Here is a 110781-nt window from a genome sequence, read left to right on the forward strand (position 1 = left end):
TCGCTGCGATGCATCCCGTGCAATTCGGCCGGCAGGTCGAGCGTGACCGGCACGCAATGCGGATAGTCGCGCGCGCGCAGCGCCGGCCCGATCGTCGTGAAGCAGGCGAGCGTCGGCACGTCGAAACCGTCGGCGAGGTGCAGCGCGGCCGTGTCGGGCGCGAACAGCAGGCTGGCGCCCTTGACCCAGGCAATGAACCGCGCGGTGTCGGCCGCGTCGCCGCTCACGTCGACGTAAGCCGGATGCGCAACGGGCCCGAACCCGGCCACCGGTAGCCCGTAGCGTTGCACGAGCATCTCCACGAACGCCGCGCGCAGCGCGGGCGGCACGCTGCGCACCGCGGTGCTCGCGCTCGCACAGAACAGCACGTACGGCCGCTGCCATGCGGCCGGCAGCGCGGGCAGCGGCAGCCGCGCGAGCCAGCGGTTGCGCTTCTCGGCGGCCGGCACGGTGGCCGGGTCGACGCCGAGCGCGTCGAGGAAGAAATCGATCATCGGCAGCCGTGCGAACGCGGGCCAGTACAGGTGATTGCCGACGTCGATGCACGGCGCATCGGCAGGCAGCACGTCGGCGGGGCACGGCAGCGCGCGTGACGGCGCGACGACGTCGGCCGCGAGCGCATACAGCGCGTCGACATGGCGCGGTGCGCGGGCCGGCCGGTACAGCGTGAAGCGCAGGCCCGCATGCGCCGCGCGCAGCGCGGCGAGTGCGGTCAGCCCGATCACCGAATCGCCGAGCGTGACGCCCATGCCGTTGATCACGTGCACATCGCTTGCGCGGTCGTAGTCGAGCCGGAACGGCCGGTGCGCGGCGTGCAGCAGGCCGAGCGCGGCCGCGGCCGGCACGTGGCCGACGGCGCGCGCGTCGCCGTGCTCGATGTCGTAAGGCGCGACGAGCGTGCCGTCCGGCGCGAGCAGCGTGCCGGGGAGCACGAGCGCGTCGTCGTGCGCGAGCGCGATGCCGGGCGGCGCGCTGCGCGTGGCCACCGTCATCCGCCGCGTGCGCGGCGGCCCTGTTCGCGGATCTGTTCGAGCGTCGCGGCCGGGGTGCTGGCGTCCTGCGGGATGCGGATCTCGATCAGCGCGGGCAGCCCGCAGGTCAGCGCGCGCTCGAGCGCGGGTGCGAAATCGGCGGTGCGCTCGACCGTCTCGCCATGTGCGCCGAACGCGCGCGCATACGCGGCGAAATCGGGATTCGTGAGCCCCGTGCCATGCACGCGGCCCGGGTAGTTGCGCTCCTGATGCATGCGGATCGTGCCGAAATGCCCATTGTTGACGACGATCGCGACGATGTTCAGCCCGTACTGCATTGCGGTCGCGAGTTCGTTGCCGGCCATCATGAAGCAGCCGTCGCCCGCAAGCGCGACGACCGCACGCGACGGGTACAGCAACTTCGCGGCGAGCGCGGCGGGAATCCCGTAACCCATCGCGCCGCTCGTCGGCGCGAGCTGCGAGCGGAAGTGCCGGTACGCGAAGTGGCGATGCAGCCAGATCGCGTAGTTGCCTGCGCCGTTGGTCAGGATCGCGTCATGCGGCAGGCGCTCGCGCAGCTGCACCATCACGTCGCCGAGCTGGACGTCGCCGGGCATCGGCAGCGGCGCATGCCATTCGCGGTACGCGTGATGCGCGTCGTTGGCCGCGCCGGCCCAGGCCGGGCGCTCGGGCGGTTCGAGCGCGGCGAGCGGCGCGGCGATTTCGGGCATCCCCGACACGATCGGCAGGTCGGCCGCATACACGCGGCCGAGCTCGTCCGCGCCCTGGTGCACGTGGATCAGCGTCTGGCGTGTTTTCGGGATGTCGAGCAGCGTGTAGCCGCCGGTGGTCGCTTCGCCGAGGCGCGGCCCGATCACGAGCAGCAGGTCGGCGTCGCGGATGCGCTTCGCGAGCGCGGGGTTGATCCCGAGCCCGACGTCGCCCGCATAGTTCGGGTGCGCGTTGTCGATCGTGTCCTGATAGCGGAATGCGCATGCGACCGGCAGTTGCCAGCGCTCGACGAAGGTGCGCAGGTTCGCGCACGCCTCGGGTGTCCAGCCGCTGCCGCCGACGATCGCGAACGGCCGTTCCGCGCGCGCGAGCCGCTCGCGCAGCTCGTCCATCTGCGCGGCGGACGGCGCCGCCGCGACGCGTTTCGCGGCCGGCACGGCGGGCTGCGCCGCGCACACTTCGGACAGTACGTCCTCCGGCAGCGCGAGCACGACCGGGCCGGGCCGGCCGGACGTCGCGACGTGGAACGCGTGGCTCAGGTATTCGGGGATGCGGCGCGGATCGTCGATCTGCGCGACCCACTTCGCCATCTGGCCGAACATCCGGCGGTAGTCGATTTCCTGGAAGGCTTCGCGGTCGAGGTGCTCGCGCGCGCACTGGCCGACGAACAGGATCATCGGCGTCGAATCCTGGAGCGCGGTGTGCACGCCGATCGACGCGTGCGTCGCGCCGGGCCCGCGCGTGACGAACGCGATGCCGGGGTGGCCGGTCAGCTTGCCGACCGCCTCGGCCATGTTCGCGGCGGCCGCCTCGTGGCGGCAGACGACCGTCTGGATGCGCGCGGTGTCGTCCGCCAGCGCATCGAGTACGGCGAGGAAACTCTCGCCCGGCACGCAGAATACGCGTTCGACGTGATTGGCGAGCAACGCATCGACGAGCAGTCGCGCACCGGTGGTGGCGCGCGGCTCGAGATCCTTGGAATGCGACATGGGCTGCCGTCTCCCTGGGTAGCGGGACGTACAGCTTACGCCCGTTGGCGGGGCGCTGAATAGTGTCGGAACGAACAGGTTGACGGCGCGCCGCAACGAGCGCGCGCCGCCGTTACCGCATCAGCACTCGACGATATTGACCGCGAGGCCGCCGCGCGACGTTTCCTTGTACTTCGTCTTCATGTCGGCGCCCGTCTCGCGCATCGTCTTGATCACGGAGTCGAGCGACACGTAGTGCGAGCCGTCGCCGCGCAGCGCCATGCGCGCCGCGTTGACGGCCTTCACCGACGCCATCGCGTTGCGCTCGATGCACGGGATCTGCACCATCCCGCCGACCGGGTCGCAGGTGAGGCCGAGGTTGTGTTCCATCCCGATTTCGGCCGCGTTCTCGACCTGGTGCGGCGTGCCGCCGAGCACGGCCGCGAGCGCGCCGGCCGCCATCGAGCACGCGACGCCCACTTCGCCCTGGCAGCCGACTTCCGCGCCCGAGATCGATGCGTTGAGCTTGTAAAGAATGCCGATCGCGGCGGCCGTCAGCAGGAAGTCGATCACACCCTGTTCGTTCGCGCCGGGCGTGAAGCGCGTGTAGTAGTGCAGCACGGCCGGGATGATGCCGGCCGCGCCGTTGGTCGGCGCGGTGACGACACGGCCGCCGGCGGCGTTTTCCTCGTTGACCGCGATCGCGTACAGGTTGATCCAGTCGATCATCGACAGCGGGTCCTGCAGCGCGCGCTCCGGGCTTCCCGTCAGCGTGCGGTACAGCTGCGGCGCGCGGCGCTTGACCTGGAACGGACCGGGCAGGTTGCCGTCGGCATCGGGGTTGCCGATCCCGCAGCCGCGCGACACGCACGACTGCATCACGGCCCAGATCTTCAGCAGCCCGTCGCGCGTCTCGTCCTCGGTGTGCCACGCACGCTCGTTTTCCCACATCAGCTGCGCGATCGACTTGCCGGTCGATTCGGTCAGCGCGAGCAGCTCCGCGCCGCTGCGGAACGGGTGTGTCATCTGCTCGGCCGCGCTCAGCACCTTCGTGTTCGGCGCGCCGGCCGTCACGACGAAGCCGCCGCCGACCGACAGGTAGGTGCGCTCGACCAGCACCGCGCCGTTCGCGTCGCTCGCGCGCAGCTTCATGCCGTTCGGGTGCTCGGGCAGCGCCTGGCGGTAGAACGCGATGTTCTCCTTCAGCACGAACGGCACCGGATGCGTGCCGAGCAGCGCGAGTTGCTTCGATTTGCGGACTTCTTCGAGCCGCGCGTCGATGGTTTCGGGATCGACGGTGTCGGGCGCGTCGCCGAGCAGGCCGAGCATCACGCCGCGGTCGGTGCCGTGGCCCTTGCCGGTCGCGCCGAGCGAGCCGTACAGCTCGACCTTCACGTGGGCGGTCGCGTCGAGCAGCCCGTCGCGCTCGAGGCTCTGGACGAACATCAGCGCCGCGCGCATGGGTCCGACCGTATGCGAGCTGGACGGGCCGATGCCGATCTTGAAGAGGTCAAACACGCTGACTGCCATTTCGATTCCTGCCTTGCTTTAAGAGTAGTACTAGCGCGCCTGCAATGGCAGGCACGCGGCGAGCCATGCGGGCGGCGTTGGGGAGAGTTGCTGCGCGACGCGGGCATAACGCCCGTCGAGCCGCGCGGCCAGATGAAAGAGTTCGGTGGCGTTTTTCGGGTCCCACTGCCCCGTGTAGCCCGGCAGGCCGGCCTCGCGGCGTTTCGCGTCGAACGGCACCGGCGAATTCACGAATTCCTCGTGAGTCTTCTCGCCGAGCGCATAGGGCACGAGCCAGTCGAGCGCGGCGGCGAGCGTCGCGCCGTTCGCGCCCCGCTCGCGCAGCCAGTTGCGGTTGAAGCGGCGCGCGGCGAGCGCGGCCGTCACCAGCGGCTGCAGGTCGTAGACGGCGTAGTGCAGCGCATCGCGCTCCTCGAAGTCCCACGTCTTGCCGTCCGGGCCGATGTTGTCGGCGAGATGCTCGACGAACAGCCGCTGCGCGGCGTTCATCATCTTGCGGTCGCCGAGCGTGAACGCGGACAGCGCGATCAGCTTGATCCGGTGGCTTTGCCAGTTGTTGCGCCACGTGCCGGTGAGCGGGCGCTTCTGCGCGTCGATCTGCGCGACATAACCGGCGCCGAGCTTCGCGATGAACGCGGCCGTCGCGTTGCGGGTCTTCACCGGCAGCGCGCTCGCGGTCATGTCGTACGCGACGATCAGGCTTTCGAAGCGCGTCTCGTCGATCGGATTGAAGCTCGGCTGATAGGTCGCGACCCACGCGGACAGGAACCGGTCGACGAGCTGCAGGTAGCGCGGCGCGTTCGTCACGCGCCACGCGAGCGCCGCGTCGCGCATCAGGTCGAGGTCCTTCAGCGCGGCCGCGCTCTGGTCGTAGATACCTTCGTGCGGCAGCGTGCCCTCGGTGTGCACGCGCGGCATCGCCTTCGGCTGCTCGCCGATGCGCGCGTCGACGCTGCGGATCAGCGCCTGCACGCCCGGCTCGGCCTGCGTCGTCTCGCTCGCCTGCAGTGCCGGCGCCGCGCAGAAATTCATCGCCGCGCGCGCGCTGCCGGCCGCGCCGAGGCCGGCAGCGGCGAACGACAAGGACGCGACGAGCATCGGCACGAAGCGGCGCCCATGCGTGCGCGGTCGCCCCTGCATTGCACCATGGCCCGGAAACATCGGACGCACCATGCGGAACTCCTTCATTGGCTGGATCGCGTGTGATGTTAGCCGGATTGGCGGACGAACGTGAACCGGTTCGAGCGGCGAACGCAAAAACCGCACGCAACACGGAGTTGCGTGCGGTGCGATCACCATCGGACGGCTCCGGACCTGGCGCGCGTTATGCGTATTCCGACATCGGCACGCAGGAGCAGAACAGGTTGCGGTCGCCGTAGACGTTGTCCGCGCGGCCGACCGGCGGCCAGTACTTGTTCGTGCCGAGCGATGCGACCGGGTACGCAGCCTGCTCGCGCGAGTACGCGTGCGGCCATTCGTTCGCGGTGACGACGGCCGCCGTGTGCGGCGCGTGACGCAGCGGGTTGTCCTCGCGATCGGCGCGGCCTTCCTCGACCGCGCGGATTTCGTCGCGGATCGCGATCATCGCGGCGATGAAGCGGTCGAGCTCTTCCTGCGATTCCGATTCGGTCGGCTCGACCATCAGCGTGCCCGGCACCGGGAAGCTCATCGTCGGCGCGTGGAAGCCGTAGTCCATCAGGCGTTTCGCGACGTCGTCGACGCTGATGCCGCTCGTTTCCTTGATCGGACGCAGGTCGAGAATGCATTCGTGCGCGACCAGCCCGCCCGGGCCCGAGTACAGCACCGGGTAGTGCGGCGCGAGACGCTTCGCGATGTAGTTCGCGTTGAGGATCGCGGTTTCTGTCGCGGCGGTCAGGTTCTTCGCGCCCATCATCGCGATGTACATCCACGAGATCGGCAGGATCGACGCCGAGCCGTACGGGGCGGCCGACACCGCGCCGATACCGTTTTCGTCGCGCGAGTAGCCGGTCGAACGCTGGTTCGGCAGGAACTTCGCGAGGTGCGCGCCGACCGCGACCGGGCCGACGCCCGGGCCGCCGCCGCCGTGCGGGATGCAGAAGGTCTTGTGCAGGTTCAGGTGCGACACGTCGCCGCCGAACTGGCCCGGTGCGGTCAGGCCGACCATCGCGTTCATGTTCGCGCCGTCGACGTACACCTGGCCACCGTGCGCATGGACGATCTCGCAGATCTCGCGGACGTTCTGCTCGAACACGCCGTGCGTCGACGGATACGTGATCATGATCGCCGCGAGGTCCTTCGCGTGCTCGTCGGCCTTCGCCTTCAGGTCCGCGATGTCGACGTTGCCCTGCGCATCGCACGCGACGACCACGACCTTCATGCCGGCCATGTGCGCGGATGCCGGGTTCGTGCCGTGCGCGGACGCCGGAATCAGGCAGATGTCGCGGTGGCTCTCGCCGCGCGATGCGTGGTACGCGTGGATGATCAGCAGGCCCGCGTACTCGCCCTGCGAGCCCGCGTTCGGCTGCAGCGACACGGCCGCGTAGCCGGTGGCCGCGACGAGCATCTGCTCGAGCTGGTCGATCATCTCGCGGTAGCCGACGGTCTGCTCGGCCGGTGCGAACGGGTGGATGCCGCCGAATTCGGGCCACGTGACGGGCAGCATTTCCGACGTCGCGTTCAGCTTCATCGTGCACGAGCCGAGCGGGATCATCGAGCGGTCGAGCGCGAGATCCTTGTCCGACAGGCTGCGCAGGTAGCGCAGCATTTCGGTTTCGGAATGGTGGCGGTTGAACACGTGGTGCGTCAGGTACGCGCTCGTACGCTCGAGGCCGGCCGGCAGCGCGGCGACGCCGCCGAGGCCCGCGTCCAGCGCGTCGACGGCCGGCGCGGTGCCGCCGGCTGCCTGCGCGAACACGGCGAGGAGATCGGCGAGGTCGTCACGCGTCGTCGTTTCGTCGACCGACACGCCGACTTGCGTGTCGCTCACGCGGCGCAGGTTGATGCGCTTCGCCTTCGCGAATTCATGAACCTGCGCGGTGCGCGCGCCGGTGTCGATCGTCAGCGTGTCGAAGAACGTGTCGTTGACGGTCGCGAAGCCGAGCTGCTTCACGCCGGCGGCGAGCAGCGCCGCGATGCGGTTCACGCGCAGCGCGATCGTCTTCAGCCCGTGCGGACCGTGGTAGACCGCGTACATGCTGGCCATGATCGCGAGCAGCGCCTGCGCGGTACACACGTTCGACGTCGCCTTCTCGCGGCGGATGTGCTGTTCGCGCGTCTGCAGCGCGAGGCGCAGCGCGGGCTTGCCCTGCGCGTCGACCGTCACGCCGACGAGGCGGCCCGGCATCTGGCGCTTGAATTCGTCGCGCACCGCGAGATACGCGGCGTGCGGGCCGCCGAAGCCCATCGGCACGCCGAAGCGCTGCGTGTTGCCGATCGCGACGTCCGCGCCCCATTCGCCGGGCGGCGTCAGCACGGTGAGCGCGAGCAGGTCGGCCGCGACCACCACGTGGCCGCCGGCCGCATGGATCGCGTCGGTGAGTGCGCGGTAGTCGCGCACGTCGCCGTTCACGCCCGGGTATTGCAGCAGCACGCCGAACGCGTTCGATTGTGCCGCGTCGGCGGCCGGGCCCGTCTTGATTTCGATGCCGACCGGCAGCGCGCGCGTGCGGATCACTTCGAGCGTCTGCGGCAGCACGTCGTCGGCGACGTAGAACACGTTCGACGTCGGCTTGCCGGTGCGCTGCAGCAGCGTCATCGCCTCGGCCGCAGCGGTGGCCTCGTCGAGCAGCGACGCGTTCGAGATCGCGAGGCCCGTGAGGTCGGCCACCATCTGCTGGAAGTTCAGGAGCGCCTCGAGGCGACCCTGGGAAATTTCGGGCTGGTACGGCGTGTAGGCCGTGTACCACGCCGGGTTTTCGAGCACGTTGCGCAGGATGACGGCCGGCGTGTGCGTGTCGTGGTAACCCTGACCGATATACGAGCGGAACACCTGGTTCTTGTCCGCGAGAACACGCAGCGCGGCGAGGGCTTCAGCCTCGCTCTTCGGCTGCGCGAACGGGCCGAGCGGCAGCGTTTCGGCGCGGCGGATCGAGGCCGGGATCACGGCGTCCATCAGGGCGGCGCGCGACGCAAAGCCGAGCGTGTCGAGCATGGCCTGCTGGCTGGCGGCGTCGGGGCCGATGTGGCGTTCGGCGAACGCGTCGTGCGTTTCGAGCGCGGCGAGCGAGAGGGGCGTGCGGTTCATCAGGCGGTCCGGGTGTTCGAGCTTCATGGCGTGACTCTGGTCCCGCGCGGGACGGGGCGGCTGACCGGCCCCGCGCGGTTCGGGTAAGGAAATTAGTCGATCAGCTTGGAGTAGGCGGCAGCGTCGAGCAGGCTGTCGGTCGATGCGCCGGCCGCGAGCTTGATCTTGAACAGCCACGTGTCGTACGCGTCGCTGTTCACCTCTTCCGGCGTGTCGACTGCGTCCGCGTTGATCGCGACCACCTCGCCCGACACCGGCGAATAGATGTCCGACGCGGCTTTCACGGATTCGACGACGCCGATCGCGTCGCCTGCCTTCACTTGCTTGCCGACGGGCGGCAGTTCGAGGAAAACGATGTCGCCGAGCGTGTTCTGCGCGTGATCGGTGATGCCGATCGTCAGCGTGCCGTCGGCTTCAGTGCGGATCCACTCGTGTTCGTCGGTGTACTTCAGATCGGCCGGGACGTTGCTCATCGGATGCTCCTGATAAAAGGGGTTTGTTCGTTTTGCTGGCGCGCCACCGGGGCACGCCGGGTGTGGTTGCGCCGGGCGCCATCTCCCGGCTTCCCGGGAGGCAGGCCCCCCGGCCGTTACGCAGCGAGGACCTTGCCGTTGCGCACGAACGGCAGTTTTACCACGCGCGCGGGAAGATTCTTGTCTCGAATTTGCACCTGGATCGTGTCGCCGATCTGGACGGCTGCCGGCACGCGTGCGAACGCGATCGATTCCTGCATCGACGGCGAGAACGTGCCGCTCGTGATTTCGCCTTCGCCGTGCGGCGTGACGACCTTCTGGTGCGCGCGCAGCACGCCGCCCGCCTTGCCGTTTTCCTTTTGCAGGATCAGGCCGACGAACGCGGCGCGCGAGCCGTCGCGCTCGAGCGCGGCGCGGCCGACGAAGTCGCGCGGCGCGCTGAGGTCGACCGTCCAGGCGAGGCCCGCGTCGAGCGGGGAGACGTTGTCGTCCATGTCCTGGCCGTACAGGTTCATGCCGGCCTCGAGGCGCAGCGTGTCGCGCGCGCCGAGCCCGCACGGGCGCACGCCGTTTTGCTGCAGTGCGTGCCACAGCGCCTCGACGTGCACGGCCGGGACGATCACCTCGAAGCCGTCTTCACCGGTATAGCCGGTGCGCGCGATGGTGAGATCGCCGAACGGCGTGCCGGCGACCTGCGCGGCGTTGAACGGCTTCAGCTCGCTCGTGGCGGCGCGCGCGGCGGGCACCGTCGCCCAGGCCTTTTCGCGGGCGTTCGGGCCCTGTACGGCGACGATCGCGAAATCGCGGCGCGGCGCGATCGTGAGGCCGTAGCCGCCTTGCTCGTTCAGCTGGTTGAACCACGCGATGTCTTTCTCGGCGGTGCCGGCGTTGACGACGACGCGGAAGAAGTCTTCGGTGAAGTAATAGACGATCAGGTCGTCGATGACGCCGCCCTGCGGATTGAGCAGGCACGAGTAGAGTGCCTTGCCGGGCGTCTTGAGCTTGCCGACGTTGTTCGCGATCGCATGCTCGAAGAACGCGCGCACGCGGCTGCCGGTGAAATCGACGACGCACATGTGCGACACGTCGAACATGCCGGCGTCGGTGCGCACGGCTTCGTGCTCTTCGATCTGCGAGCCGTAGTTGACGGGCATGTCCCAGCCGCCGAAGTCGACCATGCGGGCATTGAGCGCGCGGTGCGCGGCGTTGAGCGGGGTGTGATTCAGTGCAGTCATCGAGGCCTCAGGCAAGGCGCTTGCGCGCGGATCAGAACGGCCATGTGCCGTCCGCCGCGGCCCATGGCGCGCGAGCGATCCGGTACATGCCCCTCTGTCCTCGATACCTGAGAGATTGCGTTGCGGGCCAAGCCCGGTGAACGCGCGCCCCTTCGGTGGGCAGCTTGCCCGCGCAGCATGTGCGCAGCGGGCTACTGCCGCTCTCCAGAGTGCGGGGAGTGCGGCCCGCGCAATGCGCGGACGGGATTCCCCGACGCGGTCGGTCCTTTTGCCTGAGAGTTTGCGGGTGTGCCCCTTCGGCGGCGCGACCGGCGTTTCAGCAACGCGGCCACACGCTCTCCCGACGCGTGCGGGCGACTGTACGCGAGCAGGTTGGCGTTGTCAATTTGAGCAAAAGAATGTCGCTTCGCGACAAGCGGCGGCAGCGCGTGCCGCCGCTTTTTCCGCTCCGGCGGGCGCCGGTGCGTTACTCGCCGATCGCGCGCGCGGCCGTGTCGAGTTCCTGGTTCAGCACGCGCTGCTCGTCGCCGGACAGGCCGCCGCTGTGCTGCGCCGACATGTCGTTCGCTTCCTGGCGGATCACGTCGAGGCGATGGTGAAGCTGCGCGCCATAGGGCGGCGGGTAGTAGCCGCCGTTCACGCGCGCATCGATGCGGCGGTGCAGGTTGTCGATCCGGCCCTGGATCTGTTGCATCCGCTCGTTCGCGACGACTTGCGGATTCGGCCGCGGCGGGGGGGCCGGACGGACCGGTTGCTGCGGCTGCACGATACAGGCCGCGAGCGAGGAAACCAGGGCGCAGCACACTGCCGCGCGAATCAACCGTTGCATCAACATTCTCCTGACGGATTGGTGTCGGATCGACTTTTTTTAAGAAACGCGTCAGACCGGTCACCCGCTGACTTTCGTTCCCCCGGCATTTGTAACCGAATGTTCCGGCTGATCCAAGCGCGGCGTGCCGGCCGGCCGCAACCGGCCGGCGCGCGGTGTCAGACCGTGCGGCGCACGAACGGCAGCCGGCGGCCGTCGTGCTCGCTCTGCGCGGCCAGTTCGATGATCGTCATCACGTCGACGGCGTCCTGCGCGGTGACCGGGAACGGCGCGCCGTCGCGGATCGACGCGGCGAGCGCGCGGTAGAACTCCGCGTACTGGCCGTCGAGCGTCGGCACCGGGCGCTCGACCTCGAGGTCGCCGTCGAGCACGCGCAACAGGCCGGGCGGGTTGCCGCCGCCGAATTCGACGTCGTCCGCGGTGAGGCCGGCCTTGAGCTGGTCCTCCTGCGTGTCGAGCCCGAACTTCTGGTAGCTGCCGCGCGTGCCGTGCAGCGTGAAGCGCGCGGGTTCGATCGCCGACAGCGCGCTCGCATGCAGCGCGACGTCCTTGTCCGGATAACCGAGCAGCAGGTGCACGAAATCGGGCGCCGTGCCGTTCTCGCGGCGCGTCTTGACGGTCGCGGCCACCGTTTCCGGCAGGCCGAACAGCGCGAGCGCCTGGTCGATCAGGTGCGGGCCGAGGTCGAGCAGCAGGCCGCCGCCGCGTGCGGGCTCCTCGCGCCAGCGCGTGCGCGGCGTCGGCCGGAAGCGGTCGAAGTGCGAGGCGAAGTAGGTCAGGCGGCCGAGCTCTCCCGATTCGACGACGCGGCGCACGGTGAGGAAGTCGCCGTCCCAGCGGCGGTTGTGGAACGGCGCGAACAGCCGGCTGCGCGCGTTCGCGAGCCGGGCGAGCGCGAGCGCCTCGTCGGCGGTGAGCGTGACGGGCTTGTCGACGACCACGTGCCGGCCGGCTTCGAGCACCTTGCGGGCGAGCGTGAAGTGCGTGTCGTTCGGCGTGGCGATCACCACGCACTCGATGTCGTCGAGGCCGAGCAGCGCGTCGAGGTCGGGGACGACGCGCGCGCCCGGATACGCGGCTTGCGCGCGCTCGGGCTGACCCGTCGCGATCGCGGCCACTTCGGTGCGGCCGCTCGTGGCGATCACGGGCGCGTGGAACGTCGCGCCGGCGAAACCGAAACCCATCAAACCAATCCTGAGCAATGACGACATGGCAATCCCTGGCTACGAAGGAAACTAAAGGATGGCGCGCCGAGACGGCGCGAAGACGACCGGCTATTTTGGCATGGCGCCGCCGCTTGCACCGGGGCGTTGGGCGAAACGCGCGGGAGGGCGCGGCGCGTGCGCAAGGGAAGCCGGCATTTTGCGCGGGCCCGCGCGCCGGGTGCGCATGGCCGGCTGCCCGGCGGCGCGGCGGGCGGTCGGTGCGCGGGCGTTGTGCCGCGTCACGCGGGCGCCCGCCGCAGCACGGCCGCCGCGACCTGCTCGGCCCAGACGGCGCAGGCGGCTTCGCCTGGATGGAAGCCGTCGGCGGCCATCAGGTGGCGTTCGAGCGGCAGCGCCACCCGCAGGAACGTGCAGTGCGGCTGCGTGGCGGCCCAGCCGGTAAGCGCGGCGTTGAGCCGCTTCGCGCGCCGCCCGAGATACCACGCGAGCGGCTGCGGCAGCGCCGGAAAGCGCTCCATCGGCGGCACCGCCGACAGGATCGCGTGCCCGACCTGGAAGCGCCCGGCGAGCAGCCGGACGAGCTCGGCCTGCTGCGCCTGCCAGCGGGCCGGCGGCACGCCGCCCGTCACGTCGTTGACGCCGAGCGACGTCACGGCCACGTCGAACGGTTCGGCCGGCTCGGCGGCCAGCCAGTCGACGAGCTCCCGCGTGGTGAGGCCCGTGCGCGCGAGCAGCTTCCAGCTCACGCGATGCGTGGCCGCCAGCGCACGCGCCAGGTGCCCGGACAGCGCGTCGTGCTGCGTCGCGACGCCGACGCCCGCGGCGGCCGAATCGCCGACCACCAGCACGCGCAGCGGCGGGCCGTCGCCGGCAACCCCCTCGCGCGGGCCGGCCGCCTCGGGCAGCCGCGGCGTGACGCGACGCACGTAGCGCCCCTGCGCGAACAGCAGCGGGCCGAGAGCGGCGGTGGCGAGCGGGTATCCCATGGTGTCGATCCGGTGGTTGATGCGGGCTGGCGCGAGGCGCCGCCGAGGGTGTGCATATTGTGGCCGATCGATGCGCGAACGGGGCCGGATTGGCCGAACGGACAGGGTGCGGCCCGGCCGTACGCCCGCGCGGCCCCGTCCGGCGGCGCTCCCGAAATGCGCGTCGCCGACGTGTTAACATGCGCGTCCTGCCTGCGGTCTGCCTGCTTCGCCAGCCTGCCGCGCACGGCATCCTCCCGGCGCTCCGCCGTCAACCGCAACACCATCCGCCATCATGTCCGCAGGCCTCAATCCCGCCCAGAACGAAGCGGTGCGCTACCTCGACGGTCCCTGTCTCGTGCTCGCCGGCGCGGGCAGCGGCAAGACCCGCGTGATCACGCAGAAGATCGCGCACCTGATCGAAGCGAAAGGTTTCGAGCCGCGCCACATCGCCGCCGTCACGTTCACGAACAAGGCGGCCGCCGAAATGCGCGAGCGCGTGGGGAAGCTGCTCGAGGGCAAGACGCTCACCACGCCCGGCAAGGAAGGCCGCAAGGTACCCGTCAACCAGCTCACCGTCTGCACGTTCCACTCGCTCGGCGTGCAGATCCTGCGCCAGGAGGCCGAGCACGTCGGCCTGAAGCCGCAGTTCTCGATCATGGATTCGGACGACTGCTTCGGGATGATCCAGGAGCAGCTCGGCACGACCGACAAGGGGCTGATCCGCAAGATCCAGAGCATCATCTCGCTGTGGAAGAACGGCCTGATCATGCCCGACGAGGCGATGGCGATCGCGGCCAACGAGGACGAGCATCAGGCCGCGCTGGTCTACCGCAACTACGTCGCGACGCTGCATGCGTACCAGGCGGTCGACTTCGACGACCTGATCCGCCTGCCCGCCGAGCTGTTCGCGAAGAACGAGCAGGTGCGCGACCGCTGGCAGAACAAGCTGCGCTACCTGCTGATCGACGAATACCAGGACACCAACGCGTGCCAGTACGAGCTGCTGAAGCAGCTCGCGGGCCCGCGCGCCGCGTTCACGGCGGTCGGCGACGACGACCAGGCGATCTACGGCTGGCGCGGCGCGACGCTCGAGAACCTCGCGCAGCTCGGCAAGGATTTCCCGAAGCTGCACCTGGTCAAGCTGGAGCAGAACTACCGGTCGACGGTGCGGATCCTGACCGCCGCCAACAACGTGATCGCGAACAACCCGAAGCTGTTCGAGAAGAAGCTGTGGTCCGAGCACGGGATGGGCGATTCGATCACCGTCACGTCGTGCAACGACGAGGAACATGAGGCCGAATCGGTCGTGTTCCGGCTGTCCGCGCACAAGTTCGAGCGGCGCGCGCAGTTCCGCGACTACGCGATCCTGTACCGCGGCAACTTCCAGGCGCGGATCTTCGAGCAGGTGCTGCGGCGCGAGCGGATCCCGTACGTGCTGTCGGGCGGCCAGTCGTTCTTCGACAAGGCCGAGATCAAGGACCTGTGCGCGTACCTGCGGCTGATCGCGAACGCCGACGACGATCCCGCGTTCATCCGCGCGGTCACGACGCCGCGCCGCGGGATCGGCAACACGACGCTCGAAGCGCTCGGCTCGTTCGCGGGCCAGGCCAAGGTGTCGCTGTTCGAAGCCGTGTACATGGGCGGGATCGAGGCGCGGCTGTCCGCGCGTCAGATCGAGCCGCTGCGGATGTTCTGCGACTTCATCCAGCGCCTGACCGACCGCGCGGACAAGGAACCCGCGACCGTCGTGCTCGACGACATGATGGAAGCGATCCACTACGAGGCCTACCTGTACGACGCATTCGACGAGCGGCAGGCGCAGTCGAAGTGGCAGAACGTGCTCGAATTCCTCGAATGGCTGAAGCGCAAGGGCACGAAGCCCGAGACGGCGGCCGTCGACGGCGAGGCGGAAGGTTTCCACAACGCGGACGGGCTCGCCGATACGGGCAAGAACCTGCTCGGCCTGATCCAGACCGTCGCGCTGATGTCGATGCTCGAGGGCAAGGACGAGGATCCGGACGCCGTGCGGCTGTCGACCGTCCATGCATCGAAGGGGCTCGAGTATCCGCACGTGTTCCTCGTCGGCGTCGAGGAGGGCATCATGCCGCACCGCGGCGGCAGCGAGGACGACGGCCCGATCGACAACGAGCGGATCGAGGAGGAGCGCCGGCTGATGTACGTTGCGATCACGCGCGCGCAGCGCAGCCTGCACCTGAACTGGTGCAAGAAGCGCAAGCGGGCGCGCGAGACGGTCGTGTGCGAACCGTCGCGCTTCATCCCCGAGATGGGGCTCGACGAAGCGCCGCCGCCGACGCCGGAAGAAGCGCCGATGTCGCCGAAGGACCGGCTCGCGAGCCTGAAGGCGTTGCTGCAGAAGTGATGCGGCGGGCGCCGTCGGGCGCACACGGCCCGGCGCTCCGGCAAAACAAAACCCCCGCGATGCGCGTGCGTCGCGGGGGCTTTTTACTGGCCGGCCGGCGTTACTTCGACGCGTTGACCATGTAGTCGACGGCTGCCTTCACGTCGGCGTCCGACGCGGTCGACCCGCCCTTCGGCGGCATCGCGCCCTTGCCGTGCAGCGCGTAGTTGTAGACCGTGTCCATCGAGTCCTTCAGGCGTGGCGCCCAGTCGTCCTTGCTGCCGAACTTCGGCGCGCCGAGCACGCCTGCCGCGTGGCAGGCCTGGCAGGTCGACGTGTACAGCGCCTTGCCGGCGGTTGCCGCATCGGCGCTGGCCGGTGCGGCGGCGGGCTGTTCGCCGGGCTTCGGGAGCGCGGCGATCGCCGCCATCGCGGCGGCGGCCTGCGCGTTCGACGCATCGGCGCCCGATGCGGCTGCGCCGGCGGCGGGTGCCGCGTTGGCGGCCGGTGCGGCCGGTTCGGGGAAGTTCGCACCGTCGTTGTTCGCCATGTAGACGATCGCGCGGGCGATTTCATAGTCGCTGACGTCGTCGGGGCTCGTGCCGCCGCGCGGCGGCATCGCGCCCTTGCCGGACAGGGCCGTCTTCAGCAGCGTGTCGAAGCCTTGCGAGATGCGCGGCGCCCAGTCGTCCTTGTTGCCGAACTTCGGCGCGCCGGCGGCGCCCGTGCCGTGGCAGGTCACGCAGACGGCCTTGTAGACTTCCTCGCCGGTCTTGAACGTGCGGGGCGCGTTGGCGTCCTTCACGTCGACTTGCGCGAGCGGTGCGATACGCGCGGCGACCTGCTCGTCGGATAGTGCGTCCGTGCCGGCGCCGGAACGGAGCGCATGGTTCGCATAGTTGGCGAGCAGGATGATCAGGACGATCGGAATCGCGAACGACGCGATGATGACGGCAATCAGCTGCCCGGGGGTTTTGACGGGAGATTCGTGGGATGCTTCGCTCATGCTTGCCTCGTCTCCATGAATAGGAATTGTGAGCGCGGTGCAACGGCAAAATGGCAGTCCAATGAAGCTCGGACGATTATAGACGGAACGTTTACATCACGGCGAGCGGCACGATGGCGCGTGTTTACCCGCACGCAGCGGGCCCCGGCGGGGATTCGGCGGGCAAGGTGGACGCGTCATGGGAAACCGGGTATCCTTGCCGTCTTGCCAATTGTGGGCGGCCTGTATATTGGGGTCGCTTCACTGTCTCACGCGCCCGTAGCTCAATGGATAGAGTACTGCCCTCCGAAGGCAGGGGTTGCTGGTTCGATCCCAGCCGGGCGCGCCAAGTCTGATAAGCCTTCCAGCGGTTTCGCTACTTCATCGGTTTCTCCCACTTCAGTGAAATTACAGTCAGCCGGCGGCGACGTGCAGCTCGGCGGCCTGCGTGTGCGACTGCACCCACTGCGTCAGGTGGTCGGCTGACAGGTGCGCGTAACGCTGCACCATCTCCAGCGTTTCCCATCCGCCCAGCTCCTTCAACACCTGCAACGGCGTGCCGCGCTGCACGTGCCAGCTCGCCCAGGTGTGACGCAGATCGTGCCAGCGGAAGTCGCGGATGCCGGCACGCTTCAACGCCTTGCGCCAGGCTTCGGTCACGGTCTGATAGACCGGCCGGCCGTGGTACACGAACACGCTGTCGACGCACTCGGGCGCGCGCTTCTTCGCGCGCTGGCGCAGCAGCACCGCGATCGCCGTATCGGACAGCGGCACCGTGATCGCCTTCTTCGCCTTCGCCTGGTCCGGGTGGATCCAGGCAACGCGCCGCACGATGTCGACCTGCGACCACTGCAACCCGGTCACGTTCGAGCGGCGCAGCCCCGTCTCCAGCGCGAAGCGCGCCATCTCGGCCAGGTGATCCGGTAGCTCGGCGATCAACCGTTCGGCCTGGGCCTGCGTCAGCCAGCGGATCCGCTTCTGCACGACCTTCGCGCGCTTCGTGACCGGCACGCGGTCCAGCCATTCCCACTCGACGGCCGCGTTCAGCACCGCCTTCAACACGCCGACCACGCGCGTCACGGTGCCGGCGCTGACGCACTGGTCGGTGGTCACGATCCCGCCCTTCGTGCGGATCACTTTCGGCTCCCTCCGCTTGGCGAGCGCGATCGCGTCGATGCGGTTGCGGTCGATGTCGGCCAGCGCTACGCCAGACAGGTGTTGGTCGAGCCAGCGTAGGTGCGTTTTCGACGTCTCCAGGCTCGCCAGCCCTTCGCGGTCGCTGATGTAGCGCACGACCGCGTCGTTCCAGGTGTAGCGCGGCTTGTGGCCGAGCCGCGCCTGGTTCCACAGATCGACCTTCAGCCGATCGTGAAGCTCTTCCGCCTGGGCTTTGTTGCTGGTGCCAGTGCTGCCCTGTACGACCGGACCACCGCCAGGCGGGGTGAGGCGGTAATACCAGTTGGGACTGTTACTGCGTTTATAGAGCGACATGATTCCAATTTCTCCTGCGGGTCGCCCTGCACAACTCGCGGAATCCATTCTCCGGCGAGGTAGCGCTGCAGGGCAACCGTCGAAAACATCCAGCGCTTGCCGACCTTCCGACCAGGCAGCGCGCCGGCCTTCGCTTTCAGGCGCACCGTTTCAGGGTGCGCGCCGAGCAGCGCGGCGGCTTGTTCGAGGTTGACGGTGTTCATCGGGCTATCTCCAGAGCGCCACGCGGCGGGGGGAGGGGCAAAACAACTCGTGGACTCGTGGCATGCCCTGTTATTCATACGTAACCATCTGATTTTTAAGGTATTCGTTTGCCATCATTTACCACGAAAAACACGTGGCACCCCCTTCCGACTCGTGGCCTAAAAAATAGGCAGCGCCCGCGACTCGTGGCAAAACACGGCCGACTCGTGGCACGGCTTTGGGGCTGATTTCCTGCTCTTCTCCGTATTCTTTCTTCTTCTTTTTCAATGAATTAGAGAGAGGAGATAAAGGGGCGACGGCGGCCGGTACAAAAATCGGACTAGTGGCGAAAACGGCCCGACTCGTGGCGAATTGCATGCGACTCATGGCGGCACTCTTCTCAACAATCAAAGACTTACGAGCGGAGACACCCGAAAACCACGATTCGCGTGCGCTGCCTGTCCGGCCCCTGTGGAAAAACCGGCTCGCACGGCCCCCCTTCTTCAAGGCGGGCGCTGTTGCCCGGCCGTTTCGACTTGCGGGGGGTACGGGGGGCAGCGGAAAGAGCGACGGCCGGGCATTCGCGTGCGCCGATTGCTGCGCGCATCGACGCACGCACCGGAAACCCGAATACAGGGCCGCTACGCGGCCAGAAAGAATGAGGGAAGGGGTACGGCCGCACGGCGGCCGCATCGGCTGAGAGGGCGTCACGCACGGCCTCGCTGCTCGGTCGCGTCCGACGCCAGGTCTTCACGGATGGACACGTGCAGGCCGAACGCGGCCAGGCGCTCGAGCGACACCGGCGTCAGATACGGCACGCGGCGGGTGTAGATGCGGCGCTCGAGTTCTTTTTCGCCGACCACGACGCCGGCGTGCTTGAGCTGCGCCTTGAACACACGATCGGATTTCACGGGCAGGCCGTTCCATTTGTCGCGCAGCGAGCTCGTGTGGGCGATGTGGTCCATCACATGCCCGGTGCGCAGCAGCAGGCAGAACTCGCCGTCGACGGTATCGAACGTGAACGGGTGCTTGTAGTTGCCGCCGTCGATCTCCGACAGCACGGTTTCCATGATCCAGACCCACGGCTCGCGATCGGCGCTTGTCTCGGCGATGTGGCCGTTCATTTCGGTGAGCAGGTCGCGCGGGAAGTCCCCTTCGCTCGGGTCCATGCCGGCGAACTCGCACAGGTAGCGCCAGGCGAGCGCGACGGCCGCGTAGTTGCCGGCCATCCGCTTCGCGCCGTCGTCCTCGCCGCTCGCGCGGCAGTTGGCCAGGGCCTTGTCACGCAGCGTCGTGTACTGGTCGGCCACGGCGCGCTTGTCCAGGCCGGCGAGGAATTCGAGCCACTGGCGAACCGGGAAGCGCGGCAGGTCGTCGGGCATCAGCGGGCCGCGCTTGCCGGTCAGCGTTGTGCGCACGAGCTTGCCGAGCAGGCTGCGCACGGGCACGTCTTCGCCGGCCAGCATCACGGGCGCGCACAACAGGTATTCCGTCATGTCGGTGCCGCGACGCGTCACGGTGTACTGGTAGTTCTCCTGCAGCAGGCCGACGGCCTTGTCGATCACGTCCTGCCGGCGCGCGGACAGCTCTTCCCATCCGACCGGGTGGCTTGTGTGGCTGATGCTGGTCAGCAGGCGGAACTCGGTCTGCAGGGACTGCCCGGAAAACATCGTGAACGCGAGCGAGCGCTCGAGGCGCTTGATGAGCGTCGATTTGCCGGCACCCTTGTTCGCCTGGATGGTGATGTGCGGCCAGAACCCGAGCAGCGCCTTCAGGTGGCCACCGAGCGCCCATACGAGCGGGATCGTCGCGGCGTTCTGCTTGAACGTCGCCTGGTACGCGGCGATGACGCGCCGCGCGTCGCTGGCCGGGCCGGTTGGGAAGGTCAGGTTGTGATACGGGCACTGTTTGTCGGCTTCGGTGAAGTAGCAATCCGGGCCTTCGTTGACGATCAGGCGGCCGTCGCGCCAGGCGAGCCCGACGAAGTTCGCCGCCTGGCGCGCGCCGAGGTCGGCGCCGCGCTCCAGGATGTTCACCATGCGCTTGAACGGCGCCGGCGCCCAGATCGGGCCGAACTTGCCCCACTGGTCGACGTTGTGCAGCTGGTCGTCGAGCATGACGCGACGCACGAGCTGCGCGCCGTGGCGCGGCGCCTGAACCGACACGGCGAAGTAGACGGTGGGCGCCTGGTCGGCGTCGCCCGTCATCGTCGACGTCGCGCTCGCGACCGACACGCGGCTGATGCCGGCAATGCGGAAGCCGCACAGATCCGTTACGACCGGCGTTTCGACGCCCGATTCCTCGTTACGGTCCATCTTCGTGATGTAGCTGGTGAAGTCCGGCCGGACGCGGAAGCGCCAGTACTGCGCGAAGTCGTGCGAGGGCAGGAAGATGCGCGGCCGGCCGCGACGCGTGGCGTCGCCGGCGAGGCCGGCAATGAGCCAGGGCTCGAGCTGCTCGAGCGCGCGCGACAGCTCGGTCGGGCCGCGCAGTTGCAGGTAGTCGTTCACGTCGTTGATTGGCTTGTGCGTCTTCTCGCCGTCCGCGAGGTCGGCCAGCCAGCCGGCCTGGTCGACGAGCACCGCGCTGATGTTGAGCGCCGTGAGCCGCTCGTAGAGCTTCCACGCGGCTTCCGGGCCGGGACGATGGCCGGCGCGCGGGTGGCCGTCTGCGAACGGTTCGTCGTTGTCCAGGCATACGAAGACCTGTTTCCCGCGCAGGAACGCGAAGTCGATGTCGTCGACATTCGCCAGGCCGCGCAGGGCGAGGGCTGCGGCGCCGGGCATCGCACAGGTGTCGATCGACAGCGCGTTGATCGCGCTTTCCACGATGAACACGCGCTTTGCCTTGTCGAGCCGGCGAGGGTCGGCGGTCCAGCCGTAGCCGGCCTTATCGCCCTGTGTCTGCGTCTTGACGCCGCCGTTGAGCGTCGGGTCGACGTAGCGCATGTCGACGGCGACGACGCGAGCGTCGCCTGGTGCGCGGACGATGAACGCGGCGGCCGGGCCGGCGTGGCCGACTTCGCCGGCGGCGACCTTGGTGCTGGTCCAGGTGTTGAAGCCGAGCGCGCGCGCGGCGATCGCCGCGTCGATCGCGGCGGCGGAAATGCAACGACCGCTGAGGTAATCGCGCACCTGGTCGCGTTCGGCAAAGCACCGATCGGCGATGTATTCGACGGTCGATTTCTCGCGGCGCTCGGCCGGCGCCGGCCGATCGAGCGGGATGCCGTAGGCGTCGTGTAGGTAGCGCACGGCGTCCGCAACGCTGCCGCCGCGTGCGTGAATGACCAGGTCGATGCACGAACCGCCGACGTCGGCGCTGTGGTCGCGCCAGCCGGTGCCGTGCTTCGGGTGGTTCATGAAGATCGACAGGGACGGGCTCTTGTCCTCGTGCTGCGGCGAGTGGTAGAGCGCCTTGTCGCCGCCGCGACCGCGCTTCATGCCGAGGCGGTCGGCGAGGTCGTGCAGGTCGATGCGTTGCTTCAGTTCGTCGATCGTAGCCATTGTTATTGCTGTTGCTCAGTTTGCTGCAGGGGTGTTTCGGTGGGGTTGCGGCTGGTCGGCGGGCAGAACACGACGGCTTTGAGCGCGTTCGCCGACTGCGGGAAGGCGAGCATCAGACGGTCGCTGAGAGCAGCAACGAACAGGCCGATCGTCATGTACCGATCAAGGCTACCGGGGGCGTTGTTGAAGTTCAGGCAGTCTGCGGTCGCCGCGATGGCGGCCGCGAGCGCGGCGTCGTGAGGGGTGTTCGTGTGCGTCATGCTGCGGCGCCTCCGAGGATGTCGTGATGGTTCTGCTGCAGGCGCTGAACGGCGTGCTGCAGTTGGTAACGCGAGGCTGTCGCCTGCTCGAGGATTTCGCGTAGCCGGCGGCGGTTGCGATCGACGTTTGCCGTCGCGCTCGCGACCGCTGCGGTGCGCGTCGGGCCGTGGCCGATCCGCATGCCCGAAATCAGGTGGGTGACGACCCACTTTTCGGGGTGGCCGTCGCGCACGTGAGGTTCGGCATGGATGCCGAACGTGGCATCGGCGCTGTTCTGGACGACGACGTGTTCGCCGGTAACCGTGCGCAGGCCGGCCGACGTCAGCAGCTCGTAGCGGATGGTGGGTTCGTGTGTCATACGTCCCTCCGGGCCGATTGATCGTCAACGATCACGTGCGACTCGTCGACCGCAGGAGCTGCAACCCACTCGGTGCCATTCCAGCGGGCGAAGCGGCGAATCTGCGTGAGCAGGTGGTCGCCTGACTGGATGTTGAACATCGGGATCGGCTGGCTGCGCATCCAGCGCCGGATGATTTCGACACCAACGGCGCGGACCACTTCTCCCGCGTCGCGGTCGCCATGCTCGACAGACAAAAACTGTGCGCGATACCAATGCGCGGCGAGATACTCGTCGGACACGTGGGGCAGGCTGTCAGTGTCGATTTCGAGGGTGAAGGTCTTTTTCATCAGATCACCCACGCGGCGGAACGGACCAAGCCAGAGCCGCGACCAGGACGATCATGACGACGGCGCCGATCGTGAAAGCGATGACGCGGGCGTTTCGAACATCGAACAGACGCAGCACGTCGGCGGCCAGGCAGTACGCGCCAGTGAGGGAGAAGGAGAGCATCAGCAGCACGCCGATGCCGAAAACGTAGGGCTTCATGGTGTGGTTCCAGGTGGGTGCGCCGGCGGTCGGCGCGGATGGGTCAGTCGAAGTCGTTCGCGGCGCAGCGCTTCGCGTCGAAAGTGGGGCGCGGGCACGGTCGGACCTGTTTGCGTTCTCTCAATGCGCGCGCGGCACACTCGACGACGAACCGCACACAAGGGCGAGCCGTGTCTGGGTTGCCGGCCACGCAGAGCTCTTTCCAGGCTTCGCGAAGTTCGGTGTCAGTGAAGGGAGCGCGCATCGCTTCAGTGCATCCAGGCGAGCACCGGCGTGCCGCGCGAGAGGTCCCACGACACGACGAAGCCCAAAGCACGGGCGGATGCGACGAACACGTCGGCGCGCACGTCGGCTGCGGAGATCTTCGTGAGGTAGGCGACACGCTCGTCGTAGGACAGCGATTGGGCGAGTGCGGCGATCGGTGCGGGGATCAGCGTTTGCATACGGCCTCCAAGAAATTTCAGGCAAAAGGAGTCCCTCACGCCCGCAGAGCGGGCGCGATGGGTGTTCAGCAAAAAGGCGGGTTAGGGCTTAGGCGTCGAGCAGCGGGAGCTGACGCGAATCGGTCGGGAGCCGATCAACCTTGCCGATCGGCACGTACACATGCGGATTCGGGTTGAGGCTCGGGGCGATCGTGTGGACGGTGGCGACGTGGATCTTGTAAGTCGTCGCGCATTCGACATTGGTGCACTGGCAGTACGCCTCGCGGACGAGGGACGAAAGCGTGCGGCTGGTTCGAATGACGGCGCGGCTGCCGCAGTGGTGACACTTCAGTTTCATCGTGACTTCCTGTCGGAGACTGCCGCGTTAGTTACGGCTGGTGGTTACGGCGTAAAGAGCCCGGTTTCGTCCGGTGAGGCGACGCGCACCGTTGCGCAGTCGTCGCTTCACGAGCCATTCGGCCGCCTGCTGGATCGTCGCAAGACCTTCCTGCAGTCGCACGCGCTCGAGTAGTTCGGCTTCTTGCTCGGTGAATGTGAGTTCGAGTTCGGGCATTGGATCGGCTGCTCTTGGGCTGCTGGTTTCAGCCGTGCTCGTGGGCTACATTGCACGCTGGCATCAGAGCTTCGGCGGCTTCGCGCATAACCATTTCGCGAATCAGCGTTGCAGCGCATGCGCCTTGGTAGTTGGCGAGCGCGGTAATGAGGGCGTATTCGTAGTCGTCGAACCGCACCATCAGGCGGTTGTCGCGGACACGTTTTGGATCCGGATACATGGTGGTCACCTCGGGTTCAGCTTGCGGAAACATTGCCCGTGGTGTCCTCAATCGAGGACATCCTGGCGAGATAGCGGGGGAGCCCTTCGAGATAGATGAGGCGTGCGAGGCTCGACAGGGAGCGCCGTTCTTGGTGGCCGAGCTGCTCTAGCTGGGCCCGCTCTGCGGGAAGGAGGCGAAGCGAAACGGTCTTGCTGGACATGACGCCCGGCGGCGCACGCCGCGGGCCTTTGTGGGTAGTCATGGCGGGTATACTCAATTTCGATAGTGCTTCACTAGGGATAGGTGAAGTGTAAGGTAATCAAAACGAAACCGCAAGATGTCTGACATTTCAATAGGAAACCGTCTGAAGGAGGAGCGCATGCGTATCGGTCTGAGCCAGGCAGAGTTCGCTGCACTGGGCGGGCTCGGTAAGCAGGCCCAGCTCAATTACGAATCGGACGCGCGATCGCCCGATGCGAACTACCTGGCCGCGCTTTCGAAGGTCGGGGTCGACGTGCTGTACGTCATCACGGGCGAGCGTGCGCAGGGGCCCGGCGTGCCTGACGATGAGGCCGAGCTGCTCGAGGGGTTTCGCCAGTTGAACGACGTCGGCCGCACGGCCGTACAGGCGTCGGTCAACGGCTTCTTGCTCGCGGGGACGATGACGATCTCGGGCGCGCCGGCGAAGCGGCTTCCGCGTCTTGCCGAAAACCGTGCCGCGAAATTGGATGCTGCGGCGCTCGAGGTGCTGCGAGATGCGCAGGGCGACGCGGAACGTGTGAAGCGCGAACGCGCATCGAAGAAAAGCGCCGGAAAAGGTCAGGACTGACGAAGAGTCTCTGCGGCGCGCTCGAGCGCCGCCATCGCGGTTTCGACTTCGCCCAACACGTCGATCGTCGTCATGTCGGTCGATGGCCCGCCGGGCAGTTCGCACAACGCAACGAGTTCACGATCGAAGTGGGCCACGACGGCGCGGAGCTGCGCGCCGAATTCCGTGAGCCGAAACCCATCACTGCCTGACCGACGCTCCATCAGTGGGCGGCCGAGGACGCGCTCGAGCTCGGACACCTTTTCGCTGACCGTTGGCCGCTGTACTCCCATCGCTTGCGCTGCCTCCGAGATGCTGCGATAGCGCGAGATCTCGCTGTATGCGCGCAGCAGATTCCAGTTGAGCCGAGGGGGAGTCGTCCGGGAAACCATGATTCAAGCGATAGTTGTTATTGGCCGTAATGCGCCCTTCGCAGTGGCTGGGGACGGGTGTTCGGGAGAGAGCCAGCGAAAGTTAGGCGTTTTCCTAACTTTCATGGGGCTTTCTCCTACATTCCAATTGTCTGAAAAAAGCACGAGAATGGGGCAGCGTTACAGCACGCGTGAATGCCGTTTCACGTCGTAGCGCCTCTCAAAATATCCGAAGAGGAAGCCGTTGTGAGTTACAAGCCGCAAGACCCGCATTTCCAAATTGATACAGCCGAGGACGGGGTAATCCGACGCTGCACCGAAGCCACGCTAGCCGCGCAATGTGGGCGCGCCGGCTCCACTGTAGCCGGGAACCGTGAGGCGCGCGCAGTGCGCGACTTGTCGGCCAGTGAGCGAGCGGCGCTGCTGGCGCAGGTCACGAGCGCGATGTTGAGCCTGTCGAACATCCGCAGCCTGCTACTGACGTAACGTCACGCATCCCCCGAGGTGTCGATCTCCGGCACCTCGGTCGCCTTGACCTCTAGATCGAGGTCCGATGTAAATCCGCCGTTACCGTCGATCGAATGTGTAACGCGCGCAATGATCCAGTTGCAATCATCGATGACACGTTTGTAACCGCGCACGGTTACAGGTAATTCGGTCATCAGCTCGGGGCGGCCGAGCGCCAGCACAATGCTGAACTCTGCGACGCCGCGCTGTAACTTCTCCCACTCTGCCTTCGCCGCCCGCGTCGCGTTCCCCTTGTTCGCGTACGTGTGTCGCAACGTCTTCACGTTCTCGGCCGTGCCGAACAGCACGTCGCCGCTCTTGTCGATCGGCTTCTTCTTCTTCGCTGTCGTGCGACGCCGGCGCCGCTTCACGGTGGTCGACTGCTTCTTCGCGGTACGCGTGTTCAGGTAGAACGCCTGCACGCCGGAATACGTGTCCCGATCGGCGACGCCGAACTCGTGGCGATCGCCGACGTCGCGCGTGATCGTGACGGCCGGCAGCGGCTTGCCGCTCGCCGTGGTCGCCTCGCCGGCCTTGATGAAGAGCAGCAGCCCGTTTTTCACGGTCGCGATCGCGTCGAACGTCTTCGCCAGGCGCGACAGCAGATTGGCGTCCGACTCTGCAGTCTGGTCGATGTGGTCGACGAGCTGCGCGTCGAGCGCCTTGCTGATGCGTGCCTCGACCTTGTTCTGGCTGGCGATCGCGCGCACGATCGCGCCGACAGTCTGCCGGTGCCAGGAGCGCTCCTTCTTGATCGACAGGCCCGCGCGCAGGTCGACACTTCGCGCGCGGATGGTCAGCACGTCGGGCGTGCCGGTGTGCCGGACCTCGTCGACCATGAATTCGCCCTTGTCGACCAGGCCGTTCGCAGCTCCAGCCCAGCCGAACGACAGCTTCAGCGTGACGCCGCGACTCGGGATTTCCAGGGCGCCGTCCGAGTCGTCGAGGCTGATGTCGAGCTGGTCTGCTTCGAAGCCGCGGTTGTCCTGCAGCGTCATCGAGATCAGTCGGCCGTCAAATTTCTTCGTGATGTTCTTGCCGTTCAGCGTGATCGAATAGATCGCGCGCGGTACACGATCGTCGGCCAGGACGACCTTCTGCACCAGGTCGACGCCGGGAATGTCGGCGAGGTTCATAGCGAGATCGCCCCCTTGATGGCGTCGGTCACGATGCCGAGCATGTCGAGATCGTCGTTACGCGTCAGCGCAATGGTGAACTCGATGCGCCGCGCGGTGCCGTCGCGGAAAAACAGCGTGCGCGTTGTGTCGATGTTGTCGATCGTGAACATGCCGTAAATGTGGCCGGTGCCCTCGATCAGCGGCCAGGCGGTGTGCTGGTCGGCCATCGCCTCGATGACAGCGAGGGACAGGTCGCCGCCCGTCAGCTCGGGCAGCAGCACGCCGGACAGGCTGATGGTTTCGTCTTCTTCGCCGACGTACTGCCGCGCCGGCTTTTTACCGACACGGTTGTTGCTGGCGTAGCGCCAGGCACGCCGGCGCTTCAGCTCCTGGTAGGGCAGTGTCGACAGGCTGAACACGAACAGCCCGAGCGCCATCATCATGAGAGCTTCTCCTTTAATCCCGGTCGCGCAGACGCGAACGCGCGCGGGCGGCCTGCGCGGCCTGTTCCTGACGCAACACCTGGCGAACCTCTTGCGCGAGCGCCTGCACATCCATGCCTGGCGACGCGTATAGGTTGATCGTGATCGGCGCCGGCGCGACCGGCGCGCGCGCTGCGGACGACGCGACCGTGAGCGGTGGCCGATTGTCGACGGTGAGCGGTGCACCGCCGGCGATCGCGGCGCCCGTGATGCCGATGCCGGCGCCGGCGGCGACGATGCGCTTGCCGACCTCGAGCACGGTCGACAGCGGCCCGTCCTGCCCCTCGCGCAGGCCCTGGTCGAGGCCGGCCATCGTGAAGCCGCCGAGCGCGGCAAACACGCGGCTCGGCGAATGGATGCCGAGCTTTTCCTTGAACCAGGTGACCACACTTTCGCCGGCGGACTGGATCGTGGTCTTCACCTCGCCCAGGCCGTTCTTGATCCCGTTCACGAGGCCCGACATCAGGTTCGCGCCGAATTCGACGAAACGCGCCGCAGCATCTGCCGCGACCACAATGATTTCTGCGAGCCACGCGCCGAACCCCTTGCCGGCGTTCTTCGCCTCGTCGAGGCTTTTCTTGCTGGAATCGACCGGCCCCAGTAGTCGCTTGATCCAGTTCCACGCGCCCTTGACGGCATCGATGAGCCAATCGAAAACGGGTTTGAGCGGTTCGAACGCGGCGCCGAGCACCCCGAACACGCGGCTGAAGATCGGCGCGAGCGGCTTCAGGCCCTCGGTCAGCCCCTGCCAAAAGCCCGAGAAAAACGCCTTGATGGGCTCCCAATACTTCACGATCAGCAGCGCGGCGATCGCGATGGCGGCGATCACCAGGCCGATCGGGCTCATGAGTGCGACGCGGCCGACGAACATCAGCGTCTGCGCGAGCCCGCCGAGCGCAGCACGCACGCCGTTGATCGCGCCCATCGTGCCGCCCTTAACGAGATTGAGGCCGCCGCGCGCCGTGTCGACGGCCATCCCAGACGCGCCGCGTCGTGCGACGTACTGCCGAGCGGCCGTCCAGCGTGAAGCCACGGCCGTACGCGATGCGGCCGCCTGCGCGGCGACGGCGCGCCACACCTGGACGGTGTACTGGCGCGCGGCGCTGGCGCCGTTTTTCATGGCGGTTGCGGCTGACCCGCCCCATTGCATGACGGCCGCTTTGGCGGCCTGGCACGCGGCCGGCACGCGCTGGCCGAGCGACGCGACGTAGGTGCGCAGCGACGACGCGGCAGCTCGAGGCGACGACGCGGTCCAAGCGGTCGACAGCGCCTTGCGGATGCGCGTCGCGGTGGACTGCACACCCTTGCCCGCAGTGGCGACACCGGACGCAGCGCCAGACGCCGCACCGGGCAGACGGCGCAGCGCACCGATGCTGTCGCCGATCGCGCTCGTGAGGGCGCCGCCCCGGATACCGAGCATCGACATACTGAAGCGCGCGATCGCGAGCGGCCCGAGGATGCCAGCCAGCGCGATCGTTAGGGTGCCCAGGACCGCGAGCAACACGCCGAGGCCGGCTGCGCCGATCGTGACGGCGCGTGTGAAATTCGGATACTCCTTCGCGAAGCCGAGGATCCGCTCCAGGACGTTCGCCGTCAGCTCGAGCGCCTTGTTGTAGACAGGCAGCACCTGCTCGCCGATCACGGTTCGCAGGTTTCCCGCGTTCGCAAGCGCGATGCGCTCCTTTCCCTCGGTTTGCTCCAGTGCGAGTTTGTGCAGCTCGTCGATGCCGTAGGCGCCGGCGTTGAGCTTCTCGCTCTTGTGGATCTGCTGGCGCTGCATGTACATCGTCGAGAACAGGTTGGCCGCAGTTCGGTTCGTGAAGATCGTTGAGATCATGTCCTTCACACGGTCGGGGTCGGTGATCCCTTTCGCGGCGAGCTTCGGCAACAGCACTTTCTCGAGCCACTCGAGCGGCGATGCTTTGAACATGTCGCCGCCGGTCAGCGCACCCGGTTTGATCTCCTTGATCGTACCGATCTTGGTGTCGACGACCTTTTTCCTGTCGAGCAGGCCGAGCTCGATCATCTGGTTCGCGGCACGCTTCGTGGTTTTTCCTTGGTATGCGTTGCTGTACGCGGACATAAGGCCCGTGCCGACCTGGTGCCCGCCCATCTCCTGAATGAGTGGCTCCATCTGGTAGTAGAACGCGTCCTGGCGCATCTGCTTTGCCGCGACGCCACCGGTTTGGATGAAGTTGCGCCACTCGTCGCCGCCGACCCGGCCGCCAGTCGCAGACAGCACCTTCTGCACCATGTTCGCTTCTTGTTTTGCGGTCGCATCGTCTTTCATGCCGCCGCGCAGTTCGATCACCTTGAGCATGTTCATGAACTTCTCTTCATTCTCGTGGCCGTCGGCGCCTCCGAACATTGCTTCGTTCGCGAACTTCATTTTTGTGAGGGTCGGCATGATCATTTGCGCGTGGTGTTCGTCCGCGAAGATCGACATCGCGTCGCGCATCAGCGTCATGTTTTCGGCGATCGCCACGCCGGGCGATTTCATCGAGCGTACGTAACGCTCGGCGTCCTGCGTCGCGTGATCGCCCAGGCCGAGCGCCTGGATACGGCCGCGCTCGTTCTGGACCTTCTTCGCCTCGGTCATCGGTTCGCGCAGATCGTTGAGGATGTGCGAGCCGGTCGCACGCGCGGCATACCCGCCGATCGCCATTTCGGCGGCGGCCGCGCGTGCAGCGCCCATCTTGGCGCGCGTGTCCGCGATGCGCTTCTGACGGGTGTTCAGTGCATCGAGCCGCCGCGATTGGGCGTCGATCGCGCCGGTCGTTGCGGCGATGTCGGTGCGCAGCGTGCGCTCGTGCTGGGAAAGTTTGCCCGTGTCGACGCCGGCGCGACTGAGCCGATTGCGCAGCTCGTCGAGACTGGCGGATTGTTTCTTGAACGCGGTGCCTAGCTTCGATGACGCCTGCCGCGCCTTCGCCAGCTCGCCAATCATCTGCTGCGACGGAGGCCCGACGGCGTGCAACGACTTCGCGAGTTCCTTGACCTTCTTCTGCGTGTCGGCGAGTTTGGTCGAGGTGTTGGCGAGCCCCGTGCGCATCTCGCGGAATTCGCCGATTCGCCGCTGCGTATCGTTGAGTTCCTTGAGGCGCGCGCGGGTGTCACGCAGATCCTTCGCGAGCGTACGATTGCGGCCGGCGATCTCGCGAATCGGCCGGCTTGCCTGGTCGAGCGCCTTGAGAACCACCTCGAGGCGCAGGGAACGGTCGCTCATGCATCACCTTGATCGTGGCGTTCACGTGCGCGCTCGCGCCAGGCCATCAGCTCCGGCAGCGGCATGGCGTCCATTACGTCGGGCGACCAGTGGAACACGAGCGCGATATCGGCCATTAGGTCGTCGACGCCTCGAGGGAGACGTCCACCTTCGACGAATTCGGCAGCAAAAAACCGGCCACCTCCGTACCGAGCTGCAGCAGGTCGGCCGGGTCCATGCGCTGCACGTCCTGGTCGGTCAGCGTCGGATTGCTGATGCGCGGCAGCACCTTCGACAGTGCGATTACGTCGAGCTGCAACAGGTCGGTTAGGGCAACGCCGCGCAGCGCGCCGGAATGCGGCTTGGTCAGCGTGATGGTGGCGATTTCTTGCTCGCCGCGCTTGATCGGCGTGTCGAGCGTGATGACGGCGGATTTCTTCGATTGCATGGTGCGTTTCCTGAATGGGTAGTGGGATAGGGGTTACAGGCCGAGCGCGCGGCGCTGCTGGGCCAGACGATCGACGCCGCCGACCATTTCGATGAAGTTCGGGAAGTCGATCTCGATCAGCGTTTCGCCGTTGGACACGAGGCGGTAATACGACAGCGACATCGTGCCGGTCTGGTCGGCGTTGTCGCCGGCCTTGGCCTTGCCGGGGTCGATTTCCTTGTAGCGGCCGCGTACGTACACCTCGACCGCGTCGACTTCTTCGGTGTCGTCACGCTGATAGGAGCCGGCAAAACGCACTGTGACGCCGTCGACCTTCGATGTGCCCCAGGTCTTGAACATCTCCTTCATGAAGCCGCCCATCGTGAGGCCCAGCTCGAGCTTTTCCATGCCAAGGTCGATATCGACTTCGCCGTTCATGCCGCCGCCGCGATACGCCTCCATCTTGCGCGTGAGCTTCGGCAACTGGACTTCAGGCACTTCGCCGACGAACGAGACGCCGTCCTCGAACACGTTGAAATTCTTGAGTTTGGATGGCAGAGCCATTGTGTTTTCCTATGGTGAGTGGCGAGCCGTCAGACGGCGATGCTTTCCGCAAACTTGAGCAGATAGCGGTCCGTGATGCGCTGGCGGAACGTCAGGTCCTCGAGCGGCGGGGTCGGGCAGAAGTCGTAGTCGAGGAAGCCCTGGCCGGCTTTCAGCGAATCCTTCTCGTTCGCGGCCGGATCAAACCAGCACTCGCCGTCGATCAGGTAGCCGGCCGTCTTCCACGCGCGGAACTTCGCGTTGACGCCGTCTACGATGTCCTTGATCAGCGTGCGGCTCATGGGCTGGTCGACCGCCCACATGTGCGCCTCGGCCATCGTGTCGGCGATCACCTGCGCGGTGCGCACGTAGTTTTCGAACGCCCACAGCTTGTCCTCGGAGCACGTGCGCGAACCCCATAGACGGTAACCATCCGAGTTCACGAGCGTGGTGACCTCGTGGCTGTTCAGGTAGCCGGCGTCGGTGTTCGGGTCTTGCAGGTCCCAGAACACGTCGCGGCTGATACCTGTTACGCCGTTCACGACAACGTTCGAGATCGTCTTGTGCCAGCCGGTTTGCTCGTCGATCTTCGCGCGCATGCCGAGCGCGCGCGCCGTTGCCCAGGTGATGTCCTCGGCGTTGGTGGTCGTGTTCCAGTTCACGAAGTCCGGCCAGATCGTCATCAGCTCGCGCTGACCGAAGTTCGCGCGGTAGGCGACCGCCTCTTCCTTGGTCTTCGCGCCGAACGCGCTGACGTAGCCGAAGCCGCGCAGCTGCTGCGCGACTGTTGCGAGCTCGGCCGCGACGGGCAGTGTGTCCAGACCAGGGCAGCCGAGCACACGTGGCTTGACGCCAAGTCGGCTCTTCGCGGCGAGCAGCGCTTTCAGGCCGGTGTACTGGCCGTCCGCGGTGGTCGTGCCGATCACGTTGCTGGTCGTTGCGTCCGCATCCTTGCCAGTTGGTACGCGCACGGCGACGATCAGCGGGGAGGTCTGCGCGGCGATCGCATCGAGCGAACGCGCGAGCGTGCCCTTCGTGCCGGCCTTGCCAATCGCGGCCTTTACGTCCGTGATGAGGACGGGCCGGTTTTCGGGGAAGGTGGTCGCATCGGCATCGTCGCCGGTGCTGACCAGGCCAATCACGGCCGTGCTGACCGTGCGGATGGGGCGCGTACCGCCATTGATTTCAATGACGCGTACGCCGTGGTGGTAATCAGAAGGCATGCAATCTCCCGGAAGTGAGCCTTCCGAAAGATTGCCTTCCACGCGCGCGCAGATCACGCGCGGGAGGTTGTACAGCGTCCGGCTACAACCGAAGTCGCTGCGGGCCGTTGCTATGCTGCGACGGGCAGCGCGTCCAGCTCGGCGAGGCGCGCCGTCGCGACCTGGTGGTAGCTCGGTTCGAGCTCACAACCAATCCAGTTCAGGCCGGCGCCCTTCGCTGCGGCGAGGAACGTGCCGGACCCGGCGAACGGGTCCAGGACGACGCCACCGGCCGGTGCCAGGCGCACGACGTCGCGCGCGAGCTGCGCCGGCTTCTCGGTCATGTGGCGTTTCGGAAGCGGGAGGCGTTCGGTGAACACTCCAGGGAGAGACACGTCGGTGCGCCGCACAGCGCCCTTCGTCGCCCAGACCAGGAATTCCGTCTGCTGTGCGATGCCGCCCATACGCGGACGCGTGCGGCCGCTCGTCTTGTCCCACACGGCGACGCCGCGCCAGGTGAAGCCGGCGGCCTGGATCGCATCGGTGAGGCTTGGCAACTGGCGCCAGTCGACGAAGCAAGCCAAGTGCGCTTCGTTGCGGCTGACGCGGTAGACCTCGGCAAGCCAGGTCATGCACCAGAACGTCCACGACCGTTGATCCTTGTTGTCGTGCTGGAATTCAGGATAGGCGACCTTTGTGTCGGTTTGGATGTACTTGGTCGACGGCGCCTGGCTACGCGACGCGATCGTCATGCCGCCCGACGAATAGGGCGGATCGGTGAACGTCAGGTCGACGCAGCCATCGGGCAGCGCACGCAGAACGTTCAGCGCGTCGGCCTGGTGCACGCGGTTGATCAGATCAGCGGAGATGGTGTGTTGCATGGGGCGATTCCCTCGTATCGGAGGCTCGGTGGCCTGCGGGTAGGGGGCTCGCGGCCCTCAGAATATTCATCGCGCCGCAACGCGGGCATTTGATGTTGAGCCGGACGTACTCGCCGGCGCCAAGCTTGCGGTTACAGCTTCCGCAACGGATGTCCTGCATGGGGTGATTCCTGCCTGTGCTAGGATGCCGGCGCCTCTCGAGAGGTGTCGCGGCCCTGGCCAATCCTGCAGGTCTGCTCTGCGGGTGCGGGGCGTGTACGATGTTCCACCATCGCGCACGTCGCCGCGTCCTTTCCTTCCTATGTCGCCTCGGTGTTGCTTAGGCGACGATCACACCGCCGGCCAGCATGTAGCGGTCGAGCGCGTTGTACAGCATCGGTTGACCGGCGACCGGTTTATCGTCTGCCGGTTTCGCTTCGATCAGGCGACGATGAATGTACGTCACAGCACCTTCGTTCTCTTCCGGTACGCCTTCAACGGCAATGCTCGCCGAGAGCTGCAGCGCTTGCTTGCCTGCCTTGTGCGTTTCCTCCGACACGTAGCTGTTGATCGATGCGAGCGTGGTGCCGCTCAACACGTCGATCGAGACGTTGCCGATAACGTGGAAGCCGGCCGTTGCGCCGGTCGATGCGAGAACAACGTTTTTCTTGATTGCCATTTCTAACTCCTGTTGGTGTGTGTCAATTCGTTTGTGTGGGTGACTGCGGCCACACAACGTTCAGCGGGAATCCTGCCTGCTGCGGGACATTGCGCAGCTCGGCGCGGTAGCGTCGAAGAGCGGTCTCCAGCTCGGCCTGGCCGGCGTCGGCCGCCCGTTCGACGAGCGGGTCGACCTGGGCGAGCAGCTCGTCGCGCCGGCGGCGCACGCTCGCGGTTGCATCGGCCAGTTCGAACTCTTCCTGGAACTCGGGCCACCAGCGCAACAGATCCGTTGGCGTCGGTGGCGCAATGTCGGTCGGCGTCCAGATCGGAACCCATGCCGTCTTGGTCTGTTCGTACGTCTGTTCGTCGACCGGATGCGCGACCCAGTAGTCCTTGCAGCGGACGAGCTGCGGGAATTTCTTCGACAGAATGAAAGCCGCTTGCTCGACGTGGAGCATGAAGTTGTTCGTCATTGGTTTCTCAGTAATACGCCGTAGACCACGATCGCGTTGGCCGTGCCGTTGCCGGGGCCGCTCAAACCGCACACAACCCACGGCGCGGGCAGTGCGCCGCCGAGTCGATCGACGGTGCCGAAATTGTTCACGCCGGAATCCCACTGCACGCGCGCGCCCGCGCCAGCTCGGGCGTTGATGCTTCCCCAAATGGCCTCAATCTCGTCACTCAGCCAGCGGCCCCGCCACGTCAGGTTCAGATTCCCGTTCGTTGTGAGCATCTGCTGACCACGCATGTACGTGTTTCCCCAATCGTCAACAGACCACGTGACCGCGTTGTACGCACTGTTGATGATTTCGACGCCCCCGCCGTCACGGGCGCGAAGGTACGACCACGAGTCGTAGCCGGGCCGGTTGTTCCGCATGGCGATGTCAGCTTGCCAACCGTCGCGGTTCAGCGTGGGGCGGTTATAGAAGCGCGAGAGCGCCGTGACGTGGATATCGCTGTTGAACTGGACGCGGTTGTCGTCGTTGTAGACAGTGATCGGGTTCGACTTCCACGAGCCGTCCGGATTCATGGTTGCCCACGCCGAGTAGTTGCCGTTGGCCGTGCCGTGAATCCACGCCTGCGCAGTGCTGTCCGCCCGCGCGAGCACGAGCCCGCGCGCGTCAGTGTTGTTCGGCTGCTTCACGCGAATGTCGCCGGTCATGGTGTCGCCGGCCTTGTTCACCTTCGCGTTCGGGTCGAAATTGCCCGTGTCGTACGGTGTCAGACCGCCCGCCCATTGCGGGCGCGCACGCGGGAAGTTCACCACGCCGTTATCCGAAACGACGAGGTTTGCGGCCGAGTTCGCGCCGTTCGTGACCATCCACTCTTGCGTCGACGCCTTCGCCTGAATGCGCGGCGCATATCCGTTCGCGTTCAGGACGAGCTGAGAGCCGTACTCGCCGGGACCGTACAACGTCACGGTGCCGTTGACCTGGCCGCCGAGGTTGCGATCGAGCGGCGTCAGGTTGCCTTCGTGCCAGACGACCTTATCGTTGACCTTTAGGGCGCGTTCAGCGTGGTGATACTGGAACGATCCTTTCGTCGGCGAATACCAGCCACAGCGATCCAGGTTGCCGAAGAAGTAGCCATCGTTCGACCCTGCCCGGATTACGCCCTCACCGCTAGGATTCAGCTTCAACGCGCCGAGCGTAGTCAAGGTCCCGCCGACTACCGTTGACGAGCCGTTGCCCGCGATCGTCACGTCGCCCGAGGCAAGATTCCATGAGAGCGGCCGGAAGTCGTTGAACAGACCTTCCGCGTCGCCGGCCTTGGTCGACAGCAGATAGACGACGGTCCCATCGTTGCGCATGAACGCGCCGTACTGACCGTTGATCGCCCGGAAACTGGCGCCGTTGCTATCCATGCCGCGCGCCACTACACCGCCCGACGCAGCGATGCCGCCATTCGCTTGTATCGCATTCTTGCCGTCGTCGTTCGTCGTGCCGACCAGCACACGCCCGCCGTTTTGCATCAAGACCACGGTCCCGACAGCAGCGCCGCTGCCGCGCGTGATCCACAGCGCGTTCTGAGCTGCCGAGTACGCATCGTTCGGCGTGCGGATGGCAAATGTCCCGTCGCCACCGTGAAGGATTTCCCACGACTTCTGGTCGGTTGCCCCACCTTCGCGCCGCAGAATCATTGACGTTTGCGCCGATCCACCGCCGTTCGAGGCAACGAGTGCGCCCACTCCGCTGGTCCCCTTGATCGAGCCCTTCGCTTGAATTGCCGTTGTGCCGTCGTCGGCGTTCGTACCGACCAACAGCCGACCGCCGGGCACGAACCGCGCAACTTCTGCGTTGGCAGCAATCATCTGCACGATTCCTTGCGCAGCTTCGCTACCGATCGTCATGTTTCCGTTCGTGCGAAGGTAGCCCCATGCGGCATCACTGTTCGCCCACGTGACGATCTTTCCCGTGCCGAACGTATGTTGTCCGCGCGTTGCGGCGTTGCCGCCGACCAGAAGCGTGCTGCTCGCGTCGTCGTCGACCGTGGTGCCGATGAGGACGCGATTCGATCGGCCGTTACCCCATGCGACGAATCGCATGGTTTCCTGCCCGTTGTTCGTGACCGCGAATACGCCATCGGCGACATGGAAGAACCCCGTGTCGGGCGTGCCGTCGTTCACAAACGAAATGCCGGGTCTGCCCACCGAGCCCTCGGCCGCGAGAAACTGCCCCGACATGGTGATACCGGTCGTTTGGGCGGGGTTCGGCAGGTTCGCCGCGTGCCAGACCTCGCTCCCGCTGCCGATGACCAAGTTCTTTTTCGCGAAGTCGAAGGCGAACATCGCACCGGTGGACGGCAGGTAGAAGCCGGCCGACGCTCCGGTACCGAAGAAGTACCCGCCGCTCGGGCCGATCAGCATGCGGCCTTCAGAGGGACCATTGCTGACGTTGAGCGAGCCCTTGACGTTCAACTGGCCACCGACATACGTGCCGATTCCAGTCTGGTCGAGCATGACGGCACCGGTCGACACATTGATCGTGAACGGTCGGAAGTCGTTCCAAGACGCACCAAGGCCGCTCCCACCCGACAGCAGCACGTAGAAGTTCGAGCCGTCGTTGCGCAGAAGAACATCGCGACCGTTCATCAGCCGGAAGTTTGCCCCCCCGTCGTCCAGGCCGGTCGCCGCAAACCCGCGCGCCGCGCTGACGTTTCCAGTGAAGCGCGCGCCCGTGAGCGCTGCGTACCGACTCGCAGCGGTCTTCGGCGTCACGGCGCGCGTGTCGTCCGCGCCGTCGTCGACCTCGGCCTGCGTCGCCAGCTCGACGACGCCCTTGCGCTCGGTGGTCGCCGGCGGATTGAGGAACGATGTCGGCCCGAACACGAGCTTCGTCACGTCGATTGAGGCGAACACGGTATCCGCGGCCAGCAGCAGCATCGAGGCCGGCGCCTTTTCGAGGATCGGATCGTTTTGCACGTAGACGCCGAACAGCACGCCGTTGTCCAGGTACAGACCGAAGCCGAACAGCTTGTACTGGTCCGCGCTGTCGTCCTGGACCACGATGTGGATCGTATCCTTCGCAACCGTATCGCCGCCGAACGTCGTGATCCGCTTCAGCTCGCTCGGCAGCGCTGTCATGTCCGGCTTGAACGCAAACGCCGCAGTGGCGAGGCCAATCTGCGTGACCTGGCGCGCGGTGGTCCCGGTGTTGCCGGGCGCCACGAGTGCGGCGCGGCCGGCGTCCGTGATGTAGATGAGATTTCCAGCCATGTCCGTTAGTCCGTGAGAGAGAGGCGGCGATAGACGGCCGCGCGCACGCTGCATGCGACGCCGATCGGCCCGTGCATGCTGAAGCCCTGCGTGAAGGTGTAGTGAGCCGTCCCGCGCTTTGCGCGATCGACCTCGGCCCGGATGTCGTTGACGTACTGCGCGGTGGCCGGCACCCCGTCACGCGCGCCTACCGTCATCACGATCTCGAACGTGCCCGGCACACCGCGCGGCGCTTTTTCGAACCACTCGCGCATCGCGACGTTCGCGCCGAACGAGGCGCAGACGTCGCGCACGGCGTCAGCCGTGCCCTTCTTTCGGGCGATACGGATCGCGGATTTCACGCGCGCACGCTTCACCTGCTCGGGCCATTCATCGCGCCAGGTGTCGACGCCCATGTGCCAGGCGAGCCACGGCAGGAAGCGCAGCGGGATTCGATCCGGGTCCATCAGCGTGTCGATCTCGACCGGGATCTCGCGCACGTCAGCATTGGCTTCAGCCAGGCGCCACTCGAGCACCGTCGCGTTCGGCGGCAACAGGGAGGGGGCACGCTTAGTCATCGGCCACACCGCCGTCCGTCAGCTCGATACCGGTGCAGTACGGCGCCTGGTCGATCGCGATCGGCACGCCTTCGGCCGGCGTGTCCAGCAACACCTTCTGGACGCCGGCGACGCGCATCGACGCGTACAAGCCGTCCTTCGTGACCTCGGAACCCGGCCGGTGCATCGAGTCGGCGAAGAGCTGCGTCTTCTTCTGCGCTTCGGCGAGCGCGACCGCGCGATCCGGGCCATTGAAGAAGCGCAGTGTCGCGCGGATCGCGTATCGGACGATCTTCGCGCTCTGCACGATGACCTCGTCCGCCTGCGGCCGCTTCTTCTCTAGCGCCTTCGCGACGATCGCAATCAGCTCGGGGCTGGCCGTGCCGTCACCTTCGCGCGACAGGATCGTGACGATCATCACGCACGGCGACGGGCTGTACGCGGTCGCTGCCTTCACGAGCCCGTGTGCGGCGCGCGCATGGAACACATACGCATCGTCGGGGCCGGCGACGGAGAAGCCGCGCGGCGCGAGCTGGATGCGTTCGCGCAGGCTGTCGTCGTCCTCATAAACTGGATCGATGCCCTGGTCCGGGTCGCCGGCCGAGATCAGCAGACGGTCGACGTCGAAGAGGGCGCCGAGGTGCTCGAGCGTGGTGCGTTTCGCGTACGCGAGCAGGATGCCGCGCGCCTTCTCGTTCACGAGCGCGAGCAGCAGCATTTTTTCGTACGCGCCTTCCTGCAGCAGTTTCACCATCGGCTCGGATTCGAGCTCGAGTGTGGCCGCGATCTCGTCCTGCTGTTCCTTCGGGTAAAGCGACACCAGGCGCGCCTTCTTCTCGGCCAGGATCGTTTCGTAGTCGAGTTCGTCGACGATGTCCGGGGCCGGGAGCTGCGACAGATCGATCGGTGTGGTTCTCATGCCGCACCTCGGCCGTTCGTCGCCGGCAAGCGTACGGAGAATGGCGTGCCCGCACGCGGGCCATCCGTGCGCTCGCCTTGCAGCTCGAGCACGGCGCCGCCGTCGATACCGGTGCTACCGAAGTCCACCTGGTTGACCTGGATGCGCGGCTCCCATCGGGCCAGTGCCATGACTGACGCCGCCATGACGCGCATGCGCATCAGGGGATTGACCGGGCCGTCGATCAGCTCGGGCAGCAGCGAACCGTACTCGCGGCGCATGACACGCGTGCCGAGCGGCGTGAAGAGGATGTCCGTGACGGACTGCTCGATGTGAGCCTGGCCGCCGATCGCGCGGCCGGTGCGTGCGTTCATACCGATCATGCGGCACCCGGAATCGGTTTGGACGTCGTGGCGAATTCGCCTTGCGCCTGGTGCGGATGGCCCACAAGGCTGACGCCGCGCGACTGCACGTCGACATCAGCGGTCACGGTGCCGGTGAAGTGCGCGCTGCCCTGAATCTCGATCACGGAGCCGCCACCGCCGGCGCCGCCTCCATTCTTGCCGGTTGCGCCCGATTCGAACGTGAGCGGCCCCTTCACGAGCAACGAGCCGGTTACGGTCGTATCGTCAGCGTCGAGCGTGACGGATTTCGCCTTGACGGTCGCGGTTTCGGTTTCGACGGTGACACTACCCGGTGCGACGACATGCACGGTCGCGCCCGCCGGCAACGTGGCAGTGAGCGCATGCGCGGCGAAGTCATACGAGATGCGCGCGTGGTCCGGATAGATGCGTACGTGTTCGTTCGGATTCGAGCTGGGCGCGTCGTGGCCGTCGCAGTAGACGCCGGGCAGGAAGAGGCCCGTCGTCGGCTCGCCGGACGGGCAGAGCAGCAGGCCCGGTTCGCCGATCGTCGGGGGGTCCCATTCGATGCTGTCGCCAGTGCGCTGCGCGAGCCAGCGAATCCAGTCGGTTTCGAGGCCGCCGGATTCCACGCGCACGCGGCGGGCGCCGTGGTCGACGTCGATCACGGTGCCCTCGCGCAGGAGGCTCTCGAGGCGGCGGTTCAGGTCAGCAAAATCATCCATGCGACGAGGATGCCGCGCGCGCGGGAGAGGGTCACGCGTATTTAGTTGTACCGTGGAGGGTTACAACGAAAAGGCCCGCTGGAGATTGCTCGGCGGGCCTCAGTGCTGCGACAACGAATCACTCGGTCGACCGTTCAGATTTCCGTGAGACTGCCCTGGAGGGCGATAAACACAAGCACACTGACGTCGATGATCACGTCGTCACTGCGAGCGGCTGATCCAAACCTTCCAGATTGAGGCAACGGCGTTTCATCGATTCTCTCGACAAACCAGTCCGCGGTGACTACGACGGTGAGAATATTGCGCCCCGTCGTGTTGCCAGCGACGTCTTTACCAGTTGCTACGAACGTCAGTCGAGCCGCGAGATCGCTACCCATCCGCACGTGCTCGACATTGCAGATGACACTTCCATGAGGCGTTGAAATGTCGAGAGCCAGAGGGCCAGCTTTCGTGGCTCTGACACCTTTCGATGCATAGTCAGTCGTCTGCAATATTTGCGACATGCCATTCAAAAAATAGTCCGCTACCTCGTTTAGTTGCACGCCTTTGGACAGGTGGTCGATAGCTTCTTTGGCTTTATAGGGATCGATCATGGACATCATGGCCTCCGTGGTGTGGAGTACCCATTCTGGCGACCTGGAAACCTCTGAACAAGGGACCGTCCAAGAAAATCTGTCCGCCCGTCACGTTATCGAGAAAGGTGATCAAGGATGATGTCTGCGATCCGGTCGACGTCGGCATCGGCCAGGCCGAGCAGCTCACGCACCGGATACTGGACGACCGGCCCGTTGCGTTCGACGCGATCGCGCAGGCCTTCCTGGTGCACGCGCGCGATGTGTTCGACCTGGCGCGTGAAATGCAGCACCGACGCGTCGGCGTTCGAGGCGGTTTTGAGGAAGCGGGCAGTGCGCAGCTTCGCGAACATCGCGCGGCGAATGCGGCCCTTCTTTCGCCGGGCCTGCGGCTTACGCGGCTCGTACCGGCTGCCGTCCGGGTTGCGGGCTTCGGCGATGCGCCGCGAATGGCGCCGGCGCAGCTCGACGGCCAGCCCCTTCGCCAGGACCGCGCGCTGCGCGGGCGTGAGCTGGCCGAGCAGGCCGGATGCCCATTCTTCGGCGCGAGACAGTCGGTCGACCATCAGGTCCCCGCGATCGGCGGTTCGCCGAAGTGGCGAATCTCGTAGCCGTCCGGCTGCTCGATGACGCCGACGCGCTCGGTCAGCTTCAGCAGAATCTCGACGTCGGATTTGCCGTTGTCGAGCAGCTCGGCCTGGAACTTGAACCCGTCGCGGCAGAGGTCGCGGTTCAGCAGTAGCTCGGGCTGGTGGATCTTCAGCCAGGCGATGATCGGCACCATCAGGTGATCCGAATGGCCGGCGTAGTCCGTCACGACGATGTCGAGCGTGTACGCGTACTCGAACGACAGCGACTTCGCAGCGGTGACGGCGATCGCCCCGTGTTCGATGAAGAGGTGCAGCCGGTCGGGATTGCGGGCGAACTCGGGCAGGGCGGCCGTGAGAGCCGCGCGCAGGCTGTCGGGCTTGTTCATGGAGCTGGTTCCTCGGTGTCGCGCACGCGAGCCTGCAGCGCGATCAACTGCTCGGCGTTTTCGTGACAGGTGGTGTAATTGCCCGCGACGGTTGCGGCGACGGCAGAGAGTGCAACGCCCGAGGGGGCCGCATCAGCGCTTCCGGGATCGCCCACCGGCACGTTGGCGACGGCGCCGTCGTGCACGCGCACAAACCCGACAGGAACAACGCAGGCGCGATCAGCTTCGCGATCCACATAAACGGGTACCTTTTTGATGATGGTGTCGCCCTTCTCGCGGACGACCTGGACACGGTCGACGTACTGCGTGACGACCTTCACGTCGCGGCGGGCCGCATCGCGCTCGGTGGTCCGCTCGCGCACGTCACGCGTGAGATCGTCGACGCGCTGGCCGCTGTCGACCAGGCGCGCATGCTGGATCGCGATGACGACGGCCGCAACGGCGAGCGCGATCGCGCCGACGACTAAGGTGCGAGCGCCGGCTGTCACGCGGCCGTCCGGCTGTAGCGATCGAATGCCCGTTCGAGCTTCACGTCGTACAGGTTTTCGGCGTACGCCTTGCCGTTGTACAGCTCGGCGAACTTCGCCCACTTCCGGCCGCGCAGCGCGGCGAGCAGCGTCTTGTCGGCGAGGATGAAGCGGACGAACGCCTCGAGCTGCTCGGCTTCGCTGACCCTCATTGCTTCGACGAATGCGAACACGTCCGGGTAGCCGAGCGCCTTCCAGTGGAAGCCCATGATTTGAAACGCGCCCCAGCTCGTCGCCTCGAGCGCGCACGCGGACGAAATCTGCGACGCGCTCGCCAGGCGCGCATATTCCGCCGCGTCGCCGGCGTAGCCGCCGCGCTTCGGGTTGACCAGGGCTGGATACTTCGCCGCCAGTGCATCCGCGTCCATGCCGGCCGCCGCGAGCTGGCGGTACATGATGTGCCGCTCGTAGAGGATCACGGGCCGTCCGTCCGGCAAGAAGCCGGCGCCGTGCGATTCCACTTCGTTGACGGCGCGTACGGCCGCGAGATCCACCTGCAGCCGATCGGCCGCGCGTTGCAGGTCCGCGTCGGTCAGATGTCGCGGATCGCGGCGGCCGGCCGCGAGTGTCGACCAGGTCTTCGGGCCGGCGATGCCGTCTGCGACCAGGCCGTGTGACGCTTGAAACGCCACCACTGCGCCGCGCGTCGCATTTCCGAAGATCGCGTCGGTGTCGATACGTGCGCCAGTCGCGACGAGCTGGCGTTGCAGGTAGCCGACATCGGCGCCACGTTCGCCCAGGCGAAGGGTCTTATACATGGCGCCCCCATACCTTGAATTGCAGCGTGCGCGCGATCAGCGAGTCGCTCGGGTCGCCACGGTGGAACAGCTCGACGACGTTGCCGCGCACGCCGTACACGGCGAGACACAGGACGCCGACCAGCACCGTGTCGGCAAGGTTCGCCGGCGGCAGCATGCCGAATGCCGCGCGGATCGGCGCGGCGCCGGCGGCCACCGCGATCGCATAGGCCAGGCACGACGCGAGCGGCCGGTGGGCGCTCGTGCCGCGACGGAACAGCACCAGGCGCAGCGCGAGTGCCGTGCACAGCAGCACGTAGAGGGTCGTGAGCATTACTTTTCCCTCCCCTTGAACACGTTCAGCAGCCGGTCGGGCGCGTCGGCCTGGGCGATCAGCCACAGCAGCAGCTTCACGACAAGCGCGGACGCGATCAGCGCGCCGATGCCGGCGTGCACCTCGACGCGCGCCGGCAGCACCGCGTCGAGTGCGGCCGCGAACAGCTCGGCCGTCAGGCAACCGGCGACGAACGAGATGACGAAAAACGCGATGCGTTTCGGGATCGACGGGTCAGCCGCGGTCATCACGAACAGCAGGGAGCCGGCAAAGGCGCCCATGACGACGTTGGCGTCGACGCCGGGAAACAGCGACAGCGTCGCGACGCCGAGCGCTGCGACCGTCGCGGACGACGTGGAAATAGGTTCAGCCATCTTCAGTCCCATAACTGGAGCCGCTCGGCGCCGGATTGCGCCGCTTGCGGTACTTCGTCGGGCAGCTCGACGAGCAGCCCGTGAGGCAGGATCGGGCCGTACTGCGCCAGGTCCCGATTGAGGTCGAGCACTGACTCGACGACGCCGCGCGTGCGGCCCAGCACGCGCCAGCACAATGCGTCTACGGTTTCGCCCTGCAGCGCGCGCACCTCCATCAGATCAGCTCCACGGTGACGCGCGGCCGGCCGACGATGTCGCTGATTGCCCACCGTGCGTCGCGGCGCAGCTCGTCGCCTTGCGGTTCCAGCTCGTCGGCGCGGCGGGCGCCATCGCCCGTCGTGTCGTAGTCGCGGTACCGCTCGACGAGTGTCGCTTTCGCCAGGCAGTACACCGCGCGCCGATATTGCTGCAGCCGTACGCTTTCGCCGTCGAGCTGGTCGGCCGGCACGTCGGTGAGGCACGTGATGCCGGCGTCGCGCCACATCGCGCGTGCGCTGCGCAGCTCGTCGTTGACCTCGGCGATCGCGGCGAGCAGCTCGTGCCGCAGACGGGCGTCGGTAACGGACCCGTCGAGGCGCATCGTGTCGCGCGCGTGCTCGAGCGACACATCCGGGTAAAACGGGTCGTTCTTGATCGGCTTGGCGGGTTCCGATTCCGGCGGCGCGCGCGACAGCGGCGGGGTTGAGACAAAGGACATGGTCGGGTTCGTCTGGTTGATCGGTAGAGGCGGTGGACGGGGCTTTCGCGCGGACGGTGCCGGCTACGGCCCCGTGCCGCCTGGTGCGCGGGGTACGCTCGGTGTCAGCCACCGGGGGCGGACTGGCCCCCGGTGGCGGAGTTCTTCAGCTCGCGCTCGAGCCGCTCGATGTCTTTCTTCACGCCCACGTTCGCGAAGAGCTGCAACGCGCGGCGCAGGTGGTCGAGAGCCTTCGCGGGATCGGACGCAGCCAGGCCGTAGCCGATGGCCTTGTGCAGCTTCGCGCGCACTTCATCGGGCATGTCGCAAACGACGGTCAACCATTCGATCTCGAGCAGCGGCTCGACCTGGATCGGATCGCCCGCCCGGTTCGCACGCAGTGCGGCTTCGGCGAATTCCTCGACCAGCAGACACGGTGTGCTGCGCTTGTACTGGTCGGGCAGTGCGAGCTCGTGGCGTACCGCGTACGCGCCGATCTCGAGCGCCCCTCGGAAGTCGCCGACGTCGATGCGCCAGACCATGATCGTCATCAGCACGTCGTCCTGGGCGCCGGCCGCGCCGTCCAGTACGCCGGCAACCCACGCGTCGTATGCGGGCAGAAACTGCCGCTTCAGGTCGGCCTTGCGCTCAAGCGACTCGACGGCCTTCAGCGCCCGGCGGTGTTCGTCGAGCTGCGCGAGCATCAGCGTGTACGCCGAGTCGTCGCGCAGCCCGCCGACACTCGTCGGCATACCGCGCGCGGCCGTGGCCGCGACGGTGCGCTGGAAGTGTTGGCGGAACGGGTTCGTCATGCGCCGTCCTTCGGTGCGACCGGTGCCGGCGCAGCGTCGACGAGCTGGATGCCCTCGACCACGCAGCCCGCGCCGTACTGCTCGATCACGTACGCGTCGTTGGAGCTTTCATAGTTCTCGATGCGATCGCGCTCAGGCACTTCCTTCAGCGAGCGCCGGCGCGCGCTCATTTGCCAGTAGATCGACAGGTTGTCCAGGCGCGTGACCATCAGCGCATGTGCAGGGAAGTACGGAACGCTGACGGCCGGCAGGTTGCCGACGCGCTTCTGCGATACGACGATGTCGGTTGCGAGTGTTTCGGTCGACGGCTGCGCTTGGTTGATGAGCGGGAAATACTTGTCCTGGAGCAGCTCGCGGCCGCAGATCACGACGAGATTCGGATCTTCGGCGTACCACGGGTCGAGAAACTCGTTACGCGCGAGCGAAACGACAGCGTCGAGATTCTTGAACTCCTCGCCCTTGCCGATCTTCACGCCCGCGAATACGCGTTGCTTCGCGTTGTTGCGGTACTGCTGCAACCAACCGATGTTGACGTCTTGCAGCAGCGGGTTCGTTTCCAGATTGGTGTCGGGCGCAACCTTCTCGCCGTGCCAGCCGATCATGATGCGATCGAGCGCTTGGCGCGCGATGATGGAATCGCGCACGCGCGCCTGAAAATCCGGGAACTTCGCCCACGCGTCGAGCTGCTGGTACCGAATATGGGTGTCGTAGTCCGTCTTCTCGCAGCGGTATTTCTGGTTGTCGAGTGCCGAGACGTCACGAGTCTCACGCGCGCGCTTGGTCGTATCGGTTCGGCTCGCGATCGGCCCGGACACGCCGAGGCCAATTTTCTCGCCTTCCATTTCCTCGACGCCGTGGATGTTGATGCGACCGAGGAAGCTGCTCGATTCCTGAATTTTGGTTTCGAGTGTCTGCTGCACGCTCGGCGCGACCGAAAATTTCTTCGTTGCATCGCCGACGCTGTTCAGTTCCTGGATGCGGGCCAGGAACCGGTTGTACTGCTCGCGGGTAGTGTTCCGCATGGGTTCTCCGTCTTTCGAAAATGGGATGAGGGCGGGTTAGCAGTCGGTTTGCGCGCCGTTGTCGCTGCCCGTCGACGTCGGCCGCTGCTGCGTGCTGCTATCGGTGCGCGACAGCTTCACGACCAGTTCGCTGTGACGTTTGTCGCCGTCCTGCTGCGCGCGCTTCAGCTCGTCGAAATTCGCGTTGAATTTCTCGAGCTGCTCGAGCACCTGGCCCTGGCTTTCTGCGAGTGCGACGACCGATTGCGAGAGGTCGGAGAAGCGCTGGTCGTCGGAAGCCTTCTTGCGGTTCAGCAAGCCGGACACCTTTGAGAACAGCGAGCGGCTGGTGTCGTTCGTGCGCGGCGTTTCGTCGTCGAGTTCGATGTCGGCTTCGATCGCGGCACTGAAGAGGTTTTCCGGGCGTTGCTTGCGCGTGTCGTACGCCTTGTGCTTCGCGCTGAACTCGAGCATGTCGGTGCCGAGACTCGCCGGGTTGTCGGTGACGGCCAGGCCGACCAGATACGCCTCGCCGGTACCAGCGAAATCCGGGTCGACTTCCATCGATGAATAGACCTTCTGGCGTTGCTCGTTGGTCATTTCGACCAGGTCTTTCGTCGGCGAGAGCTGGGCGAGCAGGCGCAGCTTGCCGTCCTGTTCGTCGGTCTTCAGCGCGATCACATCGCCGTACGCGCGGAACGCGCTGTCCGGATACATGCCGCGAATGTGTTCCATGTTGATGCGCGCGCCGTACGTCTTCGGGTCGTAGCTGCTCGCCATTTGCTCGAGCATCGTGCGATCGATCTTGCGACCATCAGTGGTCGCGCCTTCCGTCGCGATGCAGAAAAACTTTGTCTTCGTCGTGTCCTGTGCCATGTGCGAATCCGCTGAGAGAGGGCTGTGTTCAGGGATTCCAGTTTCGGCAGTTCGAACCGGCGTCGCAATGCATGTTGGTTGTGCGCGCAACCGATACAACCGGATGCAGTAGGGCCTACGCGCGCGCGTCGGTAGCCTTGCGGCATGACTGCACTTCCCATCGATTCATCCGACGTAGATCCACGCCGACGCGCACGTGACCTGTACTGGCAGGGGTATCGAATCGCGCGTATCGCAGAGCTGCTCGGCGTGAAGCCGGCCACGCTCTATAGCTGGAAAAAGCGCGATCAATGGGACGACACTGAGCCGATTGACCGCGTGAACATGACGATCGAAGCGCAGTTGATCAAGCTTGTGACGAAGGAGGCGAAGGAGGGGCGCGACTACAAGGAAATCGACCTGCTGACGCGCCAGCTCGACCGGTTGCGCTCGCGCCCGGCGAACGACGCAAAGGTGAGCGAATCCGGGAGCACGGGCGGCACGCGCCGCGCGCGCAGCTCGGACGATCGCAACGCGTTCAGCGAAGAGCAGGCTGCGAAGCTGAACGACGCGTTTCTCGAATCGATCTTCGACTATCAGCGCACCTGGTATCGCGCGGGCTTCAAGGAACGGATTCGCAACATCCTCAAGAGCCGGCAGATTGGCGCGACCTGGTACTTCGCGCGCGAGGCGCTGCTCGACGCACTGAACACGGGGCGCAACCAGATCTTCCTATCGGCCAGCAAGGCGCAGGCGCACGTGTTCCGGCAGTACATCGTCCAGTTCGCGAAAGACGCGGTCGGCGTCGAGCTGCGCGGCGATCCGCTCGTGCTGCCGAACGGCGCGACGCTGTACTTCCTCGGCACGAACGCGCGCACCGCGCAGAGCTACCACGGCAACCTGTATTTCGACGAGTACTTCTGGGTGCCGCGCTTCCAGGACTTGCGGAAGGTCGCGTCGGGCATGGCGATTCACGATCACTGGCGGCAGACGTATTTCTCGACGCCGTCGAGTCTCGCGCACGACGCCTATCCGTTCTGGTCGGGCAAGCTGTTCAACCGCGGCCGACCGAAGGATCAGCACGTTTCGATCGACATTTCACACACGGCGCTGGCTGGGGGGCTGTCGTGCCCGGATGGTCAGTGGCGCCAGATCGTGACGGTCGAGGATGCGGTGCGCGGCGGGTGTAACAGCGGGGAGAAGCCGCTGTTCAACCTCGATCGGCTGCGGCTCGAGTACAGCGCCGAGGAATACGCGAACCTGCTGCTGTGCCAGTTCATCGACGATTCGCTGTCGGTGTTTCCGCTGGCGACGTTGCAGACGTGCATGGTCGACACCTGGGAGGTGTGGGACGACTTCAAGCCGCTGTACCTGCGTCCGTTCGGCGACGAAGAGGTGTGGATCGGCTACGACCCGTCGCACACGGGCGACAGCGCGGGCTGTGTCGTCATTGCGCCGCCGAAGTATCCGGGCGGGAAATTCCGCGTGCTCGAGCGGTTCCAGTGGCACGGCCTGGACTTCGAGGCGCAGGCCGCGCAGATCGAGGCGCTGACCAGGCGCTACCGCGTCACCTACATCGGCATCGACACGACCGGAATCGGGCAGGGCGTCTATCAGCTCGTCACGAAGTTTTTCCCGGCCGCGACGCCGTTCCACTACTCGGTCGAGATCAAGACCGCGCTCGTGATGAAGGCGCAGAACGTGATCCGCAAGGGCCGGCTCGAGTTCGACACGGGCTGGAAGGATCTCGCCGCCTCGTTCATGGCGATCAAGAAAACGATCACGCCCAGCGGGCTGCAGGTCACGTACAAGGCGAGCCGCTCGGAAGAGGCGAGCCACGGCGACCTGGCCTGGGCGTGCATGCACGCGCTCGCAAACGAGCCGCTCGAGGGCGCGACGGGCACCAATACCGGATTCATGGAGATTTTCTGATGTCACGCAAGTATCGACGCGGCGCCGGGCGCCGCACGCATGGCCGCGCCGAGCAGGCCGCCGACTCGATGCCGGCACCGGCGCCGCGCACCGAGGTATTTTCGTTCGGCGATCCGATCGAAGTGATGGATCGGCGCGAGCTGCTCGACTATGTTGAATGTATGCGGATGGGAAACTGGTACGAGCCGCCGCTGCCCCTGGACGGGCTCGCGCGCTCGTTCCGGGCCGCGCCGCATCACAGCTCGGCCATCTACGTGAAGCGCAACATCCTCGTGCAGTCGTATATCGAGCATCCGCTGCTGTCTCGGGCCGACTTCAGCCGGTTCGTGCTCGAGTACCTGGTCTTCGCGAACAGTTACCTCGAGCTGCGCACGAACCAGCTCGGCGCGCCGATGGCCCTGAAGGCGTCGCTTGCGAAATACACACGGGTGGGCGTCGAGCCGGGTCAATACTGGTTCGTCACGAACGTGCGCGAGCCGCATGCGTTTCCGAAGGGCGCGGTCTATCACCTGTACGAGCCCGACCTGAACCAGGAGATTTACGGGCTGCCCGAATACCTGTCGGCGCTGAACTCGACCTTGCTAAACGAAAGCGCGACGCTGTTCCGCCGGCGCTACTACAAAAACGGTAGCCACGCGGGCTTCATCCTGTACATGACCGACGCGGCTGAGAAGCAGGAAGACGTCGACAACCTGCGATCGGCACTGAAGAACGCGAAGGGGCCGGGCAACTTCCGGAACCTGTTCATGTACGCGCCGAAGGGGAAGAAGGACGGTATCCAGCTCCTGCCGATCGGGGAGGTCGCGGCGAAGGACGAGTTCTGGAACATCAAGAAGGTGACCGTCGAGGATCAGCTCGCGGCGCACCGTGTGCCGCCGCAACTGATGGGGATCATCCCGTCGAACGCGGGTGGGTTCGGTGACGTGGAAAAGGCGGCCGGGGTATTCAATGGCCTCGAGATCGAGCCGCTGAAGGCGCGGCTCCGTGAGCTGAACGACTGGATCGGATTCGAGGTCGTGCGGTTCGGTCCTTACGTGCCGCCGGCGCAGTAATGTGCCGCCGCGTGCTGACAGTGCTGGTTACTTCGTCGGCCGATCAGGCGCGGCGGCCATTTCGTCGGCCGGGTAGAGCTGCAGCATCGCGCGCGCAGCTTCGACGTTCTTCGTGTGCAGCCATTCGTCGTAGTCGGTCGGCCGTAGCATCACGACGCCCCGCTTCTCGTCGTCAGGCCGGTGCATGAGGCGGAATAGCGGGTGTTCGTCCGCGTTGAGCGTCAGCATGGTCATACCGATCAGCACGCGGCCGTCGTCGCCCTGGTAGCGTCGCCAGATGCCAGCGACGCAGTAAGCGCTCCAGTCGGCAAGGCCGATACGCTGCCACACGCACTGGCCGCGATCCCATCCGCCACCGGCCTTCGGTTTCGCATGCGGATATGACGGTTCGACCACGTACTGCGCTGGTATCAGACAACGCTGGCCGTCGCGCCACGCGCGCTGATACAGGCGCTTCTCGGCAACCTCTTCGCCGCGCGCGTTGACGGTGTCGAACTTCTTCCGCTTTTTGCCGTTCTCGTCGACGCGGTCCGGCTGTATGAACTTCGGCCAGAAGCCAAACACGGCTTCTGTGACGGCCGAGCCGTCGCCGTCCGGAAGTACGACCGGTGCCCGGTAGTCGGGCCACACGTCGACGTCCCACGGCGCGCGGCGAAACAGGTCGCCGATGCCGATCTTCAGCTCGTTGATGCCCGGATCTTCGTTCGGCGCTTTGTAGTTGGTGCACATCACTGTCCCCTTTTCTCGTCGGACTGGCGCTGCTGATTGCACCGTATCGGGAATCGTCGCGCGCAACTACACTGTATAAATATACAGGTGTTGGTGATGGGTAGCGATCGATCAGGCCACGGCCTATTCAGCCCGAAGCTCGACGGTCCGTGCTGGACATGCGAGCACTGGAGCGGATACATCGCGGGCAGCGACAGGACGGCCGTGTGCTTCCAGCCGGGCGCCGAGCATGTGCGCGCGATCGCCGTATCGGGCTGCGCATTCTGGGTTCGTGCGATCGGGCTGGACGAGCTGACGGACGCGCAATGCGACGCATTCGTGCAGGAGTACCGGCCGGAATACCCATATCCGAAGCGCTCACGCGCGCTGCGGAAATAACTTATAAAACGCTTGTGTAGAAGATCGCCGCCGCGCTCGGCATCACGGACGCGCAGCTCGACGTCTGACGAGCGGTCGGCCGGCAGCAAAAAGCCGCCAGGCACTTCGGTGCCGGCGGCTTTTTTGCGTCCGTCGCCGGTGCGCGGCCTCGGCGGATTAGGGCGCCTCAGAGCGGCCGCCGCCTAGACGCACCCCAAGGGTCGAGCGAGCCCGCCGCAGGGCCGTGGCGGGCCGCCTGGCGCGCCGGATGCGCCATTCCAAGGGCCGGACCCTGCCTCTGGGATGACGATTCGGACCCGGCGCGCGCAGTTGTGACCCCGCCCCACCTGCCCGCAAAAATGAACGGTTTTTATGCACTCATGCGCCTGGCGCTCCGGGCCGCCCGGCGCGGGCCGCGCGGCGATCGGTGGGTCGATTCTCCTATGCACTTTTATGCGCCTTGTTTATGCACCCTCAATCGTCGTCGTCTTCTTCGACGTCGAGATCGTCAAAGTCTGCGAAAGGATCGGGCACAATCCGGCGCGCTACGAACTGGCCTACCACTTCGACGTGAGCGAAATATCGCTTCAGCTCACGCGAGGCAGCAACGTAGTGAGCCCCGGTGGTCAGCATGTCATCGAACAGGAATATGAGGCCGGGTTTGTTGTCTGGATCTCCCGAGTTTTCATCGAAGTTGATGTCGTCGTAGAGTTCGTCAGGTGTTGGCCGATGTTCGGATTCGTGACTCGCGGCAAAGCGACCGCTGAAAGAAAGGCAATCACGGATATCAAGCTCGACGCCTGAGTGCATGGCGATGCGCTCTAACACCTGCATCATTCGGGGGTCGTAGTTCGGGTCCTCGCGCTTCTTTGATGGCGGTACCGGGATCAAGCAGACGCGGTGCTTGCGCTTCAGCTCGGCCCATTTCCAGAATTGAGCGAAGTGGCGCGCAACGCGGTCAATTGCCTCGCCTTTGTATCGCCAGTCGGCGAATCGCTCTCGATCCTTTTTCTTCTTGAGGTTGCTGATGAGCTGGTTCGTTTCCGAGAAATTCCACTTCTCGCCGTTCGTGTGCTCGTACGGCGTGTATTCCCCCCAGAAGTAGCACTTCGCCGCGTCCGGTAGGTGCGGATGATCTTTCTGCTCCAGCTCGCCGACGACTCGCAGCCGCTTCGGCATCGGAGGCTTAATCATGCGGTGGCCAGCTCCCGTTTGATGTCGTCGAATTCGCGCACTCGAATAGCGCCGAGCTTCTCGTACTTGTGCGGCCAGGTGATTGCTGGGTTGTGGAAATTGCTTTCTAAGATGAAGAGCTTCCGCCCTTGATTTAGGGCCGCCTGCGCTTGAATCAGTGTTCCCGATGTTTCACCGGCCTCGATGATGATCGTTGCTTGTGTAAGCGCGGACATCGTCTTGTTTCGTTCCGGGAAAAAGAACCGGTTTCCCTTCCACGTTTGGCTGAGATAGCGTAGGACGGGAACTTGGCTGACAACCAAGAACTCTTCCGCGATGCGACGCTGAAGATCGCTGTTTTCTCGCGGATATGCTTCGGATATCGGTGTCCCGATGACGGCGATAGTGCGTCCGCCAGAAGAGATCGCAGTTTCGTGCGCGATCGTGTCGACACCTTGCGCGAGGCCGGACACCACTGTGAAGTCGTGTTCGACCAGCGCCCGCACTAACTTACGAGTCCGCGCAGCACCTTCGGCCGACACTTTCCGAGTACCCACTACGGCAACGCGGCGGGGAGATTCAGCAAGCTCCCACGAACCAAGGAAGTAAAGAACTTCGATCGGTTCTTTCGCGTCACGAAGACGCGACGGATAGTCGGGCGTGCCGTTGATCCGCACACCGAACCGCTTGATGCCGTTCTTCGTGAAATGTTCTACGACCTCGGATGCAGTTTCATCTGCAACGTGTTCGTCCACCAGGTCCGACGGGAGCATCCCCGGATTGGCTTCGAAAAGCTCGGCGAGCTTCTTCGTGCTGCTATTCGGTTGCTTCCACAGGTACTCATACGCGCCGATCTCGATACGGGTGTCGACGGCCTTATCTTCTAGGAACTCAAGCCAGTTGCTCATGACTTCCTCATAGGTTTGCTTGGCATTGCTTTCAATGTGATGCTCCGGGCGGGCATCGCAAGAGTGATACTGTAAAAATATACAGTAGTTTGGCGGGAGGTGTGGTCGAACGCCCGTTGCCGGAAGAATGCAGACATCTCGTTTGTTCCCCATTAATTGAGGCACTAGCAAGAGTCTACCAGCCCGAAATTCCTTCGCGCGGGGTTCTGTTCGTATCGATCGACGCCGGCGTGGCCCCGTGAGAGCCAGTCAGCCACGCAGGCGACGTTCGAGGAAAGCTGGTGGTCACGTGAGTTTTGCCACCGTCGATTGCTGCGGGGTCATTAAACCGGCGACAGCTTCGGCGTATTGTGCAGTTCGACCCAGTAGCCAGGGAGTTCGTCGTCCGGCACGTTGAAGCGCCGTAGCCAGGCTTCGCTCGCAACGGTGGTGCTGAGAAGAGGGGCGGTGCTGCTGACCGTGCCATCTTGCAGGCTGTCGATCGTGTCGGCGACGATGGGGCGCAGCGCCTTGTTCACCAGGACGTATGCGGCCGGCAGTGCCGGCGGTTGCCCTGCCCCCATCGATACGCCTGTTTGCGGCTCCGTGCCCGCCTGAATGATGAGGCCGCCGTCGCCGAGCGGGGTCTTTCTATACCAGTCCGGGGGCAGCATTAGCGCAGCCGCACCGCCGGCCGCGCGCACTAGATCGCCATCGATTGCGGTCAACCAGTCGACGGTCTTGAGCTTGTCCGTGAGGTCGCGCACGCACGTGCGCCGTGGACTGCCGACGTCGAGCCCGGCCCCGTACTGGCGCGCCCAAAAATACTCGCTCGCTTCGTTCGGATCGCGCCCCATCGGCGGGAGGTTGACCGCGTAGCCGCCGTGCCCGTGCACGGGGCGTAACCAATCCGCGAATTCGGCAAACAGGCGCTCGAACGCGCCGGGGGCGAGTTGCAGGAAGCTGCGCGGCACCGTGAACGACATGACGTCGAGGCTGCGCCCGAACTTCGCTTCCCAGTCTTCGAGGCAGAACACGGAGAAATCGTAGAAGCCGGCCGCGAGCTTGTGATCCGCGCTGGTCGTGGTCGACACGAGCGCGGCGTTACTCGGCAGGCGCTTCGCCAGATCGGGAAAGCCGGGGGACTTGTCGAACGCGACGGGCGTCTCGCCTTCCGCGTAGAACCATCGCATCGGGCCGGCCTTCGGCGCGTCGCGGCCTTCGGCCTGTGCCAAAGCCACCTCGTACTTGGTCATGACGTCGAGGTAGCGGTCGTAGCAGCGCGTCAGCGCCTTGCGCACGGAATCCTCGTAGCCGTTTCTGAAGTACAGGACGCCACGCACTACGAACGCAGCGCCTACGATGCCCTTCTGATATGGCGGCTCGAACAGCCCATACGGCAGGGTGTCGCGGCGCTTGGGGTCGTTGGCCCACGCGGCCAGTTCGTCTTTCGTCATGGTATTCAGGGGAGCGCGAAGCCGGGGACGCCCGGCGGCAAGTGTGGGATCGGGGCGGGCAACGCGCGGTTCGGCCCGGCCGGGCTGACGCCGAAAAGCGACTCAGCGTCGGATTGCGTTTGCGTCGATTGCACGGGCTTTTCGTCTCCCTTGTCGTCGCGGCATCCGCAGTCGGCAGGGCGCAGCGTCACCACCTTTTTGTCGCTTCCGGCGATGCGCACGTATGCCTCCTTTTGACGGTCGCCGTACGAGTCCTCGAACTTCATTTCGACGACCGTCTTGATATTCGGTTGCTCGGGCGGCAAAGCTGGATTGCGAACAATCACGACGTCGGGCCGGCGCGTTTGATCCAAGCCCGCCTTCTTTCCGTCGCGGTAGCCTTTCATGCCGCCCGGCCAATTATCGCGTATCCAGTCGACCATGGAATCGGGGCGCAGCGGGCTGGCTTCTTCCATGATCGGGACCGGTGGTGCCGGCGGTGTCGGGCTCATGTCGTAGCTGACTTCCGGCAGATACTCGGTCGGCCCGCCGAATGTCTTGCGGGACGATTCGTTCATGGCGTCCAGCCGTTGCGCGACGCACGCCTGCCTGAGTGTTCTCGACCGGCCTCGCTTGTCCTCGCGCGTCGCGACCCCGATGCGCGTGCAGGGGCACATGACGCCGCAGAGCACTTCCTTATCCTTCCCGGATAAGCGGCCGTCGAGGCCGACGGGGGTCGTTACTCCGTCGCCCCTGCTCGGGCCGGCGGCCGAGCTGCTCGAATAATCGGTCATGCCTTGCTCGAATCCGCGGTGCTCGTTGTGCCCGGTTGGCGAAACGATAGCGACGCGGCCTGCTGCGTGTTCAACCAGTCCGTATGGCCGTCTGCGTCCGTTGTGCCGTGGATGGTCTGGCCGTCCGTTGACGTGACCGTGTACGGATGGTTTGCGATCGGACGGCGTGTGTTGTCGTCGACGACCTGGAAGCGTCCGCGATTGGGGCCGTCGTTCTGCGCGACTACGCTTTTGCCGCCACCAACTGGCGCGCCGGCGCCCGACGTCGGAGACGCCGTTGCGGTGCCTTGGGACGCGATCAGGGTTGCGCCGCATGCCGTCATGTCGCCGTCCGACACGACCGGTCGACCGTGGAACGTCATGTGCAGGTCGGCCTTGATCTTGACGATCGGATAGAGGCCGCCGCAGCGCGGACATGAAACCATGTCGCCGAGCAGGGCCAGTGCCTTCCCGTCGACGGTGTTGGTCATATCGCTGGCTATAACGCGGCCGCCGTGCGAGGTCGTGTCGCCGTCCCGAATGAATGCGAAGCCCATGCCGAACCCTATGAGGAATTGGATTCGCCGACTCTAGCATGTGGCGCGCAAGCCGCTTCCCTGTTGGTGTTGACAGGTTTTTGAGATTGTCAAGTGACGAGAGGGAACGGGATATCGACGGTCCGGATTGCTTCCGGTTTGTGCGGATCGTTGAGGGTGGCCGGTGACGAATTCTTCCGGCTAGAGTCGTGGTGATTTTTCTCCGTAGCAGCGTCGCCCACGCTGGCGCGAACTACAGTGAAATTACAGTTTGGACGAGCTTGGATGGTCCTGATTGACCTTGGTTAGCCTTGGTTTTGCAGATTGCGAGTTGCGTAAGGCATTGATTTTATTGACGTCTTGGAGTGCCGGTAAAGCTCCGAAGGCAGGGGTTGCCGGCTTGATCCGAACCGGGTGCGCCAAAACATGCCTGTTCAGGCTCTCGGCGGTTTCGCCGCCACGCCGCTGTGCGAGAATCGTCCGCAACGACCACTCCAAGCGTCGATCGCGGCGGCCGTCCGTGCATCGCGCCGACTCCCGATGGCTGCCATTCCGTCTACCTCGATCGCAGTCGATGCCCGCGCGCTGACCGACGCGCAGCAGGCGCTGCTCGCGCGTCTGCAAGCCTATTCTCCCGACGATCCGAATGCGCCGCTGCCGTACAGCCGACGCCTCGCCGACGCCGAAGGCTGGCCGCACGCGCACGCGCTGGCCGTGATCGACGAATACAAGCGCTTCGCGTTTCTCGCGCAAGCGGCCGGGCACCCGGTCACGCCGTCGGTCGCGGTCGATGCCGCCTGGCATTTCCATCTCCAGTACACGCTCGAATACTGGGACGTCTTCTGCGCCGGCGTGCTGCGCGCGCGGCTGCATCACATGCCCGGCACGGGTGCGCCGGACGAGGCCGCCGTGTACGCGCAGCGCTATCGCGACACGCTCGACAGCTATCGCCGGCTGTTCGGCTGCGAGCCGCCCGAGTCGATCTGGCCGCCGCTCGCGAGCCCGCCCGCCGCATCCGGATCGCCGGAGCCGGCCTTGCCGGCCGAGGGCTGGCCGGAAGAAGCGGACCCGCCGTCCGTCCCGCCCGCCAGCAGAACCTGGCGCAACCGGCTGCCGAAACTCGTGTGGCCGGCGGCTGCCGCGAGCGTCGCCGCGACCTGCGCATCGGCGCAGGACTTCGACGTGCTGAACTACACCGGGCCGCAGTTTCTCGCGCTTTACGTGCCGGCCTGCGTCGTCGCGCTGTTGCTGATCGCGGGCCTGCAATGGATCGAGTACCGGTGGCGGCGCTGGGGCAAGCGCACCCGAAAGACGTCCGACGAACTGACGGTCGATGAAGCCGCCTTTCTCACCGGCGGCGAAGCGCGGCTCGCGCAGGTCGTGACGATGTCGCTCGCGCATGCGGGCGCGGTCGAATTGCGAACCGTCCCGAAGCACGGCGCGTATGTGAAGATCGGCGACCTGCAGCGCGCGGGCCCGTACGACGACCATTGTTCGTGGCTGAGCGAGCAGCCGGACGGCGAAGTGCGCTATAGCGCATTTCGCCAGCGGCTCGCGCGGTATGCACTGGAACTGGCCGACGGGCTGCGTGCACAGGGCTGGCTGTGGGCACCCGGCGAGATGCGTGCGTCGCGGCTGGCCGCCCGTGCGATCGTGCTGCTCGTGCTTGGCGCCGGCGCCGCGAAACTCGCGGTCGGGCTGAGCCGCGGTCGGCCGGTGCTGCTGCTCGTCATCTGCATGGCGGTGTTCGCGATTGCATACCGGATTCTCGTGCGGCGCCTGACGGGCTTCGGGCAGGGCGGGACGACGGCCGCCGGACAGGCGGCGCTCGTCGCCCGCCGGATCTCGCACGATGCGCGCGCCGTGCACGGCGCGGGCGTGGTGCGGGATGCCGCCGGCACGCCCGACGCGCGCAACGGCGAGCGCGCGGCGGCGAACGACCTGTTGTGGACCGCCGCGCTGTTCGGCGCAGGCGCGCTGGCCGGTACCGCGTGGGCCGCGTACTCGGGCATCGTGCTGGCGCCGCCGCTGTTCGGGGCCGGAGCGGTGAGGACCGGCGGCGGTTCGAGCTCGTCGGACAGCAGCTGTTCGTCGTCGAGTTGCAGTTCGTCGAGTTCGTGCAGCTCCAGTTCCAGCTCATGCAGCTCAAGCAGTTGCGGCGGGTGTTCGTCGAGCAACTGAGGGGGGGCGGGACCATCCGGCCAACTTGGGATCCCCCCACCCCCATCGGCGGAACAGAAGTCAGAACGCCGTTCTTATTCGTTGTCGGTCGTTGTCGCGCGCTTTCTATACTGCATCGTCCACGATCGCGGCCGATGTGCCGCATCGTTTCTCAGTCCCTGCCCGGCGGCCTCGGCATCGAGCCGCTGCGCCGGCACACTTGCGATCGCAATGAACGTTACGACCTCCGACGACTGTATTGGCGTGCTGTCCGACCATCCGTGGGCGAAGCATTTCATCGTGCTGGGCTACCGGGATGGCGCCGTTTCGTCCATTCCAAACAATTTTTTCCGCGACTGGCTCGACGAAGAGGCGCAGGTTGGCACCTTTCATATCGGCCGTTGCTCGGGGCTCGGCGTGGGCTCGATTGCGAAGTACGACCAGGGCCATCAGAAACTCGTGATCGGCAAGAACGTGGCCGGCGGAATGCGCCTGCGATTCCTGCTGAACGGTCAGCACGAGATGCGCACCATTTCCACGAGCATGTTCAGCGTCTACGGTAACGGTCTCGTCAATGCGCCGATGCCGCAATACGCGGATACCGTGATCCACAACGACGTCTGGATCGGCGATGAAGCGCTGTTCCTGGGCGGCAGCCAGATCGAGAGCGGATGCGTGATCGGCGCGCGGGCCGTCATTCCGCCCAATTTCCGCACCGAGGCCTACGGGATCTATGCGGGCTCGCCGGCGCGTCTGGTTCGCTTCCGCTTCACGGAGAAAGTGCGCGAACAACTGCTGCAGCTCGCGTGGTGGGACATGCCGCTCGACTGGATCAAGCAGAACAACGACGCATTTCTGGTCGATCTCACTGCCGACGAAGGGCGTGCGCTCGACACGCTCGCGGCGCTCAAGGAGGCCAAGGACCGTGCAGTGAACGAGTCGGTGCAACCGGTCGTTGCACCGACTCCTATCTAACCATCCGTTCGCGATGCGCGTCGCGCATCGCCGCATGACATGACGCCTGCTTCCGACGAATCCGCTGCCGTCCAACACGCCGCGACCCTGTGCCAGAACGGACGGTTTGCCGACGCGCTGTCGCTGGTTGCGCCGCTGCTCGACAGGCCGGCGCCGACGATTGCGGCGCTGCACGTCGCGGCCGTCTGCGCGCTCGGCCTGAACCGGTTGGCCGACGCGGAAGCCTGGTGGCGGCGCGCGATCGACGCGATGCCGACGTTCGATCCGCCGTACGACGGCCTCGGCGCGCTGCTCGTGTCGCAGGGGCGTCTGCCGGAAGCCGAGGCGCTCGTTCGCCGGCAGCTCGCGTCCGTCACGCCGTTACAAGCGTCGCATCATCACCGGTTTGGCAAGGTGCTCGAAGCACTCGGCCGGCTCGATGAGGCCGAGCAGGCGTTCGGGCAGGCGCTGCTGATCGAGCCGCGGTCCGCCGACGTGCTGACCGACCTCGGCAATGTGCTCCGCGTACTCGGCCGGCCGGCCGAGGCGGAACTCGCCTACCGGCTCGCGATTGCCGTGCGTGCCGACCACGCGCTCGCCCATGCGAATCTTGGCGCGATCCTCGTCGACATGCAGCGGCTGCCGGAAGCGGAAGCGGCCAGCCGGCAAGCGCTCGCACTGTGTCCGGATCATCCGGAGGCGCACTACAACCTTGGCGTCGCGCTGCAGAATCTCGATCGCCTGCCCGAAGCGGAAGCGGCCTATCGCGACGCGATCCGCTGCCGCCCCGGCTTGCCGCAACCGCACAACAATCTCGGCTGCGTCGTGCGCGCGCAGGGCCGCCACGACGAAGCGATGGCCGCGTTCGCCGATGCGCTCGCGCTCGCGCCGGACCTGGCCGAAGTGCACTACAACCTTGGCACGACGTTCGCGCATGCCGGCCGTCACGACGATGCCGAACGCGCGTACCGCCGCGCGCTCGAACTGCGCGCCGACTATGACGATGCGCGTTTCGGGCTGGCGACGCTGCTGCTCGGCCTCGGCCGGTTCGAGGAAGGCTGGCGGCGCTACGAATCGCGCTACGAGCAGTCGACCTTCGTGCATCGCCGGACACGCGAGATGCTGCAGTGTGCGCAGTGGCAGGGCGAGCCGCTTGCCGGCAAGACGCTGCTCGTCTGGCAGGAGGACGGCCTGGGCGACATGCTGCAGTTCAGTCGCTATTTCGCGGAGTTTCGCGCACGGCACGCGTCGCGTGTCGTGTTCGCGTGCCAGCCCGCGCTGCATCGGCTGATGGAGACGGTCGACGGCGTCGACGAAGTGCTCGATCACGACGCGGCCGCGGCGCGCGCCGCGCAATTCGATTGCTGGACGAGCCTGCTGAGCGCACCGATGCACGCGGGCACAACGCTCGACACGATTCCGCCGCCGGTGCGGCTCGCGCCCGACCCGGCCCGTGTCGCGCGCTGGCGCGCGCGCCTCGATGCGCTGCCGGCCGGCCCGCGCGTCGGGCTCGTATGGAAAGGCAACCCGAAGCATCACAACGATGCGCATCGCTCGCTGCCGTCGCTCGCGTTGCTGACGCCGCTGTGGAGCGTGCCGGGTGTGAACTTCGTGAGCCTGCAGAAGGGGCAGGGCGAGGATGAGGCGCGCCAGCCGCCGGGTGGCCTGCCGTTACTGCACCTGGGCTCGGAGCTCGACGATTTCGCCGATACGGCCGCGATCGTCGCGCAGCTCGACCTCGTGGTCTGCGTCGATACGTCCACCGCGCATCTGGCCGCGTCGCTCGGCAGGCCTTGCTGGGTGCTGCTGCCGAATCAGGACGTGGACTGGCGCTGGATGCACGACCGCGACGATTCGCCGTGGTATCCGGGCACGGTGCGGTTGTTCCGGCGCGGGTGCGACGAGAGCTGGATCCGGATGGCCGAGCGCTTGCGCGCGGCGTTTGCCGCACATTTCGCGGTCGCGGACGAGACGGCGCGGGCCGTCTGACACGACGCCCGAAACGATCGAGCGATCGCCCGTCCCATCGTCGGACACAAGCAGCCTGCATGCCCTTCAATACAAAACGCCCGATGGGATACATCGGGCGCAACGGTGACCGACAACGGTCGCTTCATGTCACGACTCGGCAGGTCGAGTCATCCTGTGCCGATAACGCGGGGAACAGGATGCAGTCCTGCGCGATTCGTGCAAACGGCGCTCAGTTCGTGGGTTGAAACAACAACGTTGCTTGTCCCATGTTGTCGCCGCAGTAGTCGTCACTTACATAGGCGAAGACATTCATGACGCCACCGGTCATCTCGACGACGGTCGGGCGCGCCGTGATCGCGCCGCCCCACCGAATGCTACCGAAGCCGCCTTGTACGATCGCGGTGTCGATATTGCAGCCGCCCGTCAGCGAGCCGCCGCTGCAGCTCATCGTGTTCGACGTGAGCGAAACGGCATATCGGCCCGGTGCGAGCGCGAGCTTGGCCGGCGTGCCGCCGGACACGGTTCCGACATAGCTGGAAAGGCAGTTGGCCTTCGCGTCGATCACGACGCTCGTCGCCGCGTCGCACATCAAGGGAACCATGGCCGCAAGTGCTGCAACGATCAGTTTGTTACGCATCAGTCGCGTTCTCTCAGTGTTTGTTGATTGATATTTGCCCGGCGCTGCCGGAAACGCACTGGCGCGTCCGGTCTCGCCTGCCTGCATCGTGCGTCGCAATGAAGACACGACGGGCAGGGCGAACCGGCGGCATGCGTTCCGGCCGAGGTCGGGCGGATGCGGACGTGGAGCCGTTTCATTCCTCGCAGCGCCCCGCGTCCATGGCGCAAGATCCGGCGCAATGCGCAAGCCGTCGTGAGTTACGAATGCCTGCCTGTTTCATGACGCCTTCCTTACTTTCGCTATAACGGCAGGTTTGATGCCGAATTTAGGCCGCGTTCGCCTCTTGAAGGCGACCTGAACACGCGGGCAACGGATCCGGACGATCGGCGCCGATCCGCGCGCTACCGGACGATCGATCCGATCCATCGCATTGCGAACGTGCGGGTCGAGTCGGGGGCTTGTCGTGTCGCAGGCCGGCGGCTGTCGCACGCTGCAGGTCGAGCCGACCGCAGCGCACGGGCCGGCCTCGCGCGCGAGCGCCACGAATTGCCCGCTTTTGCCGAATCTGTTCGTCGTTTCGAATCGATCGCGCGCCGCTAGAATCAACGCGTTTTCGGGGCAACGTCGAACTGGCGCTACAGGGCGCGCGTTCCCGCCATGCATGAAATCGACCAAGGCCGGCCATGAACAACTGGAAGTTTGTCCCTGTTGAAAGCCTCGTGAGCGAGGAAGCGCTCGCGCGTGCGCAAGCATTCGATCTCGACCGCCACGTCGTCGAGACGACGGTGCGCGGGCTGACGTTCCGCTGGCTCGCGCCGAGCAAGCGCCTGCTCTGGATGGCGGCAGGGCTCGAGTACATCGAACCGGAACTGCTGGACTGGATCGACCGGCTGCCGCCCGCATCCGTCTACTACGATTTCGGCGCGAGCAACGGGATCTTCGCGCTGTACGCGGCAAAGCGCGGCCTGAAGGTGATCGCGATCGAGCCCGACCCGTCGAACTACTTCCTGCTGTCGTGGAACGCGTACCTCAACGCAGGGGACGGGCTCGACATCCAGGCGTTCAACGTGGCCGCCTCCGACCGGTTTGCGATCGACCGGCTGTACATCCGCAAGATGGAACTCGGCGCGCACGAGAAGATCGTCGGCCAGCCGTCGCTGGTGTCGGGCGAAACGTTCGCACCGAACCACGTGCATGCGATCCAGGTCGTCCACTTCGATCGCTGGCGCGAGCAGTTCGGTCTGCCGCAGCCCGAGTACGTCAAGATCGACGTCGACGGGCACGAGGTGCCGCTCATCGACGGTGCGGCACAGGGCCTGGGCGCATGCAGGCAACTGCTGATCGAGATCGAGGACGCGAAGATGGACCTGCTCACGCACCGTCTCGGCGAGTTCGGTCTGACGCTCGCGAGCAAGCACCCGGTGCAGAACTACGCGGGATTGTGGAACTGCATCTTCGTGCGCTGATCGCCGGGGCCCGCCGCAACGCGGGCCGCGCTCAAAATCCCGACAGATAGACCTGCCGGTCGACGGCGGTGCGGTATGCGCTGACGAACCCGCGACGGCTCCATTCGTCGCACGAGAAATCGTCGAAGCGGCATGACAGCGACAGCTTCCAGTCGGTGACATCGCTGGTGAGCGTTCGATGCACGAGATAGGGCGACATGAAGAGCACGTGCCCTGCATCGATCTCGAGGTCGCAGGCGCCGTCGATCTCCTGGTCGTCAAGCACGTAGCCGCGGTCGGTCTGCTCGCCCGGCCACAGTCCGCGCCGATGACTGCCCGGGACGATGCGCAGTCCGGGCGCCCCTTTGCGCACGTCCGCGATCGACGTCCACGCAATCACGCCGCGCGAGGAGGTCCCCATGCTGGGCCAGTCCTGGTGGTACGGCAGGCCGTAGTTGTTGCCGATGCGATCGTTTGCCGTGTAGTGGGTGACGATCGGGCCCGTCTGCACCGGCATCGCGATACCGAGGTGGCGGTCGAGCGCGGCCGTCAGCTCGGGCGAACAGAAGAAGCGCTTCACGTCGATGTCTTCGGCGAGCAGCTTGATGATGTTGCGGTTGCGCGTCGCGTCGTCGCCGAACCTCGGAATGAAATGCCGCTCGAACTTCGCGCGCACGTGCTTGATCAGCGATTGCAACGCATCGTTCGCGACGATCGCGTAACCGAGTTCCCGAAAATCGCCTGCTATCACGTCCATGCTGCGTCACCCTGGATGCCACTGGTGGCCCGTGCCTGCGCGTAGCCGAACCCGCTCGCGCCGAAGCCGTCGCCGTTGTAGAACATGTACAGGCGCTCGCCGACCTGCACGACTTCCGGATACGCGACCATGAATGCATCCCAGCCGCTCGGCGACACGTCGAGCCCGGCGCATTCGTCGAGTCGCCGCCAGACGATGCCGTCGGTCGATTCGGCGTAGCCGAGCCGGTAGCTGACCGACGAGCGCTCGCGATAGCCGTCGTGACTGCGCTTGCAGAACCACATCCGGTAAAGGCTGCCGTCGAAATGGACCGACGCGCGCGCCAGCCCGCCTTCGTGTTCGTCGAGATAGTCGATCGCGACGCGGCCGCCGCGCGTCCAGTGAATGCCGTCGCGCGATTCCGCGTATTTCAGGTGGTAGCGTGCCTCGGGCTTGCCGTCGACCAGCGTCCAGCCGGTGCACGACAGATACCAGTTGCGCCAGATTCCATTCTCGATCCGCACGCAGGTCGTGCCGCAGAAATACGGCTCGTCGGCCGTGCGGTCCATCACCGGTCCATCGAACAGGCGCCGGTAACGGCGGCCGCCGTCCTCGCTGATCGCGAGGCCCACCGCGTTGTGGTACGGAATCGTGTTGCGCACGTTCCAGCCGATGTAATACAGGTACCGCACGCCATCGTGCTCGACGACCGACGACGGCATCGTGCCGCAATCGTCGAACGCGCCGAGCGCGCCCGGCGGCAGCACCGGTTCCGGATCGATGGAGACGATTTCGGCGGGCGCACTCGCGCGGACGGCCATGCTCGCGATCGCACTGCGATTGTCCGCGTCGCGACTGCTGAACAGCAACTGCAGCGTATCGCCGTCGATGCCCGCGGCCGTCGGAATCTGCGCGTGCGATTTCGCCCAGGGCAGTCGTGCATCGGGTGCATAGATCCGCCCCTGCTTGTCCCACTGTATGCCTGCCACGGGCTCCCCTAGATCTTCAGGTCGGTGCTGGCCATCGCGAGCTTGACCGCGGGATTGCCCTTGTACACCGACCAGGGTTCGGTCGATTTCGTGATCGCGGATGCCATCGTGACGAACGTGCCTTCACCGATCGTCACGCCGTCGCGCAGCGTGGCGTTCACGCCGACGAAACTGTACGCGCCAATGTCGCAATGGCCGGACATGACGACATGCGAGGTCATCGTCACGTGATCGCCGACGCGCCCGTGATGCCCGATATGGTTGCCGCTCCACAGCACGACGTTGTCGCCGATCGTCGTGAACGGCTGCAGCGTGTTGTCTTCGAGGATGAAGCAGTTCTCGCCGATCGTGTTGTCGCAGACGGTCGCGCGCGAGCTGACGTAGCTGATCAGCGGATAGCCGCGCGCCTTGAGTTCGTTGAAGATCTTCTCGCGCTCGCGGTTCATGCGCTTCGGCGACATCGGCGCGAAGAAGCTGAAGTCGCCGGGCGGATGGGATTCGACGACGTCTTCGAACGCGATGACAGGCAGGCCCTTGAACGTGCCGCCTTCCGGCAGGTACTGCCGGTTGACGCAGAACGCGGCCACCGTGTGCGGCGAATCGTGCTCGAGGTAGTAGTGCGCGAGTTCCGCGTAGTCCTGCAGGCCGAACAGAATGACGTTTGCCATCAGTTGTGCTCCCTGTACACGTACGTCGTGTACTCGTAAAGCCCGTAGTCGTGTCGCACCACGTAGTGACGCGACAGCTCGCGCGACAGGAAGTGCGTCAGCTGCGTGACCGGTACGTGGAACAGGTCGTCGCGCTCCCAGTCGACCTCCTTCGACATCACGTTGAACGCGATGCCCTTGCGTGCCTTCGGGAACACGACGCGCAACACGCGCGAGAAATAGTCGAACATCTCGTCGTAGCCGAGCTCGCGCTTTTCGGTGAAGACGCCATTCATCACGATGTAGTCGTATTCGCCGAGCCGGTCGGGCTCCGCGAGCACGTCGACGCACACGTAGTCGTTGTCCGGATACTTGCGTCGGGACAGGTCGCAGAACGCCTGGGACGCATCGAGCCCGGCATAGCTCAGGCCGTCGATGCCGCGGTCCAGCATGTACTGGTACAGATGCGACGCCCCGCAACCGAAATCGAGCAGCGTGGCAGGCGCCGGCCCGGGGCGCACGAGGTCGAGCATCACGCGATAGCGCGTGGCGGCGTCTTCGGCGTTGGGCCAGTCCACGCCGCGATGCGTATCGCCGTGGCGCTCGAGGCACGACTCGTAGTGACGGATGAGGGTGTTGTGGAGATCGTCTTTCATGACAGCGTGGCGCCGGCAAGCAGATGGTCGATCGACGCGTCGTCGTTGCACATCAGCACGTCGATGATCGACAGCGCCGGAACGAACGTGCCGCGAACGGGCGTGTACGGCTCCAGACCGGGTGTCAGGAACTTCAGTTGCAGGCCGGCGGCGGCGAACGTATGCGGGTCGTACAGTTCTTGCCCACCGGCGGGATTCACGTAGATGTCCGCGTGCTCCTTCCGGCCGATGTCGATGATGCGCGCCTCGGCCTTCAGGTCCGCGTTCGCATAGCGTCGCGACGTCGCGACGATGTTCGTGTCGAGTCGCAGGTGGTCGCGCAGCGTGATCAGGCCGTGCAGCAGGAAGTCGGCGAGGTTGGGCGCGTCGTGCAGCAGGATGCGTTCGACGACCGGAAACACGCGCGCGAAATGCGGCGAGCGTGCGTAGTTCTGATGGATCGTGCGCAGGATCCGGGAGCGCCACGCGCCGTCGTCCGCGACTTCGATGTCGCAGATGCGGCGGTTCTGGCTCGCCTGCCGCAACGGCATCGTGATCATGTGCGGCGCGCCGTTGACGTTGATGCGGTTGCGATTGATCCAGCCGCGATTGATGAAGCTCACGTCATCGAACACGACGAACGTGTCGACGCTGGCCATCAACTGGAAATAGCCGACGTACGGGAAGAAGTACGGCTGCATGACTGCCAGCCGGCGTTCAGCTTGCATGTTGCGTCAGGCCCGCCTCGGCCAGCACGATGTCGATGATCCGGTCCTGGTCGCGTGCGGTGAGCGCCGGGTAGATCGGCAGGCACAGCACCTGATGCGAGATTTCGCTGGCGACGGGCAGGTTCGATCGCGCCGACGACGGCAGGCCGCGATAGGTCGGAAACTCGCTGATCAGCGGGTAGAAATACCGCCGCGCCGCGACGTTGTGCTCGCGCAACGCATCGTAGACCGCGTCGCGCGTCACGGGGAAGTCGCGGGTGATGCGTACCGGAAAGTACGAATGGTTGCGGGTGCTGTGCTCGGGAACCGGGGGCAGCAGCAGGCCCGGCACGTTCTTCAAGGCCGCTCGATAGCGCTCGTCCACGCGCGCGCGGCCGTCCGCGATCCGGTCCATGTGCTCGAGCTGCAGCAGGCCGAAGGCGGCCTGTACCTCGTTCATCTTGCCGTTGATGCCGGGGCCGATCACGGTCACTTCGTCGACGAAGCCGAAGTTCTTCAGATGATCGATGCGGCGCTTCGTCTTCGCGTCGCGGCAGATGAGCGCGCCGCCCTCGAAGGTATTGAAGATCTTGGTGCCGTGAAAGCTGAGCACGGACATGTCGCCGAATTCGAGTACCGAGCGGCCGTGGCGGCGCACGCCGAACGCGTGCGCGGCGTCGTAGAGCACGCGCAGGCCGTAGGTGTCGGCGATCCGTTCGATCGCGTCGACGTCGCACGGGTAACCGTACACATGCACGGGCAGGATCGCGGTCGTCTGCGGCGTGATCGCCGCTTCGATGCGCGTGGCATCGAGATTCATGGTCACCGGATCGATGTCGACGAACACCGGGCGAATGCCGTTCCAGTGCAGCGCGTGCGTCGTGGCGACGAAACTGAACGGCGTCGTGATGACTTCGCCGGTGATTTTCATCGCCTGCAGCGCGGTGATCAGCGCGAGCGTCGCGTTGGAAAACAGCGAGATGTGCTCGACACCCAGGAATTCGCAGAGCGACCGTTCGAGTTCCGCATGGAAGCGGCCGCCGTTGGTGACGATCTTGCTTTCCCAGATCTGGTTCAGATATGGGAGAAACTCGTCCAGCGGAGGCATGTAGGGCTGTGTGACGGGTATGAGCTTGTCCATGATCCTGTCCCGAAGTCGTACGTTTCGAGCGCCAATGCGCACACCGGTGATGGTGAGAACACTCTAGCGGGCGCGACGCCCGGGCGATCGGTCGAGCAGGAGGCGGTTTGCGAGTCAATTCGCGGTAATGCGGCGACGTGCTCGTCGGGCCGGTCGGTCGCGCTGCGTGCAGCCGCCGGCCGTGCGTTCAGCCGACCGCTTCGTCGACGAGCGTCGAGGTCGGCCGGTCGGGCAGGGTCGCATCGAACGAGACCGGCGCGTCACCCGCGCACCAGCGGCGCCACATCATCCGCAACGCGACCGACAGCCCCTGCGCGACGACGTCCGGATGGAACGGCGCCGACGCGAGGCAGCGTTCGCGCAGGCCGCTGCGCACCGTCTGCAGCGTGTCGAGATCGTCGGCGAGCGCGATGGCCTTGCGGACGAACTCGTCCTTGTCGTGCGCGATGAAGGCGTCGAGATCGACCCGCTTGAGCCAGCTTGCGGAGCCGCGGGTCGGGATCGACAACCCGGCGAGTGTCACGGTCGGTACGCCCATCCACAGGGCGTTGAGCGTCGTCGTTGAGCCTGCGTACGGGAACGTGTCGAGGCAAATGTCGACGCGGTGATGCTGCTGCAGATAAACGGGGATGGTCGCGCGCGGCTGGAACGTCAGGCGCGCGGGATCGATACCTGCGGCCGCAAACCAGCCGGCGATCGTGTCGCGGTCGCGATCCTGCTCGATCGCGCCGATCACCATCCGCGCGTCGGGCTTTGCGCGCAGCACCGCGGCCCACAGCGCGATCACGTCCGGGCGCAGCTTGTTGAGCCGGTTGAAGCTGCCGTAGGTGACAAAGCCGTTGTGCAGCGCCGGCAGGCCGTTGATGGGCGGGCAGTTCGCCGGCGGCAAGTACGGCGCGAGCGCGGGCATGCGTACGATCTTCTCGACGAACTGGTCGTCCAGTTCGCCGGCTGGCGTGACGATGCTGTCGCTGAGGTAGTAGTCGATCGTACGCATCCCGGTCGTGCCCGGGTAGCCAATCCACGATGCCTGCAGCGGCGCGGGCTTGCGTGCGAGCGCGACCAGGCGGTTGCGGCCGGTGTGACCGGAGAGATCGATCAGGATGTCGATGCGATCGTTGCGGATCTGTTCCGCAAGCGCGGCATCGCCCAGCATCGTTACGGTTCGCCACGTGGTGGCGTGCGCGCGCAGCTTGGCGGTGACGTGATCGTCGATCACGAAGTTGTAGTAGAAGTGCAGCGACAGATTCGGATCGCGGCTCAGGTGTTCGATGACGGGCAGCACATAATGTGCGACCGCGTGGTTCAGCAGGTCGCCGGACACGAAGCCGATCCGCAACGGGCGCTCGGGATCGCGAGAGTTGGCGTAATTTTTCGGCAGTGCGTGTCGTTCGTGCCGTTTGCCGAATGCACGATGTTCGTCGAGCAACATCTCCGGCGAGTTGGTGTCGTCGTGAAGCAGGCTGAACAGCAGCGAACTGTGCGACACGCTGTCGTTCGGATCGATTTCGATGGTGCGCCGCAGCCAGGGGACCGCCTCCTGCGCGGCACCCTGGTCAAGCAGCACGAAGCCGAGTGCGCCGTTGGGCGATGCTGCATTCGGTGCCAGCTCCACGGCGCGTCGGCATGCCGCGACGGCTTCCTGCTGGCGCCGCAGCCCGTGCAGCGCGATGCCGAGAATCCGGTGCGCCTCCACATTCGTCGGCTGTGCGGCAATGATCAGGCGGCACTGGGTTTCCGCTTCCGCGAGCCGGGCCATGAGCCGCAGCGTATCGGCGAGCAGCGTCCGCAGCAGAAGGTCGGCGGGAAAGCTTTCGAGTGCGCGATAGGCGATATCGACCATCTCGGGGTATTGCCGATCTCTGTACAGCGAAACCGCGAGGGCGCGCAGGCATGCACCATCGTCGGGATATTCGGCGACGAGCCGACGCGCGAGCGCGAGCGCCTCCGCCGATCGACCCTTGTCGAACAGTCCGGCGTGCTTCTGCAGCTTGTGCAGTGGCGCTTTGCGCACGGGTTCGACGGGTACGTTCCCGATAGCGCTTTCAGGGACTGGGGGCTGGGACGAAATATTCAGCGTGATGCCGGTTGTGCCACCCGAGCCCGCGGCGGGTGACGTGGGAAACGTCGCGGTGGGCGTTGCCATTTGCGAGATCAGGCCGTCCAGTGCGGGGCCGTGTACGCCGCGCTGCTGCGCCATTTCGACGGCGACCCATGCGGCGGGCGTCTGATCCGCCCGGTACAACGCGTTGATGTAGCTGACCCAGCATTGACCATTGCCCGGATTGGCCCCGAGCGCGATCTCGAAGTGTGGAATCGCGTCGGTCGGCCGCCCGGTGTCGACCAGCAGCACCGCGAGGTTGTAGTTCGTTTCCGCGTGTTCCGGGACGGCATCGAGGATCGCGTCATACAGTGCTTTCGCATCGTCGAATGCGCCGTCGTGATGGCGCTCGATGGCGTTCTGCATGACGAGCGCGATATCTTGCTCGAACTGTTGCTCCGGGCTGAGCGTGGCGCGATCTGACGAGTCGGATAGGAGCATGGCGAGGGACGCGGTTATTCGGTGTTTGCCATTATCAGTAACGTGCGGTCGCATCGAACTTGCGAGATGGTGCCAAAAGCACAGCCAATTCCGCCGATTGGATACGGGGCGCGATTGAGCGGCGACGTACCGGACAGGTAAAAAAATGCCCGCACGAGGCGGGCGGAGGCGAACGAGCACGCCCTCACATCAGCGTGTAGTTCTTGTTGTCGGGTGGGTGCGCGCGATCGCGCGTGGCGCCGGGTGCGCGTTAGCGGCTCGCGATGGTCTGATACTGGCCGACGGCCTGCACGCGGCTCATCGCCGCCTGGTATTCGTCGGTCAGCTCCTGCTGCGCGCGTTGCGCGTCGGCGAAGATGCGCTCGTTGCTGGTCTGCATGCGGCGGATCGCAGCGATGCCGTCGGGCTGCTGGACGGCCGCGAGCAACGCGACGAGCGACCAGCGCGCATCGACGAGGCGCACCGCCTCGGTCCAGTCGGCCATCGCGGCCGCATGTTCGATCGCATCGGTGAGTGCGTCGATCTGCGCAATCAGTTCGGTCTGTTCCATCTGAACTCTCCTGTCCGGCTAGCGATCAGCCCTTGTTGGTCGACAGCGCGCCGGCGCTGTTCGTGCCGCCGAACAACTGCGTCAGGTACTGCGAGTTGCTGTTCATCGTCGCCATCAGCGTGTTGAGCGCGGTGAACTGGGCCTGGTACTGGGTGGTCAACTGGGCGACGTAGTTCGACAGGTTCGACTGCTGCTGCGTGACGCTCTTCAGGTCGTTGGTGAGCGCGTTCGTGCGCGCGGCGATCAGTCCGTTCGTCTGCGTGTAGTTCGTGATGTTGGTCGTCAACTGCTGGCCGATCCCGTTCGTGGAGTTGAACAGGGTCGCAACACCCGACGGGTTGCTCTGCAGTGCCGAGTTGAGCGTCGTGTTGTTGACCTGCAGCGTGCCGTCGGCCTGCAGCGTGACGCCGATCGACGCGAGGTTGACCGTCGGGCCGCTGCCATTCGCACCGCTGCCGCTCACGCCGCTTGCGACGATCGACGCGAGTGCGTTGTTGATCGTGTTCAGCGTCGAGTCGCCGAGCAGCGGGCCTTGCGACGATGCGCCGGACGTGAAGCTCGACAGCGAGCCCATCGTCGTGACGAGCGTGTTGTACAGCGTCGCGAAGTTGTTGATCGCGGCGGCCTGGGATTTGGTGTCGGCCGCGACCGTCAGCGTCTGGGTCTGGCTCGCATTGACGGCGGCGCTGGTCAGGTTCAGCGTGACGCCGGTGATCGCGCTCGTCACGGTGTTGCTCGCGCTCGTGCCGGCGATGCCGTTGATCGTGAACGCGGCGTCCTGCGCGGCCGTGCTTTGCTTCCATGCGGCGCCGCTGTTCGCGGACGTGAAGGTCGACTGCCCGCCCGTCGTGCTGGCCGTCGACGTGACGCCGAGGCTTGACAGGCCGTTGTCGCCGGACACGTTGCTGAGCGCGACGCTGATCGTGTTCGCCGCGCCGGTCGGCGTCGAGCTGAGCACGAGGTGCGCGCCGTCGCTGCCGTTGACGACCGATGCGACGATGCCCGGGTTGCCGGTCGTCGTGTTGATCGCGGCGGCGATGCCGGACAGCGTGTTGTTCGTGCTGTTCACGTCGACCGTGAACGACTGGCTGCCGAGCGACAGCGTCATCGTGCCGGTGCCGAGTGCCGTCGATGAACCGAAGGCGGCCGACGACAACGATTGCGACGTCGCGATCTGCGTGACGCCGAGCGAATAGTTGCCGGCAACGGCACCGGCGCCCGCGGTCGCTGTGACGCCGGTGCCGCTTGCGGTTGCGGTGAAGGTGTTCTGCAGCGAGCCGTTCGACAGCGTCGTGAGGCTGGCCTGCAGTGCGCTCAGCGCGGCCGAAAGGGCGCCGTACGCGGAAATCTGGGTGTTGTCGCTGCTCTGCTGCGCACTGAGCGCGGCAGCCTGACCGGCGGTCTTCGCATTGACGAGTGCCGTCACGAGCGAGTTGACGTCCATCGACGAGTTGCCGGTCGAACCGCTGATGATCGATTGTGCAGCCTGCTGCAGCTGGCTGTTGGCCGAGCTGTTGGCGGCAGTGACGGCGGAATTGATCGTCGACATCGTATTGCTCCGTGCGGCGGATGATCCGTGAGATTCTGGGTGAAGACCTGGCTGCGGGGCAAGGCCCCGCGCGCCAAGTGCTTGCGGCCGGGCCACGCGTTACGCGAGGCCCGGCCGCGGGTTGCTACGCGATTACTGCAGGAGCTTCAGGACCTGCTGCGGCAGCGAGTTCGCCTGTGCGAGCACCGAGATGCCTGCTTGCTGCAGCACCTGGTTCTTCGACATGTTCGCGGTTTCCTGCGCGAAGTTCGCGTCGGTGATCTGCGACTGTGCCGACGACAGGTCGGTCGATTCTGCCTGCTGCGACGTGGCGATTGCCGTGAAACGGTTTTGTGCGGCACCGAGTGCTGCCTGCACGTTGTTCACCGTCTGCAGCGCGTTGTCGATCGACACCATCGCGACGTTGGCGCCGCTGACCGTGCTGATGTCGAGGTTCGACACGGTCTTCGGCGTGTTGACGGCGTTGATCTGTGCGATCGCGTTGGTGATCGCCGTCAGCTGTGCGGCGGTGGTGCCTGCACCCGTTGCGCCCGTTTGCAGCGACAGTGCGCCGACTGCCGTGCCCGTGCCGGCCGTCGCGTTCGCGCCGAACACGGCCGTTGCGGCGCCCGACGTGATGCCCTGGCCGTTCTGGTCCGTGAACGTGTAGCCGCCCTGGCCATCCGAAACCACGTTGATCGCGGTGATCGCTGCGCCCGACCCCGTGTATGCGCCGGCGTTCGTGAGCGACAGGCCCGTCACCGTGCCGACCGTCTGGCCCTTCTGCACCAGGCCGCCGCCGATCTTCGCAGCCGACATGCTTTGGCTCAGGTCCAGCGAAATCGTCTGACCGACGTTAGCACCGACCTGGAACGACACGATGCCTGCCGAGCCGTCGAGAATGTTCGTGCCGTTGTACGTCGTTTGCGACGCGACACGGTTCACTTCCTGGATCTGTTGCGCGACTTCCTGTTGCAGTGCTGCCTGGTCGGTCGTGGACATCGTGCCCGTCGACGCCTGGACGGCCAGCTGGCGGATACGTTGCAGGCTGTTGGTCAGCGACGACAGTGCGCTCGATGCCGTTTGAATCATCGACACGCCGTCGTTCGCGTTCGACACGCCCTGGTTCAGACCGTTGATCTGCGTCTGCATCCGGGTCGAGATCGCGAGGCCTGCCGCGTCGTCCGCTGCGCTGTTGATGCGCTTGCCCGACGACAGGCGGGTGATTGCCTGCGACAGGGCGTTCTGCGAGCCGCTGAGGTTCTGCTGTGCAACCAGCGAATTGATGTTGCTGTTAATTCCGAGCATGGAAAATCTCCTGTTTAAGCCGAAAGCCCTGGAAAGCCGTTTTTGGCGTCGGCGGAAGCACTCGTTCATTGCTGGCCGCCTCAGAGCAGGATTTCGGCGTACCAAAACAAAACTTGAGGGGCGCGTTGAGATTCGGCCCGATTTTTTATCCTTCTTTGTCATTTCGGACGGGTCCGGCCGTACGGCCCGGTTAACGGGGGCAGAGACCGGCCTGCGGACGGAGTGGCAACGCTGTGCATACGGAATCGACAAAAGGATGGTTTTGTCTGTGATTCCCTGATATGATGGCGGGCTGAATTGAGATTTTCTGTCACGCCTTTGCCGTTCTCGGCATGTTTGCTGGCAGTCAAACGCGGCGCTGCACGCGGTTGTGAAGCGTACTCGCGGTGCTTTCCGCCTCTCTTTTCCGGCCTCCGAGGCCGTATTTCCGCTCGTTTCGCCTGTTGTGGGGACGCTCGGATGGCCGGTGCGTGGCGCTTGGCCGCTACGTTTTTGACCGTATAAGCAATTTAGGAACGACATGACGACGATTCTTCTGAAAGAAAACGAGCCGTTCGAAGTGGCGATTCGCCGCTTTCGTCGCGCTATCGAAAAAAACGGCCTGATCGCTGAACTGCGCGAGCGCCAGTCTTACGAAAAGCCGACCGCAGTCCGCAAGCGCAAGAAGGCAGCAGCCGTCAAGCGCCTGCACAAGCGCCTGCGCAGCCAGATGCTGCCGAAGAAGCTCCACTAAGAGCGTCTTCTGGTTCGCCGCGAAACGGCGGAGTGTGCTTCGAAAGAAGCCGCTCCGCCGTTTTGCTTTTGGGGGCCGGGAAAGGCCTGGGGCCGCGGCGTCGCCGGGCGAATCGCCCGCGTACGCAAGCGACGCGGCGAAGCTGGCCAGGGCGGCGACCAGGCAGCATGGGAGAGCGGGAAGGCGGGCGAAGCCGGCAATCGTGGCGAATGAGCAATAACGAAAACAAGAATCATTCGCATTGAGTTAAAATGCCGCGCATCGTATCGACACCCGTCGAACGCGCACCACTTCCATGCCGTGCGCAAGGGCATCCGGCCTCGCCTGGGGCGGCCGGCTCTTGTGCGGCGCCTGAATCAAATGACCTGGATCCCGTCGAATCGGGGCCGCCGCTCGTGCCGGCCCGCTTACCGCTCGCAGCGCCCGCGATGAATGCGTTCCTGCGACCGTTTCTCGTCCGTCTGCATCGCTGGTTCGGCCTGGCCATCGCGCTGTTCCTGTTCGTCGCGGGGCTCACCGGTGCGCTGATCGCGTGGGACCACGAACTCGATGCGGCGCTGAACCCGGATTTCTACGTCGCCCATAGCGGCGCGGCGCCGCTTGCGCCGCTCGTGCCGCTCGCGCTTGCGGCGCGCATCGAGGCCGCCGACCCGCGCGTGCAGGTGACCTATCTGCCGCTCGCGGTCGAACCGGGGCACACGCTGCAGGCGGGTGTGATGCCGCGCACCGATCCGGCGACCGGCCGGCCGCACGCGCTCGATTTCAGCCAGATCGCCGTCGATCCCGCGACCGGTGCGGTGCAGGGCCGCCGCGAATGGGGGGCGTTATCGGTCGCGCGGCTCGACCTGATGCCGTTCATCTACCGGTTGCACTACTCGCTGTTCCTGCCCGAGTACGGCGGGATCAACTTCGGGTTCTGGGTGATGGGCGTGGTCGGCATCGTGTGGGCGATCGACAGCCTGATCGCGCTCGTGCTCGCGTTTCCGAACCTGAAAAGCTGGCGCAAGTCGTTCGCGTTCCGCGTGCGGCGCGGCGGTTATCCGCTCGTGTTCGACCTGCACCGCTCGGGCGCCGTCTGGGTGTGGGGGCTGCTGCTTGTGGTTGCGGTCACCTCGATCTCGATGAATCTCGGCAATCCGCTCGTGCGACCGCTCGTGTCGATGTTCTCGCCGCTCGCCGAAACGCCTTACACGAATCCCGACCACTTCCCGCCCGCACCGCCGGGCAGCAAGGTGCTGCCGCGCGAGCGGATCGTCGAGATCGCGCGTGCGGCCGGGCGCGACGCGGGGATCGCCGCGCCGCCCGGCGCGCTGCTGTTCGCGCCGGCGATGAATGTCTATGCGGTCGGGTTCTTCACGCCCGGCAACGACCACGGCGACGTCGGGCTCGGCAATGCGTGGCTTTACTGGGACGCGGTGACCGGCAAGCCCGTCGCCGCCCAGGTGCCGGGCCGCGGCTCGGCCGGCGACCTGTTCATGCAGGCGCAGTTTCCGTTGCACTCGGGGCGGATCGCCGGCGTCGCGGGCCGCGTCGCGGTGAGCGTGCTCGGCGTCGTCATCGCGATGCTGAGCGTGACGGGCATCTGCATCTGGCTGAAGAAGCGCAGCGCGCGCGTGCGGGCCGCGCGGAGCACGCGGGCAGCCGTGCCGGCGTCGTCGCGCGCCGCGCGGTAGGCGGACGGCGGGACAACTGCGGGGCAGGGGCGACGGGTGGGGGGCGGCCGGCGGGGGCCGGCGCCGTCAGCCCGTCTTGCGCCGGCGTGCCGGTTGTTTGCCGCCGAGCGCCGCGCATGGCGCGTGGCACGGGCAATCGACCTCGTGATCGTTGACCATGCCGGTCGCCTGCATCAGTGCGTAGCAGATCGTCGAACCGACGAACTTGCAGCCGTACGCCTTCAGCGCCTTGCTGAGCGCGTCGGACTGCTCGGTCGACGCGGGTGCGTCGCGGTACGACTGCCACGCGTTCTGGACCGGCGTGTCGCCGACGAACGACCACAGGAACGCGGCGAGCGACCCGTGCTCGTCGCGGATGCGCTGCACGGCGCGCGCGTTGTTCACCGCGGATTCGACCTTTGCGCGGTTGCGGACGATGCCGGGGTTCTCCAGCAATTTTTCGATGCGCTTCGGCGTGAAGCGCGCGACGGCGTCGACATCGAAATCGGCGAATGCGTCGCGATAACCCGCGCGCTTGTTCAGGATCGTCGACCAGGACAGCCCGGCCTGCGCGCCTTCGAGGATCAGCATTTCGAACAGGTGGCGATCGTCGTGCGACGGCCGCCCCCATTCGGTATCGTGATAGTGAGCGTCCGCTTCCGTCTTCACCCAGTTGCACCGCTGCGACATCGTCTGCCTCGTTTTCAGTGTCGATTCGATCGCGCCAGCATAGCGGAAGCCCTTTTCACGGGATAGCCGGCCGAACGGCAGATGGGCGCACGGCGCCGATCCGGTTAAGCTTGGCGCCTGTTCGAATCAGCGGGATGAAGGCATGACGGCATTACTTTTTGCGATCGGTATCGACGGCGGCGGCTCGGGCACCCGCGCGGTGCTGGCGGACCGGCAGGGGCGCGAGCTCGCGCAGGGGCGCGGCGGCCCGTCGGGGCTCGGTCTCGGTATCGAGCGCGCGTGGGCGTCGATCGGCGCGGCCTGCGCGGACGCATTCACGCAAGCCGGTTTCGCGTTCGAATGGTCGCAGTGCGCGCTCGGCTGCGGGCTTGCGGGCGTCAACAATGCGGCGTGGCTCGCCGCGTTCCGCGCGCAGGCGCCGCTCGGTGCGCTCGCGGTCGAGAGCGACGCCTATACGACCGTCGTCGGCGCGCACGGCGGCGCGCCGGGGCTCATCGTCGCGCTCGGCACCGGCAGCATCGCGGCGGCGCTCGATGCGGCCGGCGCCTGCCGGATCGCCGGAGGTTTCGGCTTTCCGTCCGGTGACGAGGCGAGCGGCGCGTGGCTCGGCGTGCGCGCGCTCGCGTACGCGCAACAGGCGCTCGACGGCCGTGTGCCGCGGGATGCATTCGCCGACGCGCTGCTCGCGGAAACGGGCGCGCAGGATCGCGACGCGCTCGTCCAATGGTCGTGCGATGCGAACCAGACGATCTACGCGCGCCTCGCGCCGATCGTGTTCGCGCACCGCTCGCATCCCGTCGCGAGCGCGCTGATCGCGCAGGCGGGCGACGAGATCGGCAAGATGATCGATGCGCTCGATCCGCAGCAGGCACTGCCGGTCGCGCTGTGCGGCGGGTTGGCGGACGCGCTTGCACCGGCCGTGCCGGCGCGCCACGCCGCGCGGCTGCGCGCGCCGCTCGACGATTCCGCGCACGGCGCGCTGAGGCTCGCGCTGCAGGCGCTGCGGGCGGCGGAGGGCGGTTGAAGGTGGTGGACGGCGGTTGACGATGCGCTGAAGCAGGGCCGCAGGCGGCGATCGACCGGGAACCGTCCGGCGCGCAATCGGGCACGACGTTAAAATGGCCGTTCCGCAGAGCCCTGAGCGCCATTCTTCCGTCCCATGTACAAAGTCATCGCCACCGATCTCGACGGTACCCTGCTGAACAGCGACCACCAGCTCGATCCGTACACGATCGACACCGTCCGCCGCCTCGACGGCGACGGCCTGCAGTTCGTGATCGCCACGGGGCGCCATTACGCGGACGTCGCCGGCATTCGCGACGTGCTCGGCATCCGGCCGTACCTGATCACGTCGAATGGCGCGCGCGTGCATGCGCCGGACGACACGATGATCCACGCGCAGGACATCGATCCCGCGATCGTCCGTGGCCTCGTGCAGCCGGACGTCGTCGGCGCGCACGGCCGCGTGATCGTCAACCTGTTCACCAACCAGGGCTGGCTGATCGACCGCGAAGCGCCGCACCTGCTCGAATTCCACCAGGATTCGGGCTTCCGGTACGACGTGATCGACATGGCCGCCCACGACGGCGCGAATATCGCGAAGGTGCTGTATATCGGCGAGCCGGCCGATCTGGCGGTCGTCGCCGAGCGGATGCGCGTGCGTTTCGGCGATGCGCTGTACGTCACGTACTCGCTGCCCGACTGTCTCGAAGTGATGACCGCGAACGTGTCGAAGGGCCGCGCGCTGCGCACGGTGCTTGCGCGGCTCGGCGTCGACACCGGCCACTGCATCGCGTTTGGCGACAACATGAACGATATCGACCTGCTTGAAACCGCCGGTCACGCGTTCATGATGAACAACGCGAATCCCGACCTGGTCGCGCGGCTGCCGCACATCCCGCGGATCGGCAACAACTTCGACGCGGGCGTCGCCCGCCACCTGCGCACGCTGTTCTCGCTCGAGGGCAACGTCGCCGCTTCCTGAGCGCCCTGCTCAGGCGCGCTTCCCGAGCGGAAATGAAAAACGGGCGCCAAGGGCGCCCGTCGAAATTGCTTGCCTCGTGTTCTTGGACAGCGTGAGGCTCGCTGCTCTGCTCGCGTGACCCCGTAGTGTTTTATTCGCTTGTGCGAGCCGATGCCGGCAGCAGGTCGACGGCGTTGTCACGCCCCGCGACCAGCGGGTAAATGATCCCTGCGAGTACCGCGCCGATGATCGGCGCCACCCAGAACAGCCACAGCTGGCCGATCGCCTCGCCGCCGACGAACAGCGCGGGGCCGGTCGAGCGGGCCGGGTTCACCGACGTGTTGGTGACCGGAATCGAGATCAGGTGAATCAGCGTCAGGCACAGGCCGATCGCGATCGGCGCGAAGCCGGCCGGCGCGCGCTTGTCGGTCGCACCGAGGATCACGAACAGGAAGAAGGCCGTCATCACGACTTCGCAGATGAACGCCGCGCCGAGCGCGTAATGGCCGGGCGAGCGTTCGCCGAAGCCGTTCGTCGCAAAGCCGCTGCCGACCACGTCGAAGCCCGGCTTGCCGGTCGCGATCAGGTACAGCACGAACGCACCGAGCGTCGCGCCGACCACCTGCGCGACGATGTACGGCGCGAGATCGCGCGCCGGGAAGCGGCCGGCAACCGTCAGGCCGACGCTCACCGCCGGATTCAGGTGGCAGCCCGAAATGTGTCCGATCGCGAATGCCATCGTCAGCACGGTCAGGCCGAAGGCAAGTGCGACACCGGCAAAGCCGATGCCGAGGCCCGGAAAGGCGGCGGCCAGCACGGCGCTTCCGCACCCGCCGAGCACCAGCCAGAACGTGCCGAATACCTCTGCAGCGAGACGCTGAGAAAGATTCATGTAAGGGACCTTGTTCAAGTGGGTTGAAGACGACCGGACGACACGACGGATTTATTCGATCGCCCGGAATTGGTCTGGATTATAGGAAATGAATCGGGTCCGGGAGGGTCAACGATTGTTAAATTTGAATGGCTGACGAATGCCTTTTATTAGAATAAGTCCGCATTCTCGATATAGCCGATTCGGTTAAAGATGACAGCATTTATTTCGAAGGGTAGGGCGGCAGTGCGGATGACGTAACGGATGTTTGTGTCCCGGTGGATTCGCCGGGGCCGCATCATCGAAAAAAGGGAGTCGAAAAATGTCTCAATACGCGAAACTCAAGGCGCAGATCGCTGATCTGCAGGCCCAGGCGGACGACGTGCGCCGCCAGGAAGTGGCGGCCGTCATTGCCGACGTCCAGCGAATGATTGCCGAATACGGCTTGACGGCCCAGGACCTGGGCTTCGCGGAGCGGGCACGGCGCGGCCGTCCGCCGAAGAAGTCGCCGCTGCCGCCGAAATTTCGCGATCCGAAGTCCGGCGCGACCTGGAGCGGGCGCGGCAAGCCGCCGAATTGGATCGTCGGGAAAAACCGCGATCGATTCCTGATCGAATGACTGAAAGCCCCAAAAGAAAAGAGCCGCATCGTCGATGCGGCTCTTTTGTATTGCGCGCCGATTTCGGCGCGAATTTTACGGAATATTTCCGCGCGGATTTCCGCGTCAGGCGCCCGCAACCCGGCGCAATGCCGGTTGCCGGGTCGTCGTGCAAAGCGTTTCGTAAGTTTCGACATAACGCTGCGCCATGGCCTTCGAGCTGAAACGCGTGTCGAAACGTTCGCGGATCGCGGTGCGCGACAGGCTGTCGATCCGGTGCAGCGCGCCGACCGCGCCCTGCACGTCCTCGACGATGAAGCCGGTCACGCCGTCCTCGATCACTTCCGGCACCGAACCGCGGTTGAACGCGACGACCGGCGTGCCGCAGGCCATCGCCTCGATCATCACGAGGCCGAACGGCTCCGGCCAGTCGATCGGGAACAGCAGCGCCTTCGCGCCGGACAGGAAGGCGGGCTTCTGCGCTTCGTTGATCTCGCCGATGAACTCGACGTGCGCCTCGCCGAGCAGCGGCTCGATCACTTCCTTGAAATAGTCGGCGTCGGCCTTGTCGACCTTCGCGGCGATCTTCAGCGGCAGCCCGCTTTGCGCGGCGATCCGGATTGCCGTGTCGACGCGCTTTTCGGGACAGATGCGGCCGAGGAACGCGAGGTATTCGGGCTTCACGCCCGGCTGCGGCGTGAGCAGCGTGTCGGGCAGCCCGTGATACACGGTGCCGGCCCACGCGGCCTGCGGCAGCGGCTTGCGCTGGTTGTTCGAGATCGACACGACCGGTGCGTCCGGGAACGCGTCGAACACGGGCTGCAGCTCCGGCAGGTCGAGGCGGCCGTGCAGCGTCGTCACGTACGGCGTGTCGAGGCGCGACATCAGCGGGAACGGCAGGTAGTCGAGGTGGAAGTGCAGCACGTCGAATTCGTGCGCGACACGGGCGACCTGCTCGAGGAGCCGCATATGGGGCGCCATCGAATCGCGGATCGACGGGTCGAGCCGCAGTGCGCGCGGCCAGGCCGCCTCGAGACGGGCCGACGTGGCGGAGTCGCCGCTCGCGAACAGCGTCACGTCGTGGCCAAGTTCGACGAGCGCCTCGGTGAGGTAGGACACGACACGCTCGGTGCCGCCATAGAGTTTCGGCGGAACGGCTTCGTAAAGCGGCGCGATCTGGGCAATTCGCATGGGTGATCTCCGGTGTCGATCCGCTTGGGCGCTTGGGCGCCGATACGGATCCCCTACAAGGTTGCGGAACTCGCCGACGCACGCTGTTGGCGGTACGTGGCCGGGCCCTGGGCGGGGTGCGCGGGGCGCCGGACGGCAAGCTGCGGGGCGGGCCGGCACGGCTCGCGCCGCCGCCCATTGGAGGTCATTATCGATATCGCACTGTAGGGTTCGAGTGATTTTTCAAACACTTAAGGCTTGTTACACGATGAAATACACGAAAACCCCGAGAAAAAGGGCGCGGGAACGTGAATCGATATAGACGCATCTATTGTTGCGCCAGCGTGAAAAAGCTCTATAATTTTCACCGATCCGATTGTCGGCGGCCTCGCCGGCAAGCCTTCCGCCATTGCGCGGGGCCATCGGGCACATCACGGCGGAACCCGCGCCACCCTTCGTTTTCCCGTTTGTTCCTTTCAATTCGCCTTGTCGGAAAAATTCCTACACGGTTTACAGACAAATCCTGCATGGCATACGCCACTTCGCTGATACCGGCATAAATGCCGTTTGGCCAAAATTCGCCCTGTAAGACTATAAACGAGCCGACCGAGCGCCAAGAGCGCTCCGAGCGAGCAAACGTTTTCATAACATGAATGGCCAAAGCAAAGCTCTTTAACGGGGGAATCATGAGCGCTACCAGCGAAATGCTCAGTGAGATCAAAGAGGTCAACCTGTCGTACCTCCTCCTCGCGCAACGCCTGCTGCGGGAAGACAAGGCGATGGGCATGTTCCGCATGGGAATTTCCCAGGAACTGGCCGACCTGCTCGCGAACCTCACGCTCGCACAGACCGTGAAGCTCGCCGCGTCCAACCAGATGCTGTGCCGTTTCCGCTTCGACGATCACGCGCTGCTGTCCTCGCTCGCCGACAAAGGCCGCAGCGATGTCGTCGCGCACGCCCACTCGGCCATCCTGATGGCCGGACAGCAGGTCGAAGGCGTCCGCTGATCCATCCCGCCTTGCGTATGTCCCGGCGTGCCGCGCCGGTGGGCAGCGTATTGGCCATCCATCCGAACAACGTCAAGCGGACGGTTTTCACCATGGCAAGCAAAAGCGTCGTGATCGAGGTGAAGGAAATCACCCTCGCCATCGAACTGATCGAACTGGGCGCCCGGCTGCAATTGCTGGAGGCGGAGACGAGCCTGTCGCGGGACCGTCTGATCAAGCTGTACAAGGAACTGAAGGGCGTGTCGCCGCCGAAGGGGATGCTGCCGTTCTCGACCGACTGGTTCATGACGTGGCAGCCGAACATCCACTCGTCGCTGTTCTACAACATCTACCGGTTCATGCAGGACCACGGCCGCTGCGAGCCGATCCAGTCGATCGTGAAGGCGTACCGGCTCTATCAGGAGCACGTGAACCTGTCCGGCGACGAGGCCGCGCTGAGCCTCACGCGCGCGTGGACGCTCGTGCGCTTCTTCGATTCGGGGATGCTGCAGATGACCCCGTGCACGCGTTGCGGCGGCCACTTCGTCGCGCATGCGCATGATCCGCATCAAGGTTTCGTCTGCGGCCTGTGCCAGCCGCCGTCGCGTGCGGGCAAGACCCGCAAGGCCGCCGCCGCCGCCGAACTGGCCGCCGCCGCGGCCTGAGCGCCGCAGGGCGGGGCGCGAGCGGCGCCCGCGGGCCGCGCGAATCGTCTGCGAATTGCTGGTAAACACCGTCGGGCCGCCATCGAGCGGCCGCGAAAGTTTTCCTGCCGACTGCCGTAAACCTGATTAACGGCGGTCTCCCCGCCGGTCTTTCGTGAGGGACAGGCAGTGCTGATTATCGTGGGAACACTCGTGACGCTGTTGTCCGTCTTCGGCGGTTATGCGCTGGCAGGCGGGCATCTGGGCGCCTTGATCCAGCCCGTCGAGATCCTGATGATCGCGGGCGCCGGCGTCGGCGCATTCATCCTCGGCAACGGCGGCAAGACCATCAAGGCGACGCTGCGCGTGCTGCCGACGCTCTTCAAGGGCTCGAAATACACGAAGGACGTCTATATGGAGCTGATGGCGCTCCTGTACGTGCTGCTCGCGAAGGCGCGCAAGGAAGGCACGCTGACGCTCGAGGCCGACATCGACGATCCGGAAAAGAGCCCGATCTTCACGCAATACCCGAAGATCCTCGCCGATCGCCACATCGTCGAATTCCTGACCGACTACCTGCGCCTGATGGTGGGCGGCAACATGAACGCGTTCGAGATCGAGAGCCTGATGGACGAGGAGATCGAGACGCACCACGCGGAAGGCGAAGGCCCCGCGCACGCGCTGATGCGCGTCGGCGACGCGATGCCGGCGTTCGGTATCGTCGCGGCCGTGATGGGCGTCGTGCACACGATGGCGTCCGCCGACAAGCCGCCCGCGGTGCTCGGCGCGATGATCGCGCAGGCGCTGGTCGGCACGTTCCTCGGGATCCTGCTGTCGTACGGGCTGATCGGGCCGCTCGCGAGCCTCGCGGAGCAGCGCGTCGCCGAGTCGACCAAGATGTTCCAGTGCATCAAGGTGACGATCCTCGCGACGCTGAACGGCTATGCGCCGGCGATCGCCGTCGAGTTCGGCCGCAAGGTGCTGTTCTCGACCGAGCGGCCGTCGTTTTCCGAGCTCGAAGAGCACGTGCGCCGCGTGAAGGCGAAGTGACGCGGAGCGCACGATGAGCAAGAGCAAGGATCGCGCGATCGTCGTCAAGCGGGTGGCCCCGGCGAAGAAGGGCCACCACGGCGGCGCATGGAAGCTCGCGTACGCGGACTTCATGACCGCGATGATGGCGTTCTTCCTGCTGATGTGGCTGCTGAGCTCGGTCACGCCGGTGCAGCTGAAGGGGATCGCCGAATACTTCAACACGCCGCTGAAGGCCGCGCTGCTCGGCAGCGGCGACCGCAACTCGCAGGACTCCAGCATCATCAACGCCGGCGGCCGCGACCTGTCGAGCGTCGACGCCGGCACGCTGCGCCGCACCGACGGCACGACGTCGCTCGCCGAGCGGGTCGCGAAGCCGGTCGACGAGCAGGCGCAAGCGCAGGCGCAGGGCGCGATCGAGCGGCGCGAGCAGGCACGCCTGCACGACCTGCAGATCAAGCTGATGGCCGCGATCGAGGCCAATCCGACGCTGCGCCAGTTCAAGCAGCAGATCCGCATCGACTCGACGCTGATGGGGCTGCGCATCGAGATCGTCGATACGCAGAAGCGGCCGATGTTCGCGATGTCGAGCGACCACGTCGAGCCGTACATGCGCGACATCCTGCGCGAGATCGGCAAGACGCTGAACGACGTGCCGAACCGGATCATCGTCCAGGGCCACACCGACGCCGTGCCGTACGCGGGCGGCGAGGGCGGCTACAGCAACTGGGAGCTGTCGGCCGACCGTGCGAACGCGTCGCGCCGCGAATTGATCTCCGGCGGCATGGACGAGGCGAAAGTGCTGCGCGTGCTCGGGCTCGCGTCGACGCAGAACCTGAACAAGGCCGACCCGCTCGATCCGGAAAACCGCCGGATCAGCGTGATCGTGCTGAACCGCAAATCCGAAGAAGCGCTGATGCGCGACGACGCGACGACCACGACGCTGTCGGCCGACGCGGCGGGCTCGAAGCTGCTCGCGCAGCAGCTCGGCGGCCCGTCGCCGGCCGCGCGTCCGGTGGTCGCGAGCGCCGCCGTCGCGGCGCCGAAACCCTGACGTATCCAAGATTCCGAGACAGACATGATCCGAACCATTCTCGCCATCGACGACTCCGCGACCATGCGTGCGCTGCTGCAGGCAACGCTTGCGCAGGCCGGCTACGACGTGACGGTGGCGCCGGACGGCGAAGCCGGCTTCGACATGGCCGCGACCGCGCCGTACGACCTGGTGCTGACCGACCAGAACATGCCGCGCAAGAGCGGGCTCGAGGTGATCGCCGCGCTGCGCAAGCTGACCGCGTATGCGGACACGCCGATCCTTGTACTGACAACGGAGGGCAGCGATGCCTTCAAGGACGCCGCACGCGACGCGGGTGCGACCGGCTGGATCGAGAAGCCGATCGACCCGGCCGTGCTGGTCGACCTGGTCGCGACGCTGTCCGAGCCGGCCGCCTCCTGACATGAACGCGACGAATCCAACCGGTGACCGGGCATGACTCTCGACATCACGCAGTTCTACCAGACCTTTTTCGACGAAGCGGACGAGTTGCTCGCGCAGATGGAGCAATTGCTGCTGAACCTCGACGTCGGCTCGCCCGACCCCGAGGATCTCGCCGCGATTTTCCGTGCCGCGCATTCGATCAAGGGCGGCGCGGCGACGTTCGGCTTTTCCGCGCTGACCGATACGACGCACATCCTCGAATCGCTGCTCGACCGCGCGCGCAACCATGAGCTGACGCTGACCAAGGAAATGGTCGACGCGTTCCTCGAGACCAAGGACGTGTTGTCCGACCAGCTCGTCGACTACCGCGCGAGCGCCGAGCCGGATGCGGCCGCCGCCGCGACGATCTGCGCGAAGCTCGAACGGCTGAAGGCCGAGAGCGGCGCGGGGGCGCCGGCGGCCGTGGCGGCCGCGCCTGCCGAGCCCGTCGCGCCTGCTGTCGTGGCTGCTGCACCGGCCGCACCAGCTGTGGAGCCCGCCGCCAGCGGCGATCGCGCGCCCGACCATGTGATCGAGCAGGCGGTCGCGGCCGCGCATCCGGCGGCCGAAGCCGGCGAAAGCGGCCCGCACCTGAAGATCACGCTGCTGGGCGTCGACGCGAAGGACCAGGCGCTGCTCAGCGAGGAACTCGGCAACCTCGGCCGGATCGTCGGCCGCGAGGAAGCGGGCGCCGACCTGACGCTGTGGCTCGAATCGGACGTGCCGTCGGACGACATCGTCGCGGTGTGCTGCTTCGTGATCGACGAAAGCCAGATCCGCGTCGCGCGCGGCACCGCGCCTGCCGCGCCGGCGGCACCGGCCGCCGCGCAGGACGTCGCGGCATCGGCTGCCGAACCGGCTGTCGAACCGGCCGCCGCCGCGCAACCCGCCGCGCGGGTCGAGGTGTTCGCGCCGCAGGCTGCCGCACCGGCGCCCGCCACCGCGGAGCCGGCCGCCGCCGCACAACCGCAGCAACAACCCCAGCAGCCGCCGGCCGAACACGCGGCGCAGGCCGCCGCGCACCACGACGACAAGCGCGCGCGCCCGGCCGCCGCGGCCGCATCGGGCGCCGAAGGCAGCTCGATCCGCGTCGGCGTCGAGAAGGTCGACCAGCTGATCAACCTCGTCGGCGAGCTCGTGATCACGCAGGCGATGCTCGCGGAGACGGCGACCGCGTTCGACCCGGCACTGCACGACCGCCTGTTCAACGGGATGGCGCAGCTCGAGCGCAATGCGCGCGACCTGCAGGAAGCCGTGATGTCGATCCGCATGATGCCGATGGACTACGTGTTCAGCCGCTTCCCGCGGCTCGTGCGCGACCTCGCCGGCAAGCTCGGCAAGCAGGTCGAACTCGTCACGTTCGGCCAGGCGACCGAGCTCGACAAGAGCCTGATCGAACGGATCATCGATCCGCTCACGCACCTGGTGCGCAACAGCCTCGACCACGGGATCGAAACCGTCGACAAGCGCGTCGCCGCCGGCAAGGACGCGGTCGGCCAGCTCGTGCTGTCGGCCGCGCATCACGGCGGCAACATCGTGATCGAGGTGAGCGACGACGGCGCGGGCCTGAACCGCGAACGGATCCTCGCGAAGGCCGCGAAGCAGGGCATGCAGGTGTCCGACAACATCAGCGACGAAGAGGTGTGGAACCTGATCTTCGCGCCGGGCTTCTCGACCGCCGAGACCGTGACCGACGTGTCGGGCCGCGGTGTCGGGATGGACGTCGTGAAGCGCAACATCCAGTCGATGGGCGGCCACGTCGAGATCACGTCGCTGGCCGGCCGCGGCACGACCACGCGGATCGTGCTGCCGCTCACGCTGGCGATCCTCGACGGGATGTCGGTGAAGGTCGGCAACGAGATCTTCATCCTGCCGCTGAACTTCGTGATGGAGTCGCTGCAGCCGTCGAACGACGACATCTACACGGTCGGCAACGGCGAGCGCGTGGTGCGCGTGCGCGGCGAATACCTGCCGCTCGTCGCGCTGCACGAAGTGTTCTCGGTCGAGGACGCGCGCACCGACCCGACGCAGGGGATCGTCACGATCATGGAAACCGAGGGGCGTCGCTTCGCGATGCTGATCGACGAGCTGGTCGGCCAGCAGCAGGTCGTCGTGAAGAACCTCGAAACGAATTACCGCAAGGTGCATGGCATCTCGGCGGCGACCATCCTCGGCGACGGCAGTGTCGCGCTGATCGTCGACGTCGCGGCGCTGAACCGCGAAACCCGTGCGATGCACGGCGCCCGTGCGGGCGCCGAGCTCGCGATGTTCTGACTCTCGCCATTCAACCGATTGGGGGCAAACGTGCCTGCTGAAGTCCAAATGATCAATCCGGCCGCGGCGAACGCGGCAAACAGCCGCCGTGACGCGGAACAAGGCGATGCGACGGGCCAGGAATTCCTCGTGTTCACGCTCGGTGACGAGGAATACGGGATCGACATCCTGAAGGTGCAGGAAATCCGCGGCTACGACAGCGTCACGCGCATCGCGAACGCGCCGGAGTTCATCAAGGGCGTGATCAACCTGCGCGGGATCATCGTGCCGATCGTCGACATGCGGATCAAGTTCCATCTCGGCCGCGTCGAGTACGACCACCAGACCGTCGTGATCATCCTGAACGTCGCGCATCGCGTGGTCGGGATGGTGGTCGACGGCGTGTCGGACGTGCTGACGCTGCAGACCGACCAGATCATGCCGGCGCCGGAATTCGGCGCGACGCTGACGACCGAGTACCTGACGGGCCTCGGCACGGTCGACGGCCGGATGCTGATCCTGATGGACATCGAGAAGCTGATGTCGAGCCGTGAAATGGCGCTGATCGAGACGCTCGGCGGGTAAGCGCGCCGCGCGCGCAGGAATTTCGGGAGAATCTGCAATGTTGCATAACTGGTCGATCCGCACGACGCTGACGGCGGTCGGACTCATCCTCGTGTGCCTGGCCGCCGCGGTCGGCGGGCTCGGCCTCTACGCGCTCAATCACGCGAGCCGCTCGCTCGACGAGATCGCGCACGTCGACCTGCCGGCGATCCATGCGCTCGACGACACGTCGTCGTACCTGCTGCGCGCACGCGTGTCGCTCGATCGCTTCCGGTCGCTGACGGAAGCCGGCAACACGGCCGACGCGGCCAAGGTACTCGACCGCGCGCAGGAGCTGTACGCGAAGTCGAACCAGAACTGGCAGGCGTTCCAGTCGACGCCGAAGCTCGGGGTCGAGCAGGCGCTCGTCGACGAGTTGTCCGCACGTTACGCGACGATCGTGAAGGAAGGCGTCGAGCCCGAGTTCGCGGCCGCGCGCGCGGGCGACATGGCCGCGTACCACGCGGTCGCCGACACGAAGATCAGCCCGATGTTCGTCGCTTACGACCTGGCCGCGTCGGCCGTGGTCGCGTCGCTGCAGAAGCGCGCGGAAGACCGCCAGGCCGCGACGCAGTCGCAGATCTCGCTGATGGTCGCGTTGATCGCGGCCGGCATCGCGATCGCGTTCGTCGTCGTGATCTTGATCCGCTTCGCGCTGCGCGGGCTGATCGTGAAGCCGCTCGAGGATGCGATCGCGCACTTCGAGCGCATCGCCGGCGGCGACCTCACGCAACCGGTGAACGTGTTCAGCACGAACGAGATCGGCCGCCTGTTCGGCGGCATCAAGCGGATGCAGGACGCCGTCACGACGATGGTGCAGGCCGTGCATCGCGGCACCGAATCGATCGACGTCGGCGCACGCGAGATCGCGACCGGCAACGTCGACCTGTCGCAGCGCACCGAGGAGCAGGCCGCGTCGCTGCAGGAAACCGCGTCGAGCATGGAGCAGCTGACGGGCACCGTGCGGCAGAACGCGGAGAACGCGCGGCAGGCGAGCCAGCTCGCGGTGAACGCGTCGGACATCGCGACGCAGGGCGGCGACGTGGTCGGCCAGGTCGTGTCGACGATGCAGGACATCGCGGCGAGCTCGGGCAAGGTCGTCGACATCATCGGCACGATCGAGGGCATCGCATTCCAGACCAACATCCTCGCGCTGAACGCGGCGGTCGAAGCCGCGCGCGCGGGCGAGCAGGGCCGCGGCTTCGCGGTGGTCGCGGGCGAGGTGCGCTCGCTTGCACAGCGCAGCGCGAGCGCCGCGAAGGAAATCAAGCAGCTGATCGGCGATTCGTCCGAGAAGGTCGAAAGCGGGTCGGCGCTCGTCGCGCGCGCGGGCTCGACGATGGACGAGATCGTGCAGGCCGTGCGCCGCGTGACCGACATCATGGGCGAGATCAGCGCCGCGTCGGACGAGCAGTCGACCGGCATCGAGCAGGTCAACCGCGCGGTCGGCCAGATGGATTCGGTCACGCAGCAGAACGCGGCGCTCGTCGAGCAGGCAGCGGCCGCGGCTGCGTCGCTCGAGGAGCAGACGCGCCAGATGAAGGCGATCGTGTCGGACTGGCGCGTGGCGGGCGGCATCGTGCTCGCGCCGTCGCGCAGCGCCGTGCGGCCGATCGCGCATGAACCGGCAGCCGTGCCGGCGTTGCCGTCGGAGCCGCGTTACGACGCCGCGCCGGTCGCCGCGCTGCCGGCACCGCAGGCTGCCGCGTCATCCGCACGGCGCGCCGCGCCGGCGTCGCATGCCGCCGCACCGGCCGCCAGCCGCGAACCGAAGCGCGCGGCGGAACCCGCGCCGCGCACGCCGAAAGACGCACCGGCCGGCCGTGGCACCGCCGCGGGCGGCTACGGCCCGCGTCTCGCGAAGACGGCCGCACCGGCGGACAAGCCGGCCGCGAAGCCCGCGCTCGTGCGCCCGGCGCTGAACGGCGAGAAGCCGGCAGCGGCCGCGGCCGGCACGTCCGACGACGACTGGGAGACCTTCTAAACCATGCCGCACGCGCGCGCGCCATTTCGACCCGATGCACCGGATGCCGCGCCCCGAGCGGGCGAGCCGGGGCGCGACTTTGCGTTCACGGGCGCGGATTTCGCACGCATCCGCGCGCTGATCCACCAACGCGCGGGAATCTCGCTGTCCGAGCACAAGCGCGACATGGCGTACAGCCGTCTCGCGCGGCGGTTGCGTGCGCGCGGCCTCGACACGTTCCGCGACTACCTCGACCTGCTCGAGCAGGAAGACGATCCGCTCGAGTGGGAAGCGTTCACCAATGCGCTGACCACGAACCTGACCGCGTTCTTCCGCGAGTCGCACCATTTCCCGATCCTGGCGGATTTCGTGAAGGGGCGGCCGGCACCCGTGTCGGTCTGGTGCTCGGCGGCGTCGACCGGCGAGGAGCCTTATTCGATCGCGATCACGCTGATCGAGGCGCTCGGCGAATCGGCGGCGCGCGGCGCGTCGATCCTCGCGACCGATCTCGACACGCAGGTGCTCGCGAAGGCGGAAGCCGGCATCTATACGTACGACCAGGTCAAGCACCTGACGCCGGAGCGGCTGAAGCGCTTCTTCCTGAAGGGCACGGGCCCGCAGGCCGGCCGCGTGAAGGTGCGCCCGGAGCTGCGCGCGATGATCCGCTTCGAGCAACTGAACCTGACCGATGCGGACTACGGGATCGCGAAGCCGTTCGACGCGATCTTCTGCCGCAACGTGATGATCTACTTCGACAAGCCGACGCAGGGGCAGGTGCTGTCGCGCTTCGAGCCGCTGGTGAAGCCGGGCGGGCTGCTGTTCGCCGGCCATTCGGAAAACTTCACGTACGTCACGCAGGGGTTCCGGCTGCGCGGGCAGACGGTGTACGAACTGACACGCGACGCCGCGCAGGGTGCGCGGCCGCGTGCTGCGCAGGCGCCCGCGGCGGCGGCCATGCCGTCGCGCGCTCCGGCGCGGGCCGCCGCGCCCGCTTATGGAGATCGCGGATGAGTGCCCTGCCGATCGCGACGAATCGCTACTTCGACAACCATTTCGGCTGTCCCGGCGTGAAGCTGTTGCCGAACGAGTTCTACACGACGTCCGAGGACATGGTGCTGATGACCGTGCTCGGCTCGTGCGTCGCCGCGTGCATTCACGATCCGTACGCCGGCATCGGCGGGATGAACCACTTCATGCTGCCCGACGACGGCGCCGATGCGGGCGCGACCGCGTCCGAATCGATGCGTTACGGCGCGTATGCGATGGAAGTGCTGATCAACGAGCTGATCAAGGCCGGCGGGCGCCGCGAGCGCCTCGAGGCGAAGGTGTTCGGCGGCGCGGCCGTGCTGGCCGGGATGACGACCATCAACATCGGCGATCGCAACGCGGATTTCGTGCGCCGCTACCTGGCGCTCGAGCGCATCCGCATCACGGCGGAAGACCTGCAGGACGTCCATCCGCGCAAGGTCGCGTTCATGCCGCGCACGGGGCGCGCGATGGTGAAGAAGCTGCGGCTGCAGGTGCCGGGCGTGACCGAGCGCGAAGCCGCGCTGGCGCGCGAGGCCGACCGCTTGCGCGCCGCACGGCCGCGCGCGCATGTCGAGCTGTTCCAGGCGAAGCGGCCGGCCGCGCCGCAGCCGGCACGCCCGCGCATCGAGCTGTTCGGCGCGCGCGGTGCGGCGCCGGGCGGCAGCGCGAGTGCCGGCGGCGTGCGGGCGGCGAACCCGGGGAGCCCGGGCGCCGGAGGCCCGTATGCGGCGAATCTATCAAGAAAGCAGGAGGCATGACCGCAGTGCAGAAGATCAAAGTATTGTGCGTCGACGATTCGGCGCTGATCCGCAGCCTGATGACCGAGATCATCAACAGCCAGCCCGACATGACGGTGTGCGCGACCGCGCCCGATCCGCTCGTCGCGCGCGAGCTCATCAAGCAGCACAACCCCGACGTGCTCACGCTGGACGTCGAAATGCCGCGCATGGACGGGCTCGACTTCCTCGAGAAGCTGATGCGCCTGCGGCCGATGCCGGTCGTGATGGTGTCGTCGCTGACCGAGCGCGGTTCGGAAATCACGCTGCGCGCGCTCGAACTCGGCGCGGTGGATTTCGTCACGAAACCGCGCGTCGGGATTCGCGACGGGATGCTCGACTACGCGGAGAAGCTCGCCGACAAGATCCGCGCGGCGTCGCGCGCGCGCGTGCGCCAGGCGCCGCAGCCGCAAGCGGTTGCGCGCGCGGCGGACAGCCCCGCGGCCGCGCCGATGGTCAACAACCCGCTCGTCAGTACCGAGAAGCTGATCATCATCGGCGCGTCGACGGGCGGCACCGAGGCGATCCGCGAAGTGCTGACGCCGCTGCCGCCGGATGCGCCGGCCGTGCTGATCGCGCAGCACATGCCGCCCGGCTTCACGAAATCGTTCGCGCAGCGCCTGAACGGCCTGTGCCGGATCGCGGTGAAGGAAGCCGAGCACGGCGAGCGCGTGCTGCCGGGTCATGCGTATATCGCACCGGGCCATGCGCACCTGTTGCTCGCGAGAAGCGGTGCGAACTATATTGCGCAACTGTCGGACGAGCCGCCGGTGAACCGTCACCGCCCGTCGGTCGACGTGCTGTTCCGCTCGGCGGCGACGCACGCGGGCAAGAACGCGATTGGTGTCATTCTTACCGGGATGGGCCGCGACGGCGCGGCTGGCCTGCTGGAAATGAAACGCGCGGGCGCTCACACGTTCGCGCAGGATGAAGCAAGCTGCATCGTGTTCGGGATGCCGCGCGAGGCGATCGCGCTCGGCGGCGCGGACGAGATCGCGCCGCTCGCCGAGATGAGCCGCCGCGTGATGGCGCGACTGGCGACGATGGGCGACCGCGTGCAGCGCGTTTGAATGGAATGTCACGGGGCGCGTGCCACGATACGCGTCCCGACGGAAACGAATCTGGAAAGGAACGACGATGGACAAGAGCATGAAAATCCTGGTGGTGGACGATTTCCCGACGATGCGCCGGATCGTCCGCAACCTGCTCAAGGAACTGGGCTACTCGAACGTCGACGAGGCCGAGGACGGCCTGGCCGGCCTCGCGCGGTTGCGCGGCGGCGGCTACGAATTCGTGATCTCGGACTGGAACATGCCGAACCTCGACGGCCTCGCGATGCTGAAGGAAATTCGCGCGGACGCGACGCTCACGCACCTGCCGGTGCTGATGGTCACGGCCGAGTCGAAGAAGGAGAACATCATCGCGGCCGCGCAGGCGGGCGCGAGCGGCTACGTCGTGAAACCGTTCACGGCCGCGACGCTCGACGAGAAGCTGAACAAGATTATCGACAAGATGGCGAAGACCGGGAGCTGACGTGAACGAGCCGATCCATGCGGCGCTCGCCGGCGCGGGGTTCAACGCCGACAGCCACCCAGAAGGCGCCGATTTCGCGAGCGACCGCATCCTCGCGCGCATCGGCCAGGTCACGCGCGCGCTGCGCGATTCGATGCGCGAGCTCGGGCTCGACAAGCATGTCGAGCGTGCGGCGGAAGCCGTGCCCGATGCACGCGACCGGCTGCGCTACGTCGCGACGATGACCGAGCAGGCGGCCGTGCGCGTGCTGAATGCGATCGAGATCGCGAAGCCGATGCAGGAGCGCGTGCAGAACGAGGCCGAGGCGCTCGACGCGCGCTGGGCGCAGTGGTACGCGGCGCCGATCGAGCACGCGGAAGTGCGCGAGCTGATGGACGATACGCGCACGTTCCTGCGCACGCTGCCCGAGTCGACGTCGGCGACCAGCGCGCAGCTGCTCGAGATCATGCTCGCGCAGGATTTCCAGGATCTGACCGGGCAGGTGATCAAGAAGATCATGGACATGGTCTACCTGATCGAGCAACAGCTCCTCACCGTGCTCGTCGAGAACATCGCGCCCGAGCGGCGCGAGCAGTTCGCGGCCACCGCGGCCGCGCTCGCGGCCGAGCAGATGAGCGCGACCGGCAGCCCCGAGTCGCTGCTGAACGGCCCGCAGATCGCGCCGGAAGGCAAATCCGACGTGGTCCAGGACCAGGGGCAGGTCGACGACCTGCTCGCGAGCCTGGGCTTCTGACCCTGCCGCATCGCATTGCATCGGCGCGCCCCGTTTCGCGGGGCCGCCCGATGCACGCGTCACCCCGTTTCCACAACGTTTACCCGTGCTTGCCGCACCCATGCGGCCCGGTGCAGCATGGGTCGAATTGACACGTCGACACATGCTGCAGGCATACTACGCGTCAGCAGCAACGGAGCGTCATTCATACGATTTCATATGTTGGCAGGCGACGCGGGCACGATGGCTGCGCCGCCGGCAACGAAGCCAGTCCCTGGGAGGGAACTTGAAGCTGAAACGCTTGGGCTGGGCCGTCGCGCACGCGGCGGCTGCAACGGGTGTGCTGTGGTCCGTCCACGCACACGCTGAACTGGGCGGCGCGCCGATGTCGCCGCCGGCGGACGATCAGGCTGCAAGCGCGCGCACGATGCAGCGTGCGATGCGTTCGGCCGACGGCATGCAGGCGAGCACGGCCGCTTATACCGTCCGCGAGATCACGCTCGGATCGGGCACGGTCATCCACGAATACACCTCTGCCGCCGGCAGCGTGTTCGGCCTCGCATGGCGCGGGCCGACGATGCCGGACCTCGCATCGCTGCTCGGCAGCTATTTCCCGCAGTACACCGCCGGTGTCCAGGCCGCGCACGCGGCGCGCGGCTGGCGCGCGCCCGTGGCCGTCGAGACGAGCGGCCTCGTGATCCGGACCGGCGGCCACATGGGCGCCTTCTCGGGCCAGGCGTGGCTGCCGGCGGCGCTGCCTGCCGGCCTCGCCGGCACCGACATCCAGTGACAGCGGGAGAGTGATCTTGAGAATTCCTCGTACATTCAAGCGCTGGCTCGGCGTGCTGGGTCTCGCGGCCGCGACGGCCGTGCTCGTGACGGCATGCGGCGGCGGCGACGGCGGCGGCAGCAGCTCCGGCAGCAACGGCAACGGTAACGGCAACGGTTCGGGCGGATCGGACGGCAACAGCGGGAACACGGCCGTCATCACGGTCGGCACCGGCGTCGCGAACGTGATCAACATCCCGACCGTCAGCGTGAAGGTCTGCGCGCCGGGCACGTCGAACTGCCAGGTGGTCACCAACGTGCTCGTCGATACCGCGTCCTACGGGCTGCGGCTCGTCGGCAGCGCGGTGTCGGGTGTGCTCAACAACCTGCCGCAGGTGACGAGCGGCGGTTCGCCGGTCGCCGAGTGCGGCAAGTTCGTGTCGAGCTACACGTGGGGTTCGGTGCGCACGGTCGACCTGTCGATCGGCACCGAGCAGGCGGCCTCGCTGCCCGTGCAGATCATCGGCGACCTCGGCACCACGAACGTGGCGAGTTCGTGCACGAACGGCGGCACGTCGGCCAACTCGGCGAGCGCGCTCGGCGCGAACGGGATCCTCGGCATCGGGCCGGCGCCGAACGACTGCGGCACGCTTTGCGCGACGTCGACGTCGACCAGCAACAACTACTACGCGTGCCCGAACGGCAGCAACGCGAACTGCGCGATCGCGCTCGTGCCGGTGGCGCAGCAGGTGGCCAATCCGGTGCATCGTTTCGCCGACAGCAACGGCGTGAGCGTGCAGATGCCGAGCGTCTCGAGCAACGGGCAGGCGAGCGCGACCGGGACGCTGACGTTCGGCCTGCCGGATCTGACCGGAAAGACCGTGATGACGTCGACCACGACGGGCGACGTCAGCGCGTCGTTCCTCGGGCGCAGCGTGACCGCGTTCTTCGATACCGGTTCGAACGCGTATTTCTTCAACGATTCGTCGCAGACGGTCTGCACGAGGAATACGCAGTTCTACTGCCCGGCGTCCACGGCCGCCTACGGGGCGACACTGACCGGCCAGAACGGCGTGTCGGGCAACGTGTCGATGTCCGTCGCGAACGCGGATTCGCTGTTCGCGAACCCGTCGACGTTCGCGTTCAACAACATCGCGGGTCCGTTCGGCTCGTCCGCCTGGCTCGACATCGGCATGCCGCAGTTCTACGGCAGGACGATCTACTTCGGGATGGACAAGACCGCAAGCGGCGGCGCGGCGCCTTTCGTCGCGTTCTGACGCGGCACGGCCGCACGCAGGAACAAGGGGGCGAGCGATCGCCCCCTTTTTTATTCCCGGGCCGCGCGCGGACTACGGGCCGGATCGCCGCCGCGCGCGGGCGCAGCGCCTAAGATGTAAGACCGGCACAGGGGCCGGCACGACATCGAGGAGACAGCGACATGAGCCCGCGCATACAACGCATCACGCCGTTCCTGTGGTTCGACCACGACGCCGAGGCGGCAGCCGGTTTCTACGTGTCGGTATTCGACCATGCGCGGATCGTGCATGTGGCGCGCTACGGCAAGGCCGGCGCACATGCATCCCGGCAGGCGGAGGGGGCGGTGATGACCGTCGCGTTCGAGCTCGACGGGCAGGCGTTCGTCGCGCTGAACGGCGGTCCGGCATTCCAGATCACGCCGGCTGTGTCGTTCGTCGTCAACTGCCGCGACCAGGACGAGATCGACCGCTATTGGGCGCACCTGTCCGAAGGCGGCGACGAGCGCGCGCAGCAGTGCGGCTGGCTGCGCGACCGCTTTGGCGTGTCGTGGCAGGTCGTGCCCGTGCAGATATCCGAGCTGATGACGGGCGATCCGGCGCGCGCCGAGCGCGTGATGGCGCAGGTGATGACGATGAAGAAGCTCGATCTCGCCGCACTGCAGCGCGCAGCGGCCGGCTAGGCCGGCGCGCATGGTGCGATTCGATCGGGATCGGGAATGGCGAAGCGTAGCGCGACTGGCGCATTGACGTATTGCCGGTCGGCCGGTTAATCGAATGCCCCACTCGCGCACCGATTATCGATCGCATCCGGTTTCATTCGGTTGTAATCAAACGCTGGATTATCGAGGCTGCAGTTTCTGTCAGGTATTGAAGATTATTTAAATGACGCGACATGCAAGCCTGCGGCGCCGCAATACGCTATGGCAGCCGTTCCCGCGCCGTATCGGCGTGCGGCGCGACGGGGTGTACGCCCTGACCAACATGTGAAAAGAGATGGAGCCTGCTGAAATTCAAACATATAATTCCGGCGTTGTTTCCGGGGTGCCAATATAAAACAGGAGGGTAATAAGATGAATTTTTCTGAAGCCGTTCGTTCCGTACTCAATCAATACGCGAAATTCGAAGGCCGTGCGCGTCGTGCTGAATACTGGTATTTCGCGCTGCTGAGCGGCATTCTGTCGGTCGTCGGCCAGGTGATCGGCGCGGTGGGCCGCGATGCAGGCCTGATCACGCTGCTGCTGCTCGGCGTGATCTTCCTGGTTTCGCTGGCCCTGATCATTCCGGGCATCGCGGTCAGCGTCCGCCGCCTGCACGACACGGGCCGCTCGGGCTGGTTCCTGCTGCTCGGGTTCATTCCGATCGTCGGCGGGATCCTGCTGCTCGTGTGGATGTGCTCGCGCGGCACCGAAGGCCCGAACCGCTTCGGCTCGGATCCGATCCCGGCGGTCTGACCGGCGCCTGCCCCGACGCGCGACGTTGCCGCGTCGGGGGCCTGATTTTCCTGCTTTTCCCGCCTCGTTTTTTCACCGTTTCGCCGCTTCCCTGCGTCACCGTCCCGTCCGGGACCGACGCTTCGCCATGCCGCTGACCGGCAGGTTTTCCCGCCCCGTCGCGCGCCGCTTCGCCCCCGATCCAGCCCCGTTCGCACCGGCTCGCCCGATTCCCCGAAATACCCCCCTTTCCCGGCTTTGCTCGACCGATCGGCGTTTGACGCCTCCATGAATAATCGGTGTCACTGGAAAGCGGCATTCCGCCGTACCCGACTGGAGGCCCCGTGGCAGACGAGAGCGATCTCGACAAGACCGAAGCCGCCACTCCCAGACGCCGCGAGAAGGCGCGCGAGGAGGGGCAGGTCGCGCGTTCGCGCGAACTGGCTTCGTTCGCGCTGCTCGCGGCCGGGTTCTACGGCGCATGGCTGCTCGCGGGTCCGTCGGGTGCGCATCTGCAGGCGATGCTGCGCGGTGCTTTCACGTTCGATCGCGCGACCGCGTTCGACACGAACCGGATGCTGTCGGCGGCCGGCAGCGCGAGCCTCGAAGGCTTTGCCGCGCTGCTGCCGATCCTCGTGCTCAGCGGTCTCGCCGCGTTGCTCGCGCCGATGGCGCTCGGCGGCTGGCTGATCTCGCAAAAGACGTTCGAGCTGAAGTTCGACCGCCTCAACCCGATCTCGGGCCTCGGCCGGATCTTCTCGATCCAGGGGCCGATCCAGCTCGGGATGTCGCTCGTGAAGACGCTCGTCGTCGGCGGAATCGGCGGCGTCGCGATCTGGCGCAGCAAGGACGAACTGCTCGGCCTCGCGATGCAGCCGCTCGGCGTGGCGCTCCCCGATGCGCTGCACCTGGTCGCCGTGTGTTGCGGCACGACGGTCGCCGGGATGCTGGTGGTCGCCGCGCTCGATGTGCCTTACCAAATCTGGCAGTACAACAAGAAGTTGCGCATGACGAAGGAAGAAGTGAAGCGCGAGCATCGCGAGAACGAAGGCGATCCGCACGTGAAGGGGCGGATCCGCCAGCAGCAGCGCGCGATCGCGCGCCGCCGGATGATGGCGGCCGTGCCGAAGGCCGACGTGGTCGTCACGAACCCGACGCACTTCGCCGTCGCGCTGCAATACACGGACGGCGAGATGCGCGCGCCGAAGGTCGTCGCGAAGGGCGTGAACCTCGTCGCCGCGCGCATCCGCGAACTCGCGGCCGAACACAACGTGCCGCTGCTCGAAGCGCCGCCGCTCGCGCGTGCGCTGTATCACAACGTCGAACTCGAGCGCGAGATTCCCGGCTCGCTGTACTCGGCCGTCGCCGAAGTGCTCGCGTGGGTCTACCAGCTCAAGCGCTTCCGCTCGGAAGGCGGCGCGTTCCCCGCGGTGCCGGTCGATCTCGACGTGCCGGCCGAGCTCGACAAGGGCACGTCGGTGCCCGCCGACGATGAACGCGAAGAGGCCGAGGACACGCTCGGCAAGCAAGGCAAGCAAGGAGCATCCGCATGAGCACCCCGACCGGCCTGCTCGGGAAACGCCCGAACCCGTTCGCGGGCACCAACCTGCGCGCGCTCGCGGGCCCGGTTCTGATCTGCATGATCCTGGGGATGATGATCCTGCCGCTGCCGCCGCTGCTGCTGGATCTGCTGTTCACGTTCAACATCGCGCTGTCGGTGATGGTGCTGCTCGTCAGCATGTACACGATGAAGCCGCTCGATTTCGCGGCGTTCCCGAGCGTGCTGCTGTTCTCGACGCTGCTGCGCCTGTCGCTGAACGTCGCGTCGACGCGGGTCGTGCTGCTCGAGGGCCACACGGGCCCCGACGCGGCCGGCCAGGTGATCGAGGCGTTCGGCCACTTCCTGGTCGGCGGCAACTTCGCGGTCGGCATCGTCGTGTTCGTGATCCTGATGATCATCAACTTCATGGTGATCACGAAGGGCGCCGGGCGGATCGCCGAAGTGTCCGCGCGCTTCACGCTCGACGCGATGCCCGGCAAGCAGATGGCGATCGACGCCGACCTGAACGCGGGCCTCATCAACGAGGAACAGGCGCGCAAGCGCCGACTGGCCGTGTCGCAGGAAGCCGAGTTCTACGGGTCGATGGACGGCGCGTCGAAGTTCGTGCGCGGCGATGCGATCGCCGGCCTGATCATCATGGCGATCAACGTGATCGGCGGGCTGATCGTCGGGATGGTCCAGCACGACATGAGCTTCGCGGCGGCCGGCACGAACTACACGCTGCTGACGATCGGCGACGGCCTCGTCGCGCAGATCCCGTCGCTCGTGATCTCGACCGCGGCCGGCGTGATCGTGTCGCGCGTCGCGACCGACGAGGACATCGGCACGCAGATCACCGGCCAGCTGTTCACGAACCCGCGCGTGCTGATGATCACCGGCGTGATCATCGTGCTGATGGGGCTGATTCCCGGGATGCCGCACTTCGCGTTCCTCGGGCTCGGCGGCGGCGCGATCTGGCTGTCCCGCTCGCTGACCAAGCGCGCGGCGGCCCGCAAGGCGGCCGGCGACGTGACCGACATCGCGCCGCCCGCCGTGCTGCCGTCCGACAGCCACGAGGCGACCTGGGACGACGTGCAGCTGATCGACCCGCTCGGCCTCGAGGTCGGCTACCGGCTGATCCCGCTCGTCGACAAGAACAGCGACGGCGAACTGCTCAAGCGCATCAAGAGCATCCGCAAGAAATTCGCGCAGGAAATCGGCTTCCTGCCGCCGGTGATCCATATCCGCGACAACCTCGAACTGCGGCCGAACGCATACCGGATCGCGCTGAAGGGCGTCGAGATCGGCATCGGCGAAGTGTTCCCGGGCCAGTGGCTCGCGATCAACCCCGGCCAGGTGACGGCCGCGCTGCCCGGTGCCGTCACGCAGGATCCCGCGTTCGGGCTGCCGGCCGTGTGGATCGACGTCGCGCTGCGTGAACAGGCGCAGGTGTACGGCTACACGGTGGTCGACGCGAGCACGGTCGTCGCGACGCACCTGAACCATCTCGTCGTCCAGCACGCGGCCGAGCTGCTCGGCCGCCAGGAAGTGCAGGCGCTGGTCGAGCGCACCGGCAAGGACGCGCCGTCGCTCGTCGAGGACCTCGTGCCGAAGACGATCTCGCTGACGACGCTGCAGAAGGTACTGCAGAACCTGCTCGAGGAAGGCGTGCCGATCCGCGACATGCGCACGATCCTCGAGGCCGTGTCCGAACATGCGGGCCGCGGCGACGCGTTCGAGATCACGGCCGCGGTGCGGCTCTCGCTCGGCCGCGCGATCACGCAGCAGTGGTATCCGGGCGCGGGCGAGATGCAGGTGATGGGCCTCGACTCGAATCTCGAACGCGTGCTGTCGCAGGCGCTCGCCACCGGCGCGAACCCGGGCCTCGAACCCGGCCTCGCACACAACCTTCTGACCGGCACGCAGCAAGCGATGCTGCGTCAACAGAATCTCGGGCTGCCGCCCGTGCTGCTCGTGCAGCACGCGCTGCGCGCGATGCTCGCGCGTTTCCTGCGCCGCAGCCTGCCGCAATTGAAAGTGCTGTCGTATGCCGAAGTGCCGGACACACGCACGATCAAAGTCGTTAACGTCATCGGGGGTTCCGCTTGAACATTCGCAAATTCACCGGCGCAACGAGCCGCGACGCACTTCGTCTCGTGCGCGAGGCGCTCGGCGCCGACGCGGTCGTGCTGTCGAACCGCACGCTCGATGACGGCAGCGTCGAAATCGTCGCACTCGCCGATTCGGACCTCGCCGCGGTGACGCCGCCGGCTGCCGCGCGGCCGCGAATCGCCGCGCCGCGACTGCCGGAATCCGTGCCGGCCGCCGCCGTGCAGGGCATCGTGTCGCGCCCGGGCGCCGCGCTCGCGCGCCCGGCCGTCAATCCGTACGCGGCAGGCGACGGCGGGCTGCCGGACGTGTTCTCGTCGGTGTTCGGCGCCAGCGCCGATGCGGAGGACGCGGCGGCGCAACCGTCGACGATCGATGCAGACATGCTGGCCGGCATTCCGGCGGCCGCGGTAGCGCCGTCGATTGCCGCACCGGCAGCCGGCACGCCCGCTGCCGGTACGCCCGCCGCAGGCGCTTCCGAACCCGCGCCGTGGCTCGTCGAGCACGCGAAACGCCTGACGCAGCAGCGCGACGCACTGATCGCGCGCACCCAGGCCACGCCGGCCGCGCCGCAGGCGAGCGCCCCGGCCGAGCAGCGCGCCGCGAACGCGACGTCGCCCGACTGGGCGCGCGACATCGTGCGCGACGCCGAACGCCGGATCCCGGCCGCCGCCCCCCGCGCGCCGGACCCGAGCGCCGCGCATGCCGCGAAGGCGGCCGAGCGCACGCGCCTGTCGGCCGACGCGGCCGCCGTGGTGGCCGATGCGGTGAAGTCGCGCATCGAGCGGATCGTCAACGACACGGTGATGCACGAGCTCGGCGAACTGCGCGGGATGATGGAAGAGCAGTTCGACAACCTGATGTGGCACGACCGCCAGCGTCGCAGCGCCGTGCATGGCGCACTGACCAAGCACCTGTTCGCGGCCGGTTTTTCCGCGCAGCTCGTGCGGATGCTCGTCGACAACCTGCCGTCCGGCGACGGCGCGCAGACCTTCGAACAAGCGGCCGAATGGGCGCAGTCGGTGCTCGCGGCGAACCTGCCGGTGCTCGACAGCGAGGACGCGCTGATGGAGCGCGGCGGCGTGTTCGCGCTGATGGGGCCGACGGGCGTCGGCAAGACGACCACCACCGCGAAGCTGGCCGCGCGCTGCGTGATGCGTTTCGGCGCGAGCAAGGTCGCGCTGCTGACCACCGACAGCTACCGGATCGGCGGCCACGAACAGCTGCGCATCTTCGGCAAGATCCTCGGCGTGCCCGTGCACGCGGTGAAGGATGCGGGCGATCTCGCGCTCGCGCTGTCCGAACTGCGCAACAAGCACATCGTGCTGATCGACACGATCGGCATGAGCCAGCGCGACCGCGCGGTGTCCGACCAGATCGCGATGCTGCACGGCGCGAACGCGCCGGTGCAGCGCCTGCTGCTGCTCAACGCGACGAGCCACGGCGACACGCTCAACGAAGTCGTGCAGGCGTACCGCAGCGCGGGCGAGCATCCGGACCTCGCCGGCTGCATCCTCACGAAGCTCGACGAGGCGACCCACCTCGGCGGTGTGCTCGACACGGTGATCCGCTACAAGCTGCCGGTCCACTACGTGTCGACCGGCCAGAAGGTGCCGGAGAACCTGTACGTCGCCTCGACCAAATTCCTGCTGAAGAGCGCGTTCTGTGTGCCGCGCGACGGCTCGCCCTTCGTGCCGCAAGACGAGGACATGCCGACGCTGCTTTCCGCACTGACCGCACGTTCCACCGCCGAGCTGCACGAGGTGCGATTTGGATAAACGGATCATCGATCAGGCCGAAGGGCTGCGGCGCCTGCTGGCCGGGCGCGCGTCGCGCATCGTCGCGGTGACGGGCGGGCCGGCGGGTGTCGGCTGCACGTCCACCATCGTGAATCTGGCGGCGGCGCTCGCATCGCTCGGCAAGGATGTGCTCGTCGTCGACGAGCGCGCCGACGTGCATTCGGCCAGCGCGACGCTGGCGGGCGCGTGGCTGCGCGACGGCGAGCGCACGCGGGTGGCCGCCGGGTTCGGCCTGTGCGCGGCCGCGCGGCTCGCGCGTGCCGGCTACAGCGACGCGCAACTGAGCGACTTCATCGACGGCCCGGCCGACATCGTCCTGGTCGACGCGCAGCTCGGCGCCGACGGCTCGTTCTCGGCGCTCGCGCGCGAAGCGCACGACGTGCTGGTCGTCACGCGGGTCGCCGCGCAGGCGATCACCGAGGCGTACGCGTGCATGAAGCGGCTGCATTTCGCGCACGCGTTCGCGCAGTTCCGTGTGCTGACCAATCACGTCGCCAGCCACGCCGATGCGAAGACGGCGTTCGACAACCTCGCGGGCGTCGCGAGCCGCTACCTGACCGTGTCGATCGCCGACGCGGGCTGCGTGGGCGCCGATCCGCTCGTCGAGCACGCGCGCGAACTGATGCATGCCGCGGTCGACGCGTTCCCGTCGTCGTCCGCCGCGCGCGATTACCGGCAGATTGCCGCCGACCTGCTGTACTGGCCGATGCGCCCGCGTTCGGGTGCGGGCCGTGCCGTCCGTACCGGCGGCAAGCCGTCGTACGAGGCGGGCGCGGCACACGCCGCGTGAGCACCACCGGAAGGAGAGAGCCATGATGTACAACGCTCAAGGAAAGATGTCCCAGGCGGACGTGCTCGCGCAATATGCGCCGCTCGTGCGGCGCCTCGGGCTGCAGCTCGTCGCGAAGATGCCGGCGAGCGTCGACCTCGACGACCTGATCCAGGCCGGCATGATCGGCCTGATGGACGCGGCCGGCCGCTACAAGGAAGACCAGGGCGCGCAGTTCGAGACCTACGCGACGCAGCGCATCCGCGGCGCGATGCTCGACGAGCTGCGCAGCAACGACTGGCTGCCGCGCAGCCTGCGCAAGACGTCGCGCGAGGTCGAGCACGCGGTGCACCAGGTCGAGCAGCATCTCGGCCGCTCGGCGAGCGAGACCGAGATCGCGCAGCACCTGAACATGCCGCTCGACGAATACCAGGGGATGCTGCAGGATCTGCACGGCAGCCAGCTCATCTACTACGAGGATTTCGACCGCGCGGCCGACGACGAGCCGTTCCTCGACCGCTATCGCGTCGATCACGCCGATCCGCTGTCGGCGCTGCTCGACGAGCACCTGCGCGAGGCGCTCGTCGAGGCGATCGAGCGTCTGCCGGAACGCGAGAAGCTGCTGATGTCGCTGTACTACGAACGGGGTCTGAATCTGCGCGAGATCGGCGCGGTGCTCGAAGTGAGCGAATCGCGCGTGTGCCAGCTGCACAGTCAGGCCGTCGCGCGCCTGCGTGCGCGGCTGCGCGAACAGGCGTGGGTCGGCGCGGAGTCCTGACCCTTTCTCGACGGCCACGCGCGCCGACCCCGCGCGCTTGAGCCGCTTGCGCATTTTGCGCGCCGATTTGCTACAATCCTTCCCGTTTTCCGAGGAGCGTTGCGACGGACCGTTCCAGGTCCGCCAGGCTCGGAAGGCTTCACCAAGCAGCCGTGCGGCGCGCGTTTCGCGACCGTCGCGCCGGCTCCGCTTCCTGAACGGCGCTCACGTCACCAATCTAGAAACTTTTTAGAAAGGAGGGCGTGATGAACGCCATTATCGATTCGCAAGCTTCCAAGGATTACGTCGTCGCCGACATGGCGCTGGCTGGCTGGGGCCGCAAGGAACTGAACATCGCCGAGACCGAAATGCCGGGCCTCGTGCAGATCCGCGACGAATACAAGGCACAGCAGCCGCTGAAGGGCGCGCGCATCGCCGGTTCGCTGCACATGACGATCCAGACCGGTGTGCTGATCGAGACGCTGAAGGCGCTCGGCGCGGACGTCCGCTGGGCGTCGTGCAACATCTTCTCGACGCAGGACCACGCCGCGGCCGCGATCGTCGAAGCCGGCACGCCGGTGTTCGCGTTCAAGGGCGAATCGCTCGACGAATACTGGGAGTTCTCGCACCGCATCTTCGAATGGCCGAACGGCGAATTCGCGAACATGATCCTGGACGACGGCGGCGACGCAACGCTGCTGCTGATCCTCGGTTCGAAAGCCGAGAAGGACCGTTCGGTGATTTCGAAGCCGACCAACGAGGAAGAAGTCGCGCTGTACAAGTCGATCGCTGCGCACCTCGACGTCGACGCGACCTGGTACTCGAAGCGCCTCGCGCACATCAAGGGCGTGACCGAAGAAACCACGACCGGCGTGCACCGCCTGTACCAGATGGAAAAGGACGGCCGCCTGCCGTTCCCGGCGTTCAACGTGAACGACTCGGTCACGAAGTCGAAGTTCGACAACCTGTACGGCTGCCGTGAGTCGCTCGTCGACGGCATCAAGCGCGCGACCGACGTGATGATCGCGGGCAAGGTCGCGGTCGTCGCGGGCTACGGCGACGTGGGCAAGGGTTGCGCGCAGTCGCTGCGCGGCCTCGGCGCGACCGTGTGGGTCACCGAAATCGATCCGATCTGCGCGCTGCAGGCGGCGATGGAGGGCTACCGCGTCGTGACGATGGAATACGCGGCCGACAAGGCCGACATCTTCGTGACGGCCACCGGCAACTTCCACGTGATCGGCCACGATCACATGAAGGCCATGCGCCACAACGCGATCGTCTGCAACATCGGTCACTTCGACTCGGAAATCGACGTCGCGTCGACCCGCCAGTACCAGTGGGAAAACATCAAGCCGCAGGTCGACCACATCATCTTCCCGGACGGCAAGCGCGTGATCCTGCTGGCGGAAGGCCGCCTCGTGAACCTCGGCTGCGCGACCGGCCACCCGTCGTTCGTGATGTCGAACTCGTTCGCGAACCAGACGCTCGCGCAGATCGAGCTGTTCGTGCGCGGCGCCGAGTACGAGAACAAGGTGTACGTGCTGCCGAAGCATCTCGATGAAAAGGTCGCGCGCCTGCACCTCGCGCGCATCGGCGCGAACCTGTCCGTGCTGTCGGACGAACAGGCTTCGTACATCGGCGTGCAGAAGGACGGCCCGTTCAAGCCGAACCACTACCGCTACTGATGCGCCGCCGCCGCCGTGCCGTGCGTGCCCCGCTGCGGGGCGCGCGGTGCGGCGGCGGCCGCTGACCGTACCGAAGATCGACCATCGAACCGGAGCACTTCATGAGCGTCATCCTCACCTGGGTCATCAACGCGCTCGCGCTGCTGATCATCACGTACCTCGTGCCGTCGATCCACATCAAGAGCTTCGGCACTGCGTTGATCGTCGCGGTCGTGCTCGGCCTGATCAACACGGTGATCCGTCCGGTGCTGATCCTGCTGACGCTGCCCGTCACGATCGTCACGCTCGGGGTGTTCATCCTCGTCGTGAACGCGCTGTGCTTCTGGTTCGCGTCGTCGCTGCTGAAGGGCTTCGAGGTGTCGGGATTCTGGTCCGCGTTCTTCGGTTCGATCCTGTACAGCATCGTGTCGTGGCTGCTGTCCGCCCTGATCTTCGGCCAGCGCGACATCGGCTGAGGGCTGAACCCATCGAATCATGAAACCGATCGAACTCTCGTTTGAATTCTTCCCGCCGAAGACGGCGGACGGCGTCGAAAAGCTGCGCGCAACCCGTGCGCAGCTGCTGCCGCTGAAGCCGAAATTCGTCTCCGTGACGTTCGGCGCCGGCGGCTCGACGCAGCAGGGCACGCTCGATACCGTGCTCGACATGCAGAAGGACGGCCTCGAGGCCGCGCCGCACCTGTCGTGCATCGGCTCGTCGCGCGACAGCCTGCGCGCGATCCTCGACCAGTACCGCTCGCACGGCATCCGGCATATCGTCGCGCTGCGCGGCGACCTGCCGTCGGGGATGGGCGAGGTCGGCGAGCTGCGCTATGCATCCGAGCTCGTCAGCTTCATCCGTGCCGAGCATGGCGACTGGTTCCACATCGAGGTCGCCGGTTATCCGGAGTACCACCCGCAATCGCGCTCGCCGAAGGCCGATCTCGAGAATTTCGCGCGCAAGGTGAAAGCCGGCGCGAATTCCGCGATTACGCAGTACTTCTTCAACGCCGACGCGTATTTCCGCTTCGTCGACGATGCGCGCAAGCTGGGCGTGGACGTGCCGATCGTGCCGGGCATCATGCCGATCACGAACTTCTCGCAGCTGATGCGTTTCTCCGAGATGTGCGGCGCCGAAGTGCCGCGCTGGGTCGCGCGCCGGCTCGAGAGCTTCGGCGACGATCGCGACGCGATTCGCGCGTTCGGCGCGGACGTCGTCACCGATCTGTGCCGGCGCCTGATCGACGCTGGCGTGCCGGGGCTGCACTTCTACACGCTGAACGCAGCGGCCGCGACGCGGACGATCTGCGAACGGCTCGACGTGTAAGCGCCGCCGCGCGTTTCGTATGTGCAAAAGCCCCGCCGGTTTCGCCGGCGGGGCTTTTTTTGATACCGATGCCGATGCCGATGGCGCTGGTATCAGCGCTGCGCCTGCATCAGCGGCGGGCGGCGGTCGAACCACGGCCGCGCCTGTTCGAGCTGCCGCGCGAGCCTGAGCAGCAATTCGTCGTCGTTGTGGCGCGCGGCGAACTGCACGCCGATCGGCAGCCCGCGCGCGTTCCAGTAGAGCGGTACCGACATCGCCGGCTGGCCGGTCAGGTTGAACAGCTCGGTGCAGCCGGCCCACGTGAACGCCTTGCTCGACGCCTTCGCGAGCATTTCCTTCAGCAGCGGCTTGACCGGCAGCGCGGCGAGCAGCTTCATCTGCGCCGATTCGAACGGCGTCGGCAGCAATTCGCCGATCTTCACCGGCGGGCCCGCGAGCGACGCGCACAGAATCGCGTCGTAGCGCGACACGAGGCCCGACACCTGCACGGTGAGCTGGCGCTGCCACTCGAGCACGTCCGTCAGGCGCGTGCGCGCGAGGCGCCGGCCGATCACGGCCATCGCCCAGGTCGCGGCTTCGAATTCGCCGCGCCGCGGCGTGCGGCCGGTCAGCTCGCGCGCGCCGAGCACCATCTCCTCGGCGATCGTCGCCCACAGCGTGAGGAAGGTTTCGGCCGCGCGCGCGTAGTCGACGCGCAGCGTCGCCGGCTCGACATGGTGGCCGAGCGATTCGAGCAGCGCGGCCGCATCGTCGAGCGCCGCGCGCGTATCGTCGGCGAGCGCCGGCGCGAGCATCGGATCGACGACGAGGCCGATCCGCAGCGGGCCGGGCGGTGTATCGAGCGCGCCGAGGAACGTGCCGGGGGCGCCATGCGGCAGCGTCTGGCCGGTCGTCACGTCGAGCAGCAGCGCGCTGTCGCGCACGCTGCGCGAGACCGCATGCTGGACGACGAGTTCGCCGTTCGACGGCAGGTCGACGAGCACCGGGTTGCGGCTCGGCTTCAGGCCGAACAGCCCGCAGCACGACGCCGGAATGCGGATCGAGCCGCCGCCGTCGGACGCGTGCGCGAGCGGCACGATACCGGCCGCGACCGCCGCCGCCGCGCCGCCGCTCGAGCCGCCGGGCGTGTGATCGAGATTCCACGGGTTGCGGCATGCGCCGAACAGGACGGGTTCCGTGTACGGCATCTGGCCGATCTCCGACGTGTTGGTCTTGCCGAACACGTTGAGGCCGGCCGCGCGGCTGCGCGCGATCACCGGCGAATCGTCGCCGGGCACGAAATAACGGTAGTGCCGGCTGCCCATCGACAGCGGCAGCCCGGCGACCGCCGCGCCGAGATCCTTGACGAGATACGGCACGCCCGCGAACGGCGCGTCGGTGTCGCCATCGGGCGCCGCGGCCGTACGCTGGCGCGCGGCTTCGTAGTCCTGCAGCACGATCGCGTTGATCGCGCCGTTGACCGCTTCGGCCTGACCGATCGCGGCGTCGAGCAGTTCGCGCGGGCTCACCTTGCGTTCGCGCACGAGTGCGGCGAGGCCGATCGCGTCGTGCGCGAGATAGTCCGAGTGCATCGCTGTCACCCCCGTTGTGACGCGTGGCAATGATGGGAGCATAACGCGGGCCCGGCGCGATGGGCCCGCGACTGGCCGTTCTTACAGGTGCTCGGCGAGGAACGTCAGCGTGCGGCCGTGCGCGAGCGCCGACGCGCGCTGGTTGTACGACGCGCGGTCCGTGCAGTTGAAGCCGTGCTCGGCGCCCGGATACACGTGGAACGAAGCGTGGCCGTGGCCGGCGAACGCGGCCTTGACCTGGTCGACGGCCGTGAGCGGGATCCCGTGGTCGTTTTCCGCGTAGTGGAACAGGATCGGCTGCGTGACCTTGCCGGCGAGGTCGAGCGCGTTCTGGATGCCGCCGCCGTAGTAGGCGACCGCCGCGTCGATCTTGCCGGTCGCGGCCGCGCGATACGCGAGCTGGCCGCCGAAGCAGTAGCCGATCGCGGCGATCTTGCCGGCCACTTCGGGGCGCGCGCGCAATGCGTCGGCCGCTGCGCCGATGTCCGCGACCGCGAGACCCACGTCGGTCTTTTTCATCAGCTCGATGGCCTTGTCGCGATCCGCGCCTTCGTAGGTCAGCTCGACGCGCGGCTGGGTGCGCCAGAACACGTCCGGCGCGAGCGCGACGTAACCGTCGGACGCGTACTGGTCGGCGACCGCACGGATGTGCGAGTTCACGCCGAAGATCTCCTGGATGATGATGACGGCAGGGCCCGTGCCGCGCTTGGGCAGCGCGAGATAACCACCGAAGCTGTCGTTACCGGTCGGGATGTCGATCCATTGTGCAGTCACGTTTTGAACTCCTGGCGAACGGGGTGCGTCGTGCGCGCCCCGGGGTGGAAGAGGGCGGCCTAGTGTGCCACCAATCGTACGGCGGTGCAGGGCGCGCGCCCGCTTCTCGCGCAGCGATCGTTTCGATCTCGATTATTCATTTTTCGGCGATGCGCCGCTTCGATAGAGTCGATGTGTCGGCCTTTACAAAGCGCTTTCGCGCATCGTCATCGAAGGATTCGCCATGTCCGCCCGCCTGTTTTCCACGCCCTTTTCCGTACGCTTCGGCCTGCGCCTGCCG

General features: G+C 66.4%; 112 protein-coding genes, 1 tRNA gene, 1 pseudogene and 3 riboswitches (2 of these 117 cut by a window edge). Of the genes and pseudogenes, 41 read left to right on the forward strand and 73 right to left on the reverse strand.

Annotated elements, in window-relative coordinates:
• The 10 genes from ACN22W_RS00755 to ACN22W_RS00800 all read right to left on the reverse strand — a co-directional run.
• A protein-coding gene (locus ACN22W_RS00755; RefSeq protein ID WP_419685737.1) for an ADP-heptose--LPS heptosyltransferase crosses the window boundary here: on the reverse strand, window positions 1-992 show its 5' portion. The gene continues 106 nt to the left of window position 1, outside the view; only the first 992 of its 1098 coding nucleotides appear in the window; the start codon lies at window positions 990-992; its stop codon lies beyond the left edge, outside the window.
• On the reverse strand, window positions 989-2692 hold the full coding sequence (locus ACN22W_RS00760) for a thiamine pyrophosphate-binding protein (protein WP_419685738.1): 1704 nt from the start codon (window positions 2690-2692) through the stop codon (window positions 989-991). Before ACN22W_RS00760 ends, ACN22W_RS00755 begins: the two co-directional genes overlap by 4 nt.
• Window positions 2693-2812: 120 nt before the next feature.
• Window positions 2813-4201, reverse strand: coding sequence for an L-serine ammonia-lyase (locus ACN22W_RS00765; protein ID WP_412022702.1), 1389 nt, complete (start codon window positions 4199-4201; stop codon window positions 2813-2815).
• A gap of 30 nt (window positions 4202-4231) precedes the next feature.
• Window positions 4232-5374: an alginate lyase family protein gene (locus ACN22W_RS00770; RefSeq protein WP_419685739.1), complete on the reverse strand. Its 1143-nt coding sequence runs from the start codon at window positions 5372-5374 to the stop codon at window positions 4232-4234.
• A 151-nt stretch (window positions 5375-5525) separates the two neighbouring features.
• Window positions 5526-8453 carry an aminomethyl-transferring glycine dehydrogenase gene (gcvP, locus tag ACN22W_RS00775; RefSeq protein WP_419685740.1) on the reverse strand — a complete coding sequence of 976 codons (2928 nt, stop codon included), beginning with the start codon at window positions 8451-8453 and terminating at the stop codon, window positions 5526-5528.
• A gap of 65 nt (window positions 8454-8518) precedes the next feature.
• On the reverse strand, window positions 8519-8899 hold the full coding sequence (gene gcvH, locus ACN22W_RS00780; protein ID WP_059232767.1) for a glycine cleavage system protein GcvH: 381 nt from the start codon (window positions 8897-8899) through the stop codon (window positions 8519-8521).
• 116 nt (window positions 8900-9015) lie between these two features.
• On the reverse strand, window positions 9016-10134 hold the full coding sequence (gcvT, locus tag ACN22W_RS00785) for a glycine cleavage system aminomethyltransferase GcvT (protein WP_129513403.1): 1119 nt from the start codon (window positions 10132-10134) through the stop codon (window positions 9016-9018).
• 84 nt (window positions 10135-10218) lie between these two features.
• Window positions 10219-10352: riboswitch (glycine riboswitch) on the reverse strand.
• A 31-nt stretch (window positions 10353-10383) separates the two neighbouring features.
• A riboswitch (glycine riboswitch) is annotated at window positions 10384-10487 on the reverse strand.
• A gap of 113 nt (window positions 10488-10600) precedes the next feature.
• A complete protein-coding gene (locus ACN22W_RS00790; RefSeq protein ID WP_048247837.1) occupies window positions 10601-10963 on the reverse strand; it encodes a hypothetical protein in 363 nt (120 codons plus the stop codon).
• A gap of 158 nt (window positions 10964-11121) precedes the next feature.
• Window positions 11122-12174 (reverse strand): oxidoreductase, encoded by a 1053-nt coding sequence (locus ACN22W_RS00795; RefSeq protein WP_412022700.1) that lies wholly within the window; start codon window positions 12172-12174, stop codon window positions 11122-11124.
• A gap of 233 nt (window positions 12175-12407) precedes the next feature.
• Window positions 12408-13115 carry an SGNH/GDSL hydrolase family protein gene (locus ACN22W_RS00800; protein WP_193097419.1) on the reverse strand — a complete coding sequence of 236 codons (708 nt, stop codon included), beginning with the start codon at window positions 13113-13115 and terminating at the stop codon, window positions 12408-12410.
• Between the two features lie 274 nt (window positions 13116-13389).
• Here ACN22W_RS00800 and ACN22W_RS00805 point away from each other — a divergent pair, with 274 nt between their 5' ends.
• Complete coding sequence (locus ACN22W_RS00805; RefSeq protein ID WP_129513406.1) at window positions 13390-15477, forward strand: UvrD-helicase domain-containing protein; 2088 nt, start codon at window positions 13390-13392, stop codon at window positions 15475-15477.
• A gap of 100 nt (window positions 15478-15577) precedes the next feature.
• Here the strand turns inward: ACN22W_RS00805 and ACN22W_RS00810 are convergent, their stop codons facing one another.
• Window positions 15578-16462 carry a c-type cytochrome gene (locus ACN22W_RS00810; protein WP_343494361.1) on the reverse strand — a complete coding sequence of 295 codons (885 nt, stop codon included), beginning with the start codon at window positions 16460-16462 and terminating at the stop codon, window positions 15578-15580.
• Window positions 16463-16714: 252 nt separating this feature from the next.
• On the opposite strand from ACN22W_RS00810, the gene ACN22W_RS00815 reads away from it, so the two are divergent.
• Window positions 16715-16790 (forward strand) — tRNA-Arg (locus tag ACN22W_RS00815).
• A 65-nt stretch (window positions 16791-16855) separates the two neighbouring features.
• Here ACN22W_RS00815 and ACN22W_RS00820 read toward each other — a convergent pair.
• The 11 genes and pseudogenes from ACN22W_RS00820 to ACN22W_RS00870 form a co-directional block, all read right to left on the reverse strand.
• On the reverse strand, window positions 16856-17932 hold the full coding sequence (locus ACN22W_RS00820) for a tyrosine-type recombinase/integrase (protein WP_419685744.1): 1077 nt from the start codon (window positions 17930-17932) through the stop codon (window positions 16856-16858).
• A 113-nt stretch (window positions 17933-18045) separates the two neighbouring features.
• Window positions 18046-18213 (reverse strand): annotated as a pseudogene (locus ACN22W_RS00825) (hypothetical protein); the annotation flags it as partial.
• Between the two features lie 609 nt (window positions 18214-18822).
• A complete protein-coding gene (locus tag ACN22W_RS00830) occupies window positions 18823-21618 on the reverse strand; it encodes a toprim domain-containing protein (RefSeq protein ID WP_419685746.1) in 2796 nt (931 codons plus the stop codon).
• Between the two features lie 2 nt (window positions 21619-21620).
• Window positions 21621-21878, reverse strand: a complete 258-nt coding sequence (locus ACN22W_RS00835; protein ID WP_419685748.1) for a hypothetical protein — start codon at window positions 21876-21878, stop codon at window positions 21621-21623.
• Window positions 21875-22237, reverse strand: a complete 363-nt coding sequence (locus ACN22W_RS00840) for a hypothetical protein (RefSeq protein ID WP_419685749.1) — start codon at window positions 22235-22237, stop codon at window positions 21875-21877. Before ACN22W_RS00840 ends, ACN22W_RS00835 begins: the two co-directional genes overlap by 4 nt.
• The gene (locus tag ACN22W_RS00845; protein WP_419685750.1) at window positions 22234-22566 is read right to left on the reverse strand and encodes a hypothetical protein; all 333 of its coding nucleotides are present in this window, start codon (window positions 22564-22566) and stop codon (window positions 22234-22236) included. The genes ACN22W_RS00840 and ACN22W_RS00845 overlap by 4 nt, the downstream gene beginning before the upstream one ends.
• Before the next feature lie 4 nt (window positions 22567-22570).
• Window positions 22571-22765: a hypothetical protein gene (locus ACN22W_RS00850; protein WP_419685751.1), complete on the reverse strand. Its 195-nt coding sequence runs from the start codon at window positions 22763-22765 to the stop codon at window positions 22571-22573.
• Between the two features lie 248 nt (window positions 22766-23013).
• Complete coding sequence (locus ACN22W_RS00855) at window positions 23014-23208, reverse strand: hypothetical protein (protein ID WP_419685752.1); 195 nt, start codon at window positions 23206-23208, stop codon at window positions 23014-23016.
• An 88-nt stretch (window positions 23209-23296) separates the two neighbouring features.
• On the reverse strand, window positions 23297-23545 hold the full coding sequence (locus ACN22W_RS00860; RefSeq protein WP_059818023.1) for an ogr/Delta-like zinc finger family protein: 249 nt from the start codon (window positions 23543-23545) through the stop codon (window positions 23297-23299).
• A 27-nt stretch (window positions 23546-23572) separates the two neighbouring features.
• Entirely contained in the window at window positions 23573-23761 is a 189-nt protein-coding gene (locus ACN22W_RS00865; RefSeq protein WP_082160889.1) for a hypothetical protein, read from the reverse strand.
• Between the two features lie 28 nt (window positions 23762-23789).
• Window positions 23790-23981, reverse strand: a complete 192-nt coding sequence (locus tag ACN22W_RS00870) for a hypothetical protein (RefSeq protein WP_419687348.1) — start codon at window positions 23979-23981, stop codon at window positions 23790-23792.
• A 361-nt stretch (window positions 23982-24342) separates the two neighbouring features.
• Here ACN22W_RS00870 and ACN22W_RS00875 point away from each other — a divergent pair, with 361 nt between their 5' ends.
• Window positions 24343-24792 (forward strand): helix-turn-helix domain-containing protein, encoded by a 450-nt coding sequence (locus ACN22W_RS00875; protein ID WP_419685755.1) that lies wholly within the window; start codon window positions 24343-24345, stop codon window positions 24790-24792.
• On the opposite strand, the gene ACN22W_RS00880 is transcribed toward ACN22W_RS00875, so the two are convergent.
• From ACN22W_RS00880 to ACN22W_RS01020, 29 genes are all read right to left on the reverse strand, one after another.
• The gene (locus ACN22W_RS00880) at window positions 24783-25163 is read right to left on the reverse strand and encodes a LysR family transcriptional regulator (RefSeq protein WP_419685757.1); all 381 of its coding nucleotides are present in this window, start codon (window positions 25161-25163) and stop codon (window positions 24783-24785) included. The genes ACN22W_RS00875 and ACN22W_RS00880 overlap by 10 nt on opposite strands.
• 467 nt (window positions 25164-25630) lie before the next feature.
• Window positions 25631-26785, reverse strand: coding sequence for a phage late control D family protein (locus ACN22W_RS00885; RefSeq protein WP_419685758.1), 1155 nt, complete (start codon window positions 26783-26785; stop codon window positions 25631-25633).
• Complete coding sequence (locus ACN22W_RS00890) at window positions 26782-27210, reverse strand: phage tail protein (protein ID WP_419685760.1); 429 nt, start codon at window positions 27208-27210, stop codon at window positions 26782-26784. Before ACN22W_RS00890 ends, ACN22W_RS00885 begins: the two co-directional genes overlap by 4 nt.
• Window positions 27211-27223: 13 nt before the next feature.
• Complete coding sequence (locus tag ACN22W_RS00895) at window positions 27224-30475, reverse strand: hypothetical protein (RefSeq protein ID WP_419685761.1); 3252 nt, start codon at window positions 30473-30475, stop codon at window positions 27224-27226.
• A complete protein-coding gene (locus tag ACN22W_RS00900) occupies window positions 30472-30591 on the reverse strand; it encodes a GpE family phage tail protein (RefSeq protein WP_419685762.1) in 120 nt (39 codons plus the stop codon). The genes ACN22W_RS00895 and ACN22W_RS00900 overlap by 4 nt, the downstream gene beginning before the upstream one ends.
• Window positions 30591-30902, reverse strand: a complete 312-nt coding sequence (locus ACN22W_RS00905; RefSeq protein WP_419685763.1) for a phage tail assembly protein — start codon at window positions 30900-30902, stop codon at window positions 30591-30593. Before ACN22W_RS00905 ends, ACN22W_RS00900 begins: the two co-directional genes overlap by 1 nt.
• A gap of 33 nt (window positions 30903-30935) precedes the next feature.
• A complete protein-coding gene (locus tag ACN22W_RS00910) occupies window positions 30936-31445 on the reverse strand; it encodes a phage major tail tube protein (RefSeq protein ID WP_419685764.1) in 510 nt (169 codons plus the stop codon).
• A gap of 29 nt (window positions 31446-31474) precedes the next feature.
• Window positions 31475-32647: a phage tail sheath protein gene (locus ACN22W_RS00915; RefSeq protein ID WP_419685766.1), complete on the reverse strand. Its 1173-nt coding sequence runs from the start codon at window positions 32645-32647 to the stop codon at window positions 31475-31477.
• A 110-nt stretch (window positions 32648-32757) separates the two neighbouring features.
• Entirely contained in the window at window positions 32758-33507 is a 750-nt protein-coding gene (locus tag ACN22W_RS00920) for a DNA-methyltransferase (RefSeq protein WP_419685767.1), read from the reverse strand.
• A complete protein-coding gene (locus ACN22W_RS00925) occupies window positions 33485-33667 on the reverse strand; it encodes a Com family DNA-binding transcriptional regulator (RefSeq protein ID WP_419685768.1) in 183 nt (60 codons plus the stop codon). Before ACN22W_RS00925 ends, ACN22W_RS00920 begins: the two co-directional genes overlap by 23 nt.
• 159 nt (window positions 33668-33826) lie before the next feature.
• Complete coding sequence (locus tag ACN22W_RS00930; RefSeq protein ID WP_419685770.1) at window positions 33827-34165, reverse strand: hypothetical protein; 339 nt, start codon at window positions 34163-34165, stop codon at window positions 33827-33829.
• 22 nt (window positions 34166-34187) lie between these two features.
• Window positions 34188-34622, reverse strand: a complete 435-nt coding sequence (locus ACN22W_RS00935) for a phage tail assembly chaperone (protein ID WP_419685772.1) — start codon at window positions 34620-34622, stop codon at window positions 34188-34190.
• Window positions 34619-37864 (reverse strand): phage tail protein, encoded by a 3246-nt coding sequence (locus ACN22W_RS00940; RefSeq protein ID WP_419685774.1) that lies wholly within the window; start codon window positions 37862-37864, stop codon window positions 34619-34621. Before ACN22W_RS00940 ends, ACN22W_RS00935 begins: the two co-directional genes overlap by 4 nt.
• 5 nt (window positions 37865-37869) lie before the next feature.
• A complete protein-coding gene (locus ACN22W_RS00945) occupies window positions 37870-38421 on the reverse strand; it encodes a phage tail protein I (protein WP_419685776.1) in 552 nt (183 codons plus the stop codon).
• Complete coding sequence (locus ACN22W_RS00950) at window positions 38414-39319, reverse strand: baseplate J/gp47 family protein (RefSeq protein WP_419685778.1); 906 nt, start codon at window positions 39317-39319, stop codon at window positions 38414-38416. Before ACN22W_RS00950 ends, ACN22W_RS00945 begins: the two co-directional genes overlap by 8 nt.
• Window positions 39316-39681, reverse strand: coding sequence for a GPW/gp25 family protein (locus ACN22W_RS00955; protein ID WP_419685779.1), 366 nt, complete (start codon window positions 39679-39681; stop codon window positions 39316-39318). The genes ACN22W_RS00950 and ACN22W_RS00955 overlap by 4 nt, the downstream gene beginning before the upstream one ends.
• Window positions 39678-40385 (reverse strand): phage baseplate assembly protein V, encoded by a 708-nt coding sequence (locus tag ACN22W_RS00960; protein ID WP_419685780.1) that lies wholly within the window; start codon window positions 40383-40385, stop codon window positions 39678-39680. Before ACN22W_RS00960 ends, ACN22W_RS00955 begins: the two co-directional genes overlap by 4 nt.
• A gap of 134 nt (window positions 40386-40519) precedes the next feature.
• Entirely contained in the window at window positions 40520-40984 is a 465-nt protein-coding gene (locus ACN22W_RS00965; RefSeq protein WP_419685781.1) for a hypothetical protein, read from the reverse strand.
• An 89-nt stretch (window positions 40985-41073) separates the two neighbouring features.
• Window positions 41074-41523, reverse strand: coding sequence for a phage virion morphogenesis protein (locus ACN22W_RS00970; protein ID WP_419685783.1), 450 nt, complete (start codon window positions 41521-41523; stop codon window positions 41074-41076).
• Complete coding sequence (locus tag ACN22W_RS00975; RefSeq protein ID WP_419685785.1) at window positions 41523-41933, reverse strand: phage tail protein; 411 nt, start codon at window positions 41931-41933, stop codon at window positions 41523-41525. Before ACN22W_RS00975 ends, ACN22W_RS00970 begins: the two co-directional genes overlap by 1 nt.
• Window positions 41930-42421: a hypothetical protein gene (locus tag ACN22W_RS00980; protein WP_419685786.1), complete on the reverse strand. Its 492-nt coding sequence runs from the start codon at window positions 42419-42421 to the stop codon at window positions 41930-41932. Before ACN22W_RS00980 ends, ACN22W_RS00975 begins: the two co-directional genes overlap by 4 nt.
• Window positions 42418-43218 carry an N-acetylmuramidase domain-containing protein gene (locus tag ACN22W_RS00985; protein WP_419685787.1) on the reverse strand — a complete coding sequence of 267 codons (801 nt, stop codon included), beginning with the start codon at window positions 43216-43218 and terminating at the stop codon, window positions 42418-42420. The genes ACN22W_RS00980 and ACN22W_RS00985 overlap by 4 nt, the downstream gene beginning before the upstream one ends.
• On the reverse strand, window positions 43211-43531 hold the full coding sequence (locus ACN22W_RS00990) for a phage holin family protein (protein WP_419685788.1): 321 nt from the start codon (window positions 43529-43531) through the stop codon (window positions 43211-43213). Before ACN22W_RS00990 ends, ACN22W_RS00985 begins: the two co-directional genes overlap by 8 nt.
• Window positions 43531-43905, reverse strand: a complete 375-nt coding sequence (locus ACN22W_RS00995) for a putative holin (protein ID WP_012327676.1) — start codon at window positions 43903-43905, stop codon at window positions 43531-43533. Before ACN22W_RS00995 ends, ACN22W_RS00990 begins: the two co-directional genes overlap by 1 nt.
• A 2-nt stretch (window positions 43906-43907) precedes the next feature.
• Window positions 43908-44120 carry a tail protein X gene (locus ACN22W_RS01000; protein WP_419685790.1) on the reverse strand — a complete coding sequence of 71 codons (213 nt, stop codon included), beginning with the start codon at window positions 44118-44120 and terminating at the stop codon, window positions 43908-43910.
• The gene (locus ACN22W_RS01005; RefSeq protein WP_419685792.1) at window positions 44120-44602 is read right to left on the reverse strand and encodes a head completion/stabilization protein; all 483 of its coding nucleotides are present in this window, start codon (window positions 44600-44602) and stop codon (window positions 44120-44122) included. The genes ACN22W_RS01000 and ACN22W_RS01005 overlap by 1 nt, the downstream gene beginning before the upstream one ends.
• 104 nt (window positions 44603-44706) lie before the next feature.
• Complete coding sequence (locus ACN22W_RS01010) at window positions 44707-45393, reverse strand: terminase endonuclease subunit (RefSeq protein ID WP_419685794.1); 687 nt, start codon at window positions 45391-45393, stop codon at window positions 44707-44709.
• Window positions 45390-46415: a phage major capsid protein, P2 family gene (locus tag ACN22W_RS01015; protein ID WP_419685796.1), complete on the reverse strand. Its 1026-nt coding sequence runs from the start codon at window positions 46413-46415 to the stop codon at window positions 45390-45392. Before ACN22W_RS01015 ends, ACN22W_RS01010 begins: the two co-directional genes overlap by 4 nt.
• A 36-nt stretch (window positions 46416-46451) precedes the next feature.
• Window positions 46452-47270 carry a GPO family capsid scaffolding protein gene (locus tag ACN22W_RS01020; RefSeq protein WP_419685797.1) on the reverse strand — a complete coding sequence of 273 codons (819 nt, stop codon included), beginning with the start codon at window positions 47268-47270 and terminating at the stop codon, window positions 46452-46454.
• A 144-nt stretch (window positions 47271-47414) separates the two neighbouring features.
• Here ACN22W_RS01020 and ACN22W_RS01025 point away from each other — a divergent pair, with 144 nt between their 5' ends.
• Window positions 47415-49181 carry a terminase ATPase subunit family protein gene (locus ACN22W_RS01025; protein ID WP_419685799.1) on the forward strand — a complete coding sequence of 589 codons (1767 nt, stop codon included), beginning with the start codon at window positions 47415-47417 and terminating at the stop codon, window positions 49179-49181.
• Window positions 49181-50233, forward strand: a complete 1053-nt coding sequence (locus tag ACN22W_RS01030) for a phage portal protein (protein WP_419685801.1) — start codon at window positions 49181-49183, stop codon at window positions 50231-50233. Before ACN22W_RS01025 ends, ACN22W_RS01030 begins: the two co-directional genes overlap by 1 nt.
• Before the next feature lie 27 nt (window positions 50234-50260).
• Here the strand turns inward: ACN22W_RS01030 and ACN22W_RS01035 are convergent, their stop codons facing one another.
• On the reverse strand, window positions 50261-50962 hold the full coding sequence (locus ACN22W_RS01035; protein ID WP_419687350.1) for an SOS response-associated peptidase family protein: 702 nt from the start codon (window positions 50960-50962) through the stop codon (window positions 50261-50263).
• Between the two features lie 96 nt (window positions 50963-51058).
• Between ACN22W_RS01035 and ACN22W_RS01040 the strand changes: the two genes are divergently transcribed.
• A complete protein-coding gene (locus ACN22W_RS01040) occupies window positions 51059-51340 on the forward strand; it encodes a hypothetical protein (RefSeq protein ID WP_419685802.1) in 282 nt (93 codons plus the stop codon).
• A gap of 453 nt (window positions 51341-51793) precedes the next feature.
• Here ACN22W_RS01040 and ACN22W_RS01045 read toward each other — a convergent pair whose 3' ends face one another.
• The 5 genes from ACN22W_RS01045 to ACN22W_RS01065 all read right to left on the reverse strand — a co-directional run bounded on the left by ACN22W_RS01045 (window position 51794) and on the right by ACN22W_RS01065 (window position 56145).
• Window positions 51794-52498 carry a hypothetical protein gene (locus tag ACN22W_RS01045; RefSeq protein ID WP_419685804.1) on the reverse strand — a complete coding sequence of 235 codons (705 nt, stop codon included), beginning with the start codon at window positions 52496-52498 and terminating at the stop codon, window positions 51794-51796.
• Window positions 52499-52509: 11 nt separating this feature from the next.
• A complete protein-coding gene (locus tag ACN22W_RS01050) occupies window positions 52510-53400 on the reverse strand; it encodes a DNA-processing protein DprA (RefSeq protein WP_419685806.1) in 891 nt (296 codons plus the stop codon).
• A gap of 323 nt (window positions 53401-53723) precedes the next feature.
• A complete protein-coding gene (locus tag ACN22W_RS01055) occupies window positions 53724-54836 on the reverse strand; it encodes a type VI immunity family protein (protein ID WP_419685807.1) in 1113 nt (370 codons plus the stop codon).
• Between the two features lie 5 nt (window positions 54837-54841).
• Window positions 54842-55609 (reverse strand): nuclease, encoded by a 768-nt coding sequence (locus ACN22W_RS01060; RefSeq protein ID WP_419685808.1) that lies wholly within the window; start codon window positions 55607-55609, stop codon window positions 54842-54844.
• On the reverse strand, window positions 55606-56145 hold the full coding sequence (locus ACN22W_RS01065; RefSeq protein ID WP_419685810.1) for a PAAR domain-containing protein: 540 nt from the start codon (window positions 56143-56145) through the stop codon (window positions 55606-55608). Before ACN22W_RS01065 ends, ACN22W_RS01060 begins: the two co-directional genes overlap by 4 nt.
• A gap of 519 nt (window positions 56146-56664) precedes the next feature.
• Here ACN22W_RS01065 and ACN22W_RS01070 point away from each other — a divergent pair.
• The 3 genes from ACN22W_RS01070 (at window position 56665) to ACN22W_RS01080 (ending at window position 61227) form a co-directional block, all read left to right on the forward strand.
• The gene (locus ACN22W_RS01070) at window positions 56665-58305 is read left to right on the forward strand and encodes a TIGR04222 domain-containing membrane protein (protein WP_419685811.1); all 1641 of its coding nucleotides are present in this window, start codon (window positions 56665-56667) and stop codon (window positions 58303-58305) included.
• A gap of 210 nt (window positions 58306-58515) precedes the next feature.
• A complete protein-coding gene (locus tag ACN22W_RS01075) occupies window positions 58516-59259 on the forward strand; it encodes an acetyltransferase (protein ID WP_419685813.1) in 744 nt (247 codons plus the stop codon).
• Window positions 59260-59298: 39 nt separating this feature from the next.
• A complete protein-coding gene (locus ACN22W_RS01080) occupies window positions 59299-61227 on the forward strand; it encodes a tetratricopeptide repeat protein (RefSeq protein ID WP_419685814.1) in 1929 nt (642 codons plus the stop codon).
• 211 nt (window positions 61228-61438) lie between these two features.
• On the opposite strand, the gene ACN22W_RS01085 is transcribed toward ACN22W_RS01080, so the two are convergent.
• Complete coding sequence (locus ACN22W_RS01085; RefSeq protein WP_419685815.1) at window positions 61439-61846, reverse strand: hypothetical protein; 408 nt, start codon at window positions 61844-61846, stop codon at window positions 61439-61441.
• Window positions 61847-62511: 665 nt separating this feature from the next.
• On the opposite strand from ACN22W_RS01085, the gene ACN22W_RS01090 reads away from it, so the two are divergent.
• Window positions 62512-63294: an FkbM family methyltransferase gene (locus tag ACN22W_RS01090; protein ID WP_343494342.1), complete on the forward strand. Its 783-nt coding sequence runs from the start codon at window positions 62512-62514 to the stop codon at window positions 63292-63294.
• Window positions 63295-63325: 31 nt separating this feature from the next.
• On the opposite strand, the gene ACN22W_RS01095 is transcribed toward ACN22W_RS01090, so the two are convergent.
• The 10 genes from ACN22W_RS01095 to ACN22W_RS01140 all read right to left on the reverse strand — a co-directional run bounded on the left by ACN22W_RS01095 (window position 63326) and on the right by ACN22W_RS01140 (window position 74056).
• On the reverse strand, window positions 63326-64030 hold the full coding sequence (locus ACN22W_RS01095; RefSeq protein WP_419685817.1) for a phytanoyl-CoA dioxygenase family protein: 705 nt from the start codon (window positions 64028-64030) through the stop codon (window positions 63326-63328).
• A complete protein-coding gene (locus ACN22W_RS01100; RefSeq protein ID WP_419685818.1) occupies window positions 64021-64998 on the reverse strand; it encodes a hypothetical protein in 978 nt (325 codons plus the stop codon). Before ACN22W_RS01100 ends, ACN22W_RS01095 begins: the two co-directional genes overlap by 10 nt.
• Window positions 64999-65006: 8 nt before the next feature.
• A complete protein-coding gene (locus ACN22W_RS01105; RefSeq protein WP_343494339.1) occupies window positions 65007-65666 on the reverse strand; it encodes an acetyltransferase in 660 nt (219 codons plus the stop codon).
• Window positions 65666-66301: a class I SAM-dependent methyltransferase gene (locus ACN22W_RS01110; protein ID WP_419685819.1), complete on the reverse strand. Its 636-nt coding sequence runs from the start codon at window positions 66299-66301 to the stop codon at window positions 65666-65668. The genes ACN22W_RS01105 and ACN22W_RS01110 overlap by 1 nt, the downstream gene beginning before the upstream one ends.
• The gene (locus tag ACN22W_RS01115) at window positions 66298-67008 is read right to left on the reverse strand and encodes a WbqC family protein (RefSeq protein WP_343494337.1); all 711 of its coding nucleotides are present in this window, start codon (window positions 67006-67008) and stop codon (window positions 66298-66300) included. Before ACN22W_RS01115 ends, ACN22W_RS01110 begins: the two co-directional genes overlap by 4 nt.
• Window positions 66998-68128 carry a DegT/DnrJ/EryC1/StrS family aminotransferase gene (locus ACN22W_RS01120; RefSeq protein WP_343494336.1) on the reverse strand — a complete coding sequence of 377 codons (1131 nt, stop codon included), beginning with the start codon at window positions 68126-68128 and terminating at the stop codon, window positions 66998-67000. The genes ACN22W_RS01115 and ACN22W_RS01120 overlap by 11 nt, the downstream gene beginning before the upstream one ends.
• Window positions 68129-68315: 187 nt before the next feature.
• The gene (locus ACN22W_RS01125; protein WP_419685820.1) at window positions 68316-70670 is read right to left on the reverse strand and encodes a tetratricopeptide repeat protein; all 2355 of its coding nucleotides are present in this window, start codon (window positions 70668-70670) and stop codon (window positions 68316-68318) included.
• A 250-nt stretch (window positions 70671-70920) separates the two neighbouring features.
• On the reverse strand, window positions 70921-71220 hold the full coding sequence (locus ACN22W_RS01130) for a flagellar protein FliT (protein ID WP_419685821.1): 300 nt from the start codon (window positions 71218-71220) through the stop codon (window positions 70921-70923).
• A gap of 25 nt (window positions 71221-71245) precedes the next feature.
• Window positions 71246-72769, reverse strand: coding sequence for a flagellar filament capping protein FliD (gene fliD / locus ACN22W_RS01135; protein WP_419685823.1), 1524 nt, complete (start codon window positions 72767-72769; stop codon window positions 71246-71248).
• Between the two features lie 132 nt (window positions 72770-72901).
• Window positions 72902-74056, reverse strand: a complete 1155-nt coding sequence (locus tag ACN22W_RS01140; RefSeq protein WP_419685825.1) for a flagellin — start codon at window positions 74054-74056, stop codon at window positions 72902-72904.
• A 520-nt stretch (window positions 74057-74576) separates the two neighbouring features.
• Here ACN22W_RS01140 and rpsU point away from each other — a divergent pair.
• Window positions 74577-74789, forward strand: a complete 213-nt coding sequence (gene rpsU, locus ACN22W_RS01145; RefSeq protein ID WP_006401410.1) for a 30S ribosomal protein S21 — start codon at window positions 74577-74579, stop codon at window positions 74787-74789.
• 428 nt (window positions 74790-75217) lie between these two features.
• Window positions 75218-76462 (forward strand): PepSY-associated TM helix domain-containing protein, encoded by a 1245-nt coding sequence (locus ACN22W_RS01150; protein WP_419685833.1) that lies wholly within the window; start codon window positions 75218-75220, stop codon window positions 76460-76462.
• 66 nt (window positions 76463-76528) lie between these two features.
• Here the strand turns inward: ACN22W_RS01150 and ACN22W_RS01155 are convergent, their stop codons facing one another.
• Window positions 76529-77131, reverse strand: a complete 603-nt coding sequence (locus tag ACN22W_RS01155) for a DNA-3-methyladenine glycosylase I (protein ID WP_419685834.1) — start codon at window positions 77129-77131, stop codon at window positions 76529-76531.
• A gap of 142 nt (window positions 77132-77273) precedes the next feature.
• On the opposite strand from ACN22W_RS01155, the gene ACN22W_RS01160 reads away from it, so the two are divergent.
• Window positions 77274-78155 carry a BadF/BadG/BcrA/BcrD ATPase family protein gene (locus ACN22W_RS01160; RefSeq protein ID WP_193097437.1) on the forward strand — a complete coding sequence of 294 codons (882 nt, stop codon included), beginning with the start codon at window positions 77274-77276 and terminating at the stop codon, window positions 78153-78155.
• Between the two features lie 135 nt (window positions 78156-78290).
• Window positions 78291-79115, forward strand: coding sequence for a Cof-type HAD-IIB family hydrolase (locus ACN22W_RS01165; protein WP_412022647.1), 825 nt, complete (start codon window positions 78291-78293; stop codon window positions 79113-79115).
• A gap of 130 nt (window positions 79116-79245) precedes the next feature.
• On the opposite strand, the gene aqpZ is transcribed toward ACN22W_RS01165, so the two are convergent.
• Window positions 79246-79986 (reverse strand): aquaporin Z, encoded by a 741-nt coding sequence (aqpZ, locus tag ACN22W_RS01170; protein ID WP_129513444.1) that lies wholly within the window; start codon window positions 79984-79986, stop codon window positions 79246-79248.
• 301 nt (window positions 79987-80287) lie between these two features.
• Here aqpZ and ACN22W_RS01175 point away from each other — a divergent pair, with 301 nt between their 5' ends.
• The gene (locus ACN22W_RS01175) at window positions 80288-80584 is read left to right on the forward strand and encodes an H-NS histone family protein (RefSeq protein WP_129513445.1); all 297 of its coding nucleotides are present in this window, start codon (window positions 80288-80290) and stop codon (window positions 80582-80584) included.
• A 105-nt stretch (window positions 80585-80689) separates the two neighbouring features.
• On the opposite strand, the gene ACN22W_RS01180 is transcribed toward ACN22W_RS01175, so the two are convergent.
• The gene (locus ACN22W_RS01180) at window positions 80690-81754 is read right to left on the reverse strand and encodes a glycosyltransferase family 4 protein (protein WP_419685838.1); all 1065 of its coding nucleotides are present in this window, start codon (window positions 81752-81754) and stop codon (window positions 80690-80692) included.
• A gap of 665 nt (window positions 81755-82419) precedes the next feature.
• Here ACN22W_RS01180 and flhD point away from each other — a divergent pair.
• The 25 genes from flhD (at window position 82420) to metF (ending at window position 108156) form a co-directional block, all read left to right on the forward strand.
• A complete protein-coding gene (gene flhD / locus ACN22W_RS01185) occupies window positions 82420-82740 on the forward strand; it encodes a flagellar transcriptional regulator FlhD (RefSeq protein ID WP_039346834.1) in 321 nt (106 codons plus the stop codon).
• Window positions 82741-82832: 92 nt separating this feature from the next.
• Entirely contained in the window at window positions 82833-83384 is a 552-nt protein-coding gene (gene flhC, locus ACN22W_RS01190) for a flagellar transcriptional regulator FlhC (protein ID WP_419685840.1), read from the forward strand.
• Between the two features lie 168 nt (window positions 83385-83552).
• Complete coding sequence (motA, locus tag ACN22W_RS01195) at window positions 83553-84413, forward strand: flagellar motor stator protein MotA (protein WP_069255464.1); 861 nt, start codon at window positions 83553-83555, stop codon at window positions 84411-84413.
• 13 nt (window positions 84414-84426) lie between these two features.
• Window positions 84427-85446 (forward strand): flagellar motor protein MotB, encoded by a 1020-nt coding sequence (gene motB / locus ACN22W_RS01200; protein ID WP_048248116.1) that lies wholly within the window; start codon window positions 84427-84429, stop codon window positions 85444-85446.
• Between the two features lie 24 nt (window positions 85447-85470).
• On the forward strand, window positions 85471-85848 hold the full coding sequence (locus ACN22W_RS01205) for a response regulator (RefSeq protein ID WP_114175555.1): 378 nt from the start codon (window positions 85471-85473) through the stop codon (window positions 85846-85848).
• Window positions 85849-85881: 33 nt separating this feature from the next.
• The gene (gene cheA, locus ACN22W_RS01210) at window positions 85882-88143 is read left to right on the forward strand and encodes a chemotaxis protein CheA (RefSeq protein ID WP_419685842.1); all 2262 of its coding nucleotides are present in this window, start codon (window positions 85882-85884) and stop codon (window positions 88141-88143) included.
• A gap of 48 nt (window positions 88144-88191) precedes the next feature.
• Window positions 88192-88707, forward strand: a complete 516-nt coding sequence (gene cheW, locus ACN22W_RS01215) for a chemotaxis protein CheW (protein WP_129513448.1) — start codon at window positions 88192-88194, stop codon at window positions 88705-88707.
• A 37-nt stretch (window positions 88708-88744) separates the two neighbouring features.
• The gene (locus ACN22W_RS01220; protein WP_419685843.1) at window positions 88745-90709 is read left to right on the forward strand and encodes a methyl-accepting chemotaxis protein; all 1965 of its coding nucleotides are present in this window, start codon (window positions 88745-88747) and stop codon (window positions 90707-90709) included.
• Between the two features lie 3 nt (window positions 90710-90712).
• Window positions 90713-91699: a CheR family methyltransferase gene (locus ACN22W_RS01225; protein WP_193097440.1), complete on the forward strand. Its 987-nt coding sequence runs from the start codon at window positions 90713-90715 to the stop codon at window positions 91697-91699.
• On the forward strand, window positions 91696-92475 hold the full coding sequence (cheD, locus tag ACN22W_RS01230) for a chemoreceptor glutamine deamidase CheD (protein WP_048248121.1): 780 nt from the start codon (window positions 91696-91698) through the stop codon (window positions 92473-92475). The genes ACN22W_RS01225 and cheD overlap by 4 nt, the downstream gene beginning before the upstream one ends.
• Window positions 92472-93563: a protein-glutamate methylesterase/protein-glutamine glutaminase gene (locus tag ACN22W_RS01235; RefSeq protein WP_129513451.1), complete on the forward strand. Its 1092-nt coding sequence runs from the start codon at window positions 92472-92474 to the stop codon at window positions 93561-93563. Before cheD ends, ACN22W_RS01235 begins: the two co-directional genes overlap by 4 nt.
• A 67-nt stretch (window positions 93564-93630) precedes the next feature.
• Window positions 93631-94026, forward strand: a complete 396-nt coding sequence (gene cheY / locus ACN22W_RS01240) for a chemotaxis response regulator CheY (RefSeq protein WP_128843665.1) — start codon at window positions 93631-93633, stop codon at window positions 94024-94026.
• A gap of 1 nt (window position 94027) precedes the next feature.
• Entirely contained in the window at window positions 94028-94759 is a 732-nt protein-coding gene (gene cheZ, locus ACN22W_RS01245; protein ID WP_048248123.1) for a protein phosphatase CheZ, read from the forward strand.
• A 265-nt stretch (window positions 94760-95024) separates the two neighbouring features.
• A complete protein-coding gene (locus tag ACN22W_RS01250) occupies window positions 95025-95528 on the forward strand; it encodes a DUF2844 domain-containing protein (RefSeq protein ID WP_129513452.1) in 504 nt (167 codons plus the stop codon).
• Window positions 95529-95544: 16 nt separating this feature from the next.
• Window positions 95545-96783: a DUF3443 family protein gene (locus tag ACN22W_RS01255; RefSeq protein ID WP_419685845.1), complete on the forward strand. Its 1239-nt coding sequence runs from the start codon at window positions 95545-95547 to the stop codon at window positions 96781-96783.
• 161 nt (window positions 96784-96944) lie between these two features.
• A complete protein-coding gene (locus ACN22W_RS01260; RefSeq protein WP_419685847.1) occupies window positions 96945-97442 on the forward strand; it encodes a VOC family protein in 498 nt (165 codons plus the stop codon).
• Window positions 97443-97832: 390 nt separating this feature from the next.
• Window positions 97833-98213 (forward strand): DUF805 domain-containing protein, encoded by a 381-nt coding sequence (locus ACN22W_RS01265; RefSeq protein WP_129513455.1) that lies wholly within the window; start codon window positions 97833-97835, stop codon window positions 98211-98213.
• Between the two features lie 323 nt (window positions 98214-98536).
• On the forward strand, window positions 98537-99745 hold the full coding sequence (flhB, locus tag ACN22W_RS01270; RefSeq protein WP_419685848.1) for a flagellar biosynthesis protein FlhB: 1209 nt from the start codon (window positions 98537-98539) through the stop codon (window positions 99743-99745).
• Complete coding sequence (gene flhA, locus ACN22W_RS01275) at window positions 99742-101841, forward strand: flagellar biosynthesis protein FlhA (protein ID WP_129513457.1); 2100 nt, start codon at window positions 99742-99744, stop codon at window positions 101839-101841. Before flhB ends, flhA begins: the two co-directional genes overlap by 4 nt.
• Window positions 101838-103619 carry a flagellar biosynthesis protein FlhF gene (flhF, locus tag ACN22W_RS01280; RefSeq protein ID WP_419685850.1) on the forward strand — a complete coding sequence of 594 codons (1782 nt, stop codon included), beginning with the start codon at window positions 101838-101840 and terminating at the stop codon, window positions 103617-103619. The genes flhA and flhF overlap by 4 nt, the downstream gene beginning before the upstream one ends.
• Window positions 103612-104430, forward strand: a complete 819-nt coding sequence (locus ACN22W_RS01285; protein WP_193097446.1) for a MinD/ParA family protein — start codon at window positions 103612-103614, stop codon at window positions 104428-104430. The genes flhF and ACN22W_RS01285 overlap by 8 nt, the downstream gene beginning before the upstream one ends.
• A gap of 22 nt (window positions 104431-104452) precedes the next feature.
• Window positions 104453-105187, forward strand: a complete 735-nt coding sequence (locus ACN22W_RS01290; RefSeq protein ID WP_006484033.1) for an RNA polymerase sigma factor FliA — start codon at window positions 104453-104455, stop codon at window positions 105185-105187.
• 85 nt (window positions 105188-105272) lie between these two features.
• Window positions 105273-105400, forward strand: a riboswitch (S-adenosyl-L-homocysteine riboswitch).
• A gap of 32 nt (window positions 105401-105432) precedes the next feature.
• Complete coding sequence (gene ahcY, locus ACN22W_RS01295) at window positions 105433-106851, forward strand: adenosylhomocysteinase (protein WP_048248131.1); 1419 nt, start codon at window positions 105433-105435, stop codon at window positions 106849-106851.
• Between the two features lie 101 nt (window positions 106852-106952).
• Entirely contained in the window at window positions 106953-107306 is a 354-nt protein-coding gene (locus ACN22W_RS01300; protein WP_011882923.1) for a phage holin family protein, read from the forward strand.
• Between the two features lie 19 nt (window positions 107307-107325).
• A complete protein-coding gene (gene metF / locus ACN22W_RS01305; RefSeq protein WP_048248132.1) occupies window positions 107326-108156 on the forward strand; it encodes a methylenetetrahydrofolate reductase [NAD(P)H] in 831 nt (276 codons plus the stop codon).
• 92 nt (window positions 108157-108248) lie between these two features.
• Here the strand turns inward: metF and ACN22W_RS01310 are convergent, their stop codons facing one another.
• Entirely contained in the window at window positions 108249-109727 is a 1479-nt protein-coding gene (locus ACN22W_RS01310; RefSeq protein ID WP_419685853.1) for an amidase, read from the reverse strand.
• Window positions 109728-109808: 81 nt separating this feature from the next.
• Window positions 109809-110501, reverse strand: a complete 693-nt coding sequence (locus ACN22W_RS01315; RefSeq protein ID WP_419685854.1) for a dienelactone hydrolase family protein — start codon at window positions 110499-110501, stop codon at window positions 109809-109811.
• A 223-nt stretch (window positions 110502-110724) separates the two neighbouring features.
• Between ACN22W_RS01315 and ACN22W_RS01320 the strand changes: the two genes are divergently transcribed.
• Window positions 110725-110781: the start of an NAD(P)H-dependent flavin oxidoreductase gene (locus ACN22W_RS01320; protein WP_419685855.1), read on the forward strand. Its footprint extends 1023 nt past the window's final position; only the first 57 of its 1080 coding nucleotides appear in the window; it begins with the start codon at window positions 110725-110727; its stop codon lies beyond the right edge, outside the window.

The sequence above is a fragment of the Burkholderia theae genome (genome assembly GCF_048565265.1).
Classification (GTDB): domain Bacteria; phylum Pseudomonadota; class Gammaproteobacteria; order Burkholderiales; family Burkholderiaceae; genus Burkholderia; species Burkholderia theae.

What these genes read in the sequence shown, in the direction of transcription:
- ACN22W_RS00760 (WP_419685738.1), bottom strand. Translation starts at nt 2,692, where the DNA reads ATGTCGCATTCCAAGGATCTCGAGCCGCGCGCCACCACCGGTGCGCGA.
- ACN22W_RS00765 (WP_412022702.1), bottom strand. Translation starts at nt 4,201, where the DNA reads ATGGCAGTCAGCGTGTTTGACCTCTTCAAGATCGGCATCGGCCCGTCC.
- ACN22W_RS00770 (WP_419685739.1), bottom strand. Translation starts at nt 5,374, where the DNA reads ATGGTGCGTCCGATGTTTCCGGGCCATGGTGCAATGCAGGGGCGACCG.
- gcvP (WP_419685740.1), bottom strand. Translation starts at nt 8,453, where the DNA reads ATGAAGCTCGAACACCCGGACCGCCTGATGAACCGCACGCCCCTCTCG.
- gcvH (WP_059232767.1), bottom strand. Translation starts at nt 8,899, where the DNA reads ATGAGCAACGTCCCGGCCGATCTGAAGTACACCGACGAACACGAGTGG.
- gcvT (WP_129513403.1), bottom strand. Translation starts at nt 10,134, where the DNA reads ATGACTGCACTGAATCACACCCCGCTCAACGCCGCGCACCGCGCGCTC.
- ACN22W_RS00790 (WP_048247837.1), bottom strand. Translation starts at nt 10,963, where the DNA reads ATGCAACGGTTGATTCGCGCGGCAGTGTGCTGCGCCCTGGTTTCCTCG.
- ACN22W_RS00795 (WP_412022700.1), bottom strand. Translation starts at nt 12,174, where the DNA reads ATGTCGTCATTGCTCAGGATTGGTTTGATGGGTTTCGGTTTCGCCGGC.
- ACN22W_RS00800 (WP_193097419.1), bottom strand. Translation starts at nt 13,115, where the DNA reads ATGGGATACCCGCTCGCCACCGCCGCTCTCGGCCCGCTGCTGTTCGCG.
- ACN22W_RS00805 (WP_129513406.1), top strand. Translation starts at nt 13,390, where the DNA reads ATGTCCGCAGGCCTCAATCCCGCCCAGAACGAAGCGGTGCGCTACCTC.
- ACN22W_RS00810 (WP_343494361.1), bottom strand. Translation starts at nt 16,462, where the DNA reads ATGAGCGAAGCATCCCACGAATCTCCCGTCAAAACCCCCGGGCAGCTG.
- ACN22W_RS00820 (WP_419685744.1), bottom strand. Translation starts at nt 17,932, where the DNA reads ATGTCGCTCTATAAACGCAGTAACAGTCCCAACTGGTATTACCGCCTC.
- ACN22W_RS00830 (WP_419685746.1), bottom strand. Translation starts at nt 21,618, where the DNA reads ATGGCTACGATCGACGAACTGAAGCAACGCATCGACCTGCACGACCTC.
- ACN22W_RS00835 (WP_419685748.1), bottom strand. Translation starts at nt 21,878, where the DNA reads ATGACGCACACGAACACCCCTCACGACGCCGCGCTCGCGGCCGCCATC.
- ACN22W_RS00840 (WP_419685749.1), bottom strand. Translation starts at nt 22,237, where the DNA reads ATGACACACGAACCCACCATCCGCTACGAGCTGCTGACGTCGGCCGGC.
- ACN22W_RS00845 (WP_419685750.1), bottom strand. Translation starts at nt 22,566, where the DNA reads ATGAAAAAGACCTTCACCCTCGAAATCGACACTGACAGCCTGCCCCAC.
- ACN22W_RS00850 (WP_419685751.1), bottom strand. Translation starts at nt 22,765, where the DNA reads ATGAAGCCCTACGTTTTCGGCATCGGCGTGCTGCTGATGCTCTCCTTC.
- ACN22W_RS00855 (WP_419685752.1), bottom strand. Translation starts at nt 23,208, where the DNA reads ATGCAAACGCTGATCCCCGCACCGATCGCCGCACTCGCCCAATCGCTG.
- ACN22W_RS00860 (WP_059818023.1), bottom strand. Translation starts at nt 23,545, where the DNA reads ATGAAACTGAAGTGTCACCACTGCGGCAGCCGCGCCGTCATTCGAACC.
- ACN22W_RS00865 (WP_082160889.1), bottom strand. Translation starts at nt 23,761, where the DNA reads ATGCCCGAACTCGAACTCACATTCACCGAGCAAGAAGCCGAACTACTC.
- ACN22W_RS00870 (WP_419687348.1), bottom strand. Translation starts at nt 23,981, where the DNA reads ATGTATCCGGATCCAAAACGTGTCCGCGACAACCGCCTGATGGTGCGG.
- ACN22W_RS00875 (WP_419685755.1), top strand. Translation starts at nt 24,343, where the DNA reads ATGCGTATCGGTCTGAGCCAGGCAGAGTTCGCTGCACTGGGCGGGCTC.
- ACN22W_RS00880 (WP_419685757.1), bottom strand. Translation starts at nt 25,163, where the DNA reads ATGGTTTCCCGGACGACTCCCCCTCGGCTCAACTGGAATCTGCTGCGC.
- ACN22W_RS00885 (WP_419685758.1), bottom strand. Translation starts at nt 26,785, where the DNA reads ATGAACCTCGCCGACATTCCCGGCGTCGACCTGGTGCAGAAGGTCGTC.
- ACN22W_RS00890 (WP_419685760.1), bottom strand. Translation starts at nt 27,210, where the DNA reads ATGATGATGGCGCTCGGGCTGTTCGTGTTCAGCCTGTCGACACTGCCC.
- ACN22W_RS00895 (WP_419685761.1), bottom strand. Translation starts at nt 30,475, where the DNA reads ATGAGCGACCGTTCCCTGCGCCTCGAGGTGGTTCTCAAGGCGCTCGAC.
- ACN22W_RS00900 (WP_419685762.1), bottom strand. Translation starts at nt 30,591, where the DNA reads ATGGCCGATATCGCGCTCGTGTTCCACTGGTCGCCCGACGTAATGGAC.
- ACN22W_RS00905 (WP_419685763.1), bottom strand. Translation starts at nt 30,902, where the DNA reads ATGCAATCGAAGAAATCCGCCGTCATCACGCTCGACACGCCGATCAAG.
- ACN22W_RS00910 (WP_419685764.1), bottom strand. Translation starts at nt 31,445, where the DNA reads ATGGCTCTGCCATCCAAACTCAAGAATTTCAACGTGTTCGAGGACGGC.
- ACN22W_RS00915 (WP_419685766.1), bottom strand. Translation starts at nt 32,647, where the DNA reads ATGCCTTCTGATTACCACCACGGCGTACGCGTCATTGAAATCAATGGC.
- ACN22W_RS00920 (WP_419685767.1), bottom strand. Translation starts at nt 33,507, where the DNA reads ATGCAACACACCATCTCCGCTGATCTGATCAACCGCGTGCACCAGGCC.
- ACN22W_RS00925 (WP_419685768.1), bottom strand. Translation starts at nt 33,667, where the DNA reads ATGCAGGACATCCGTTGCGGAAGCTGTAACCGCAAGCTTGGCGCCGGC.
- ACN22W_RS00930 (WP_419685770.1), bottom strand. Translation starts at nt 34,165, where the DNA reads ATGGCAATCAAGAAAAACGTTGTTCTCGCATCGACCGGCGCAACGGCC.
- ACN22W_RS00935 (WP_419685772.1), bottom strand. Translation starts at nt 34,622, where the DNA reads ATGACGAACAACTTCATGCTCCACGTCGAGCAAGCGGCTTTCATTCTG.
- ACN22W_RS00940 (WP_419685774.1), bottom strand. Translation starts at nt 37,864, where the DNA reads ATGGCTGGAAATCTCATCTACATCACGGACGCCGGCCGCGCCGCACTC.
- ACN22W_RS00945 (WP_419685776.1), bottom strand. Translation starts at nt 38,421, where the DNA reads ATGACTAAGCGTGCCCCCTCCCTGTTGCCGCCGAACGCGACGGTGCTC.
- ACN22W_RS00950 (WP_419685778.1), bottom strand. Translation starts at nt 39,319, where the DNA reads ATGAGAACCACACCGATCGATCTGTCGCAGCTCCCGGCCCCGGACATC.
- ACN22W_RS00955 (WP_419685779.1), bottom strand. Translation starts at nt 39,681, where the DNA reads ATGATCGGTATGAACGCACGCACCGGCCGCGCGATCGGCGGCCAGGCT.
- ACN22W_RS00960 (WP_419685780.1), bottom strand. Translation starts at nt 40,385, where the DNA reads ATGGATGATTTTGCTGACCTGAACCGCCGCCTCGAGAGCCTCCTGCGC.
- ACN22W_RS00965 (WP_419685781.1), bottom strand. Translation starts at nt 40,984, where the DNA reads ATGTCCATGATCGATCCCTATAAAGCCAAAGAAGCTATCGACCACCTG.
- ACN22W_RS00970 (WP_419685783.1), bottom strand. Translation starts at nt 41,523, where the DNA reads ATGGTCGACCGACTGTCTCGCGCCGAAGAATGGGCATCCGGCCTGCTC.
- ACN22W_RS00975 (WP_419685785.1), bottom strand. Translation starts at nt 41,933, where the DNA reads ATGAACAAGCCCGACAGCCTGCGCGCGGCTCTCACGGCCGCCCTGCCC.
- ACN22W_RS00985 (WP_419685787.1), bottom strand. Translation starts at nt 43,218, where the DNA reads ATGTATAAGACCCTTCGCCTGGGCGAACGTGGCGCCGATGTCGGCTAC.
- ACN22W_RS00990 (WP_419685788.1), bottom strand. Translation starts at nt 43,531, where the DNA reads ATGCTCACGACCCTCTACGTGCTGCTGTGCACGGCACTCGCGCTGCGC.
- ACN22W_RS00995 (WP_012327676.1), bottom strand. Translation starts at nt 43,905, where the DNA reads ATGGCTGAACCTATTTCCACGTCGTCCGCGACGGTCGCAGCGCTCGGC.
- ACN22W_RS01000 (WP_419685790.1), bottom strand. Translation starts at nt 44,120, where the DNA reads ATGGAGGTGCGCGCGCTGCAGGGCGAAACCGTAGACGCATTGTGCTGG.
- ACN22W_RS01005 (WP_419685792.1), bottom strand. Translation starts at nt 44,602, where the DNA reads ATGTCCTTTGTCTCAACCCCGCCGCTGTCGCGCGCGCCGCCGGAATCG.
- ACN22W_RS01010 (WP_419685794.1), bottom strand. Translation starts at nt 45,393, where the DNA reads ATGACGAACCCGTTCCGCCAACACTTCCAGCGCACCGTCGCGGCCACG.
- ACN22W_RS01015 (WP_419685796.1), bottom strand. Translation starts at nt 46,415, where the DNA reads ATGCGGAACACTACCCGCGAGCAGTACAACCGGTTCCTGGCCCGCATC.
- ACN22W_RS01020 (WP_419685797.1), bottom strand. Translation starts at nt 47,270, where the DNA reads ATGGCACAGGACACGACGAAGACAAAGTTTTTCTGCATCGCGACGGAA.
- ACN22W_RS01025 (WP_419685799.1), top strand. Translation starts at nt 47,415, where the DNA reads ATGACTGCACTTCCCATCGATTCATCCGACGTAGATCCACGCCGACGC.
- ACN22W_RS01030 (WP_419685801.1), top strand. Translation starts at nt 49,181, where the DNA reads ATGTCACGCAAGTATCGACGCGGCGCCGGGCGCCGCACGCATGGCCGC.
- ACN22W_RS01035 (WP_419687350.1), bottom strand. Translation starts at nt 50,962, where the DNA reads ATGTGCACCAACTACAAAGCGCCGAACGAAGATCCGGGCATCAACGAG.
- ACN22W_RS01040 (WP_419685802.1), top strand. Translation starts at nt 51,059, where the DNA reads ATGGGTAGCGATCGATCAGGCCACGGCCTATTCAGCCCGAAGCTCGAC.
- ACN22W_RS01045 (WP_419685804.1), bottom strand. Translation starts at nt 52,498, where the DNA reads ATGCCGAAGCGGCTGCGAGTCGTCGGCGAGCTGGAGCAGAAAGATCAT.
- ACN22W_RS01050 (WP_419685806.1), bottom strand. Translation starts at nt 53,400, where the DNA reads ATGAGCAACTGGCTTGAGTTCCTAGAAGATAAGGCCGTCGACACCCGT.
- ACN22W_RS01055 (WP_419685807.1), bottom strand. Translation starts at nt 54,836, where the DNA reads ATGACGAAAGACGAACTGGCCGCGTGGGCCAACGACCCCAAGCGCCGC.
- ACN22W_RS01060 (WP_419685808.1), bottom strand. Translation starts at nt 55,609, where the DNA reads ATGACCGATTATTCGAGCAGCTCGGCCGCCGGCCCGAGCAGGGGCGAC.
- ACN22W_RS01065 (WP_419685810.1), bottom strand. Translation starts at nt 56,145, where the DNA reads ATGGGCTTCGCATTCATTCGGGACGGCGACACGACCTCGCACGGCGGC.
- ACN22W_RS01070 (WP_419685811.1), top strand. Translation starts at nt 56,665, where the DNA reads ATGGCTGCCATTCCGTCTACCTCGATCGCAGTCGATGCCCGCGCGCTG.
- ACN22W_RS01075 (WP_419685813.1), top strand. Translation starts at nt 58,516, where the DNA reads ATGAACGTTACGACCTCCGACGACTGTATTGGCGTGCTGTCCGACCAT.
- ACN22W_RS01080 (WP_419685814.1), top strand. Translation starts at nt 59,299, where the DNA reads ATGACGCCTGCTTCCGACGAATCCGCTGCCGTCCAACACGCCGCGACC.
- ACN22W_RS01085 (WP_419685815.1), bottom strand. Translation starts at nt 61,846, where the DNA reads ATGCGTAACAAACTGATCGTTGCAGCACTTGCGGCCATGGTTCCCTTG.
- ACN22W_RS01090 (WP_343494342.1), top strand. Translation starts at nt 62,512, where the DNA reads ATGAACAACTGGAAGTTTGTCCCTGTTGAAAGCCTCGTGAGCGAGGAA.
- ACN22W_RS01095 (WP_419685817.1), bottom strand. Translation starts at nt 64,030, where the DNA reads ATGGACGTGATAGCAGGCGATTTTCGGGAACTCGGTTACGCGATCGTC.
- ACN22W_RS01105 (WP_343494339.1), bottom strand. Translation starts at nt 65,666, where the DNA reads ATGGCAAACGTCATTCTGTTCGGCCTGCAGGACTACGCGGAACTCGCG.
- ACN22W_RS01110 (WP_419685819.1), bottom strand. Translation starts at nt 66,301, where the DNA reads ATGAAAGACGATCTCCACAACACCCTCATCCGTCACTACGAGTCGTGC.
- ACN22W_RS01115 (WP_343494337.1), bottom strand. Translation starts at nt 67,008, where the DNA reads ATGCAAGCTGAACGCCGGCTGGCAGTCATGCAGCCGTACTTCTTCCCG.
- ACN22W_RS01120 (WP_343494336.1), bottom strand. Translation starts at nt 68,128, where the DNA reads ATGGACAAGCTCATACCCGTCACACAGCCCTACATGCCTCCGCTGGAC.
- ACN22W_RS01125 (WP_419685820.1), bottom strand. Translation starts at nt 70,670, where the DNA reads ATGCTCCTATCCGACTCGTCAGATCGCGCCACGCTCAGCCCGGAGCAA.
- ACN22W_RS01130 (WP_419685821.1), bottom strand. Translation starts at nt 71,220, where the DNA reads ATGGAACAGACCGAACTGATTGCGCAGATCGACGCACTCACCGATGCG.
- fliD (WP_419685823.1), bottom strand. Translation starts at nt 72,769, where the DNA reads ATGTCGACGATCAATTCCGCCGTCACTGCCGCCAACAGCTCGGCCAAC.
- ACN22W_RS01140 (WP_419685825.1), bottom strand. Translation starts at nt 74,056, where the DNA reads ATGCTCGGAATTAACAGCAACATCAATTCGCTGGTTGCACAGCAGAAC.
- rpsU (WP_006401410.1), top strand. Translation starts at nt 74,577, where the DNA reads ATGACGACGATTCTTCTGAAAGAAAACGAGCCGTTCGAAGTGGCGATT.
- ACN22W_RS01150 (WP_419685833.1), top strand. Translation starts at nt 75,218, where the DNA reads ATGAATGCGTTCCTGCGACCGTTTCTCGTCCGTCTGCATCGCTGGTTC.
- ACN22W_RS01155 (WP_419685834.1), bottom strand. Translation starts at nt 77,131, where the DNA reads ATGTCGCAGCGGTGCAACTGGGTGAAGACGGAAGCGGACGCTCACTAT.
- ACN22W_RS01160 (WP_193097437.1), top strand. Translation starts at nt 77,274, where the DNA reads ATGACGGCATTACTTTTTGCGATCGGTATCGACGGCGGCGGCTCGGGC.
- ACN22W_RS01165 (WP_412022647.1), top strand. Translation starts at nt 78,291, where the DNA reads ATGTACAAAGTCATCGCCACCGATCTCGACGGTACCCTGCTGAACAGC.
- aqpZ (WP_129513444.1), bottom strand. Translation starts at nt 79,986, where the DNA reads ATGAATCTTTCTCAGCGTCTCGCTGCAGAGGTATTCGGCACGTTCTGG.
- ACN22W_RS01175 (WP_129513445.1), top strand. Translation starts at nt 80,288, where the DNA reads ATGTCTCAATACGCGAAACTCAAGGCGCAGATCGCTGATCTGCAGGCC.
- ACN22W_RS01180 (WP_419685838.1), bottom strand. Translation starts at nt 81,754, where the DNA reads ATGCGAATTGCCCAGATCGCGCCGCTTTACGAAGCCGTTCCGCCGAAA.
- flhD (WP_039346834.1), top strand. Translation starts at nt 82,420, where the DNA reads ATGAGCGCTACCAGCGAAATGCTCAGTGAGATCAAAGAGGTCAACCTG.
- flhC (WP_419685840.1), top strand. Translation starts at nt 82,833, where the DNA reads ATGGCAAGCAAAAGCGTCGTGATCGAGGTGAAGGAAATCACCCTCGCC.
- motB (WP_048248116.1), top strand. Translation starts at nt 84,427, where the DNA reads ATGAGCAAGAGCAAGGATCGCGCGATCGTCGTCAAGCGGGTGGCCCCG.
- ACN22W_RS01205 (WP_114175555.1), top strand. Translation starts at nt 85,471, where the DNA reads ATGATCCGAACCATTCTCGCCATCGACGACTCCGCGACCATGCGTGCG.
- cheA (WP_419685842.1), top strand. Translation starts at nt 85,882, where the DNA reads ATGACTCTCGACATCACGCAGTTCTACCAGACCTTTTTCGACGAAGCG.
- cheW (WP_129513448.1), top strand. Translation starts at nt 88,192, where the DNA reads ATGATCAATCCGGCCGCGGCGAACGCGGCAAACAGCCGCCGTGACGCG.
- ACN22W_RS01220 (WP_419685843.1), top strand. Translation starts at nt 88,745, where the DNA reads ATGTTGCATAACTGGTCGATCCGCACGACGCTGACGGCGGTCGGACTC.
- ACN22W_RS01225 (WP_193097440.1), top strand. Translation starts at nt 90,713, where the DNA reads ATGCCGCACGCGCGCGCGCCATTTCGACCCGATGCACCGGATGCCGCG.
- cheD (WP_048248121.1), top strand. Translation starts at nt 91,696, where the DNA reads ATGAGTGCCCTGCCGATCGCGACGAATCGCTACTTCGACAACCATTTC.
- ACN22W_RS01235 (WP_129513451.1), top strand. Translation starts at nt 92,472, where the DNA reads ATGACCGCAGTGCAGAAGATCAAAGTATTGTGCGTCGACGATTCGGCG.
- cheY (WP_128843665.1), top strand. Translation starts at nt 93,631, where the DNA reads ATGGACAAGAGCATGAAAATCCTGGTGGTGGACGATTTCCCGACGATG.
- ACN22W_RS01260 (WP_419685847.1), top strand. Translation starts at nt 96,945, where the DNA reads ATGAGCCCGCGCATACAACGCATCACGCCGTTCCTGTGGTTCGACCAC.
- ACN22W_RS01265 (WP_129513455.1), top strand. Translation starts at nt 97,833, where the DNA reads ATGAATTTTTCTGAAGCCGTTCGTTCCGTACTCAATCAATACGCGAAA.
- flhA (WP_129513457.1), top strand. Translation starts at nt 99,742, where the DNA reads ATGAGCACCCCGACCGGCCTGCTCGGGAAACGCCCGAACCCGTTCGCG.
- ACN22W_RS01290 (WP_006484033.1), top strand. Translation starts at nt 104,453, where the DNA reads ATGATGTACAACGCTCAAGGAAAGATGTCCCAGGCGGACGTGCTCGCG.
- ahcY (WP_048248131.1), top strand. Translation starts at nt 105,433, where the DNA reads ATGAACGCCATTATCGATTCGCAAGCTTCCAAGGATTACGTCGTCGCC.
- ACN22W_RS01300 (WP_011882923.1), top strand. Translation starts at nt 106,953, where the DNA reads ATGAGCGTCATCCTCACCTGGGTCATCAACGCGCTCGCGCTGCTGATC.
- metF (WP_048248132.1), top strand. Translation starts at nt 107,326, where the DNA reads ATGAAACCGATCGAACTCTCGTTTGAATTCTTCCCGCCGAAGACGGCG.
- ACN22W_RS01310 (WP_419685853.1), bottom strand. Translation starts at nt 109,727, where the DNA reads ATGCACTCGGACTATCTCGCGCACGACGCGATCGGCCTCGCCGCACTC.